Source organism: Streptomyces sp. V3I7 (assembly GCF_030817495.1).
In the GTDB taxonomy this organism is placed as follows: domain Bacteria; phylum Actinomycetota; class Actinomycetes; order Streptomycetales; family Streptomycetaceae; genus Streptomyces.
In genome coordinates, this window is the sequence record NZ_JAUSZK010000001.1 from 394692 (window position 1) to 505649 (window position 110958).

Consider the following 110958-nt stretch of genomic DNA (forward strand, 5'->3'; position numbering starts at 1 on the left):
CGTGGGAGGGGGCGGGCGCGGCACGCCGGACGCCCCCGCTCGCTCACACCGCGGAACTCCCTTGCGCGGGGATGCCCGCGCGAGTGGAGCGCACGATGTCGGTGAGGCTGGTCTCGACGCGGTCGAGGTGGTGGGACATGGCCTCCACGGCGTGCTGCTCGTGGCCGTCGACGAGAGCGTCGACGATCGCCCGGTGCTCGCGGTTGGACTGCTCGCGGCGGCCGCCCAGCTCGGTGAGGAAGGCCGACTGCCGGGCCAGCGCGTCGCGGATCTCCTCGATCACGCGGCGGAAGACCGGGTTCTGGGCGGCCTCGGCGACGGCGATGTGGAAGAGGGTGTCCATCGCGACCCACGCGGTGGTGTCGGTCTCCCGCTCCATCCGGTCGAGGAGGTGGGCCAGGTGGTCGAGGTTCTCGGGCGTGCGGCGCTTGGCGGCGTAGCCGGCGACCGGGATCTCTATGTGGCGGCGCACTTCGAGCAGGTCGCTGGCCGCGTAGTCGCCGAAGGTGGGGTCCTCGACGGCGTTGGCGACGACGAAGGTGCCCTTGCCGGTCTTGGAGACGGTCAGGCCCATCGTCTGCAGGGCGCGCAGGGCCTCGCGGAGTACGGGCCGGGAGACCTCGAGCGTGCGACAGAGCTCGGCCTCGGAGGGGAGCTTGTCCCCCATGGCGTACTCGCCGCGCTCGATGGCACCGCGGAGGTGGGCCAGCACCGCTTCCATCGCGCTGACGCGTCGCGGACCCGGCCCACCTGTCTGGCTGTCTGACAGGTTCACAGGAGAGATGTTCCGGTCGGACGTGGGGCTGTGTCAAGGCGGGCAGGAAAGACCGACGGGCGTGAAGCCGGAGTACGGCCTCACGCCCGTGTGAGCGAGGGGTGCGAGCGGCGCCTGTCAGCTCTCCAGGACGCCCGTGCCCAGAAGGCCGAAGAGCAGGAGGCCGACGGCGATGCGGTAGAGCACGAACGAGTTGAACGAGTGCTTGGCGACGAACTTCAGCAGCCAGGCGATGGAGGCGTACGCGACGACGAAGGAGACGATCGTGCCGACGACCAGCGGCGCGGCGCCCACGCCCGCACCCAGCGCGTCCTTCAGCTCGTACAGGCCGGCGCCCGTCAGGGCCGGGATGCCGAGGAAGAAGGAGAGACGGGTGGCGGCGACGCGGTCCAGGTCGAGCATGAGCGCGGTGGACATGGTGGCGCCGGAGCGGGAGAAGCCGGGGAAGAGCAGGGCGAGGATCTGCGAGGAACCGACCAGCATCGCGTCCTTGAACGAGGTGTCGTCCTCACCGCGCTTGTGGCGCCCCATCTGGTCCGCGGCCCACATCACGCCACTGCCGGCGATGAGGGAGCCCGCCACGACCCAGAGCGAGGCGAGGGGGCCGTCGATCAGGGGCTTGGCGGCCAGGCCCACCACGACGATCGGGATCGTCGCGGCGATCACCCACCAGGCGAACTTGTAGTCGTGGCTGTGCCGCGCCTCCCGGTTCACCAGACCGCGCCCCCAGGCGGAGACGATGCGGACGATGTCCTTGAAGAAGTACACGAGCACGGCGGCGATGGCGCCGACCTGGATGACGGCTGAGAACCCGACGACGGACTTGTCGTCGACGGGGATCCCCATGAGCCCCTCGGTGATCTTGAGGTGGCCGGTGGAGGACACGGGGAGGAACTCGGTCACCCCCTCGACGACTCCGAGGACGACGGCCTGACCGACAGAGATGGCGCTCATGGGATCCAGTTCTGGGGAGTTGGTCGACAGTGTTGTAGACAGTCTTACTATGCCAAGGTGTCCGGGCAGTGCCGCGCCCCGGTGTCCGCCGGCACGCCTCTCAGACCCACAGCGTTTCGGCGATGGACACGCCGGCGAAGGCCGCACCGAGGCCCGTCGCCACGCTCGCGACGACGTTGGCGGCAGCGTAGAGCCCCGCACCGGCCTCGGTCAGCCTGAGGGTCTCGTAGGAGAAGGTCGAGTACGTCGTCAGCGCGCCGCACAGCCCGGTACCGAGCAGGAGCTGGAGGCTCGGACCTGCGGCGCCCGCGGAGACGGCGCCGGTCAGCAGACCGAGGATGAGGCAGCCGGTGACGTTCACCACGAAGGTGCCCCAGGGGAAGACCGAGTCGTGCCGCGACTGCACCGCACGGTCGGTCAGATAGCGCAACGGAGCCCCGACCGCGGCCCCGGCGACGACCAACAGCCAGTTCACAACGAGTTCTTACCCTTCCCGTCCGTTTCGCCCGGAGTGCCCGACTGTCGGCCGGTCGAGCCGCCCGGGACGTCTGAGGCATCCGAGGCTTCCGACGAGCGGCCGACGTACCGGATGACCTCGCAGTCGTCCACGGTCACGAGCCCCTCGCTGACCAGCTCGTCGAGCTGCGGGAGGAAGTCCCGCACCCGCGCCTCGGTGTCGACGATGACGACGGCCACCGGCAGGTCCTCGCTCAGGGACAGCAGCCGCGTGGTGTGGATGCGGGAGGAGGCGCCGAAGCCCTCGATGCCGCGGAAGACGCTGGCGCCGGCCAGTCCGGCGGCGTGGGCCCGGTGCACGATCTCGGCGTACAGGGGCTTGTGGTGCCAGGTGTCGTTCTCGCCGATGAAGACGGTCACGCGCAGGGCCCGGCCGGTCAGCCGCGTCATGACCGGCCCCCGGTCGCGAGGACACGGCGGGTGGCCGCCGACCCGAGCCACACCGCGGCGAGGGCCGTGCACAGGGTCGCGGCGAGGTAGGCCGGCCCCCGGGCGGCATGGCCTGAGGCGACGAGCTTCTGGATGTCGACGGCGTACGTCGAGAAGGTGGTGAACCCGCCGAGCACGCCTGTGCCGAAGAACGGGCGGACGAGGCGGTGGGCTGCCCATACGTCGGTGATGATCACCATGAACACGCCGATCACGGCGCATCCGACGACGTTGGTCCAGAAGGTGGCCCAAGGAAAGTCACCGGGCGCCGCGGGCCACCACAGCGACAGTGCGTGACGAGCCGTGGCGCCGAGGGCGCCGCCGAGGGCGATGACACCGACGACGGGCGCGTCGGTGCGCAGCGCGGAACGGCGCGGTGGGCTGCTCCGGGGGATACGGAGGCTCTCGGTTTCCGGGGCGGTCATGGTCGTGCGTCTCCTACTCGCCAAAGGCCCGGGCCTGCGGGCGCATGCCTTCAGGAAGCAGGGACCGTTGGCGGCATCCGTGCCGCGGTTGGGATACGGCGGGCCCCACCGCCGCGCCGCGACAGTGAGATCACGGCCGTGGAACAGGTTAACGCCCGACGCCCACCACGGTCACCTCACGCCGTGTGAGGCCGCGGGCCTCTCCCGCCCCTTTCACCACCCCTTCTCGAACAGCCTGGCCACCTCGGCGATCCGCACCTCGTCGCGCCGGTAATAGGTGCGGTGCCTGATCCTCCTGCTGCGCAGCAGACCGATGCGGGTGAGGAGGCCGAGGTGGGCGGCGGCGACCCGGCGGGACACCCCGAGCTTGGTGGCGACGGCGCGAGCGGTGACCCCTGCCTCGGCCGGATCGACGTGCCGCTGCGGCGGGAAGTGCGCGACCGGATCCTTCAGCCACTCCAGGATGTCCAGGCGCGTGTGGCGGGCGGGAGTCCTCCCCATCTCGTCACCTCCGTCCGAAGGGCGTCTACCCCCGCCCGGCCCCACTGTCCCGCGACCGGCCCCGGCGCGTCCGGTAGTCGGCGGCGTTTGTCCGGTACCGAGCGGCCATGCGAGCGGGAACCGTTACGCCGGCTCAGCGCTCCCCCGCTCTCACCAACCCCGTCTCATAGGCGAGCACCACGGCCTGGGCGCGGTCACGCAGGCCCGACTTGGCGAAGATGCGGGCCACGTGGGACTTGACCGTCGCCTCGCTCAGCGACAGATGGGCGGCGAGCTCCGCGTTGGACAAGCCGCGCCCCATCCAGGTCAGCACCTCGCGCTCCCGGGGCGTGAGGGCGTCAACGTCGGCGTGCACCGTCCGGGGCCGCTCGGCCTGCGCCGCGTACCGCTCCACCAGGCGCCTGGTGATCGACGGGGCCAGCAGGGCGTCCCCCGTGTCCACCAAGCGGACCGCTGCTGCCAGGTGTTCGGGGGTGACGTCTTTCAGCAGGAAGCCGCTCGCCCCGATGGACAGGGCCGTGTACACGTACCGGTCCAGGTCGAAGGTGGTCAGCATGAGCACCCGGCACTCCGGCGCCCGCTCCAGAATGAGCCGGGCGGCCTCCAGCCCGTCCATGTTCGGCATGCGGATGTCCATCAGCACGACGTCCGGCCTGAGTTCGCGCGCCGCGGCCACCGCCATCGCCCCGTCGGCCGCCTCGCCGACCACGTCGATGCCGCGGGCGGTCAGGATGAGCCGGAAGCCGGTCCTGATCAGCGTCTGGTCGTCGGCGATCAGGACGCGGGGTACCCGCTCCGCTCGCCCCTCCTCCAGACCCGTACCCACCGGCATGCCCGACCTCACAGCCCGTCCAGGGGTATGCGCGCCCGGACGCGGAAGCCGCCGCCGAGGCGGCGCCGGGCGTCCAGGTCACCGCCGTACACCGCGACCCGCTCGCGCAGCCCGAGCAGTCCGCGCCCGGCGCCCGCCCGCGACCTGGGGCGCGGCCTCGGACTCGGCGACTTCGCCGGTGCGGAGCCGGTGAGGACGCTGGGACCGGTGTTGAGCACCTCCACGCGCAGGGCGTGGTCGGCATAGCGCACCGTCACCTCCGCCTTGCCGCCGTCGCCGTGTCTGAGCGCATTGGTGAGGGCCTCCTGGATGATGCGGTAGGCGGTGATACCGATGCCCTGCGGAAGCGGACGCGGGTCGCCGGATATCCGTACCTCCACGGGAAGTCCGGCGAACGATATCCGGTCGACGAGCGGACCGAGCCGGTCGAGACCGGGGTGCGGGGCCAGGTCCGTACCCGGATCGTCGGCGCCGCCCGGGCCCGGGCCGGCGTCGTCGCCGTTCGGTGAGGGCGCCAGCACGCCGAGCAGGTGCCGCAGGTCGGTCATCGCGCCGCGGCCCGTGTCCTCGACGGCGCGGAGCGCGACCGCGGCCTCGTCCGGCATCGTGCCGAGCACTTCGCGGGCGGCGCCCGCCTGGACGATCATGAGGCTGACGTTATGGCTGACGATGTCGTGCAACTCGCGGGCGATGCGGTCGTGTTCGGCCGCGATCGCGGCGCGGGCCGAGCTCTCCCGCTCACGCTCCAGCAGCCAGCCGCGCTCCCCCACGGCCGTCCGCCACCGCCGCCGGACGCGCACCAGCGCGACCGCCAGCCCTGCGGCAGCCGCGCACGCCACCGCGAGCGCCGTCACCAACACGTCCTGTTCCCCCATGGCTTCACTGTCGCAGACGGCTCCGACATCCGCATCGTCCTGTGGATACAGCATTCTGCATCTCCGGGATGACAGGTGGGACGATGTGCCATCCGCAGAGGGATGCCGCGGCAGCGAACCCCCGCATAGCGTCCCGTCCATGGTCACTGACATGGGAACGGGCGAGGTCGTCGTGCGGCTCGACGACGTGCGCAAGGAGTACGGCGAGACGGTCGCGCTGGACGGGGTGTCGCTGGAGATCCGTGCCGGGGAAGCGGTCGCGGTGATGGGGCCCTCGGGGTGCGGCAAGTCCACCCTGCTCAACATGATCGCCGGGCTGGACCGTCCGTCGGGCGGCACGGTCGTCGTACACGGCGAGAGTGTCGGGGAGTTGAGGGAGAAGGACCTCGCGCTGTACCGGCGGCGCCGGATCGGCATGATCTTCCAGTTCTTCAACCTCATCGACGACCTGTCCGCCCTCGACAACGTCGCCCTGGCCGCGCAGTTGACGGGCGTCCCGGCCCGGCAGGCGCGCCGGCGGGCGCTGGAGCTGTTCGAGGAGCTGGGCATCGCGGGGCGCCGCAACGCCTACCCGGCCGCACTGAGCGGCGGCGAACGCCAACGCGCCGCCGTGGCACGGGCGTTGATGAACCGGCCAGCCCTGCTGCTGGCCGACGAGCCGACCGGTGCCCTGGACAGCCGGGCCGGAGAGCAGGTGATGGACCTGCTGCTCGACCTCAACCAGATCGGCCAGACGCTGATTCTGGTGACGCACGACCAGCATCTGGCGACGCGCTGCGCGAGCCGCCTGGTCGAGCTCGCCGACGGCCGGGTGACCGGCGAGCACACCCTGGAGCCGTCCGCATGAGGGCGGTGTGGAAGGCCGCGCGTGCGGCCGTACGGCGACGCAGGTTGCAGACAGTGGTCATCTGGCTGGTCACGCTGGTGTCGACGGGCTCGATGGTGGTCGCCCTGGGCCTGGTCGCCGCAGCGTCCGGGCCCTTCGACGAGGCCTTCGGCGAGCAGCGCGGCCCGCATGTCGTGGCCGCGTTCGACCCGCACAAGGTGCCGGACGTCCAACTAAGGCGCGCGGCACGGGCGTCGGCGGTCGAGGCGGTGTCCGGGCCCTTCTCCCAGGCGACCGTCACGATCCCGCGCGGGGCGGGGGACGACTACGGCCTCGGCGGTGAACTGACGGTCGTGGGTCGCCCAGGTCCGGGCGGAGCGGTGGACAAGGTGGAGCTCTGGGCGGGCCGCTGGGCCACCGGGCCCGGCGAGGTGGTGGTGAACCGGCCGTCGGACTGGACCGCTGACGACCTCGGCAAGAAACTCCGGCTGCCCTCGGGTCCGACCCTCACCATCGTCGGGTTCGGCTTCGATTTGAGCCGCACGGCGGACTCCTGGGTCGCCCCCGGCCAGATCGCTGCCCTGCATCCGACCGCCACCCAGATGCTGCTCCGGTTCAAGAACGCCTCGTCGGAGAAACAACTCCGGGCCGGCCTCTCCTCGGTGACCGGCGGGCTGCCGACGGGAGCCCTGACGAGTACCCAGTCGTACCTGCTGCTCAAGCACCAGATCGGCAGCTCGGCCCGGGCGTTCGCGCCCTATCTGATGACCTTCGGCATCCTCGGCATCCTGGTGGCGGTGCTGATCGTCGCCAATGTGGTCAGCGGCGCCGTGATCTCCGGCTTCCGGCACATCGGCATCCTCAAGGCGCTGGGATTCACCCCGGGACAGGTGCTCGCCGTCTATCTCGCCATGATCTCCGCACCCGCCGTGCTCGGCTGTGCGCTCGGTACCGTCTGCGGCAACCTGCTGGCGCGCCCCTTCTTCGAGTTCGTGTTCACGGGGCCGGATGCGGGCGTGTTCCACGACAGCGTCGGCATCGCGCCCTGGGTGAACGTCGTCGCACTGCTCGGGGTGCCCGCCGTCTGCCTCCTCGCGGCACTCGCTCCCTCACTGCGGGCACGCGCCCTGTCCGCGGCGCGGGCCATCAGCGCGGGCAGCGCCCCGCGCGCGGGGCGGGCACTCGGCATTCAGCGGCGGCTGGCGGGCACCCGGCTGGCGCGGTCGGTGAGCCTCGGCATGGGACTGCCCTTCGCCCGCCCGGGGCGCAGCGCGCTGACCCTGGCCGCCGTGGTCCTGGGCGTGACGACCGTGACGTTCGCGACCGGTCTGGCCACCACGATGACCCGGTTCAGCAGCCCCGAACGACACCCGTACGACGTCACGGTGTACGCCAGCAACTTCCGGCACGGCAAGGAGATCCAGCCGGAGCACGGAGACCGCGCGCTGGAGCGGCTTCTGCGTTCGCTGCCGGGCGCGACCCACGTCGCGGCGCGGGGAGACGCGGAGGTCGTCGTCGCCGGAACCTCGATGAAGGTCTTCCTCGAAGGCCACCGCGGTGACCCGGGGCTCGAGACCCTGATCACCAAGGGCCGCTTGCCGCACGGCACCGGCGAGGTCACGGCCGGCGAGGCCTTCCTGCGCCAGAACGGCCTGAAGGTCGGTGACCGCCTGCGACTCAGGAGGGGAGAGCGCCGGGAGGATGTGACCATCGTCGGAGAGAACATGCTGGACACCCATGGGGTGGTAGCCGGCGACTGGTCGACGTTCACGGCCCTGGCACCGGAGGAACGGCCCATCGCCTACCACATCAGACTGCGCGACGGCGCGGCACCGCAGGCCTACGCGCGCGCGGCGAGGGCCGCCGACCGAGGCGTCAGCCCGACACTGGAGGGTCCGAACAACCTCGGCCGGACCATCATCGGCTCCGCCGCGATGCTGACCCTGATGCTTGCCGTGGTCACCTCGCTCGGCGTCTTCAACACGGTCGTCCTCAACACCCACGACCGGCGTCGCGACCTGGGCATGCTCAAGTCGATCGGCATGACGCCCCGGCAGGTCACGACGATGATGGTGACCTCGATGGCGGTGCTCGGCGTGATCGGCTCGCTGCTCGGCATTCCGCTCGGCATCGCCGGATACGAGGCGGTGATGCCCCGCATGGCAGGCGCCATCGACGTCACCCTCCCGTCGTACATGACGGACGTCTGGCACGCCCCAGCCCTGGGCGGCCTCGCCCTCGCGGGCCTGGTGATCGCACTCCTGGGTTCGTTCGTCCCGGCCCGGCGCGCGGCGCGGCTGACGGTGGCGGAGGTGCTGCACAGCGAGTAGCGATGGATGCGGCCGGGGAGTCAGGCCCCGCAACCGATCAGGATCGAAGAAGCCGCACCCCGCTCCCCCGTCCTAGCGTGAAGGCGTCGGCGAAATCGTCGGCGGCATCGCACCGCAGAAGGAGTCACCCCGTCATGACCGCAGGTCTCAGGACGATCATCTATCCCGTCAAGGATCTCGACCGGGCGAAGGAGCGGTTCGCCGCCCTGCTGGAAGTGGAGCCCTACGCGGACACGCCCTACTACGTCGGGTTCAAGGACGCCGGGCAGGACGTCGGGCTCGATCCGAACGGGCATGCCAAGGGGATGACCGGGCCGGTTCCGTACTGGCACGTGTCCGACATCCGGGGGCGGCTGGCGGTGCTGCTGGAGAGCGGAGCCGAGGTGCTTCAGGACGTGACGGACGTCGGGGGCGGGAGGCTGATCGCCTCGGTGACGGACCCGGACGGCAACCTCGTGGGGCTGCTCCAGGACCCGGAGTCCTGAGGCGTACGGCTGCCTGAGCCCGCACTGGTTGCACGCTCAAGGAAGCTTGCGCGCGGTGTTACCGTGCGGGTATGGCAGTCAACGCGGCCGAGACCCGGCTGGAGGAGCGCTGGCGGGAGATCCTGTCGGTGCACGCTCGCACCATGTGCGAGATAGACCGGGCGCTGCACCCGCACGGGCTGGGTGCGAGCGACTTCGAGGTGCTCGACATCCTCGCCGCGGAGTCACCCCGGCAGGGCGACCAGTGCCGGGTGCAGAACCTCGTGGGGCGAGTTCATCTGAGTCAGAGCGCGCTGTCGCGGCTGATCGGCCGGCTGGAGAAGGAGGGCCTGGTCGTCCGCTCGGTCTGCGCGGAGGACCGGCGCGGGGTGTGGGTCGCCCTCACCGGCAAGGGCCGCGATCTGCACGCGGAGGTGCTGCCCCTCCAGCGCGCGGTACTGGAGCGCATGCTGTCGGCGGCGCGGGACTAGCGGACCCGAAGCCGAGGCCGAAGACGAAGCCGAGGCGGAACCCGAAGCCGAAGCAACTCGAAGTCCAAGCAACCCGAACCTGATCTGAACCCGCCAGGGCGACGGTACGACGGTCGGCCCGAGCCGAGGGGCTACCCGGCCCGGGCCCTGATGCTTCTGGACTCGGTCCACTTCTGTCGGCCGGTGATGGTAAAGAGGCGCGCTCAGCCCGCCGGTCGTGCGAGCAGCGTGCGTACGCCCTCCGACGTGAGCGTCAGTCCGTGGTCGGAGCTGCCGTCGATGGCGAGCGAGAGTTCCTCTTCGGGCCACTGAGCGGCGAGTGCACCCAGGGGCACCATGCGGTACTGGGACACCGAGGGCAGCAGGTCGGCCATCTCCAGCTCGGACGTGAACACCGGCACGACCGGAGCGCCGCCACCGGGCTGGTCGAGGACCGGCAGTGCCAGCAGCGACGGGTCGGCGGAGGCCGCCTCCCCGGCGTCGTCCGGCACGGGGACGAGCACATCACTGCTCGCCAGCGTGTCGAGGGCGGCCGGGTCCTCGGCGTCCACGGCCAGCGCGTCGAGCGCCTGCCGGGCCGGCGTCGGAATGTTGTCGTTGGCGGGTGTTGCCATGGCAGATCCCCTGTTAGCAGTGGTGGTGCGACCCGCCCGGAACTCCGTGGTCCCGGGCGCGGTCCTGCACGAGTACCCGACCACGCCGGAGACATTCCTGCGAGTTGTCCGGCCGTGGCGGCAGTGCGTCAGGCCGCTGACCTGCGCGGCGGCGATCCGGGTACCGCCGAACGGGTGGCGGCGGTGGCACCAGGGGTGGTGCGGGAGCAGTCCCGTGCCGGACGTGCCTCGCCCGCCGTCGGAATCCATCACTCGTCGTGACGGGGCCTGGGTAGCTGTAGACACGGAGGGTGACGACACCCACCCGTGTCGTCACCGGTGCGTGCGACAGGAGAGAAGGCGACATGTCCATCGACACCGGTACGGCGCCCCCGGCGGGCGTCGAGGAGCGGGAGCAGCAGAGCCTCGGTACCGCCGCGGCACGGAATCTGACGACGACGACCAAATCCGAACCCCAGATGCAAAAAATCAGTTCACGGTGGCTGACGCGCATGCTGCCGTGGGTGAACGTGCCGGGCGGCACGTATCGCGTCAACCGGCGGCTGTCGTTCGTGCTGGGCGACGGGCGGGTCACGTTCGTCCAGACCGGAGGGCAGGTCACCGTGGTCCCGGCGGAGCTGGGCGAACTGCCGCCGCTGCGCTGGTTCTCGGACGGCACGGCGCTCCAGGCGCTGGCCGAGCGGTTCGAGCAGCGCGAGTACGCGCCCGGGCAGGTGATCGTGGCGGCCGGGCGGCCGGCCGACCACGTGTACCTCGTCGCGCACGGCAAGGTGGAGCGGATCGGCGAGGGGCCGTACGGCGACGAGACGGTGATCGGGCTGCTGGCGGACGGCGACACGTTCGGCGGCCGGGTGCTCGCGGACCCGGACGGCACCTGGGAGTTCACGGCCCGCGCGGCGACCGCGACGACCGTGCTGGCACTGCCGCACGCGGCGTACGCCGAGGTGGCGCGGCGCCACGACGGCCTGCGCGCGCACGTCGAGGCGGCCCGGCTCGACGGGCACCGGCCGCTCACTCCCCAGGGCGAGGCCGAGATCGCGCTCAGCTCGGGGCATGTGGGCGAGCCCGACATCGCGGGCACGTTCGTGGACTACGAGCCGGAGCCACGTGAGTACGAACTGAGCGTCGGACAGACCGTGTTGCGCGTCCACACCCGCGTCGCCGACCTCTACAACCAGCCGATGGACCAGACGAAGGAGCAACTGAGGCTGACCGTCCACGCGTTGCGGGAGCGCCAGGAGTACGAGCTGGTCAACAACCGGGGCTTCGGGCTGTTGCACAACGCGGCCTTCGACCAGCGGATCTCGACCCGCTCCGGTCCGCCGACCCCCGACGACCTGGACGAGCTGCTGAGCATGCGGCGCAACACCAGCTTCCTGTTCGCGCATCCCCGGGCGATCGCCGCGTTCGGCCGCGAGTGCAACAAGCGCGGGCTGTACTTCGGCAGCATCGACGTGGGCGGCCACCATCTGCCCGCCTGGCGCGGGGTGCCGCTGCTGCCGTGCGGGAAGATCCCGGTCTCGGCGGGCCGTACGTCGTCGATCATCGCGATGCGTACGGGCGAGGAGGACCAGGGCGTGATCGGCCTGTTCCAGACGGGCATCCCGGACGAGGTCGAACCGGGCCTCAACGTCCGCTTCATGAACATCAACGAACAGGCGGTGATCTCGTACCTGGTGAGCACCTACTACTCGGCGGCGGTGCTGGTGCCGGACGCGCTCGGCATCCTGGAGAACGTGGAGGTCTCGCGCCGCGACTAGCGCCTCGCGGATCGCCGTCAACACCCCGGGTATCCCTCGCTGACGCGACGGGTACCCGGGGCCGGTGAGGGGGCGGCCGTCAGCCCTGGACGATCTCGGCGAACCGCTCGGCACCGACGTTGCCGCCGGACAGGATCACGCCGATCCGGCGGGGCAACGGGTCGATCCGCCCGGTGAGGAGCGCGGCCAGCCCGCTCGCCCCGCTCGGTTCGACGACGGTCTTCAGCCGCTCGAAGGCGAACCGCATCGCGTCCCGGATCTGCTCGTCGTCGACCAGGGTGATGTCGTCCAGCAGCCGCTGGTTGATGGGGAAGGTGAGCTCTCCGGGTGCGGCGACGGCCTGGCCGTCGGCGATGGTGCGGGGCACGGGGACGGTGATCCGCCGGCCGGCCTCCAGGGACCGCTTGGTGTCGTCACCGGCTTCCGGCTCGACGCCGATGACACGGATGCCGGGCAGCAGCCCGGTGGCCGCCACCGCGCTGCCGGCGGCCAGCCCGCCGCCGCCGACCGGCACGAGGAGCGCGTCCAAGTCCCCTGTCTCCTCGATGAGTTCGAGGGTCGCGGTGCCCTGCCCGGCGATCACATGGGGATGGTCGTACGGCGGGACGAGCGTCAGTCCGTGCTCGGCGGCGAGGGCTTCGCCGAGCGCGATCCGGTCGCCGGTGTAGCGGTCGTACGTGACGACCCGCGCGCCGTAGCCCATGGTCGCCTCGACCTTGGAGCGGGGCGCGTCCTCGGGCATCACGATCACGGCGGTGGTGCCCAGCTCGCGTGCGGCGAGCGCGACAGCCTGGGCGTGGTTGCCGGAGGAGTAGGCGACGACTCCCTTGGCGAGCTGCCCGGCGGACAGCCGGGAGACGGCGTTGTACGCGCCGCGGAACTTGAAGGCGCCGGCCCGCTGGAGGTTCTCGCACTTGACGAACACCTCGGCCCCGACCAGCTCGTCCAGGGTGCGTGAGCACAGGACGGGCGTGCGGTGGACCACCGGTCCGATGCGCGCCGCGGCGTCCTGGACGTCCTGAAGGGTGACGGTCCGGCCGTCGGTCATGTCGCACTCCGTTCTGAGCGGCTGGGGGGGCGGGCGGACCGTGGGTCCGGCAGCGGGAGGATCCTGAGCGTGGGACGGGGCAGCACCCTCTCAGTGACCCTGTTCGCCGCCCTGTGAAACACCCTAGGAGAAGCCTCAATTGAACACCGGTAGCTACTACGAGCGCATCGACGACCACCGTTTCAAGCCCACCGCGCACGCGGGCGGGGCCTGGGATCCCGACGAGATGCACTTCAGTCCGCTGGGCGGTCTCGTCATGCACGCCGTGGACCGCCTTCTGGCGGGTCGTCCGGACGCGGGGATGGTGCCGGCGCGGATCAGTTTCGACATTCTCGGGCGGCTCGCGCTCGACGAGTGCGAGATCCGGGTGGAGACCGTGCGTCCCGGGCGCACGATCGAACTGGTCGAGGCCGTCGTGCTCGTCGCGGACCGTCCGGTGGTCCGGGCCCGCGTCTGGCTGCTGACCGCGCTGGACACCGCGGCCGTCGCGGGCGGTGCCGGCGAGCGGCTGCCCGCTCCGGAGACGCTCAAGCCGTGGCCGCTGGGGGACGTGTGGCCCGGGGGCTACATCGCCTCGCTCGACGTACGCCCGGTCGGCGAACCCCGGCCCGGCCGCACCACCGCGTGGGTCGCCACGCCGCTCGCCCTGGTGGCGGGCGAGTCCAGCAGCCCGCTGGCCTCGTACGTCACCCTCATCGACACCGCGAACGGCATCGCCGTACGGGAGTCGCCAGGCGCCTGGATGTTTCCGAACGTCGATCTGACCGTGCACCTGCACCGGCCGCCCGGGGGCCGCTGGACCGGGCTGGACACCACCGTCACGTTCGGTCCCGCCGGGCACGGTCTGACCAGCTCGGTCCTGCACGACGAGAACGGCCCGGTCGGGCACGCCCAGCAGATCCTCACCGTACGGCCGCAGCCCGAGGCGGACCTGGACGGCTGACGGCGGGTGCCGGGGTCGTCAGCTCTGGCCGCGCCCCGCCGATGGGCGCAGCCTGGGAGGGGGAGGGTCCCGTCCACGGAGGTGATCGCGGTGGAAGCCAAGGAATGGACCGTGCAGATCTACATCACCGAGGAGGGCGACGACACGCTCGCGCGTGCCGTGCTGACAGCTTCGGACACGTCGCAGGTCACCGGGCGCGGCACTGCCCGGCGCAATCCGGACGACCGTCCGATCCCGGTGATCGGCGACGAACTCGCGGCCAGCCGCGCCCTGGAGGACCTGGCGACCCGGCTGCACGACGTGGCCACCGACGACATCGTCCAGATGGCCGGGCCCGTCGAGTAGGCGACGGTACGGTCCCGGCCGGGATCACTCCGGAGCCAGCTCGGCCGGTGGGACGGGCTGCGGCACGACGGCCACCGGGCAGGCCGAGCGGTGCAGCAACGAGTGGGCCACCAGGCTCAGTCGGAGCCCCCGGTGCCCTCCCTCGTGCCGCGCCCCGATGATCACGAGGTCAGCGGCGGCCGAGCGGTGGAGCAGGATCCGGCGGGTCGATCCCTCGGCGGCCGTACGGAGCACCCGTACGCCGGGATGCTCCGCCTCGGCTTCCTCGAGCAGTGCGTCGATCTCAGCCAGGGCCTGCTGCTCGTGCGCGGGGGGCGGGTCCCCGGCCGCAGCGTGGTCGTCGGCGCTCGCGCGGTGCCAGACGCGGACGACGTCGAGGGCGCACCTGCGCGCCTTGGCCTCGCGGAACGCGAACCGTACGGCCGCACGGGCGGTGGTGGGGTCACCGGCGCCGAGCAGGATGCGCCCGTGGGAGCCGGCCACCCCGGCGCGGTCGCCGCGTACGACGATCACCGGGCAGTGCGCGCGGGCGGCGACGGCCAGGTCGACGGAGCCGAGGAAAATCCCCTTGAACACCCCGCGGCCGCGCGATCCGGTCACCACGGCGAAGGCGTGGTGACCCTCGCGTACGAGGGCGTCCGCGGCCTCCTCGGGGGCGATGTCCACCGTGACCTTCACGTCCGGGTCGGCGCGGGCCGCGCGCTCGGCGGCCGCGTCCACGATCCGCGCCGTCCTGACCCGCTCGGCCTCGCCCGCCTGGCCGTTGGAGGGCGCGCCGCCCTCGTAGCGCTCCCAGAGGGAGGCGTGCACCAGCCGCAGCGGCAGCCGGTGCCGGGCGGCCTCGCCCACCGCCCAGTCGACCGCGAGCAGGCTCGGGTCCGTTCCGTCGACGCCCACGACCAGGGGAGGTGTCATCTCCGCTCCCGTCGTGTCGCCGTGCGGTCCGTCCGGGCCTCCCTCGGCCGCCGGACCCCGGCTCACCCCCGCCCGCCGCTCAGGTTGCGCCACTGCGGCTCCACCCGCTTCCACTCCGCGTCCCACTCGGCCAGCCGGCGCCGGAAGAGGCACCCGCGGACCAGCCGGCCGCCGGTCCACACCATCGCGCCGGTGATCGGTGCCACGAGCACGCCGGTCAGCGCCGCCTGCACCGCCGACTCGGTCTCGGTCAGGGGCCGGGGCACCATCCGGTCCGCACGGTCCGTCCACACCGTGACGCGGCTGCCGGCCCGGGCCCCGGCGTCGACCTCGGCGCGGCCGGTGTGGACGGTGCCGTCCGCGGACCGCCAGCGGACCGTCTCCCAGGCCCGTCCGTCGTCGTAACCCGTCGTCGAGGACGGGGCTTTGGCGTCGCCGGTCAGCACGGCGGAGACGGTGTGCACCTGCGCGCGCCGGACGGTGAGCGTGTGGTCGACGTTCAGGGCCGCCGTCACGCCCGCGAGCGCTCCGCCGAGCACGGCGAGGACCCATGCGGCGAGCAGGACCCAGGCCTCGACGACATCGCCGGTGCGCCGCAGCGGGTTGGTCCGCCAGCGCCACAGCCGCGCCCGGATCTCCTCGGTTCGACGTGTCCTCGTCGTCCTCGTCGTCATCGTTCGACGCCTCCTCGGCCGCTCCCCGCTCGCCGCCGTACCCCTCTACGCGCTCGTGTCACCTCGTACGCGCTCGTGTCACCTCGTGTGTGCCGGTTCCTCCGGAAGGTCGGGGTCGAGGTCGGGGACGCGGGGCGGCCCCAGGAGCGCGCAGTCGACGTCGACCACGCCCTCGACCGATCGCGTCATACGGGTCGCGACGGGAACGACATCGGTGTCGCGGACGCGGCCGCTCAGTGTCACCACCCCGTCCCGTACGTCGACCTCGATCTGTGCGGGGGTGTCCGCGAACAGCCGCTCGACGACCTCGCGGCGCACCTCCTCGGCGATGTCCGCGTCGTCCCGCAGGAACACCTTGAGCAGGTCGGAGCGGCTGACGATGCCCTCCAGTTCGCCGTCGGGGCCGACCACGGGCAGCCGCTTCACGCCGCTGCGGGCCATGACGCGCGCCGCCTGGGCGACGGTGGCGCCGGGGTGCACGGTGACGGGCGGGGCGGTCATGAGTTCCCCGGCGGTCACCGCTCTCGCCTTGTCCGGGGCAAAGGCCGCGTCGCGGTACTCCTCCTTGCGCAGCAGGTCCGCCTCGGAGACGACGCCGACGACCCTGCCGTCGTGGTCCAGCACCGGCAGGGCGCTGACCCGCCGGCGCCGCATGGTCCGCACGATGTCCTTGAACGCCGCACCGGTGCGCAGGGCGATGACACGGCGCGTCATCACGTCGTTCACCACGTACGGAGTGCCGTCCATGGCGTCCTCCCGACTGCTCGGCACCGTCCCGCGACGCCTTCGGGCCGCGCCGGGGACATCGCGCGGACTCACCCGGCCCTGCCAATTGCCACGGTAATAGCCCTGGGCGCGATGCGCCTGGCCCTGCCGAGTCGCCGGGGGCGCGGTGCAATGGAAGGGGCGGGGTAGGCGGAGTACGCGGGGGCATCCGGGGGTGGGGCGCAGGTATCGGCCGCAGGCCCAGGAGGTACCGCATGCGATTCGACAACCGTACGGACGCCGGGCGCCGCCTGGCCGGGCACCTGGAGCAGCTGCGGGGCGAGGACGTCGTGGTGCTCGGGCTGCCGCGCGGCGGTGTGCCCGTGGCGTACGAGGTGGCCCGGGCGCTGGACGCGCCGCTGGACGTGCTCGTGGTGCGCAAGCTGGGCGTGCCGTGGCAGCCCGAGCTGGGGTTCGGCGCGATCGGCGAGCAGGGTGTCCGGGTGCTCAACGAGGACGTGATCCGGGACGCCGGGCTGGTCCCCGCCCAGCTGGCGCCCGTCGAGGAGGCCGAACGGGCCGAGCTGGAGCGGCGGGTGGGCCGCTACCGGGCCGGCCGCGACTGCATGTCGCTGGCCGGGCGGACGGCGGTGATCGTGGACGACGGGATCGCGACCGGCGCCACGGCCGAGGCCGCCTGCAGGGTCGTACGGGACCAGGGCGCGGCGCGCGTCGTGCTCGCGGTGCCGGTCGCGCCGGAGAGGACGCTCCCGCACCTGCGGGAGGTGGCCGACCAGGTCGTGTGCCTCCAGAGCCCGCGCTATCTCGGCTCGGTCGGTTCCTGGTACCAGGACTTCGAGCAGACCGGCGACGACGAGGTGGCCGCCCTGCTCGCGCACAGCGCGCGTCCCGCCCAGGCCCCACCGCCCCCGCCGAACCGCGAGGTCGAGGTCCCGGCCGGGCGGGCGCGCCTGGCGGCGCGGTTCGTGCTGCCCGAGGGCGCGCGGGGCGTGGTGGCGTTCGCGCACGGCAGCGGGAGCAGCCGCAACAGCCCGCGCAACCGGTACGTGGCCACCGTCCTGAACCGGGCCGGGCTCGGCACGCTGCTGCTCGATCTGCTCACCCAGGACGAGGAGGGCGACCGGTACAACGTCTTCGACATCTCCCTGCTGGCCGAGCGCCTGCGGGACGCGTCCGCGTGGCTGCGCCGTGAAACCGCGCTGCCCGTCGGCTACTTCGGTGCGAGTACCGGCGCGGGCGCGGCTCTGGAGGCGGCCGCCGACGATCCGGGCATCGCCGCGGTCGTCTCGCGCGGCGGCCGGCCCGACCTCGCCTCCCCCGCAGCGCTGGCCCGGGTCCAGGCCCCGACGCTGCTGATCGTCGGCAGCAGCGACACCCGGGTGCTGAGCCTCAACCAGCTCGCCGCCGACCAGATGCGCTGCGAGCACCGGATCGCGGTGGTGCCCGGCGCCGGGCACCTGTTCGAAGAGCCCGGCACCCTGGCCGAGGTCGCCGTGCTGGCCCGCGACTGGTTCACCGAGCACCTCGGACTCCCGGACACCGGGCCGCCGCCGGCCTGAGCCGGGCAGCGGCCGGGCGGGGCATGTCCGTTCGGCGGAGCGGCGCGCGACGATGGAGCTGGGGGAATCGGCAGCGGGCGGCTTCCCTCGGGTCCGGGAGGAGCCGGAGGGCGAGGCGAGTGCGATGGACGAGTCGCTGTCACTCGGCCGGATCGCCGGCGTACGCGTCGGCCTGCACTGGAGCGTGCTGGTCATCGTGGCGCTGGTCGCGGTCCTCCTGGCGCGCGGCCGCTTCCCGAGCGCCCACCCCGGCTACTCCCCCGCCCTGTACTGGGTGGTCGCGCTGCTCACCTCGGTGGTCTTCCTCGCCTCGCTGCTGGTGCACGAGCTGGCGCACGCGGTGGTGGCCCGGCGCAACGGCGTCCAGGTCGACGGGATCACGCTGTGGATGCTCGGCGGCGCGGCCCGGCTGCGCGGCGAGGCGCCGACGCCGGGCGCGGAGCTGCGGATCGCTGGCGTGGGGCCGCTCACCAGCGCGCTGGCCGGGGGTGTGCTGGTCGGGCTGACGTGGGGGCTGGAGGTGCTGCACGCGCCGGGGCTGGTGGTGGAGGCGGTGGCGTGGCTGGCCGCGATCAACCTCGTGCTGGCCGTGTTCAACGCGCTGCCCGCCGCTCCGCTGGACGGCGGCCGGATCCTGCGGGCGTTCTTGTGGCACCGCACCGGCGACCGTCTGCGGGCGACCCGGGGCGCGTCGGCGGCGGGCCGGGTGCTGGGCTGGCTCATGGTGCTGACCGGCCTGGCCGCGGTGCTGTTCGCCCGCGACCTCTCGGGGCTGTGGGGTGCCCTGATCGGCTGGTTCCTCATCACGACGGCGGGCGCCGAGGCCCGGCACGCCGAGCTGCACAGCGCCCTGGACGGCGTGTCCGTCGGCCGGGTCATGACGCCCGACCCGGTCACCGTGCCGTACGCCACGACCATCGACGCCTTCCTGGCCGAGGGCCCCTTCGGGCCCTACCGGCACTCGGCCTTCCCCGTACTGGCGCCGGACGGCACGGTGGCCGGGCTGATCACCATGGACCAGGTCAACCGGACGTCGCCGAAGATGCGTTACCGCACGACGGTCGGTGACGAGATGAGGCCGCTGTCCGACGTGGTGACGGCCGCGCCCGGCGATCCGGTCGTGGACCTCGTGCCACGTCTGCACACGAGTCCGGTCCGCACGGCGCTGGTCGTGGAGGGCGACGACGTCGTCGGCATCGTCACCCTCAACGACGTCAACCGCGCGCTGACCTGGCCGACCGCCGCTCGCCGCAAGCAGCCCGAGCCGCCTTCATGACATCGCCTGCTCGGCGCGCACGATCACCACGGGGCACTTGGCGTGCTGCGCCACGTGCTGGCTGACCGACCCGAGCAGTGCCCGTGCGAACCCGCCCCGGCCGTGGCTGCCGACGACCAGGACCTCGGCTTCTTCACTCGCCCTGAGCAGCACGTCGACGGGGTGGCCGCGTACCAGCAACGCCCGGACGGGGGCGGCCGATTCGGGGCCCAGCGTCTGCGCGAGCTCCTCGGTCAGCCACGCCCGGGCGTTCTCCTCGTCGAGATCGGCGTCGACCGCCGGGGCCGACCAGCTCTCCTGACCGGGCACCTCCCACACGGCGACCGCGTCCACCTCGGCGCCGACGAGACCGGCGTACCGTTCCGCCCAGCGCAGCGCCGCCTGCGAGGACGGCGATCCGTCGACGCCGACCACGACCCGCGGGCCCAAGACTTCCCCGTCCATGCGTCCACCTCTCCTACGGCTCTCCCCCTCCACGCTGCGCGACGCGGCGCCGCCCCGCCACGGCAGCGTCCGGGAGCGGGGCATACGGGTGGCGAGGGCGGCGGCGGACGGGGGGCGGACGGCGGACCGGGTGGCGAGGGCGGAGGCAGACCGGGTGGCGGCGGCTACGGGCCGAGGTGGCCGACGACGCCGGGGATCAGCCGCGTACGAGCAGGATCACGACGGCGAACACCACGGCGAGCGCGGTGGCGGTGATGCCGTACGCGAGGCGGTGCGCCCGCAGGCCGGGCAGGAAGCGGTCGGCGGCGATCCTGCCGGGGCCGGTGAGGGTGAGACCGAGCGCGCCGGCGGTCAGCAGGAGTTCGTACTCGATGCCCTTGGGGGCGACGAAGCCGCCGCCCCAGCGCACGGCCAGCACGTTGATCATGGTGCCGACGAGTGCGGCGCCGGCGAGCGGCGTGAGCAGGCCGAGGGCGAGGCCGAGTCCGCCGAGGGTCTCGGTGAGCCCGGCGACGACCGCCATCGCCTTGCCCGCGGGATAGCCGCTCATGGTGAAGAACTGGCCGGTGCCCGCGATGCCGCCGCCGCCGAACCAGCCGAACAGCTTCTGCGTGCCGTGCACGGCCATGGTCAGGCCGAGGACGACGCGCAGGATCAGCAGCCCGGCGTCGTAGGCGCGCAGGGAGGGGCCCGCGGCGGCGTCGGTGGCGGAGGTGCGGACGGGACTGAGCGTGGAGGTGGTCATGTGGGGCGCCCTTCCGGGAGGCATTAGGTTTAATTTTCAACTTCACGCCGAGCGTACTCGACGCGTGAAAGTTCAATCAAATGTGCCTGGCAGGTGCCACGGCGGTTCAGATCAGCTTCTCCGGGGTGATGGGCAGGTCGCGCATCCGTTTGCCGGTGGCGTGGTAGACGGCGTTGGCGATGGCCGGGGCCACCCCGATCGTCGCGATCTCGGCGATGCCCTTCACGCCGAGCGGGTTGACGTTCGGGTCCGCCTCCTCCTCGACGAAGAACGGGTCCAGCTCGCGGATGTCCGCGTTCACGGGGACGAGGTAGTCCGCCAGGGTGGCGTTGACCACATGGCCGTCGCGGTGGTCGAGCACGGTGTGTTCCAGCAGGGCCATGCCGATCCCCATGACGACGCCGCCGAGGGCCTGGCTGCGCGCCGTCTTGGGGTTGACGATCCGCCCGCCGCCGATCGCGCTGACCACGCGGGGCACGCGGACCAGGCCCAGTTCCGGGTCGACCGAGACCTCGGCAAAGACGGCGCCGTAGGTGTGCATCGAGTACTGGTTGTTCTGCGGTCCTGGCCGGTAGTCCGACTCGGCCTCGACCGCGTGCCCCAACCGCCCCATGACGTCCACGAGATCGGCGTGGCTGCCCGTCTCCCCCGCCTCGTCCAGGGCGCGGCGCCTCGCCTCGGCGCACGCGGCGTACACGGCCGAGCCGACGGCGCCCATGGTGGCCGAGCCGCCGTGCGGAGGCGCCTTGGGCATGTTGGCGTCGCCCAGCTCGAAGCGGACGCGGTCGAGGGTCAACCCCAGTGTCTCGGCGGCGACTTGAGTCATCGACGTGTAGGTGCCGGGGCCCATGTCGCTGGTCGCGGAGGTCACCAGGGCCGTGCCGTCGGGGTGGAGGACGGCACGGGCGTGGGCGGGGAAGTTGTAGACGGGGTAGGTCGCCGAGGAGCATCCGTAGCCGATCAGGCGTCCTTCGGCGTCGTGCATCGAGCCGATGCGCGGGTCGCGCTTGTGCCAGCCGAAGCGCTCGGCCCCGGCGATGAGGCACTGGCGCAGGGTGCGGCTGGAGAACGGCAGGTCGCGGTCCATGTCGCGGTCGGTGTCGTTGCGCAGCCGCAGCTCGACCGGGTCCATGCCCAGGGCCTCGGCGAGTTCGTCGAGGGCGGACTCCAGGGCGAAGATGCCGCTGTCCTCGCCCGGGGCCCGCATGGAGCACGGGGTGTTGACGTTCATCCCGGCCAGGCGGTAGCGCGTGGCGACGTTCGGGCACCGGTAGAGGAACCGGGTCGAGCCGAGGAGGTTCTCGGCGTACTGCTCGTAGCGCGAGGTCTCGGCCGTGCCGTCGTGGCGGATGGCGGTGAGGTTGCCGTCGCGGTCGGCGCCGAGTCGGACCCGCTGCTCGGTGCAGGGGCGGAAGCCGGTGAGCGGCCACATCTGGCGCCGGGTCAGCACCACCTTGACCGGACGGCCGACGCCGCGTGCCGCCATCGCCGCGAGCACGGTGTACGACCAGACCCGGAGCGCCGAGCCGAAGGCGCCGCCGACGAAGGGCGAGACGACCTCGACGTCCTCGGGCGGGATCCCGAAGACCCCGGCGAGATCGGCGCGGGTGTTGCTGACCCACTGGGTCTTGGTCCACACGGTGAGCGAGCCGCCGTCCCAGGCCGCCGTCGTGGCGTGCGGCTCGATGGGGTTGTGGTCCTCGCGCGGGATCAGGTACGTGGAGTCGACCGTGGCCGCGGCGGTGCGCAGGGCGGCGTCGGGGTCGCCCCGCAGGGTCTCGCCGGGCATGCCGGCCTGCACGTTGCCCGGCCCCGGCGGGACGGCGTGCGCGGCGGCGGCGTCGAAGGACGTGACCGCCGGCTCCTCGTCGTAGGAGGCGCGTACGAGTGTGGCGGCGTACGTCGCGGTCTCGAAGGTCTCGGCGACGACGAGGGCGACGGCCTGGCCGTGGAAGTGGATCCGGTCGTCCTGGAACACATGGATGGGCTCGCCGTCCTGGGGATCGACGAGCTCTCGGCTGATGCGGTACGGCAGCCGGGGCGCGTTGAACGGGGTCAGCACCGTCAGGACGCCGGGAGCGGCCTCGGCCGCGGCGGTGTCGACGGCGGTGAGGCGGCCGTTCGGGACCGAGGACCCCACGACGACGCCGTACGCGAGTCCGGGTCCTGGGCGGAAGTCGGCGGTGTAGGTGGCCTCGCCGGTGACCTTCGCGGGGCCTTCCACACGGCTGACGGCCTTGCCGATGTAGGCCGTGGACGTGGTGGGGGTGACGGTCGTGGTCATGCCCGGCCTCCGACGACGCTCAGCGCACGGACCAGCGTGCGCTTCATGAGTTCCGGCTTGAGCCGGTTGCCCTCCCGGGTGACGGCACCCTCGGTCGCGTACCGCGCCGCGTCCCGGTACGTCTCCTCGCCGGCGGGCCGGCCGATGAGCGCCTCCTCGACGAGGGGCATGCGCCAGGGCTTGGTGCCGACGCCGCCCATGGCCACGCCCGCCGAACGGATCACCCCGTCGGCGATGTCCAGGCCCACGGCCGCGGAGGTGAGCGCGAACTCGAAGGACGTCCGGTCGCGCACCTTGAGGTAGGTGGAGTTGCGGGCGGCCGGTGACGGGGGCACGACCACCGCCGTGATCAACTCCCCCGGTTCCAGGACCGTTTCGATCTGCGGGGTGTCACCGGGCAGGCGGTACAGGTCTTCCAGGGCGATGACCCGGTCGCCACCCGGTCCGCGTACGTGGACCTGCGCGCCCACCGCCACGAGGGCCACCGCCACGTCGGACGCGTTGGTGGCGATGCAGTGGGGGGAGGTGCCCAGCACGGCGAGCGTCCGGTTGGCGCCGTCCATCGCGGCGCAACCGGCGCCGGGACGGCGCTTGTTGCAGGCGTGGACGCCGGGATCGCGGAAGTAGGGGCAGCGTGTGCGCTGGAGGAGGTTGCCGCCGATGGTGGCCATGTTGCGCACCTGACCGGAGGCCGACAGCAACAGCGCCTCGGCGATCACGGGGAAGACCGCGGCGACGTCCGGATCGTCGGCGATGTCGCTCATCCTGGCGGCGCCGCCGAGGCGCAGCGCCTGGTCGGGGGTGACCTCGATGCGGGCGTCGAGCAGTCCGTCGAGCGCCACCAGGTGGTCCGGATGCAGGATCTCGTCGGTCAGCAGCTGCATCATGTCCGTGCCGCCGGCGATGTACGCGGCGGAGTCGGCGGATCCCAGGCGGGTGGCCTCGGAGACGTCGCGCGGACGTTCCAGTGTGAAGGGGTACATCGCTCAGGCCCCCGTCCGTGTCCGGGCGACGGGCTCGGGATCCCGCGAGGTTCCGGCCACCTGGGCGATGGCGGCCACGATGTTGGAGTAGGCGCCGCAGCGGCACAGGTTGCCGCTCATGAACTCCCGGATCTCGTCGGCCGATCCGGTGTGTCCCTCCCGCAGCAGGCCGGCGGCGGACATGATCTGCCCGGCCGTGCAGTACCCGCACTGGAAGCCGTCGTGGTCGATGAACGCCTGCTGGAGCGGGTGCAGTTCATCCTCGCCGCCGGGGGCGATACCCTCGATGGTGTTGATCTCCTTGCCGTCGTACAGCGCGGCCAGGGCCAGGCACGAGTTGATCCTGCGCCCGTCGGCGAGCACGGTGCACGCCCCGCACATGCCGAGTCCGCAGCCCTTCTTCGTGCCGGTCAGCCCGAGATGGTCCCGGAGGGCTTCCAGCAGGGTCGTACGACTGTCCAGGCCCGGCAGTTCGTGGCGTTCACCGTTCACCTGCAAGGTGACGTCGACTGTGGGGGTCGCGGTCATCGAGGCTCCTCACCGGGCATCCCGCCCCGCCCGCTCCGGGCCAGGGGCTCTCACCCGCGGGGACGCGGGGATGCAAGCACCGCTCCCCAGTATCGGCAGGGGATCACCGGGGCGCCATCGGAGCGGTTCGGCGGAGCGTCGTGCGATCGAGGTATTGATTCACGGTACACGTAACTGCATCATAGGCTTATGCATAAGCGGGTTATGGAATCTGACTCCGGGGCCGCGCCCACCGGCACACCGGGCGCGTCCGCGGACGAGCTGATGATCGCCGTGGAGCGGATGGTCCGGTACGTGCGCCAGAGCGCCACGGCCGGCGGTCTGAGCACCGCGGCCTCCTCCGCCCTCGGGCGCCTGGGCCGCGAAGGACCGCAGCGGCTGACCGAACTGGCCCGGGCCGAGAGCGCCACGCAGCCGAACATGACCCAGCTCGTCACGCGCATGGAGCGCGCCGGACTGGTGCGGCGCACGGCGGACCACACCGACGGCCGGGGCGTGCTGGTGGAGGCCACCGAGACCGGTCTCGAGGTGTTCAGGCAGCGACGCGCCGAGCGTTCCGAGGCGCTGGAGCGGCTCGTCGAGGAGCTGACCGAGCCGGAGCAGGAGGCGGTGCGGATCGCGCTGCCCGCGCTGGCCCGGGCCATCGAGGAGCGGCAAGCCCGTCAGTCCGCCCGCAGCTGAACCAGCCCCGCGCGCACCCCTCAACCGGCTCCTCCCCCTTCTCACTTGATCTCGATGGAGAGACATGCACACGACTGAATCGCAAGGAAAGGCCGCCAGCCCCTTCCGGCAGCCCAAGGCCGTCTGGGCCGTGGCGTTCGCCTGCGTGATCTCGTTCATGGGCATCGGACTGGTCGATCCGATCCTGCCCGCCCTGGCGACGAGCCTGCACGCCACGCCCAGTCAGGTCTCCCTGCTCTTCAGCAGCTACCTGATCGTGACCGCGGTGGCCATGCTGATCGTCGGCTGGGTCTCCAGCCGTTTCGGGGCCAAGCGCACACTGGTGATCGGCCTCGCGATCATCGTGGTCTTCGCCGCCCTGGCCGGAACCACCGACTCCATCAACGGCATCGTCGGCTTCCGCGCCGGATGGGGCCTGGGCAACGCCCTGTTCATCGCCACGTCGCTGGCCGTCATCGTCGCCTCGGCCAGCGGCGGCTTCGGCGGCGCGATCATCCTGTACGAGACCGCCCTCGGCCTCGGCATCGCCGTCGGCCCGCTGCTGGGCGGCGAGTTGGGCGCGATCAGCTGGCGCGGCCCGTTCTACGGGGTCGCCGTACTGATGGCGATAGCCCTGGCCGCGACCGTGGCCTTCGTCCCCTCCCTGCCCAAGCCCGCACGCCCCACCTCACCGCTCGCCCCGCTCCGGGCGCTGCGCCACCGCGGTCTGCTGACCATGGGCCTCATGGCGCTGCTGTACAACTGGGGCTTCTTCACCATGCTCGGCTACGCGCCGTACCCGATGGAGCTGGACGCCCATCGGCTCGGCCTGGTCTTCACGGGCTGGGGCCTGCTGGTGGCCCTGTTCAGCGTCTTCTTCGCCCCGCGCCTCCAGGCACGCTTCGGCACCGCGCCCGTGCTGTACGCCAACCTGTTCGGCCTGAGCGTCGTGATGGCGCTGATAGCCGCCGGCGTCGACGACCCGACCGTGGTGATCGTGGCGGTGATCGTCAGCGGCGCGTTCATCGGCATCAACAACACGCTGACCACGCAGGCCGTCATGCTCGTCGCCCCCGTCGAGCGCCCGGTGGCCTCCTCGGCGTACGGCTTCCTGCGCTTCATCGGCGGCGGCCTCGCCCCGTACGCCGCGGGAAAGATCGCCGACGCCACCGATCTGAGCGTCCCGTTCTACGTCGGCGCGGCGACGTTCCTGCTGGCCATCCCCGTACTGGCCAGCGGCCACCGGCTGCTGCGCCGGGCCGAGTCCGGCACCGGCGACAGCGAGCCCGTGGCGTCGTCGCTCACCCCTGTGGGCAGCCCTGCCGAGCCGGACGCGGTGCGCTGAGCGCCCCCACCGCCGCGGAGGCCGCCCGCTCCTCGGAGACGATGCGGGCGGTCTCCGCGGTGATGATCTCCAGCGCCTCGGCGATCAGGTCCCGGTGGGTGCGGTGGGACACGACGCACACGCGCAGGGTGAAGCGTCCGTCGACGACCGTGCTGGAGAGCACGAACCGCCGGTGGGCGTTGATCCGGTCCAGCAGCCGCCGGCTCGCCGCGTCGGCCCGCTCGATGGCGACGGGGTCACCGTCCGCCGGACGGATCCGGAAGACCACGGTCGACAGGTCGGGAGTCAGCGGGACCTCCAGCTCCGGGACGGCCGACAGGGTCGCGTGGACGTGCTCGGCGAGGTCGAGCTTCTCGTCGAGGGCGTCGCGGAAGGCGTCCGTGCCGAGCAGGTGCAGCGGCAGCCAGGCGCGCAGGCCGCGGATCTCGTGCGTCAACTCGGGCCCCAGATAAGCCGAGTCGGGCACGCCGCCGGGGGTGGCGGTGTCCTGGAGATAGCTGCCGGTGCCGTCGTGCGCGGCGCGCAGCGCGGCGAGGTCCCGGACCACGAGGGCGCCGGTGCCGAAGGGCAGGAACAGGGTCTTGTGCGGGTCCAGGGTGACGGAGTCGGCCTCTTCGAGACCGGTGAGGCGGTCCCGGCCGCGTGCGGTGAGGCGGAAGAACCCGCCGTAGGCGGCGTCGACGTGGAACCACAGGTCCTCGCGCCGAGTCAGCTCCGCCAGCCGCGGCAGCGGGTCGACGGTCCCGGTGTCGGTGGTGCCGGCGTTGGCCACCAGCAGGAACGGCCGCAGCCCGGCCTCCCGGTCGGCGCGGATCATCGCGGCCGCGGCCTCAAGGTCCATGCGCAGATCCGTGGTGTGCGGTACGACGCGGATGTGCGCCGCGCGGATCCCGGCGAGGCGGGCGGCCTTGGCGACGGAGTGGTGGGCGAAGGCCGTGGTGTACACGGTGCCCGGGGCGAGGTCCTCACCGAGCCGTTGGTGGCGGGCGGCGACGGTCGCGGAGAACGTGGCCAGCGAACCCCCGCTGGTCAGCAGGCCGCCGCTGCCCTCGGGCAGCCCGCACACCTGCGTCGCGATCCAGCGGATCACACTCTCCTCCAACGCGGCGAACGCCGGGGACACCGCCGCGATGCCGCCGTAGCGGTTGGTCGCGCGGTTGTAGAACTCGGCGAGCGCGGCCGTGTACATGCCGCTGCCCGGGATGTACGCGAGATGGCCGGGCCCCGCCGCCTCCAGGGCGCAATCGGCGCCCTCGTCCAGCCGCTCCAGCAGGCGTTTCAGGTCACCGCCCTGCCGGGGCGGCGGCGCCAGGAAGGACTCCACGAGCTCGGCCGTGGCCTGCGCGGACAGGGGGTTGGTCGCGGGCTGGGACGGAAGCCGGTCGACGCGGTCGACGATCCGGCCGAGGACGAGACTCCCCATCTCGGTCATCGTGGCGCGGTCGGGTTCCAGGGGGAAGTCGGGCATGAGGCCATCCGGGAGTCGGCGGGTTGCGGACGGGCGCCGGCCCGGCGCGCGTCCGGGTCGGTCAGGTGACCATGATGCGCCGCGGATCGCGGAATGCGGTGGCGTGAGCCGCGCGCTGACCGCCCACTCGCGCAGGATCGTGCGGCGGATCCGCCGTTACGCTGCATTTCATGCCACGCCCCCTGTACGACCGCATCGACCGGGCGATCCTGGACCACCTCCAGCGCCACGGCCGTACCCCCAACGTCGACCTCGCCGAGGCCGTCCACCTGTCCCCCACGTCCTGCCTGCGCCGTACCAAGGCCCTGGAGGCCGACGGGGTGCTCGCGGGCTACCGCGCCGACCTGGACCGCGAGCGCCTCGGGCTCGCGCTGACGGTGTTCCTGTCCCTGAAGGTCGAGCACTCCCCGACGACGTCGCAGGTGGTCGAGGCCGCGCTGAAGGAGATCGAGCACGTGGTCTCCTGCCATGTGGTCTCCGGCGACGCCGACTTCTTCGTCGAACTCGCCGTCCCCGATCTGCGGACCTTCGAGCAGGTGCTCACCGACCAGATCCTGGCCATCGGCCCGGTCCGTGACGCCCGCAGCACCTTCTGCATCCGTTCCGTCATCGACCGCGGCCCCCTGCCGCTCACCTCCTGGCGCGCCCCGCACGCCTGAGGGGCAGAATCCGGTTGGGGCCGTGGGGGCGGTGGCCTACTGTGGCGCGGTGAAGACTCGGATGATCATTCTCAACGGCGGTTCCAGCTCGGGGAAGTCGGGGATCGTACGCTGCCTCCAGGCCGAACTGCCCGAATCCTGGCTGACGTTCGGGTGCGACTCGTTCGTCGACGCCCTGCCCGCGAGGATGCGGGCGGACGACGCCGGGATCGTGATCGGGGACGACGGCGGAGTGAGCGTCGGCGAGGACTTCCGCACGCTGGAGGCCGCCTGGACCGAGGGCGTCGCGACGATGGCCCGCGCGGGCGCCCGGATCATCATCGACGACGTCTTCCTCGGCGGAGCGGCCTCGCAACAGCGCTGGCGGAAGGCCCTCGACGGGGTCGACACACTGTGGGTCGGCGTCAGGTGCGCCGGCGCGGTCGCCGCCGGCCGGGAGATCGCACGGGGCGACCGGGCCCCGGGGATGGCGGCCCGGCAGGCGGACATGGTGCACGAGGGCGTCGTCTACGACCTGGAAGTCGACACGACGCGCACCGAGTCCGTGGAGTGCGCGCGCATCATCGCCGCCCACGTGAGGTAGGAGACGCATCGAGACGGCGCGAGCATGACGAGGGGGTACGGGGTGGAGCGGTCCCGGACGCGGACGGACGGCGCGGCAGGCGCCGAGGAGGTCGACGCGGGGGTCTGGCAGGCGTACGGCCTCCATCACATCCGGCGCGGCACCCGCCTCGGCGAGGTCGACCGGATCGCCTGGGGACCCTCGGGGACCGGGCCCGGTGACGAGGTCCTCGGAGACGTGACCGGGCTGCGCGTCCTGGACCTGGGCTGCGGGACGGGCCGCCATGCCGCGCATCTCGCGCGCTCCTACGGCGCGACGGTGGACGCGGTCGACGCCTCGGCGAGCCAGATCGAGCGCGCCCGGACCCGCTACCCGGACGTGCCCGGACTGCGCCTGGTGCACGCGGACGCGGTCGAGCACCTGCGCGGCTCCGCTCCGTACGACGTGATCTACTCCCTCACCGCCCTCCCCTACCTGGACCCGCACCGGCTGCTGCCCGCCCTCGCCGCGGCTCTCCGGCCCGGGGGCCGCCTGTGCTTCACCGTGCTGCACACCAACTCCCATGGCGACGGCCCCGGTTCGGCGGTCGTCCCCCGTCCGGAGACCCTCTTGCCGGCGGGCGGCGGTGAGGCGACCGTGCGGATGTGGGTGCTGGCCCAGGAGGTGTGGGAGGACCTGCTCGTGCGGTACGGGCTTCGGGTGGACGCCGCCACCGTGCTGCACGCGCCCGAGGAGCACCATCGCGCCTCCTACCTGCTCTTCCAGGCCCATCGGCCGGCCCGGATCACCTCCCGTCCCCGCACCCCGAAGCCACCCGTCCCCCAGGCGGCGGCCGGGGTCGGCGCGGTGGTGTACGGGCCGCGTGGCCTGCTGCTGGGCCGCCACCGCTTCGGCACGACCGAGCTGCCCGGGGGAACGGTGGAGCCGGGCGAGTCGCTCCAGGAGACGGTCGTACGCGAACTGGCCGAGGAGACCGGACTGTCCGCCGACCCCGGTGACGTACGCATGCTGGGCACGCTCGTCGACCGGGTCGGCGACGTCGTCCGCATCACCTTCGGCGCGCTCGTCACCGCATGGGACGGCGAACCGGCCGACCAGCCGGACGAGAGCGTGGGCGACTGGCGCTGGTATCCCCTGAGCGCCCTGCCGCCGGGGCTCTTCGAGTGCAGCGCCCAGATCCTCACCGCCTGGCGCCCCGACCTGCCGATCGACCACCCGCCCGCCCACTTCGTCCCGTTCGCCGACCCGGCCGGCGCCGTCCCTCCCGACCGGGCCTGAACCCGGCGCGCCCGTCTCGCGTGGTCGCCGTCCCCCGGTGATGCGACGCTGGGGGGTGCAAGGGTGTCCGAGGTGGGGAAGCCGGGAGGGCCGATGGGACGGGACGTCCCGGCGCGTGTCTTCACCCGCGAGGACCGCCGCCGGTACCGGATCAAGATGCAGGAGTGTCTCGACGCGTTCGCGCAGATGCTGCGCGAGTCACGGTTCGAGTCCGACGGGACCCACGTGGGCCTGGAGATCGAGCTGAACCTGGTCGACGACCGGGCGGAGCCGGCGATGCGCAACCTCGACGCGCTGGAGGCCATCGCGGACCCGTCCTGGTCGACCGAGCTGGGCCGCTTCAACCTGGAGATCAACATCCCGCCCCGGCGGCTGACCGAGGGCGGTCCCGACGACTGGGAGGCCGAGATCCGCTCCGCGCTGAACCACGCGGACGAGCGCGCCCGGTCGGTCGGTGCCCATCTGATCATGATCGGCGTCCTTCCCACGCTGCGGCAAGGGGACGTGAGCGAGGCGGCGCTGTCGGAGAACCCGCGCTACCGGCTGCTCAACGACCAGGTCTTCGCGGCGCGTGGCGAGGACCTGCGCATCGAGGTGGACGGCGTGGACCGGCTGCGCACCTACGCCGACACCATCACCCCCGAGGCGGCCTGCACCAGCACCCAGTTCCACCTCCAGGTGTCCCCGGAGGAGTTCGCCCCGTACTGGAACGCGGCGCAGGCCGTCGCCGGCGTCCAGGTCGCGCTGGCGGCCAACTCCCCGTTCCTGCTGGGCAAGGAGCTGTGGCACGAGACCCGTATCCCGCTGTTCGAGCAGGCCACCGACACCCGTCCGCAGGAGATCAAGGAGCAGGGGGTACGCCCCCGGGTGTGGTTCGGCGAGCGGTGGATCACCAGCGTCTTCGACCTCTTCGAGGAGAACCTGCGGTACTTCCCGGCCCTCCTTCCGCTGTGCGACGAGCAGGACCCGGCGGAGACCCTGGACCGCGGCGACGTCCCCGAACTGGGCGAACTCACCCTGCACAACGGCACCATCTACCGCTGGAACCGCCCGGTGTACGCCGTCGCCCACGACCGGCCGCACCTCAGGGTGGAGAACCGCGTGCTGCCCGCCGGCCCGACCGTCGCCGACACGCTCGCCAACGGCGCCTTCTACTACGGGCTCACCCGCGCCCTCGTGGAGGAGGACCGCCCGGTGTGGTCACGTATGTCCTTCGCCGCCGCCGAGGACAACCTGCACGCGGCCGCCCGCCACGGCATGGAGGCGCGCCAGTACTGGCCCGGCGTCGGCGAGGTGCCGGTGGTCGAACTCGTCCTGCGCCGCCTGCTGCCGCTGGCGCACCGGGGCCTGGAGCTCTCCGGCATGGACGACGCCTGGCGCGAACCCCTGCTCGGCATCATCGAGCAGCGCTGCGCCACCGCCCGTAACGGGGCCGTGTGGCAGAAGGAGATGTTCCACCACATCGACGCCCACAGTCACGCCGGCCGCCACGAGTCCCTGCGGCGCATGACGCAGCAGTACATCGACTACATGCACCTCAACGCACCCGTGCACACGTGGCCGGTGGACTGACCCGGCGGGGTCACCCCCTCAGCGCCGTCAGCAGTGCCAGCGGGGTGGCCGCGGCCCACGCCTGCGGGGAGCAGGAGTGGGGGTAGGGCACCGGCGCCGGGTGGTCGTCGCGGCCGTAGCCGGCCAGCACCTCGGGCAGCCGCCAGTCGTGGAGCGCCGCCGCCTCCACCAGGCCGCGGGCCACGGTGAGCGCTTCCTCCGGCAGACCGTAGCGCGCGAGGCCGAGCACGATCACGGCGTTGTCGTGCGGCCAGATCGAGCCCCGGTGGTACGACAGCGGGTGGTACGGAGCCTGGCCCGCGGCGAGTGTCCTGATGCCCCAGCCGGAGAAGAAGTCCGGCTCGAGGAGCCTGCGGCCCACGGCCCGGCCGGCCTCCCGGTGAAGGATCCCGGACCACAGGAGGTGACCGGCGTCGGACGCGAGGGCGTCGACCTGGCGGCCCAGGCCGTCCAGGGCCAGCGCCGGGAACCCCGCGTCCGGCATCCAGAACTCCTCATGGAACCTGCTCCGCAGCTCCTGCGCCGCTTTCTCCAGGCGGTCGGCGAAGGAGGCGTCGTCCCAGACCTCGCGGGCGAGGCGAGCCGTGCGGAGCAGGGCGTCGTACGCGTACCCCTGTGCCTCGGCCACCGCGATCGGCCCCTGGGCGGGAGTGCCGTCCCGGAAGCAGACGGCGCCCGGGGAGTCCTTCCAGTTCTGGTTGACCAGGCCGCCCTGCTCGGCGTCGGAGGAGTACACCAGCCAGCCGTGCTCGTTCAGACCCCCGTCCCGGAACATCCACTCCACCGCCGCCCGGGCCTGCGGCTCCAGGCGCCGCGCGAGTCCCTCGTCGGCGGTGAGTTCGGCGTGGGCGTGCAGCAGGGTGAGGAAGAGCGGGGTGGCGTCGACGGTCCCGTAGTAACGGCCGTAGGGCACCTGGCGGAAGCGGGACAGTTCGCCGTGGCGGACCTCGTGGACGATCCGGCCGGGTTGTTCGAGGCGGTCGGGATCGTGGACGCGTCCCTGGTTCGCCGCGAGCGCGAGCAGCGTGGCGGCGGCCGGCTCCGGCTGGTAGGGCAGTGCGAAGAGTGAGGTGAGGAGCGAGTCCCGGCCGAAGAGGGTGAGGAACCACGGGATTCCGGCGGCGGGCACGCGCAGCGCCTCCCCGTCCGGGCCCGTGGCCGGAACCCGCAGCGCCGCGAGGTCGGCCAGCCCCTGCTCGCACGCGCGGGCCAGTTCGTCCCAGGTGGTGAGGTCGCCCGGGCTGAAGGCGGCCGGGGGCTGGGTGAACGTCCGTCGCTCGTGGGCGACTTGGGCCATCGCGTCCGCCGGGGTCATGAGGGGCCGGTGCGACGGTGCCGTGCCGTCTCCCGACGGCAGGGCGGACGCCCTCAGCAGGATCACCGCGCTGCCGTGCGGGGCGAGCGGCACGCGCCACCGGAGCGTGCGCGCCGTACCGGCGCCGGGCGCCTCGGCCACTGCGTCGGGAGCGGGCGAGGCGGTCACCACGGTCCGGGCGTGCCACTCGGGACCGCCGTCGGCCGCCTGCCGGCGGTAGTCGAACGCCGCACCGTCGGACAGGGTCTCGGCCGTGCGCTCCGCGCCGGGCTTGTCGTACGTGACGCGCTCGGACCGGAGCTCGAACTGGTCGGCGAAGTCCGCGTCCACCGTCAGTTCGATCACGGCGGTCGTCGGCACCGGACCGCCTGCGACCAGCCGGATGCGCTCCAGCAGCGACCGGTCCAGGACCGCCTGCTCGCGGAAGACGGTGCAGGGTGGGGGCTCGTCGCGGTCGGCGACCGGGGTGAGAACCGCGCGGAGCGGTCGGTCGGGACCCGGCTGCCCCGCCGCCACCAGTACCTGGAGCGGGGCGCCGTCCACGGTCAGGTGCCAGCGGCTGAGGTGGCGGGCGTCCCGGCAGAACAGCCCGTCCGGTGCGGCACCGCGCGTCCCGGTGATCTCCCCGAAGTCGCCGAGCACCGCGAACGCGCCGTCGTGGACGAGGAGATGACGTCCGGTGGTGTCCATGAGTTCAGTCCTCCCCGTCGTCGTTGAGCAGGTCGAGCGCGAGGGCGGCCGTCCAGCTGAAGTCGCGGATGCCCCGGCCCTCACCCGTGTGCGGCTCGACGTACTCCGCGAAGTCCGTGGCGAGGGCGGACGTCAGGAACGCGGCGGACAGCCGCTTCGCCTCGTCGTACCTCCCGGCCGCGCGAAGGCCGCGGTGGATGAGCCAGGCCATGTTGAACCAGCTGGGTCCCCGCCAGTAGCGGCTGCCGTCGAAGTGGGGCCCGAGCAGGTCGTAGCTGGGCACCAGATGGACGCGCCCCAGCCCGAAGTGCGGGCCGCGTGCGGTGTGCATCAGCGCCTCGCGCACCTCGGCAGGCAGGCCGGGAACGATCAGAGGCACCAGGCCGGACACCGTGCGGTCGGCGAGGAGCCGGTCTGTGTGCAGGTCGCGGCAGAGGAAGAGGCCGGCGTCCGGGTCCCAGAGCCGCGCCACGAGCGCGCGGGTGGTCCGGTGGGCCCGCTCCAGGTGCCCGGCGGGGTCGCCGCCCGCTTCCTGCGCGATCCGTGCCAGCGCGTGCTCGGAGGCGATGAGCAGCGCGTTGAAACAGGGGTCCTCGACGGCGAACGCGTGCGGGGTGCGGCTGTCGTCGTAGGCGTGAGCGCGATAGGTGCCGGCCAGCCGCACGTACCGCCCGTAGTCCAGATCGGTGGGCCGGTCGGCGGCGGGACTGTGGTCCAGGTCGGCGCGGCGGAAGGAGTCGAGGGGCGCGGGATCGATGCGCCGCAGCGGCTCGTCCCAGCTCGGGCTGTTGTCCAGGCCCGGCTCCCAGGGGTGGACGGCGGCGGCGAGGCCGCCCCGGCCGAGATCACGTCGGGCCGTCAGATAGTGGTGCCAGGCGGCGAGTCGGGGGTATGCGCGCGCGAGGAAGCCGCGGCGCCGCGACTCGGCGGGGTCCGCCCGGTGCACCAGCCACGCGGCGAGTGCGTGGACCGGCGGCTGGACGATGCCGGAGGTCTCGGTGCCGCGCGGCGCGCCGGCCGGCCGGCCCGCCTCGGAGGAGCGCCAGAAGTCCGGTCCGGGGAAGTAGGCCCCGGCCGGGACCGCCGGGTTGAAGACGATGTGCGGGATCCGCCCGTCGCCCCACTGCGCCCCCAGCAGGTGCTCCAGTTCCCGCTGGGCCCGGCGCGGCGAGAGGTGGCGCAGGCCGATGGCGACGAACGCCGAGTCCCAGCTCCACTGGTGCGGATAGAGGGAGCGGGAGGGCACGGTCGAGGCGCCCGTCCAGTTGCGCAGCAGGACGCGGGCGGCGGCGCGGCGCGGTGGCTCGGGGCTGTCGCCGCCGTGGTGCGCGGTACGGGTGTCCAGAAGAGCGGCTGTCACGCGGCCGCCCTTCGCAGGAAGGCGGGAACGGAGCGCACGGCGTCGACGGGGTCACCGGTGAGCCGACACTCGGCCGCGAGATACCCGTCATAGCCCGCCGCGTCGAGCGCGTGGAGCCAGGCCGGCCAGTCGAGGTGGCCCGCGCCGGGCTGGAACCGGTTGGAGTCGCTCACCTGCGCGTGGCCGATCAGCGGCGCCACCGCGAGGATCGCGGCCGCCGGATCGCTCTCCTCGATGTTCATGTGGTAGCTGTCGATGCCGATCCGCACCGAGTCCAGGCCCACCGTGCGGATCAACTCAGCAGCCTGGTCGAGGCGGTTGACCATATGGTCCTCGTAGCGGTTCAACGGCTCCAGGAACAGGGTCACGCCCTCGCGCTTCGCGTGCTCGCCCAGCTCCGTGAGCCCGGCGAGCAGCACCTCGCGGTCCGCTTCTTCCGAGCGGGGCGGTTCGAAGGGCGGCAGCCGGCGCGAGAACATGCCGTACGACGCCGGTGTCTGGGCGCCGAGGCCCCCGAGTTCGGCGATCACCGACAGCTGGGACTTCATCTGGGTGAGGGCGTCGCGCCGCTGCTCCTCGTCGAACGCGCCGAAGAAGTGCAGCATCTCGACGCACACCGTGGGCATGACGACGCCGTCGGCCAGCGCGCGTCGCAGTTCGGGCAGCCGGCGGTGGAGGTGGAGGTCGCCGCGGCCGCGCAGTTCGATCGCGTCGTAGCCGGCTGCCTGGGCGAACTCCCATTTCTCCTGGAGGGTTCGGCCGGGGAGCAGTTGTTCCTGACAGGCGATGCGCAAGGTGTGGGTCATGGTGCGGGCCTCTCAGAACTCCAGGACGATCTGGAGGGCGTCCCCGGGACGCTCGTCCAGCAGGGCGTAGGCGTCGGCGGCGTCGGCGGCCGGAACGACGTGGCTGACGAGCGACTTGACGTCCACCCGGCCGTCGGCGACCAGCTTCAGGAAGGTCTGCTGGAGCCGCTCCACGGTCCATCGTCCCGCCAACTGCGGGGGTACGCCGCCGATCTGGGAGCAGATCAGCTGCGCACGATTGTGGTGGAACTCGTCGCCGAGGCGCAGACCGCTGCCGTCGCCCTGGTAGAAGCCGGAGGCGACGACACGGCCGCCGACGGCGACGGAGCGCAGCGCCTCGTGCAGCGCCGGGTAGACCCCGCTGATCTCGATGGCCACGTCCGCGCCTCGTCCGCCGGTGGCCTCGCGGATCCGCTCCGCGACCGCGTCCGTACGGGCGTTGAGGCCGCGCACCGCGCCGTAGGCCTGCGCCGTGGCGAGGCGCCCGTCGAGGGCGTCGACGGCGGTGACGTCCGCTCCGCTGAGCTGGGCCAGCCTGGTGGTGAGGAGTCCGATGACGCCCTGCCCGAACACGGCCACGTCCTCGCCGAGATGGAGGTCGGCGGCCAGGACGGCGTTGAGGGCGATGGCGCCGACCCGGGCGAACGCGCCTGCCAGCGGCTCCAGTCCGGGGGACAGGGTGTGTCCGGTCATCCGCTCGGCGGGCACGATGCCCTCGCTGCGATGGCCCCAGATCCCCCACACCAGGTCGCCGGTGGCGGGGATTCCGGGTGTGCCGACGAGTTCGGGTGAGACCTCGGTGACCTCGCCGACCTCGGAGTAGCCCCAGCCGGCGACCGGGTATTCGATGCCGGCCGCGCCGTCGCGGAAGAGCCGCGCGTCCGGGTCCCAAGTGCGGGTCAGATAAGGGTTGGTGCCGCGGTACGCGGTGAGCTCGGTGCCGGCCGATACGCCCGAGTAGCGGGTCCGGACCCGCAGATGACCCGCGGGGAGCGGGGCGCTCTCGTGCTCGGCGACTTCGACTTGACGGGGGCCGGTGAACTGGACGACGCGTTCCACACGGGGCTCCGAGGGTTGGCTCTCGACGAATTACGCAGAAGATATCCCAGAGTTATGTCTTGTCAACAGACAAAAGAGCTGCTGTGATGCTGGCCAATCGAGCGTAAGTGGGTGAGGACGAGGCATGCCTCTGAGGTCTCTGCGGTCGAAGGCGACTGCGATCGGGCTCGCCGTGTCGCTGGGCGCCGGCCTGCTGTCCGGCTGCTCCGGCGACGCCATGGCGAAGCCCGACAACAAGATCACCGTGTGGTCACAGGAGAACCTGCCGGACCGGATGGCCACCACGCGCAGGATCGTCGACCGGTTCGAGAAGGACACCGGCATCGAGGTGAAGCTGGTCGGCGTCGACGAGGGGCAGCTCCCGCAGCTGATCATGTCCGCGGCCGCCGCGGGCGACCTCCCCGACGTCATCGGCGCCGCCCCCATGGGCCAGGTCTGGCAGATGTACACCAACGGCCTGCTCAACACCGACGTGACCACCCGGATCACCAGGAGCCTGGGCACCGGTACCTTCGACCGCAACGCCCTGGACCTCCTCTCCGACGGCCCGGACCGCATGCTCGGCGTCCCTTCCGACGCGTGGCTCCAACTCCTCGTCTATCGCAAGGACCTGCTCGACAAGGCGGGCCTGCCGGTCCCCGACACGTACGCCACGATGCGCGCCGCGGCCAAGGGGCTCGACACCGCGGGACGCGACGGCATCTCCGCCGCCACCGACCCCGGTGACGTCTTCACCCAGCAGAGCTTCGAGAACGTCGCGCTCGCCAACGACTGCCAACTCGTGGACGACGGCGGCAAGGTGACCCTGGACTCCCCGGCCTGTCGCACCGCCTTCAAGGAGTACGACACCCTCGCCCGCGGGTACGGCGCCCCGGGCACCCAGACCGTGGACTCCACCCGCGCCACGTACTTCTCCGGCAAGTCCTCGATGATCGTCTGGTCCTCCTTCCTCCTCGACGAGCTGGCAGGACTGCGCAAGGACGCGCTGCCCAGCTGCCCCGAGTGCAAGAAGGACCCCGAGTTCCTCTCCCGCAACAGCGGCATCGTGACCGCGATGAAGGGGCCGGACGCCACCGCACCCGCCCAGTTCGGCGAGATCACCTCCTGGACCGTGACCCGGACTGCCGAGACCGCCGCCTCCCGGAAGTTCATCACCTACATGATGGGCAAGGGGTACGAGGACTGGTTCGGCATGGCCCCCGAGGGCAAGATCCCCGTCCGCACGGGGACCGCCGCCGAGCCGCGGCGCTTCGTGGACGCCTGGCGCGGCAGCAGCATGGGCGTCGACAGCCGCAAGCCGATGAACCAGGTCTTCTCCGACGCGCTCCTCGGCCAACTCCTCGACGGCGTGGGCAAGATGCGGCGCTGGGGCATCGCCCAGGGCCAGGGCGCGCTCGTCGGAGCCACCAACGGCGAGCTGCCCGTCCCCAAGGCCGTCGGCGCCATGACCAGCGGTCAGGTCTCACCGCGGGAGGCCGCCCGCGAAGCCGCCGAAGAAGTCGCCGCCCTGCAGACGTCCCTGCAGTAGCGGGCCGTTCCCGCCCACGAGGTAGACACCCATGAGCACAGCACAGCACGGCGCGACGGAGCGCCGCCCCCGACCGCCCGCCGCATCCGAGCGAGGACGTGGCGAGAGCCCCCGACCGCTGACGGTCAGTGCCCGCGAGAACCGCGCCGGACTGGCCTTCGTCACCCCCACCTTCCTGGTGGTGCTGTTCGTGGTCGTCCTGCCGATCCTGTGGACGGTGCTGCTCGCCTTCCAGCGCGCGCGGCTCGTCGACATCCAGGGCATGGGCCTCTTCGGCAACTGGACCCTGGAGAACTTCGCCGGCGTCCTCGGCTCACCGGGCTTCTGGTCCAGCCTCGGCACCACGCTGCTCTACACCGTGGGCGCCACCGCAGGATCCATCGCCCTCGGCCTGGTCGCCGCCCTGGCCCTGCGCCGCCCGTTCCGCGGCCGGGGCCTGCTGCGCGGCTCGATGCTCCTGCCGTACGTGGCCCCGGTGGTGGCCGTGGCCTTCGTCTGGGAGGTCGCGCTCAGCCCGCAGTACGGCGTCGTCAACGAGTGGGGGCGCTCCCTGTTCGGCTGGGACGACCCGGTGGCCTTCCTCTCCACGCGCTCGTACGAAGTGGGCCTGTTCGGCCTGCACTTCGAGATCCCGCTGGCTCTGCTCACCGTCATCGCCTTCGAGATATGGCGGTACTTCCCGTTCGCCTTCCTCTTCCTGCTGGCCCGGCTCCAGGCCGTGCCGGCGGCGCTGGAGGAGGCGGCGGCCGTCGACGGCGCGACTCCCGTCCAGCGCTTCCGGCACATCCTGCTGCCCCAGCTCATGCCGGTGATCGCGCTGCTGTCGGTGCTGCGCTTCATCATGACGTTCAACAAGTTCGACGACGTGTATCTGCTCACCGGCGGCGGCTCCGGCACCGACGTCGTGGCCGTCCGCGTGTACGACTTCCTGACCTCGCGCTACGACGTCGGCGCGGCCGCCGCCCAGGCCCTCGTCCTCGCCGCGGTCCTCGTGGTCCTGCTGGGTCTCTACTTCAAGTTCTTCGCCAAGAAGGTGCAGGGGGAGGCGTGATGAGCCGCGCACAGTTCGAGGAGCGGCTCTTCGGAGCACTCCGCTGGGTCGTGATCGCCTTCCTCGCGCTGATCACCGTCGTGCCCTTCTACTACATGCTCCTTCTGTCGGTGAAGCCGATCGACGCGCTGCTGCTGGATCCCGGCAGCCTGTGGGTCTCGGCCAAGGACATCACCCTCGCCACGTACGAGGAGGTCCTGCGGCCGGCCGACGAGGGCGGTCAGGGCTTCCTCCGGATGCTGCTGAACTCCGCCGTCGTCTCGCTCGGCACGGTCCTGCTCACCCTTCTCGCCGCGGTGCCCGGCGCGTACGCCGCGAGCAGGCTGAGGTTCTTCGGCAGCCGGCACGTCAGCGCCCTGTTTCTGGCGGTCTACCTCTTCCCCGCGACGCTGCTGGCCGTCCCGCTGTTCGTGATGTTCGCCAAGCTGGGACTCCAGGGCAGCCTCGCGGGGCTGGCGATCGTCTACATCGCGCAGACGGTACCGGTGTCGATCTACATGCTGAAGAACTACTTCGCCACCATCCCGTACGGCATCGAGGAGGCGGCCGCCCTGGACGGCTGCTCGCGGCTGCAGACGGTCCGCAAGGTCGTCCTGCCGCTGGCCGCGCCCTCCCTGATGGCCACCGGCCTCTACATCTTCATGATCGCGTGGAACGAGTTCCTCTTCGCGCTGCTCTTCCTCGCCGCCGACCCCGACCGCTGGACCGTCTCCCTCGGCCTGCAGCAACTCGCCGGCGGCATCGAGGTGTCCAAGACGGTACTGATGGCCGGGTCGGTGGTGCTCACCGTCCCCGTGGTACTGCTGTTCTTCGCCGCCGAGCGCCTGCTCACCGAGGGACTGACCAGCGGCGCGGACAAGAGCTGAGACACCGGCCGCAGCGACGGGGGACGGCCGCCGCGGGAACGAGGGGAACGATGGGGGAACGCATGACGGGGAACCAGGGCAGCGCGGGGCATCTGCTGCGCCTGATCCGCACCGGACAGGCCACGACGCGGGGTGAACTCCAGCGCGCCACGGGGCTGTCCCGCTCCACCGTCGGCCACCGCCTCGATCAGCTCTTCGGCGCCGGATGGCTGCGTGACCGGGCGGGAACCTCGACCGGCGGCCGCCCGTCCAGCCGGCTGGAGTTCGACGCCGCGCACGCCGTCGTACTCGCCGCGGCCCTGGAGACCCGCCACGGCCGGGCGGCCGTCCTCGACCTGGCGGGCAACGTCCTCGCCGAGCGGACCGGCGCGCTGGACCTCGGCGACGGGCCCGAGGCCGTACTCGATCTGATCGCCCGCTGGTTCGGCCCGCTGCTGTCCGAGGCGGGCACCGACCCGGACAAGGTCTGCGGCATCGGCCTGTCCGTTCCCGGTCCGGTGGACTGGGAGAGCGGTCAGGTCGTCCAGCCGCCGATCATGCCCGGCTGGGACCGCTACCCGGTCCGCGAGCGGCTCCGTGCGGCGTACGCCGAGCACGTCGGCGGCCCGACGACGCCCACCGCGCTGCCGGTGCTGATCGACAACGACGCGAACCTCATGGCGTACGCGGAGCAGCGCGCCGGCTTTCCCGACTGCGGTGCGTTCGTCCTGGTCAAGGTCTCCACCGGTATCGGCGCGGGAGTCGTGGTGGACGGCGAGATCTACCGCGGCATCGACGGCGGCGCCGGCGACCTCGGCCACATCCGGCTCCACGACCGGCCGGACGCCCTGTGTATGTGCGGTTCCTACGGCTGCCTCGCCGCCGTCGCGAGCGGCCGTGCGCTCGCCCGCGAACTCACCGCGATCGGCATCCCGACGACCTCAGGATCGGGGGTGCGCGAGCATCTCGCGGCCGGTCAGCCCGATGCCGTACGCATGGCCCGCGAGGCCGGACAGCGGGTGGGCGAGGTCCTGGCCACCGTCGTCACCCTGCTCAACCCCGGGGTCCTCGTGATCGCCGGGGACCTGGCCGGGAGCCCCTTCCTGACCGGGGTGCGGGAACTGCTCTACCAGCGGGCCATGCCCCGTACGACCGCCCATCTCCAGGTGGTCACCTCCTCCCTCGGCGAGCGAGCGGGGCTGCGGGGCACCGCGGCCATGGTCGTCGAGCACCTGTACGCCCCCGAGCGGGCGGACGCCCGGCTCGCCGCACTCGGAGAGAGCTCATGACACGGAACGACACCACCGCGACGCCGCCGGCGGTATGGACCGGGCCGCCGGTCCGCGTCGGACTCGTCGGGGCCGGGGCCCTGGGCGCGCGCCATGCACGCCCGCATGCTGGCCGCCGGCCCCGAGACCGAGCTGGCCGGGATATGGGCCCGCCGTCCGCGGGCCGCCGAGGAACTGGCCGCCGTCCACGGGACGGTGGCCGCCCGGTCGTACGAGGAACTGCTCGACCGCAGCGAGGCGGTCGCGTTCGCCGTGCCGCCCGCCGTCCAGGCCGAGCTGGCACCCGCCGCCGCGCGAGCCGGGCGGGCCGTGCTGCTGGAGAAGCCGCTCGGTCCGGATCTGGCGTCGGCGCGGGCCGTGGCCGACGCGGTGGCGGCGGCCGGCGTCGTGTCACAGCTGGTCCTGACCAAGCGCTATCATCCGGCGACGCGGGAGTTCCTGCGACGGGCAGCGGCGGCCGACGTCCACGGCGCCCGTTCCTGTTACCTCCACGGGGCCTTCCTGGGCGGCGACTTCGCCACCCAGTGGCGGCTGGAGCACGGCGCGCTGCTCGACCTGGGACCGCACCTGCTGGACCTCCTCGACGCGGCCGTCGGTCCCATCGCGAGCGTGCGCGGCACCGGCGATCCGCGCCGCTGGATCGAGCTGACCTGCGAGCACGAGAACGGCGCGGTCAGCCAGGCCTCCCTGTCGGGGACCGTCCGGCTGCCCCGGGCCAGGACACGTATCGAACTGTTCGGTCCGGGCGAGGAGTTGGTGTACGACACGGCCGAACTCGACCACGACCTGTGCTGGCCGGTGCTGCGCGCCGAGTTCGCCCACGCGGTGCGCGCCCGCCCCGCCGTCGCTCTCGATGCCCGACGCGGACTGCGCCTCCAGGAGCTGATCGAGAGCGTCGGTCCGCTACGGCCTTCTTCGCCGGGCCCGCGGTGAGGTGCCCGCAGTCGACCCGGCCGTGGTGACCGCGCCCGGATACCCCTGTACGCGTCGGCGAGCCGTGCCGCCGCCCCGCTCAGCCTGCGGCGGGCAGCACGGAGTGCACCCTGCGGGAGCCAGCCGTGCCGCGCCGTCCAAGCCGTCGATTGTCACGGTCACCGCGTAGCCGATCCCGTCCGCGCCGCTCTCGGCGACCAGCCGGCCGACGGCGGCGAGCCGAGCAGGACCATCGTTCTGGTACGCCGGGTGAGCGCGTGCGGGCCACCAGGGTCTCCAGCGGCGGACCGGAGAGATCGCAGTCGATCAGTACGACGTCCGGCTGTTCGCGCTCCACCGTCTCGATGAAGCGGTCCCCGTCGCCGGCCTGGCCCACGACGCGGAGGTCGGCCTCCGCGCTCAGCAGCGCGGTAATGCCCTGGAGGTACAAGGAGGTCGAATGAGCCAGGACGATACTGACGCTTCCCTGATCCCGTAAAATGACGACCCCGCCCCGAACAAATGCGAAGATTCGAGCTCACTTCCAGGCAGGCACGATTTCAACGGATACTCCCAAACGAATACATGAAGGGCCGCCTACCGCAAGAATTCGGCCAGCGAGAGCATGTCCTGTAATTCCCGGAGGGGCCTCCGGTTGGCCACGCGTCGCCCAAAAGACCAGGTCACAGGCCCAACAGAGCGGGCGCGAGCACCCTCAGGAACCCCAGGCCGCCGATCATATTTCAACAAGGTTCCGCCGATGAGCTGCGCAGACGAATCGAAGGGTTGCCGCAAACCCTAAATGAATGATACATTCACCGGGGCATTGTTTCAGTGCGGATAAGGAAGCGAATCATGGCTGAAATTCCCGGTCCGGGAAAAGTCTACGCTCTGAATCTGTTCGACGTCGCAGACCGTGCGGAATACCTGGCGTATTCGCGCAGATCGGTCAAGGAAGTCACCGCCCACGGCGGCCGCGTGGTGGCTCTCGGAAAGTTCCGGGAGAGCGTCACCGGGGACATCACCCCGCGGCGCGTGCTCATTCTGGTGGAGTGGGACTCACCGGAGGCCTTCGCGAGCTACCGCGACGACCCGGAGCTGGCCACGCTCCACCCGCACCGCGAGAACGGAACGTCGGCCTACGTGTGGCACCTCTTCGACCGACTCGACGACCTCCGACCGCTGTTGAAGGACTGATTCGCGCCACACCGCGTCCGAACGGGAGGACCGTTCCATGACCACGGACAACCGATCGGCCCCGGAGGCCACGGGCAGCGGCGGGCGACGGTCCGCCCGGGCTTTCTGGACGGTGGCCGCCGGGGTCGGCGTGGTGCTGGCGGCCAACAGCACCCCGACCCCGCTGTATGTGAACTACCAGGAGCGCTGGGGCTTCTCCGCGACCACGCTCACCGCCGTCTTCGCCATGTACGCCGCCGGTGTCCTGGTGGCCCTGCTGCTCGTGGGCGGCCTGTCGGACCGGGTCGGCCGCCGCCCCGTCCTGCTGGGCAGTCTCTGCTTATTGATAGCGAGTTACGCCCTGTTCCTCGCCGCCGACTCCGTCGCCTGGCTCTACGTCGCCCGGGCCGTGCACGGCCTCGCGACCGGTGTGTTCACCGGCGCCGCCAGCGCGGCCCTGGTCGATCTGCACCCCCGCGGCGACCACCGGACCGCGGGACTCGTGAACAGCGCCGCCATGCCGAGCGGACTCGCCGTCGGCGCCGCGGTCAGCGGGGCACTCGCACAGTGGGGCCCCTCCCCTCTGCACACCCCCTTCCTCGTGCTCGCCGGCCTCTCGCTCGCCCTGCTCGTCGCCATCGCCCTGTGGGTTCCCGAGACCGTCCCGCTCGCCCCCGGACGGTGGTCACGCGTGCTGCGCCTCCAGCCGCTCCGGGTCCCGGCCAAGACGCGCCGTGAGTTCCTCATCGCCGGCACGGGCGTCGCCGTCGCCTGGGCCGTGGGCGGTGTGTATCTGAGTCTGGGCGGCAGTCTGGTCAAGGAACTGCTCCACAGCTACAACCCCTTCATCGCGGGCCTGGTGATCGTCAGCATGCAAGGCGTCGCCGGACTGGCCCAGTTGACGTGGACCCTGCGCTGGGGCGCCGTCTCGGACGGGATCACCTCGGCCATCGGCTGCGTCGCCCTGCTGCTCGGCATGCTGGCCGTCTCCGGAGCCCTGCTGGCGGGCAGCACCGCACTGTTCTTCACCGGTTCCGCGCTGACCGGCATCGGATTCGGACTCGCCTTCATGGGCAGCAGCCGCCGCATCACCCAGGTCGCCCCAGTCGAACGCCGGGGCGAGACCCTCGCCGCCTTCTTCGTCGTCGCCTACCTCGCCTTCTCCATCCCCGCGATCCTGGCCGGCTTCCTCTCCACCCGTGTCGGCCTGACGCACACGTTCTACGCCTTCGCCACCCTCACCGCCCTGCTCGCCGCCTTCACCGCGGTCCGCTCGGCGCGCCTTGCCGCATCACCTCGTCCCGCCGGTGCGGCCGCACGGGGAGGGTCGAAGCCGAGGGCGGAGGTGTGACCGGCTGAGCGGACCGGACGGCGGGGTCACTGCCGTCCGGGTATCGCCAACGCGTGGAGTCGCAGCGCCAGTTGGATCTCCAGCGCGCGAGCGGGGATCTGCCAGTCGTCGCCGAGGAGCCGGCCGACGCGGTCCAGGCGCTGGGCCACCGTGTTGACGTGGACGTGCAGTTCGTCCTTCGTGCGGGCCGGACTCATGCCGCAGGCGAAGTAGGCGTCCAGCGTGCGCAGCAACTCCGTGCCGCGCCGCTCGTCGTACGCCACCACGGGACCGATGGTGCGGTCGACGAAGCCGGTGACGTCGCGCTCGCCGGCGAGGAGAAGCCCGAGGAAGCCGAAGTCCTCGGCGGCCGCGCCGTCGCCGCCGCGGCCGAGGAGGCGCAGCGCGTCGAGGCAGCGACGGCCCTCGGTGTGGGCGGCGGACAGGGTGTCGGCGTGGCCGAGGAGGTCGGTGACGGGGGCGGAGGCTCCGACGGTGACCGGTTCGTGGACGGCGGTACCCAGCTGGCGTGCGGTGCGGCGGGCCAGGTCCGTCGCGGTGTCGCCGGGGTCGAGGGGCAGCAGCAGGACGGTGCCTCCGTCGCGGGCGGCCGCCAGACCGTGCCGGGTCGCGGCGAGGTGGGAGGCGGCGGCCCACAGTCTGCGGCGGGCCGCGGCCTCCTGTTCGGCGTCGGCCGCGGGGGTGTCGAGGCGGGCGGCCAGGACGACGTGGATGGCGTCGAGGTCGGCGTGCAGGCGGGCGGCACGCTCACGCAGCAGGCGCGGGTCGCGGTCGCGGGCGTCGAGCAGGTCGTCGAGCAGCTCGCCCCGGACGCGTTGCTCGGCCTCGGCGGCCGAGCGGCGGGCGAGCAGGAGCAGCGAGGTGACCATCGCGGCCCGCTCCAGGGTCCGTTGGTCGACGGGGTCGAGTCCCGGATGGCCGCGCAGCAACAGCGCGCCGAGGAGTTCGCCGCCGGCGGCCACCGCGGCGATCCAGTCGTCACCGTCGCGCACGGCGTGGCCTTCGGCCCGCGACGCCTCCAGCGCCCGGGGCGGTGGGCTGCCGGTCTCGGTGAACTCCACCGTTCCGTCCAGGACTTCGGCGACCGCGTCGGCCACGTCGTGGACCCCGCCGCCGCGCAGGACGAGTTCGGCGAGCCGGTCGTGGACGTCCGAGGCGCGTTCGATGACCGCGCTGCGGTCCCGGATGATCTCGTTGGCCTGCTCAAGGCCGGCCAGGGCGGAGCGGGTCTCGGTGAGGAGGTTCGCGGTGTCGATCGCGGACGCGGCAAGGGCCGCGAAGGAGCCGAGGAGCGCGATCTGTTCGCGTTCGAAGACCCGCGCGCGGCGGTCCGCCGCGTACAGGACGCCGATGACGTGCGGACCGAGCATCAGGGGCACCCCGAGGATGGCGACGAGCCCCTCGTCCCGTACGCCCGTGTCGATGGTGAGGGTGTGCTGGAAGCGGTCGTCCTTGAAGTAGTCGTCGGTGACGTAGGGGCGGGCCGTCTGCGCGACGAGTCCGCCGAGCCCCTCCCCCATGCCCAGGCGCAGCTGCTGGAAGCGGGCCGCGACGGATCCCTCGGTCACCCGCATGTAAGTGTCGCCGCGCTCCGGGTCGTTGAGGCTGAGGTAGGCGACGTCGGTGCCGAGCAGCGAGCGGGCGCGCTGCACGATCGCCTGGAGGACGGCGTCCAGGTCGCGCAGGCCGGACAGGTCGTGCGCCGTCTCGAAGAGGGCGGACAGCTCCGCCTCGCGCCGCCGCCGTCCCTCCAGTTCCGCGCGGACGCGCAGCGCGAGCTGCTTGGCGCCTTCGAGCGCGGCGATCCGGCCGGCGCCGCGGCCCTCGGCCCGGGCGAGCAGGACCGGCTGCTCGTACGCCTCTGCCGGAGCGCCGCGGGCGAGCAACTCGAGGAACGGCGCCTCCGCGCCCTCGGGGGGCGGGGCGAAGGCGCTGATCGGCACCCCGGCGACGGCGACGGGGTGCTCCGCGGACTGCACGTGATCGCGAGACATGCTCACAGGATTCCGTATCGTCCGCACATCCCGTCAGGCCTGTGGATAACTTCGGGGCGCCGGGCCCGGCGCGGTCAGTGAGCCGTCCAGCCCCCGTCCAGCACGACGGAGGTCCCGGTGATGAAGGACGCCTGCGGGCTGCACAGATAGGCCACGTTCTCCGCGACCTCCTCGGGCTCGATGAGCCGCTTCACGGCGCTGTCCTTCAGCAGCACCTCGGACAGCACACGCTCCGCCGGGATGCCGTGGGCCTGTGCCTGGTCGGCGATCTGCTTCTCGACCAGTGGGGTGCGCACATAGCCCGGGTTCACACAGTTCGAGGTGACGCCATGGGGTGCGCCCTCAAGGGCGGCGGTCTTGGACAGTCCCTCCAAGCCGTGTTTGGCGGCCACATAGGCGGACTTGAAGGCAGAGGCGCGCAGACCATGGACGGAGGACACATTGACGATGCGGCCCCAGCCTTGCGCGTACATGTGGGGCAGGGCTCCGCGGATGAGCCGGAAGGGCGCTTCCAGCATCACGGTCAGGACGGTGTGGAAGACGTCGGGCGGGAACTCCGCGATGGGACGTACCAGTTGGAGTCCGGCGTTGTTGACCAGGATGTCGGTGCCCGCGGCCGCGCGTTCGGCGGCGTCCAGGTCGGTGAGGTCCAGGACCATCGGTTCGACCGTGCCCGCGAGGTCGCGCGCCTGCTCGGCCAGCGTCCGGAGCCCCTCCGCGTCCCGGTCGACGGCTCTCACCGCGCCCCCCGCCGCCGCGAGCCGCAGCGCACAGGCCCGGCCTATGCCACTGGCGGCCCCGGTGACGAGGGCGGTACGACCGCCGAGGTCGAGCGCGAGGGCGTGCGGAGGGGAGGCGAGGGGCTGTGCGCCGGGCACCGGGCCGGCCGAGCTGGACGTGGTCATGGGCGGAACCCTAGGCAGACCCCGTGCCGTCACCACATGTGCTGACGACCCATACTTCAGCCAAGCCTCATAGGTTCGAACCATGTGGGTGACTCGGACATGGCCTGCTTGATCCGGAAGGTCCCGAACTCGTCCAGGTCGGGCAGCGCGTCCACCGGGAACCAGCCCACGTCCAGCGACTCGTCGTCGTTGACCTTCGCCTCGCCGCCCACGGCCCGGCAGCGGAAGGTGATGTCCATGTACTGGCAGACGTCGCCGTTGCCGTACGTGACCGGCTCCAGGGCCTGCACCAGCACGACCCGCTCGGTGACGCAGTGGACCGCCGTCTCCTCGAAGACCTCCCGTACGGCGCAGGCCGCGGGCTGCTCGCCCGGCTCCGGGATGCCGCCGAGCACCGCCCACTTGCCGGTGTCGGTGCGCCGGTTCAGCAGCACCCTGCCCTCGTCGTCGAAGACGATCACGGTGACCCCGGGGAGCCAGAGCAACTGGTGGCCCGCCGAGGCGCGGAGCGTCTTGATGAATTCAGGAGTAGCCATGGGCCCCGACCTTAGTGGGTCGACCGGACGCCGCCGCTCGGGCGCAGGGGGCGTACGGCGGTCGTACGGCTACGCGTCCCCAGCGCGTCGGCCGCGCATCCCGGCGCCGATCGCCCAGCCGAGCCCGCCCGCGGCGACCAGCACCAGGGCCATCTCGGGCAGGATGCCGAGCCGGGTGGCTGGGGTCAGCGACGAGCGCAGCGGGACCTTCTGGACCAGATGGGCGGGGACGAACATGCCGGTCTTCTGGGTGATCCGGCCGTCGGGAAGGATGATCGCGCTGACACCGCTGGTCACCGGGACGGTGACGGTGCGACTGTGCTCGACGGCGCGGATGCGGGACATCGCGAGCTGCTGGTAGGTCATCTCGCTGCGGTCGAAGGTCGCGTTGTTGCTCGGCACGGAGATCATCTGCGCGCCGTCGGTGACGGTGTCGCGCACGGCCCAGTCGAAGGCGGCCTCGTAGCAGGTCGCGAGCCCGACCTTGGTGCCACGGATGTCGAAGACGCCCGGCTCGGTGCCCCGGCTGAAGTCCTGGCGGACCATGCCGGTCCAGTCCTTGTTGATCGCCCCGATGACCGGCCGCAGCGGAAGGTACTCGCCGAAGGGCTGGATCTGCCGCTTGTCGTACGTCTGTGTGGGCCCCTTGTCCGGGTCCCACAGGATCTGCTCGTTCAGCAGCTTGCCGTCCCGCGCGACCACACCGCCGACCGAGACGGGCACGCCGACGGTCCTGGCCGCGTCGCCGATGACGAGGGCGGCGTCCGCGTTGGCGTAGGGGTCGATGTCGGAGGAGTTCTCCGGCCACAGGACGAAGTCGGGCTTCGGGAGCTTGCCGGCCCTGACGTCGGCGGCCAGCTTCCCCGTCTCGCGCGCGTGGTGGTCGAGCACGGCACGCCGCTGGGCGTTGAACTCGAGCCCCGCGCGCGGCACGTTGCCCTGGATGACCGCGACGGTGGCGGTGCCGTCCTCGGCCTTGTCGCTGACCAGCGGACGGACGGCCACCGCTGCCACCACCGGGACGGCCACGCTCAGCAGGGCCGCGGCCGCGGCGCCCTTGCGCACGGCGCGAGTGCGGCGCCCCTCGACGACCAGGCGCGCGGCCTCGTACAGACCGAATCCGCACAGGACCACCGCGAAGCCGAGCACCGGCGTGCCGCCGAGCGCGGCGAGCGGCAGGAAGACGCCGTCCGCCTGACCGAACGCGATCTTGCCCCAGGGGAAGCCGTGGAACGGCACGCGCGCGCGGACCGCCTCGCCGGCCGTCCACAGCGCGGCCGCCCACAGCGGCCAGGCCGGCAGCTTGGACACCGCCGCGACTCCCATGCCGACGAGGGCGATGAAGACCGCCTCGATGGCGACCAGCGCGAGCCAGGGTCCGGGGCCGACCTCGACGCCGGTCCAAACCAGCAGCGGCAGCAGGAAGCCGAGGCCGAAGAGGTAGCCGAGGCCCAGGGCCGCCTTGAGTCCGCGACCGCACAGCACCCAGGCCAGACCGGCGAAGGCGGGCAGGGCCAGCCACCACAGAGGGCGGGGCGGGAAGCTGACGTAGAGCAGCACTCCGCAGAGCGCGGCGACAGCGGCCGGGACCAGGCGCACGAGCCACCCGCGCGCGGTGGTCGCGCGCGGCGTTTCGAGCTGGTCCGGCTGGTCCACGGAAGTTGCGGTGACGGTCACCCGGGGAGTCTACGGCGGGTGGCTCAGGGGCCGACAGCACGGTCTGATCAGCGGCTCCATGTCCTCGCGACGGTCCGGGAAGAGGTCGGTTCGTGCGCGACTCGTCCACAAATCGACGGTCACCCGTTACGGTGTGCCGGAGCCTGCGGCGCATGGCCGGTTCACGGCCCGCGCGCGGGTCTGCCACAGGTCGGGGGACCTGGTAGGGGGGCGATGTGGTGAGCTCGGTGCATTCATCGTCCGCGTCCGGTGCGGACGCGGACGATGACAGACGAAACGTTTCGGACGCGGTGGGTGTGGCCGTCCTGGGGGCCTGCGCCACCTGGGCCCTGATCACGGCCGCCGCGCGCGACGGGCGCCCCGAAGGCGTCCTGCTCGCAGTCCTCGCGGTGGCCGCCGGCTACTCCTCGGGGCGGATCTTCGGCGCCCTGCTGCCGGTCGCCGCGCCCTGTACCGGGGCGTTCGCCGGGCTCGGCCTGGCTGTGGCCATGCCGCACCTCACCCCGGGGCCGCAGTTCAGCACCCCGCTCGGGCACGCCGGTGCGACGGCCGCGCTGCTGACGCTCGCCACGGGAGCCGCCTGCTGCGCCGCCTGGGCCACCTCCGTTCCGGCCCTGCGCCTCGCCCTCCGCGGTGCTCGCCGCCGCCATCGTGGTGACCGCGGCCGCCGTCGGCTCGCCCGCGGGATGCGCCCTGGGTGCCGCCGTCCTGCTCTGCTCGCTCGCGGCCGGCCGCATCCGCCACCGCGGCCGAGGCGTCATGGGACTCGCCGCCACGGCGGCCCTGGTGACCGGGACGACCTGGGCCGTCGCCGCACATGTGCTGCCGGACGCCCTCGCCGCCCCGCTGGAGGACCGGCTGTCTTCGCGCCGAGTCCAGCTGTGGCACGACGCCCATCGTCTCGTGGGTCAGGACCCTGCCCTGGGGACGGGCCCCGGCCGCTTCGGCGAGCTGAGCACCCTGGTACCGCAGGCGCTGCCGCCCGACGGCAAGCCGCACTCCGCGGCGCTCCAGCAGGCGGCCGAGCAGGGCCTCGTCGGCCTCGCGCTCCTGGCGGCGGCGTACTGCTGGGTCCTGCACGCCCTGTGGCGCACGCGCCGCCCGACGCCGATCGCGCTCACCGCGGGAGCGGCGCTGACCGCGCTGGTGGCGATCGCCGCCGTCGGCAACGCACTGAGCTTCACCACGGTGTCGGTGGGCGCGGGCGTGCTGGCCGGGCTGGCGACGGCGCGCCCATTGACCGGCGACACGCCGGAGGCGTCGGGCACGAGGTAGATCAGGATCCACCGGCAGGGCGTCGGGGACACCGTCAGTGTGTCGGCCCCGGTACGTCCGTCCGCAGCCGGTGCCTGATCATCCGTACCGCCGACTCCGCGTCGTCCACGGTGATCGTGAACGTGTGGCCGTCCCACAGGCGCAGCACGACGCCCTCGCCACGCCGTACGACGACCGCGGTGCCCTTCTCGGGGCGCCAGCGGTAGCCCCAGCCGCCCCACTGACGCGGGGTGACGTGCGGAACGAAGTCGGCGCCGGCCACATGGGTGAGCGGGATACGTCTGCGCGGCACACCGATGTGGCCGCAGCGCACCTCGACGCATTCCTGGTCGAGCCGCAGGTCGACGTGGACGAACGCCAGGGTGCCGAACAGGACCAGCAGGCCGCCCGCGATGCAGCCGACGACAGCCATGAGCAGCGGGACGATGCCGGACGTCCAGGCGGCCTCCACGGCGATCTGGATGCCGAGTGCCAGACAGGCCGCGCCGGCCAGCGCCAGCAGCCACTGGACCCGGTTCGTCGCACGTCCGGTCCAGACCTCGGCATGTGGGGTGCCCTCGGTGGGGACGTCGGGGTGCTCCCTCATGCCTATGAGACTACTCAAAGTTCCGCTGCGCCGACATGGCGTCGCGGAGGGTGACCATGGCCGCGCCTGGTCCGGATCGACCGCCTCGGCCGCGGGTCAGCGCGTAGCGCCGACGGTCTGGAGGAAGCGGCCTTCGGCGTAGCTCAGCGCGGTCGGGGGCAGCACCGACGCGCGCCCGCTGAGCAGCACCGTGAGCGAGCCCTCGGCCGGCGCGTCGGGGGTGGGCTGCGCGCCGATCCGGCGCAGCGCCTGGGAGACGACCGCGCCGGCGGTGCCGTGCAGCCGCAGGGGCTCGCCACCGGGCTGCCGCACCGCCGTGCGGATGCGCTCGCCGACCAGTTCGTAGTTGGTGCAGCCGAGGACGAGGGTGGTGATGTCCTCGGGTGTGCGTGCGGCGGCGGCACAGACGGCGGCCTCGATCGCCGCTTCGTCGGCATGGTGCACGGCGTCGGCGAGTCCGGGGCAGGGCACCTCGGCGACCTCGACGCCCGCGGCGAACTCCTCGATGAGTCCGCGCTGGTAGGGGCTGCCGGTGGTGGCGGGGGTCGCCCAGATCGCGACCGGGCCGCCGCCCGCCGCGGCCGGCTTGATCGCCGGGACGGTGCCGATGATCGGCAGGCCGGGCTCGAAGCGGGCCCGCAGCTGGGGCAGGGAGTGCACGGAGGCGGTGTTGCAGGCGACGATCAGTACGTCGGGGCGGTATGCCGCGGCGGCCTCGGCGACGGCCAGGGCGCGCTCGGTGATGTCCTCCGGGGTGCGCGGTCCCCACGGCATCCCGTCGGGGTCCCAGGAGAGGATCAGATCCGCGTCGGGCCGCATACGACGGGCCGCTGCGGCGGCGGGGAGCAGGCCGATTCCGGAGTCCATGAGCGCGATCTTCACCCGGTCACGATAGTCGATGCCCCGTGTCGGGCCGTTCGAGTGGGGCACACTTCGCGGGTGAGCGCCATCGTGTGGATCGCCGTCGTATCCCTCGCCGCCTGGCTGTGGCTGCTCCTCTGCCAGGGCTTCTTCTGGCGGACGGACGTCCGGCTGCCGCCCCGGCGCGACCCGGAGGTCTGGCCGTCCGTGGGCGTCGTCGTCCCGGCCCGCGACGAGGCCGAGGTGCTCCCGGCGAGCCTGCCGTCGCTGCTCGCGCAGGACTACCCGGGCCGGGCGGAGGTCTTCCTGGTCGACGACGGCAGTTCGGACGGCACCGGGGAGCTGGCCCGCGAACTGTCCCGCCGCCACGGCGGGCTGCCGCTCACCGTGGACTCCCCCGGCGAGCCGCCCGCGGGCTGGACGGGCAAGCTCTGGGCGGTGCGTCATGGCATCGCGCTGGCCCGCGCGCGGGAGCCCGAGTTCCTGCTCCTGACGGACGCGGACATCGCCCATGCGCAGGGCAGCCTGCGCCAGCTGGTGGCGGCGGCGCACACAGGCGAGTTCGACGTCGTGTCGCAGATGGCCCGGCTGCGGGTGGAGAGCCTGTGGGAGCGGCTGGTGGTGCCGGCCTTCGTCTACTTCTTCGCCCAGCTGTATCCGTTCCGCCGGATCGGCCGGAAGGGGACGCGGACGGCGGCCGCGGCGGGCGGCTGCGTCCTGCTTCGCGCGACGGCGGCGCAGCGGGCGCGGATCCCGGACTCCATCCGGCACGCCGTCATCGACGACGTGGCGCTCGCGCGCGCCGTGAAGGGCGGCGGAGGCCGCGTCTGGCTGGGGCTCGCCGCGGGCGTGGACAGCGTCCGCCCCTATCCCCGGCTGCACGATCTGTGGCGGATGGTCTCGCGCAGCGCCTACGCCCAGTTGCGGCACAACCCGCTGCTGCTGCTCGGTACGGTCGCCGGTCTCGCCCTCGTCTACCTGGTGCCGCCCGCGGCCGTGGTGGCGGGCGGCGTCACGGGACGTACGGCGTGCACGGTGGCCGGCGCGGCGGCGTGGCTCGTCATGGCGGCGACGTACGTGCCGATGCTCCGCTACTACCGCCAGCCGCTGTGGCTCGCTCCCCTGCTGCCGTTCACCGCGTTCCTGTACCTCCTCATGACGGTCGATTCGGCGGTGCAGCACTACCGGGGGCGCGGGGCGGCGTGGAAGGGGCGTACGTACGCCCGCCCGGAGGCCGTGCCCGACGAGGGCTGACCACGGCCGTTCACTTGCGGCCGGGCGTCCAGTTCATGCCCCACCCGTAGGCGCGGTCGACCGTCCGCTGCGGGCTGACCCGGCGGTCCGGGACCAGGTAGCGGGCCTCGCGGCGGACGACGAGGTCGCCGCCGGTGTTGGTGAGCAGGGCGAGCGCGCACACCGTCGAGGGGACCGTGCACTCGTCGAGCGAGAAGTCGATCGGGGCGCCGTGCTGGGGCTGGAGGGCGACCGTGGCGTTCAGGCCGGCGAAGGAGTGGGCGCCCTCGTAGAGGGTGACGAAGACGAGGATGCGCCGGAAGTCCTGGGTGTGGTCGAGGTTGACGGTGAGGTTCTCACCGCTCGTGGCGGCGCCGGTGCGGTCGTCGCCGTCGAGGTGGATGTACGGCGGGCGGTGCAGCGAGCCGAACGCGTCGCCCAGGGCCTGGACGACGCCTTTGCGGCCGTCGGCGAGCTCGTAGAGGGCGCACAGGTCGAGGTCGAGATCCGGGTGCCGTGCGCCGGGTCGCGCCGAGAAGTGCTTGCGCGTCTGCCAGTTGAGGTTGACTCGCAGGGCGCCGGAGCTGCCGCCCTGCTTGGCCAGCGAGACGGTGGGGGCGGTTTTGGTGAGCGTGACCTTGCCGAGGCGGACAGGCTCGGCGGCCAGGGGCGCGGGGCGTTGCGGTTCGTCGACGGTGATCCCGAAGTCCGTGGCGAGGCCCTCGAGTCCGGTGCTGTAGCCCTGGCCCACGGCACGGAACTTCCAGGCGCCCTGGCGGCGGTAGAACTCACCGAGCAGGAAGGCGGTTTCGTCGGTGGCGCCCGGGCTGTCGAAGCGGGCGACGACCTCGTCACGGGCGAGGTCGCGGACCTCGATGTACAGGCCGGGGACCTGCCCGAACGTCCCGCCGTCCGCGGAGGCGGCGAGGACCACCCGCTCGACGGACCCCTCCACGCGCGCGAGGTCCACCAGGAGGCTGTCGGTCACCCGGCCCCCGGCTTCCCGTTTCCCCTCGTGGCGGACCGCGCCGGAGGAGTGGAGCGGCTGGTTGTAGAAGACGAAGTCGCCGTCGGAGCGGACCCGTCCGCCCGTGAGCAGCAGGGCGGAGGCGTCGGCGTCCGGGACGCCCGGTCCTGAGCGCCACCCGATTTCGACGCGCAGGACCGTCGTCGGCACCGGCGCATTCGATCCTTTCGGCATTGCCATGTCGGCCCCCATCGCGCTCACGTGCCACCACGCCGGCCCCACCCGGCCGTCCCTTTCGATCTCTTGCCGCCCGCGGCCTCCTCTACCCGTCCGACCCATTACCGGGTCGGTGCAGGGATCATTGAAGCGACCGTCGAACTCCCCTGCTTGACACGGCAGGTGCGCCTGTCAACCCCCGGTAACCTGCCGAAAACCCGCCCTTTACTAGATCCGTGCGCGGATCGCCGTCCTATTTTGCCAAGTTCGCTCGGATTGGGGATCCCGCGTCACCGCCGACACGGAAATCAACCCTCTTATCGGTCTCCCCAACCAGCACATCGTGGGCTTAACTTATGTGCCATGACCTCCCCCCGCTCCACTTATGGCGGCGGCTACTACTCCGCCTCCTTCCCGGACACCCCGATCTACGACTCGCTCGTCGCCGAGCGAGGCACCCCGCAGATCGCCCCGATCCGGGTCCCCGCCGCGTACGACATGCCTCCAGCCCCTCCGGTCAGCAACCTCCCCGCGCTGCCGTCGGCCCTGCCCGCGCTCCCGGCGGGCCCGTCCCACCAGGCCGCGCCCGCCCCCGCCTACGGCTACCCGCAGCAGCAGCCGGCCCCGATGCAGCAGGCGCCCACGGCCTACATCCCGCAGCAGGCCACCGCGCCACGCGGCTACCCCGGTCAGCAGGCCCAGCAGCCGCAGTACCCGCAGCGGCCGATGGCGCCGGGCACCGGCTACGAGGCGATGCGGCCGGCGGCTCCCCGTCCGGCCCCGACGCCGTACCAGGACCCGTACAACAATCAGCAGCAGCAGTACCGCGGCTACTGATTCGCGCCCCCGGCTGTCGGTGCCGCCTGGCACGATGGCGTCATGGGGAATGCCGAGCTTTCGTCGATCCACCTCCATCCGGTCAAGGCGTTCCGGGGCTGCTCGCCCCGGACGGCCGCGGTGGAGCCCTGGGGGCTAGCCGGTGACCGGCGCTGGGCGCTGATCGACAACGGGGGAAAGGTCGTCACACAGCGCGAACAGCCGCGGCTGGCACTGTCCGCCGCCGAGCCCGTACCCGGCGGCGGCATTCGCCTGTCCGCGCCGGGACGCGAGGCGCTGACGGTGCCCGTCCCCGGACCGTCGGGCACGGTGCCGGTGAACCTCTTCGGTACGAAGGTGGAGGCCGTCCTGGCCGGGGAGGCCGCACACGCCTGGTGCGGTGACTACCTGGGGGCCGAGGTACGCCTCGTCCATCTGGACGATCCGGCCACGCGCCGCCCGCTCGACCCGGAGTACGCGCGGCCGGGCGAGACGGTGAACCTCGCGGACGCCTTCCCGTTGCTCCTCACCACACTCTCCTCGCTCGACGCGCTCAACGCGTTGATAGCCGGGGGTGACCACGCCTGCGAGGGCCCGCTGCCCATGAACCGCTTCCGGCCGAACGCGGTCGTGGCCGGGACGGAGGCCTGGGCGGAGGACGGCTGGTCGCGCATCGCGATCGGCGAGGTCGAGTTCCGGGTCGCGAAGAGCTGCGGGCGGTGCCTCGTGACCACGACCGACCAGGAGTCGGCGGAGCGCGGCCGCGAGCCCCTGCTCACCCTGGCGCGGCACCGCCGCATCGACCGCGGTCTGATGTTCGGCCGGTATCTGGTGCCCCGGTCGGCCGGCACGATCCGGGTGGGCGACCCGGTGCGGATCCTCGCCTAGTCGATCACGGCGAACGGGGAACCCCTCGGCGGGGTCCGGTCGTTGAGATGTCGTGAGAAGTTCACGCACGACCGTGGGTGGAGTTCAGAGGTGATTTCGCTCTCTCTTCACCCGGGTCCGCGCGTGAACCGCCTCGCCGGGGGTTATCACGGAGCGGGAAGGGGGTGGTGGCACGGTGCGGGCAATCAGCGGCCTCTGGCGCTGGCGGCACAATCCGCTGTGCCGCACGACCGATCTGGTCGAGGCATGGGTGGCTCTCGCGGCCCTCATGCTGATCGTGGCGACCGCGCCGGTGATCGGTGTGCTCGTCGGTTCGATGGCGCAGGACTCCCTCCAGCGGTCCGCACGGCACCAGTTGCACGCCCGGCACCTGGTGACGGCCACCGTGGTGCGCAAGCTGTCCGGCGCCGCGCTGGAGCCCGACTCCGAGATCGCGACCGCACGCGACGCCCGCAGCCGTGTCCTCGCCGTCTGGACCGCGCCGGACGGTGCCCATCGGCGCGGCCGAGCCATGACGAGCCTCAAGTCCCCGCACCGGGGCGACCACTTCAGGTTCTGGACGAACGCGCACGGCCGAATAGTGGGCCGCCCGCTGGAGCCCGCCGCGGCGACGACGCACGCCGTGCTCGCCGGGTTCGGCGCGGCGACACTGGCCGCGGTCCTCGTCGAGGGCGGCCGACGGACGGTCGTGTGGCACATGGTCCGCCGCCGGTACACGCGTTGGGACCAGGCCTGGGACCGGACGGGTCCGGACTGGGGCAAGGCAGGCACGGGCAGCTGACCGCCTTCCGCCTCTGGTCAACCCACCGCCTGTGCGCACGCTACGGTGGACCGGCCGAAGCATTCGGCATTCGACCCGCGCGCGAGTAAGTCGCCGGGGCTCAGTACTGCCCCGTAGGCGAACGAGCCATCAGTACCACGAGGTGGGGGCACAGCAACGCCATGGCACAGGGCACGGTCCAGGTGACGCACACCGGTACATCGCGGTGGCGCCGCCGCACGGGTGAGTACGCTTCGCTCGCGGCCGCCCTCGAGGTCGCGGCCGACGGCGACGTCCTCACCATCGCACCCGGCACCTACCGGGAGAACCTCGTCGTCCAGCGCGCGGTGACGCTGCGCGGGCCCGAGGGCTCGCCCGGCTCGGTGCGGATCGCGCCCGCCGACGGGGTGCCGCTGACGGTGCGCGCCTCCGCCGTCGTGCAGGACCTGCACATCGAGGGACAGGACTCCGCCGCGCCCGCGCTGCTGGTCGAGGAGGGCACGCCGGAGCTGTTGGACGTGCGTATCGTCAGCCGGTCCGCCGCGGGCATCGAGGTGCGCGGGGGTGCGCGCCCGACCGTGCGGCGCTGCACCGTCGACAACCCGGCGGGCAACGGCATCGCCGTGGTCGACGGCGGCGGCGGTGTGTTCGAGGAGTGCGAGGTGCTGGCCGCCGGGCAGTCGGGCGTGGCGGTACGGGACGGCGCGCGCCCTCGGCTGGAGCGCTGCCGGGTGCACCACGCCTCGGGCCCCGGCCTGATGGTGACCGGCGAGAACTCGGCGCTGGAAGCCGTGGGTTGCGAGATCTACGAGGTGCGCGGCTCGGGCATCCAGGTCACCGCGCACGGAACGGCCCACCTCACCGACTGCGAGGTGCACCGCACGAGCGCCGACGGCGTCACGCTGGACACCGACGCCGTCCTCACGCTCGCCGACTGCCGTATCCACGACATCCCGGAGAACGCGGTCGACCTGCGCTCCCGCTCGGTGCTCACGCTGACGCGGACGACGGTGCGTCAGTTCGGGCGCAACGGCCTGTCGGTGTGGGATCCGGGGACGCGGGTCGACGCCAACCAGTGCGAGATCTTCGACAGCACCGGGGACTATCCGGCGGTGTGGGTGAGCGACGGCGCCACGGCGGTCCTCGACTCCTGCCGTGTGCACGACGTACCGGACGCGCTGTTCGTCCTGGACCGGGGCTCGCGCGCGGACGTGGTGGACAGCGATCTGTCCCAGGTGCGCAACACGGCCGTGTCGGTGAGCGACGGTGCGACGGCGCAGTTGGACGACTGCCGGATCCGGGAGGCGGCCACCGGTGCGTGGTTCCGCGATCACGGCAGCGGCGGCACGCTCAACAACTGCACCCTCGACGGCACCCAGACCGGCGTGATCGTCACCAAGGGCGCGGACCCGACCATCGAGCGCTGCACGGTGGAGTCCCCCTCGGAGGCGGGTTTCTACGTCTCGGCCGGCGGCCGCGGCAGCTTCCAGGACTGCCGGGTCACGGGCAGCGGCGGGTACGGCTTCCATGTCATCGACGGCTGCCGTACGACGCTGCGGAAGTGCCGTACGGAGCGGTGCGCGCGCGGGGGTTACGAGTTCGCGGACGGCGGTCCGGAGTCGGGGTCGGCCACGGGGCCGGTCGTGGAGGAGTGCACCAGCGACGAGAGCGGCGGCGTCCGGGCGGCCGCGTCGCGGGAGACGGCCGTGCAGCAGCCGGCGACCGCCTCCATGGGCCTGCTGGGCTCGATCCCCGGCCAGCGCAGCACCGAGCAGGAGCCGCTCGTCGCCCCCGCCGAGCCGGAGAAGCCGGCGCGGACCTCGCAGGACGTGCTCGGTGAACTCGACGCGCTGGTCGGCCTGGACAGCGTGAAGCGCGAGGTCCGCGCGCTCACCGACATGATCGAGGTGGGCCGGCGTCGGCAGAAGGCGGGGCTGAAGGCGGCCTCGGTCAAACGCCATCTGGTCTTCACGGGGTCCCCCGGTACCGGCAAGACGACGGTCGCCCGGCTCTACGGCGAGATCCTCGCCTCGCTCGGCGTGCTGGAGAGGGGCCATCTCGTCGAGGTGTCCCGGGTGGACCTGGTCGGCGAACACATCGGCTCCACCGCGATCCGCACCCAGGAGGCCTTCGAACGGGCGCGCGGCGGCGTGCTGTTCATCGACGAGGCGTACGCGCTCTCCCCGGAGGACGCCGGGCGTGACTTCGGCAAGGAGGCCATAGACACGCTCGTGAAGCTGATGGAGGACCACCGCGACGCGGTGGTGGTGATCGTCGCGGGCTACACGGCGGAGATGGAGCGTTTCCTCTCGGTCAACCCCGGTGTGGCGTCCCGCTTCTCCCGGACCATCACCTTCAGCGACTACGACCCCGAGGAACTGCTGCGGATCGTGGGGCAGCAGGCCGACGAGCACGAGTACCGGCTTGCGCCGGGAGCCTCGGAGGCGCTGCTGAAGTACTTCACGGTGCTGCCCAAGGGGCCGGCGTTCGGCAACGGCCGTACCGCGCGGCAGACGTTCGAGGCGATGGTGGAGCGGCACGCGAGCCGGGTCGCCCACCTCGACGACCCGAGCACGGACGACCTGACGCTGCTGTTCCCGGAGGACCTCCCGGAGCTGCCCTAGGACGAAAGACCCTGGCCCGGACCGCCGCCGCCCACCGGGAGATCGGGAAGCGGGGGCACCGGCTGCTCGGTCTCGTCGACCTCCGCGGGCCCCGGCCCGTAGGTCCCGGCTCCTTCGCGCGCGCGGACGAGGTCGGCGCGCGCGCCGGTCAGCAGCGCGATCGCCTTGATCACGGCCGCGATGCCGGAGCCGATCCCGAGGCCGGTGGCGCCGATGGCCGCGATGACCTGTGCGGTGTCCGACGGCATCAGCGTCCCGTGCTGCTGGAATCCCCCGACGGCGCTGCGCGTGCAGGCCCACGCCACCACGAACGCGACGACGGAGACCAGCAACAGCACGGCGGCCTGCAGCAGTTCGGGCGCGCTGAGCCTCTCGGAGCGTCCGGATGCGGCCGCGAGCGGGGCCGGGGGCGGCACCGTCACGACCGGCACGGTGACCTCCGCGCGCCCGCGCGGCGTCGCGACGCTCCGGCCCCGGTGTTCCGGCCGCCGCTCTTCGCGGGTGCGGGGCCGTGGCAGCTCGGGGCGCAGCCGGGCCAGCAGCCGCTCGCGTTCCTCGGCGAAGGCCGGGTCGGCCTGGTAGTCGGAGTGGCCGAGGATCGGGGCGGGGAGCGGGTGCTGGACCGTGCGGCCGTACGCCAGCGGGTCCTTGAGCGGTTCGCGGTCGACGTCGGGGCCGCAGTCGCCGGGCAGCCGGATCGGTCCGCCGATGGGGTCGGTGAGCCGGTAGAGGTTGCGCCAGCAGGCGACCTCCCGGTGCAGGGAGCCGAGCGCGGCGGGGCCGAAGTGGGCCGGGAACCAGCGCCCGTACAGCCGCTCCAGCGGCGAACCGTAGGTGAGCAGGGCGACCCGCTTGCGGACGGACGGCGTGAGCTGCCAGGCCGCGGCGGCCGCGAGGACGCTGCCCTGCGAGTGCCCGGAGAGGACCAGGCGGCCGCCGGTGTGCCGTGTCCAGGTCGCCATCCGCCAGGTCAGGTCGGGCACCGCGCGCTCGGCGTAGCAGGGCGGGGCGAAGGGGTGGGCGGCGCGCGGCCAGAAGGTGCCGACGTCCCAGAGGATGCCGATGGTGCGCCGGGCCGAGGCGTCCTTGTAAGCGCGTCGGCCCCAGGTGACGAACAGTATGAAACCGAGTCCGACGAGCCAGGAGCCCAGCGCCTGGGAGGTCGCGGCGGCGCCCTGCACGACGGCGTACGCCTCCCGGGTCGCGTCGTCGGGGGTCTCGCCGGTCGCTCCGGCGCCGATCAGCGCGCCGGCGCCCAGCAGCAGCGTGGCCACGGCCACGACGGCGATGACCAGGGGTGCCTGGTCGGTGAGTGCGGCCATGGCGCGGGTGCGGGCGATGCGGCGGGTACGTGAGACGTCCTCGGGTTCGTCCTGGTGGTCGCGTGCCACTCGGCTCCGCTCGGCGCGGCTGAGCCGCCAGGTCCGCCAGGACAGCCAGGCGACGACTCCGAGGAGCGCGACGAGGAAGGGCGGGATGATCGACGCCTGCCAGGTGAGCAGCACGGGCGGGCCGTCGATGGAGGCGCGGGTGCCGTCCAGCCAGTCGGCCACGCGCTGGGCGACACCGCCCGAGATGACCCCGCCCAGCGCGCAGGCCAGCAGTGCGACCGCCGGTCCGCCGAGTCCGCGCATCGCGGGCCGGGCATCGGCGGGCGGGTCTCCCGCCTCGCCGGGTCCGCGGGTGCGGTGCAGGAGGTGGGCGACGACACCGACGGCGATGACGAGCGCGCCTTGCACCAGCGCGATGCCGCCGAAGGCGGGGTCCCCCGGCAGTCGGCCGGACGAGTGCCAGCCGGGCCGGGACCAGCCGGCGTAGAGCAGGGTGAGCAGCAGCAGGGCGAGGGCGCCGAGGGGCAGTCGGCGGACGAGGTGGGAGTCCAGCTCCCGGTCGAGGCGGTGCTCGCTGCGGCCCCGGCGGCAGACGACGCCCACCACGAAGGCGGCAGCGGCGCACAGGGCCACGATCAGGAGATCGCCGAGGGTGTCGAGGATCGCGGGGCCGCCGGGCCGCCGGTCGAAGCGGGCCGCCGGGAGGGCGACCGCCGCGGCGACTGTCAGCAGTCCGGCCGCGGTGTGGGCGGCGCGCAGCCGGGCCACCAGCCGGCGTCCGTACCAGAAACCGGGGCTGCCCAGCGCGGCCTGTCCGTGCGGGTCGCCGGGCCCGGGGGCGTGGGTCGCCGGCGGCTGGGACTCGTAGGCGTTCCAGGTGCGGTGGGAGAGGTACCAGAGCAGGCCGGTGAGGGCGGTGGGCAGGAGGGCCGCCAGGGCGAGGCGGCGTCCGGGCAGGCTCCACCAGCCGTCGTCGGAGGCGGCGGGCGAGAGGAAGCCGAGCCAGGTGTGCCGGCCTGCGCAGGCCTCGACTCCGGCGCACTGCCAGGCGGTGAGGTCCAGGGCGACCTCGCAGGCCGCCGCGACCAGCAGGACGGTGAGGGTGAGCCCGGCGAGCCGGACCAGCAGGCCGTACAGGCGTGCCGTGGCGGTCCGTTCGCGGGCAGCGGGGCGCATCCAGTGGGCGAGGTTGACGACCATGAAGGGCAGCAGTAACAGCCACAGGGCGCGGGTGCCGTTCCCGGAGGTGAGGTTGCACCAGACGTACGCCTCGGGCACGGCTCTGCCCCGGTAGTCCTCGGGGCGGGCCTCCGCGTCGGCGTCCTCGGCGCGGCGGAAGACGGCGGCCGTGTGGTCGCCGGTGATCCGCACCGTGCGCGGGTCGCCGAGCATCTTCTCGGGTGTGGTGCCGCCGACCCCGTGGACCAGGAGCTCCAGGTCGGTCTCGGCTTCGGCGGGTCCGGCGGGCAGGCCGCCGGCCCGGTCCGCGGCGGCGTGTTCCTGCGCAGGTTCCACTGTTCTCGCACTCCCCCGTGGTCCGGCGACGGCATCTGCTCGTGCGGCCACCAGGATTCTCCGTGGCCGCCGTGGCGTACACCTCTCCTCACGGAATCTCCCCGATCCGGGTGACATCCGGTGCGCGGAGACGGGGCTGGTGTGGCATGTGCGCGGCGGGACGGGCGGGTGGCGCGGCGGGCCGCCGGCCGTGAAAAGATGAGACGCCCGCGCACCGTAGCCGGGCGGAAGCCGCTGGTCGGAGCCAGGGCGGCAGGCGTTGTCGGACGACTTGAGGCGAGAGGACCGGAGCGTACGTGAGTGAGAATCAGAACCTCCTCGCGGAGCAGCGCCGCGCCCTGATCGTGGACGAGGTCCGCCGCCGCGGCGGCGTCCGCGTGAACGAACTGACCCGCAAGCTCGGGGTGTCGGACATGACCGTGCGCCGCGATCTGGACGCGCTGGCCCGCCAGGGCGTGCTGGAGAAGGTGCACGGCGGCGCGGTGCCGCTGGTCGAGGCGAGCACGCACGAGCCGGGGTTCGAGGCCAAGTCGGCTCTGGAGCTGACCGCCAAGGAGGACATCGCGCGGGCGGCGGCCCAGTTGGTCGCGCCGGGCACGGCGATCGCGCTGTCCGGGGGTACGACGACCTACGCGCTCGCGCACCAGCTGCTGGAGATGCCCGACCTGACCGTGGTGACGAACTCGGTGCGGGTGGCGGACGTCTTCCACTCCGCGCAGCGCAGCTCGGGGCAGCGGCAGGGCGCGGCCACGGTGGTGCTGACCGGTGGGGTGCGCACCCCCTCCGACTCGCTGGTGGGTCCGGTGGCCGACCAGGCCATCGCGGCGCTCCATTTCGACGTGCTGTTCCTGGGTGTGCACGGCATATCGGCCGAGGCCGGACTGTCGACGCCGAACCTCGCCGAGGCGGAGACCAACCGGCGCCTGGTGCAGTCGGCGCGGCGGGTCGTGGTGGTCGCCGACCACACCAAGTGGGGCACGGTGGGCCTGAGTTCGTTCGCCTCGCTCGACCAGGTCGACACGCTCGTGACGGACACGGGGCTGCCTGCCGAGGCGCGGGCGGAGATCTCCGAGTATCTGCCGCGGCTGGTGGTCGCGGGCGAGCCCGAGGACGGCCCGGAGAGCTGACCGGCTCAGTCCGGCCAGACGCCCGTCGCGAGGAGCGAGTCGATGGCGGCCGTGTACGGGCCGATGTCCAGGCCCTGTTCCTCCAGCCAGGAGTCCGAGTAGTACTTGTCGAGGTAGCGGTCCCCGGGGTCGCACAGCAGGGTGACCACGCTGCCCGTACGCCCCTCGGCCACCATCTCGGAGATGATCTTCAGGGCGCTCCACAGCCCGGTGCCCGTCGAGCCGCCTGCCTTGCGGCCGATGTTCTGCTCCAGGGCGCGTACGGCGGCGACGGTGGCTCCGTCCGGGACCTTCATCATGCGGTCGATCGCGCCGGGCACGAAGCTCGGCTCCATGCGCGGGCGTCCGATGCCCTCGATCCGCGAGCCGCAGTCGCAGGTGACGTCCGGATCGCCGGTGGTCCAGCCCTCGAAGAAGCAGGAGTTCTCCGGGTCGGCGACACAGATGCGGGTGTCGTGCTGCATGTAGTGGACGTAGCGCGCGAGGGTCGCGGAGGTGCCGCCGGTGCCCGCGGTGGCGACGATCCACGCGGGCTCGGGAAACCGCTCCAACTCCAGCTGGCGGAAGATGGATTCGGCGATGTTGTTGTTGCCGCGCCAGTCCGTGGCCCGCTCGGCGTAGGTGAACTGGTCCATGTAGTGGCCGCCGGTCTCGGCCGCGAGGCGGGCCGACTCCTCGTACATATTGCGCGGGTCGTCCACGAAGTGGCACTGGCCGCCGTGGAATTCGATCAGGCGGCACTTCTCCGCACTCGTCGTGCGCGGCATGACGGCGATGAAGGGCACGCCGATCAGCTTGGCGAAGTACGCCTCGGACACGGCCGTCGAACCGCTGGACGCCTCGATCACGGGCCGGCCGGGGCGGATCCAGCCATTGCACAGGCCGTAGAGGAAGAGGGAGCGGGCGAGCCGGTGCTTGAGGCTTCCGGTCGGATGGGTCGACTCGTCCTTGAGGTACAGGTCGATGCCCCACCGCTCCGGCAGCGGAAAGCGCAGGAGATGGGTGTCGGCGGAGCGGTTGGCGTCCGCCTGGACCTTGCGGACGGCTTCTTTGAGCCAGCCGCGGTACGCCGCGTCGCTGCGGTCGACGTCCAAAGTGGCACCGGTCCGGGACGGTGAGGTGGCGCTCACGACAAGGCTCCTTACGCTGGCACCGATGGCGCCGGGCACGGCCGCCGCCCCGATGATAGACACCTTCCGTACGCTTCTCACCTGCATAAACACACCTTTGGGAAGCTCAAAGGCCCGCCTGGGGCAGGGATCGATGAGGACACAGGGGTCGCGCGGACGCGTTCGGGGAAACGTGCGGGGAAACGTCCGGAGGAGCGCGGCGTGAAGCGTTCGGAGCGGCGCGTGGGGGCGCGTTCCGTGAACGCTCCGCGCGCTCCCGGCGGTCGCACCGCGCGCACTGGTGCCGGGCGCCGGGTGCGGGCAGACTGCACCCGGACGGGACGGCCGTCCCGCGCGGACGCGTTCACATACGCACGCGGGAGACGCACCGGATCGCGGCACGGCCGACACGCACGAGGGGGCGGGCCAGGATGGCGGAGCCGGAATTCACGGCCAAGGGCGTACGGATCGGGAAGCGGCTGCGTTCGCTCACCCGGGCCGGCCAGGTCCGGATCGCCGACGGCAGGCTGGAGTTGCTCACCAGCTACGGCAGCGAGATCGACAGCGCTCCGGTGCAGGCCGTACGTGCGTCGAAACCCTGGTTCGGCCCGGACGACCGGGCCTTGGCCGACGTGAACGGCACCCGGTACCAGTTGACCCTCGGCGGCCACGATCCCGCACCGGGCGAGGCGGGCCCGCCTCCCGCACGCCGGTTCATCGAGGCGGTGCGCAAGGCGGCGGGGCGCGGCCGTTGAGGGATCGCACGGTGTCGTCGGGGAATCCGGCCGCGAGTTGCGGGACCCCAGCCGCTGGGTCACGCTGGTCTCACGTCACTCTGGGTTTACCGGCGATAACGCGCTGCGAACCAGCCCGCCGGCCACAGCAGGCGGTGTTCGGACGCGCGCCACCCTGCTGGATCCGTCCTCCGTGTTCTTCCGGACCTCACGTCGGGGAGTCGCAGTCGTGATCAGTCATCCGAGCAGGCACTGCACCGTGGAGCTTCAGGCTCTGCCCTCGCGGATCGGTCAGGTCCGCAGAATCGTATCTGCGCACTTGCGCTACTGGCATCTGGATCCGTTGATAGACCGGGCCGCGCTCGGTGTGACGGAGCTGCTGACCAACGTTCACCAGCATGCCCGGCCCGACAAGTCGTGCACCGTCGAGCTGGAGTTGCTGCTCGACCGGCTCACGGTCTCCGTACGCGACCACGATCCGCGCCTGCCTGTGGTGGCGGACGTGGACGACGCGTCGGACTCCGCTCCCCTGGACACCTGCGGGCGTGGCCTGGCGATGGTGGCCGCGCTGAGCGAGAGCTGGGGAGCGCGGCCGGACGGCGACGACGGCAAGGTCGTGTGGTTCACGCTGCCCGCGACCGCCGAGCCGAAGCCGCAGCCGGTCCGCGTGCCGAGCCGTACGACGGACGGGCCGCGCACGGCCGAGCCACCCGCGCGCCGGTTCGTGGACGTGGAGACCGTCCCGTTGGAACCTGCGGTCCTGGAGTCCGCGCCCCGGCTCGTGGACGTGGACGTCGCACCCACGGCCTGCGCGCCGGTGGCGGCTCATGCTCCCGCCGCGGCACACGCTCCCGCCCGGTCGGCCGTTGTCGGCTGACCGGGCGGTGACCTACTCCGTCGGCTGACGTGCGAGGCCGCGCGCGGTTCACTCCGTGGCGATGGCCCGCAGCACGTCCAGGCGAGCCGCCCGCCGGGCCGGACGCAACCCCGCCAGGGCTCCGGCGGCGAGGCCCACCAGGGCGACCACCGCGAGCCGGCCGGGCGGGATCGCGAAGGCGAAGGCGCTGTCGCTCGCGCCGTCCGAGGCCTTCACCAGCACCCAGCCGAGGAAGGCGCCGAGGCCGAGACCCCCTGCGGTGCCGAACGCGGCGACCAGCACCGACTCCCAGCGGACCATGGCCCGCAGCCCGGACCGGGTCTGCCCGACGGCCCTGAGCAGCCCCAGTTCCCGGGTGCGCTCGTGGAGGGCCAGCGTCAGCGTGTTGGCGATGCCGAGCAGGGCGATGAACACCGCGAGGGCGAGCAGGGCGTAGACAAGGGTCAGCATCATGTCGATCCCCGACGCCGAGGACTGCGCGTACTCGTCACGGGTCTGCACCTGCGGATGGCCGTAGCGGGCCGCGGCCTTCTCCACCGCCGCCTTGCCCGCGTCCGGGTCGACGCCCGGACGGAAGGAGACGGCGACGAGGGTGTCCGCGTCCTGGGTGCGGTGCGGTGCCCAGGCAGCGCGGGTGATGACGTAGTCACCGGCGAGTTCGGACCGGTCGTAGACCGCGCGGACGGTGAAGTCCTGCCGCTTGCCGTCGGTGAAGGTGAGCCGGGCGGTGTCGCCGGTGGTGAGATGCTGTCGGTCGGCCTCCTTCTTCGTGACCGCGAGGCCGTCGGCCCCGAGGTCGCGCAGCGAGCCGTGCACCGTACCGAGGTCGAAGCTGCGGGCCAGTGCGGCCGGGTCGGTGACGGTCAACGCGCGCCCGCTGCCGTCGACTTCGGCGACGCCTCGGCCCAGGCCGACGGCGGTGTCCACCTCCGGCAGCCATCGCAGCGCCGGGGCGAGTGCGGGGCTGAGTCCGCTGCCGCCGGCGCCGAACGACGGGGTGCTGACCGCGACGTCGCCCGCGAAGGACCGGGACACGGTCTGGTCCATGGTGGCCTTGAGCGAGGCGCCGAACACCGTGAACAGCGAGACCACGGCCACGCCGATCATCAGCGCGCTCGCCGTGGCGGCCGTCCGCCTCGGGCTGCGCAGCGCGTTGCGCCGGGCGAGGCCGCCGGTCACCCCGCGCAGCCGGTCGAGGGGGCCGCCCAGGAGACGTACGGCGATGGAGGAGGCGACCGGGCCGAGCACGACGAAGGCGACCAGGGCGAGGAAGGCGCCGGCTCCCGCCAGCCACACGGACGGTGTGGCGAGGACGCCGGTCAGCGCCACCGCGACCGCGAGCACCGCTAGTCCGCAGCCGGCGGCGGCGCGGACGCGCGAGGCGCCCGAGGTGTCGACGGCGGTCTCGCGCAGGGCGGCCAGCGGGGCGGTGCGTCCGGCGCGTACGGCGGGCAGCAGCGCCGAGCCGAGACAGACCAGGATGCCGACCGCGAGCGGCAGGGCCAGCGACAGGGTCGTGACCACCAAGTCGCCGTCGGGGAACGGGAATCCGACGACCGGGAAGAGCGCCTGGAGCCCGGCGGCGATCCCGATGCCACCCGCGAGTCCGGCGGCGGATGCGGTCACCGCCACGCCGGTCGCCTCCACGAGGGTCGACGCGGTCACCTGGCGGCGGGAGGCGCCAAGAGCGCGCAACAGGGCGTTCTCGCGGGCGCGCCCGGCCACGACGATCGCGAAGGTGTTGTGGATGGAGAACGTCGCGACCAGCAGGGCGACACCGGAGAACACGAGCAGGAAGGTGGTGAAGACGCTCAGGAACTGGCTGGAGATCATGTCCGTGTTCTCCCGGGCCGACTCCTGCCCGGTGATGGCCTCGACTCCCTTGGGCAGCACAGGAGTCAGCCGGTCGACGAGCTCCTGCTGGCCGACACCGGACGCGGCCCGCACCTGGATGCTCGCCGCCTGACCCGGCCGGGCGGTGAGGTACTTCTCGGCGTCGGCCTGCGTCATGCCGGTGAAGGTCACCTGCCCCATGCCGTCCGCGCCGCCGAAGGTCGCGAGACCGACGACGGTCACACGGACCGGGTCGGGCGTGCGCAGCGTGGTCGTGTCACCGATCTTCAGGCCGCCCTTCTTCGCGGCACCGCGGTTGACGACGACCTCGCCGGACTTCTCCGGGGTGCGGCCCTCGGCGAGCCGGTACGGATTGAGCCGCGGGTCGGTGATCCAGTTACCGGCGAGAGTGGGCGGGCCCTGGCCGCCGACGGGTTGCCCGTCGGCGCCGACGAGTTGGCCCGCGCCCTGGATGGTCGGGGCGGCCGCCGCGGCGCCCGGGACCCGCTCGACGGTCCGGATCAGTTCCGTGTCCACCGGCTGACGTACGCCCTGAGCCTCGCCGGGGGTCGTGATGGCGTCGGCGCTGCGCACCACGGCGTCCGTGCCGCTGGTCGCCTCGCCGAACATCGTGTCGAAGCTCGCGCGCAGCGTCTCCCCCATGACCAGGGTCCCGGCGAGGAACGCGACGCCGAGGAACACCGCGAGGAAGGTCCCGGCGAAGCGGCGCCGGTGGGCGCGCAGCGAGGACAGGCTCAGGCGCAGCGCGGCGTTCACGACCGCACCTCGAAGGCCTTCATGCGGTCCAGGACCGTGTCGGCGGTCGGGGACTCGATGCGGTCGACCAGGCGGCCGTCCGCGAGGAAGACGACCTCGTCGGCGTGGGCGGCGGCGACCGGGTCGTGGGTGACCATGACGACGGTGCGCCCGGTCCGCCGTACGGCGTCGCCGAGGAGTCCGAGGACCTCCTGGCCGGAGCGTGAGTCGAGGTTGCCGGTGGGCTCGTCGGCGAAGACGACCTCGGGCCGGCCGGCGAACGCCCGTGCCACGGCGACGCGTTGCTGCTGGCCGCCGGAGAGTTCGGACGGCCGGTGGTGGAGCCGGTCGCGCAGTCCGACGACGTCGACGAGCGCGTCGATCCACTCCGGGTCTCCCCCGCCGCCGGCCAGGTCCAGCGGCAGGGTGATGTTCTCGGCGACGGTGAGCGTGGGCACCAGGTTGAACGCCTGGAAGACGAAGCCGACGCGGTCGCGGCGCAGCAGGGTCAGGCGCCGGTCGTCGAGGGAGCCCAGGTCGGTGTCGCCGATGTAGGCGGCGCCGGAGGTGAGCGTGTCGAGTCCGGCCGCGCAGTGCATCAGGGTGGACTTGCCGGAGCCCGAGGGCCCCATGATCGCGGTGAAGCGTCCGGCCGGGAAGTCCACGTCCACGCCGTCCAGGGCGCGTACGGCGGTGTCGCCGCGGCCGTACACCTTCACGGCGCCGACGACGCGGGCTGCCGTGCGCACGCTCGTCGCCTCGGTGGCCGCCGTCATGCCGCACCGCCCTTGCCCGCGCTCCGGCCGAACTGCTCGTCCAGGACGGAGAGGCGGCGCCAGTACTCGTCCTCGTCGATCTCACCGGTGGCGAAGCGCCGGCCGAGGATCGCGATCGGCGAGTCGCCGGCCGGGCGTCCCGCGTCCATGGGGCGCCACGGTGCGCCGCGGCCGCGCCAGACCGTACGGCGCAGGACGGTCACGGCGCCGGCCACGACGGCCGCCCAGAGCAGCGGGAAGAACAGGATCCACGGGCCGGGGCCGCCGTCCCAGTTCGCCAGGGTCTGCATCTCGGTTCATCTCCTTCGTGACCTCCGGTGGAGGTGTCGTGTGGTGATGCATCGAGACTCGCCTCCCGGAGGGGTCCGCGTCGTCGTACGGCCAGCGGCAGTGGGCGTACCTCCCGGGGAGTACGCGGGCGGGCCGCCGGTCCTCCCGTGGGCGGCCGCCGCCCGATGGACTCTGTACCTACTGGTATGTACAGTGAGCGCATGAGCACCTCGGAGCGACTGATCGAGTCCACCCGCGAGCTGCTGTGGGAGCGCGGCTACATCGGGACCAGCCCCAAGGCGATCCTGGAGCGTGCGGGCGCCGGTCAGGGCAGCATGTACCACCACTTCAAGGGCAAGCCGGACCTCGCGCTGGCCGCGATCCGGCGTACGGCCGAGGAGTTGCGCGCCACCGTCGAGGAGATCCTCGGCGGACCGGGCAGCGCGTACGAGCGCGTCGAGGCGTATCTCCTGCGCGAGCGCGACGTGTTGCGCGGCTGCCCGGTGGGCCGGCTGACGATGGACCCGGACGTGATCGCGAGCGACGAACTGCGCACGCCGGTCGACGAGACGATCGCATGGGTGCGGGCGCGGCTCGCCGCCGTCGTCGAAGAGGGCAGGCAGCAGGGCGAGTTCGCGCCGCACCTGGACGGCGAGGAGGTCGCCGCGACCGTCCTTGCGACGGTGCAGGGCGGCTACGTGCTGGCGCGCGCCTCCGGTTCCCCGGCCGCCTTCGACGCGGGCGTCCGGGGCCTGCTCTCACTCCTCGCGCCCCGCGGCTGAGTCGACCACCCACCTGAGGAAGGTTCTTCCCCATGCACGCGCTGCAGTACGAGTTGGTCCTCCCCGCCGACTACGACATGGGCATCGTCCGCGAGCGCGTGCGCAGTCGCGGGCATCTGCTCGACGACTGGGACGGCATGGGCGTCAAGGCGTACCTGATCCGCGAGCGCGGCGTGCTCGGCTCGCCGGTCAACACCTATGCGCCGTTCTATCTGTGGAACACGACGGAGGGCATGAACCGCTTCCTGTGGGGCGGTCCGTTCCAGGGGATCGTCGACGACTTCGGGCGCCCCGAGGTCCGGCAGTGGTCGGGGCTGGCGTACGAGGAGGGCGTGGCCGCGAACGCGCCCGCGGCGGTGGCGGTACGGCGGCGGGAGCCGGTGCCGGAGGATGTGGAGCTGTCGGTCCTGATGGAGGAGGCCGTGCGCGAGACGGAGCGGCTGGCGGCGCGGGACGGTGCCGTCCTGGCGGCGGCCGCGGTGGACACGCGGCGCTGGGAGCTGGTCCACTTCTCGCTCTGGGAGCAGGGCGCGCCCAAGGCCGAGGGGGATGTGTTCCGGGTGCTCCATCTGTCGGCGCCGGGACGGGAGTCGCTGCGGCGCGGGCGGCAGTGGTGAGCCTGGTCCGCCCTGTGAACAGGCGCACTCCGCAGGACGTCGGCCTCGTGCCCCCTCACCCCTGAGCCAACGCCCCCAACGGATCGTCCAGCACCGGCTGCCAGGCCAACTCCGCCGCGCCGACAAGGCTGTTGAAGTCCAGCGTGCAGGGCAGGACAGGGACCTCGCCGCTCTGGCCGCCCCACAGGCTGCGGGCGGCGACGACCGCGTGGAGGCGGTCGGGGTCGGTGTCGAGCAGGGTGCGGTGCAGGCCGCCGAGGATGATGCGGTCGGGGTTGAGGATGTTGACCAGACCGGCGAGGCCGAGGCCGAGACGGTCGATCAGGGTCTCGGCGGCCCGGCGCACGGCGGGGTCGGTGTAGTGGTTGCGGAGCAGGTCGTCGGCCTGCTGGAGCAGGGACACCTCGGGGCCGGGCTCGCGGCCCGCCTCGACGAGCAGGGCCAGCGGGTCCGCCTCGACGTCCAGACAGCCGCGGCTGCCGCAGTGGCACGGGCGTCCCTCGGGGTTCACCGTGAGGTGGCCGACCTCCAGGGCGAGGCCCGAACTGCCCGTGTGCAGACGGCCGTCCAGCACCAGCGCGCCACCCACGCCGCGGTGACCGGTGGCCACGCACAGCAGGTCCCGCGCACCACGTCCCGCACCGTGCCGGTGTTCCGCGAGCGCCGCCAGGTTGACGTCGTTGCCCGCGAACGCCGGACCGGTGATCCCGGCCGCGCGCAGGCACTCGGCGAAGATACGGCGCACCGGCGCACCCACGGGCCAGGCCAGGTGCAGGGGGTTGAGGGCCAGACCGTCGGGGTCGGCGACCGCGGAGGGCACGGCGAGCCCCGCGCCCACGCAGCGCAGGCCCGTCGTCCGCAGAAGGCCGGCGCCCGCCTCCACGACGGAGCCGAGCACCTTCGCCGGGTCGGCGTCGACCGTCTCGCAGCCCGGTGCCGTCGCCACGGTCCGCCCGCCGAGGCCGACCAGCGCGGCCCGGAAGCCGTCGGCGTGCACCTGCGCGGCGAGCACGACGGGGCCGTCCTCGGCGATGTCGAGCCGGTGCGAGGGACGCCCCTGGGCACCGGCGGCCGCGCCGGGCCGGGCGTCGACCCGGATCAGGCCGAGCGCCTCCAGTTCGGCGGCGACCGCGCCGGCCGTCGCCCGGGTCACCCCCAGTTCGGCGGTGAGTACGGCACGGGTGGGTGCCCGCCCCGTGTGCAGGAGCTCCAGCGCGGGCCCGAGCGCACCGCGCCCCCGGTCCAGCCGCGCCCTCGAGGTGCCCCCTTCCCCCGCCGTCCGGGGGTCCGCCTTGCCGCTCATGAGGGTGAGTCTCCCATGATCCGTGGGCCGGACGGCCTGGCTGTCGCAACCTGGGGGGTGCCTAGAGGCCACTCACCCGCAGGGTGATGTTCAGCCGTCCGGTCAGCCCGAGCGCGGGCGGGGCGGTGCCCTCGTGCACCCGCGGCACCCCGTGGTGCGCGAGCCGGGACGCGCCGCCGAAGACGAACAGGTCACCGCTGCGCAGCTCGACGTCCGTGTAGGGCCGGCTCCGGGTCTCGGTGTTGCCGAAGCGGAAGACGCAGGTGTCGCCGAGGCTGAGCGACACCACGGGCGCCTCGGACTTCTCGTCGCTGTCGCGGTGCATGCCCATGCGGGCGTCGGCGTCGTAGAAGTTGATCAGCGCGATGTCGTACGCCGCGGAGGGCGCCGCCTGCGGACCGAGCGCGTCGGTCACCGCGCGCCGGGCGAGTTCGTCCAGCCATGCCGGGAAGGGCTTGACCGGGGCACCGTCGCCGTCGACGACCGTGCGGGCGTAGGCGTACGGGTACCAGTGCCAGCCCAGGCACACCTGGCGGGCGGTCATGGTGCCGCCGCCGGGCGTGCGGACCGTGCGCAGGCCGGCCGGCGGGCGCGCCCAGTCCCGGCAGGCCGCCAGCAGTTCGCGCTGCGCCCGGGCGTCCAGCCAGTCGGGCACGTGCACGGCACCGGGCGCGATCTCCGCGCGCGCCCTGGGGAAGAGTTCCGTCGCCTCCATACCTCCATGCTGCCCGAGAGGACCGGAGGACCGGAGGACCGGGCCGCGTCAGGGGGCTGCAAGCGGCGCCCGAGCGGCCCTGAGCTGCGGCTCCGCTAGCCTGGACGCACGATGAGCGAGCGCATGAAGACTGCCTGGGGCGAGCTGGAGCTGTCCCGCTTCCCCGAGGACCCGCGTGACCGGCTGCGAGCCTGGGACGCCTCCGACGCGTACCTGCTGCGGCATCTCGCGGAGGAGCGGGTTCCACTGACCGGCACGGTCGTGACGGTCGGGGACCGCTGGGGCGCCCTGGCCACGGCGCTCGCGGAGCACCGGCCCGTGCAGATCACCGACTCGTTCCTCGGCCAGGAGGCGACCCGGGCCAACCTCGCGCGGGCCGGCGTCGAGCCCGGTGCCGTACGACTGCTCACGACGCAGGACCCGCCGCCCGAACGCATCGACGTCCTTCTCGTACGGGTGCCGAAGAGCCTGGCGCTGCTGGAGGACCAGCTCCTGCGGCTGGCGCCCTCCGTGCACGAGGGCACGGTCGTCATCGGCACCGGCATGGTGAAGGAGATCCACACCTCGACGCTCCGGCTCTTCGAGCGCATCCTCGGCCCGACCCGGACCTCGCTCGCCCAGCAGAAGGCCCGGCTGATCTTCTGCGCCCCGGACCCGTCGCTGGCGCGCCCCGCCAACCCGTGGCCGTACAGCTACGCCCTCCCCGACGGCATCGGCCCGGTCTCCGGACGCACCGTCGTCAACCACGCGGGCGTCTTCTGCGCCGACCGGCTCGACATCGGCACGCGGTTCTTCCTCGGCCACCTGCCCGAGTCCCGGGGCGCGCAGCGGATCGTCGACCTGGGCTGCGGCAACGGTGTCGTCGGTACGGCGATGGCGCTGGCCAATCCCGAGGCCGAAGTCCTGTTCGTGGACGAGTCGTTCCAGGCGGTGGCCTCGGCGGAGGCGACGTACAAGGCGAGCGGCGCGTCCGGGCATGCCGAGTTCAGCGTCGGGGACGGGCTGGCCGGGGTGGCTCCGGGCAGCGTGGACGTCGTCCTCAACAACCCGCCCTTCCACGCCCACCAGGCGACCAGCGACGCCACCGCCTGGCGCATGTTCACCGACGCACGGCGCGCGCTGCGGCCCGGCGGCGAGCTGTGGGTGATCGGCAACCGCCACCTGGGCTATCACGTGAAGCTGCGCCGCCTGTTCGGCAACTGCGAACTGGTCGCGGGGGACCCGAAGTTCGTGGTGCTGAAGGCCGTCAACAGGTAGCGGTCAGGAAGGAGCGGCGCCCGCCGGCCGCGGGGCTGTGGTGGCAGCGGTGGCCGTGACGGCACGGGGGCGCCCCCGTGCCGCACGAGAGTCCGAGCGCGACCCGTCAGCGACCTCGGCGGGCGTTGAGCCGGGCTGCCTGGCGCGTCAGGTGGTCGCGCTCGGCGAGGTTGGGTGCCTTGTGGGCCGCCTCGGCGTACAGCCGTGCCGCCGTCGCCAGGTCGCCGTCGCGCTCGTGGAGGTACGCCGCCACCGCGTCGTGGCGGGGCAGTGCGGCGTCCACCGCCGCGAGCGCCGCCAGGCCTGCGCGTGGTCCGTCGGCCTCCCCGACGGCGACCGCGCGGTTGAGCCGGACGACCGGGCTGTCGGTCAGGCGCGCGAGCTCGTCGTACCACTCGACGATCTGCACCCAGTCGGTCTCCTCGGCGGTGGGCGCGTCGGCGTGGAGTGCCGCGATGGCGGCCTGGGCCTGGAACTCGCCCAGCCGGTCGCGGGCGAGGGCCGCCTGCAGGATCCCGACGCCCTCGGCGATCAGTGCGGTGTCCCACCGGCCGCGGTCCTGCTCGGCGAGCGGCACCAGGCTGCCGTCGGGCGCGGTCCGGGCGGCGCGCCGGGCGTGGTGGAGCAGCATGAGGGCGAGCAGCCCGGCCACCTCGGGGTGGTCGATGATGGCCGCGAGCTGCCGGGTGAGCCGGATGGCCTCGGCGGCGAGGTCGACGTCGCCGGAGTAGCCCTCGTTGAAGACGAGGTAGAGGACGCGCAGCACGGTGGCGACGTCGCCGGGCCGGTCGAAGCTTCCCCGAGCTCTCGGCTTCGCTCGAGCAGGGGAGACCCCAACGCCGGAGACGGTGCGCTTGGCCCGGCTGATGCGCTGGGCCATGGTGGCCTCGGGCACCAGGTAGGCCTCGGCGATCTGGCGGGTGGTCAGCCCGCCGACGGCGCGCAGCGTGAGCGCGACCGCCGACGCCGGGGTCAGCGACGGGTGGGCGCACAAGAAGTAGAGCTGGAGCGTGTCGTCCACCGCGGACGCCGGCCCGGGCGCCGGCTCCACCTCGACGCGGTCCTCACGCCGGCGGCGGGCCGCGTCGGCGCGGGTCGCGTCGAGGAACCGGCGCCAGGCCACGGTGACCAGCCAGCCCTTCGGGTCCCTGGGCCGTTCGGCCGGCCAGACGCGGACCGCCTCGACCAGCGCGTCCTGCACGGCGTCCTCGGCCGCCGCGAAGTCGGCTCCGCGGCGGACGAGGACGGTGAGCACGCTCGGCGTGAGGCTCCTGAGCAGGAGCTCGTCCATCGGTGACGTCAGTCCGTGATGGTGGGCGGCGTGGCCAGGAACGGGCGCACCTCCAGCCACTCGTGGATCGGCTTGCCGCCGGCCCCCGGCGCGGCCGACAGCTCCCCGGCCAGCTCGACGGCGCGCTCGTAGCTGTCGACGTCGATGATCATCCAGCCGGCGATGAGGTCCTTGGTCTCCGCGAACGGTCCGTCGGTGACCGGCGGGCGCCCCTCACCGTCGTAGCGGACCCACGCTCCCTCGGGGGCGAGCGCCTGCCCGTCGACGAACTCGCCGGTCTTCTCCAGCCGGGCCGCGAAGTCGTTCATGTACCGCACATGCGCCGAGATCTCCTCCGGGCTCCACTGGTCCATCGGCACGTCGTTGACGGAAGCCGGGGCGCCGCGGTAGTGCTTCAGCAGCAGGTACTTGGCCATCGTGGTTCTCCTCAGTGCTCGTACGACCCATTGTGGTCGCGTTCACACCGGGGACGGAGCCGGACGCGGGTTCTCGACATCGCCGTCCGATTTTTTTTGGGCCGTCAGCGTCGGGCGCCTTCGACGACCCCGATGAGCCGCTTCACCTCCCGTGCCATCGCCTCCCGTCCCGCGCGCAGGTACGGGCGCGCGTCCACGGCCTCGGGGTGGGCGGCGAGGTGGTCGCGGACGGCTCCGGTGAGCGCCAGGTTGAGGGCGGTGCCGATGTTGACCTTGGCGATGCCGCCCGTGACCGCCGCGGCGAGGCCGGTGTCCGGTACGCCGGAGGAGCCGTGCAGGACGAGGGGGACGGGGAGTGCGGCCGCGAGGCGTTTGAGGAGGTCGTGGTCGAGGGCGGCGGTGCGGGTGGTCATGGCGTGGGAGCTGCCGATGGCGACGGCGAGGGCGTCGACACCGGTCTCGGCGACGAAGGCGCGGGCCTGGTCCGGGGCGGTACGGGCGCCGGGCGCGTGGGCGTCCAGCGGGGGCTTGCCGTCCTTGCCGCCGATCTCGCCCAACTCGGCCTCGATCCATAGACCTTGGGTGTGCGCCCAGTCGGCGGCGGCGCGGGTCGCGGCGAGGTTGTCGGCGTAGGGAAGGCGGGCCGCGTCATACATCACGGAGCTGAAGCCCGCGTCGGGCGCCTGGCGCAGCAGGTCGTCGCCCTGGACGTGGTCGAGATGCAACGCCACCGGCACGGAGGCTCGTTCGGCGGCTGCCGTGGCCGCGCGGGCCAGCGGGAGGAGCCGTCCCTGACGGAACTTGACCGCGTTCTCGCTGACTTGGAGGACGACGGGCGTACCGGCGGCCTCGGCGCCGGTGACGACGGCCTCGATGTGCTCCAGGGTGATGATGTTGAACGCGGCGACGGCCGAGTGGGCTTGGGCGGCGCGGGTGATCAGCTCGCCGGTGCGTGCGAGGGGCACGGCGTTTCCTTCCTGGGGCGGGAACGGGGCTGAGCCTGGGATGCCTGAAACGCGTCGGTCAGGCAGTGCGACTCACGTGAGGATCACCGAGCGCGTGAGATGGCGCGGCCGGTCCGGGTCGAGTCCCCGGCGTTCGGCCACGGCCACCGCGAGCCGCTGGGCGCGGACGAGTTCGGCGAGCGGGTCGAGCGAGCCCTCGATCCACAATCCTCCCGTGGCCCGTACCTGTTGGGCGAGACCGTCCGGCGCCTCACCGAACATCCAGGCCGCCGTGGAGCGGGTGGTGATGCTGATGGGGCCGTGCCGGTACTCCATCGCCGGGTACGCCTCGGTCCAGGACAGAGACGCCTCGCGCATCTTCAGCGCCGCCTCGTTCGCGAGTCCGACGGTCCAGCCGCGCCCCAGAAAGGTGAACTGCGTGCAGTCGACGAGTCCTTCGGGCAGGGGCGTCGACAGTGCGGTCCGCGCGTCGGCGACGGCCGCGTCCGTGTGCAGGCCCACATGGGCGCGGAGCAGGGTGAGCGCGCTGGTGGCGAACCGGGTCTGGACCACGGAGCGTTCGTCCGCGAAGTCCAGCACCACCACGTCGTCGGCCGCCGCCATCACGGGGGTGTCAGGATCGGCGGTGACGGCCGTCGTACGCGTCCGCCCCTTCAACTGGCCCAGCAGGTCCAGTACTTCGGTGGTGGTGCCGGAGCGGGTGAGGGCGAGGACGCGGTCGTACGAACGTCCGCGCGGGAACTCCGACGCGGCGAAGGCGTCGGTCTCCCCCTGTCCCGCGTCCTCGCGTAGCCCGGCGATCGCCTGCGCCATGAAGTACGACGTCCCGCACCCGACGATCGCGACCCGCTCCCCCGGCGCCGGGAGCGCCCCGCCGTGGCGCCCGGCGGTGGCCGCCGCCCGCGTCCAGCACTCCGGCTGGCTGTTCAGCTCGTCCTCGACATGCGTCATGCCGCATCCTCTCGCGCTGAAATTTTCTGCACGGTATAGCGAGCTTTCGCGCACAATCAAGCATCCGAACGCGGACAACGCGCAGTAGCGGTGCACTAGCCTCACGAGACGAAACCTCATGGGACGACCGAGGACCGAACGGAGACCGCCCATGTCGCGCGACGCCCGCTGGCAGACGCTGCTGGAACTGCTCGCGGAGCACGGCCGCCTGGAGGTGGAGGAGGCGGCGACCCGGCTGGAGGTCTCGGCGGCGACGATCCGCCGGGACCTCGACCAGCTCGCCGAGCAGCAGATGCTGGTGCGCACCCGGGGCGGCGCGGTGGCGCACGGGGTGTCGTACGAACTGCCGCTGCGCTACAAGACGGCCCGCCGCGCCTCCGAGAAGCAGCGCATCGCCAAGGCGGTCGCGGACCTCGTCGGGCCGGGCGAGGTGGTGGGGCTGACCGGCGGCACGACCACCACGGAGGTCGCCCGCGCCCTGGCCGTGCGGGGCGATCTCGCCTCCGGCTCACCGGCGTTGACCGTCGTCACCAACGCGCTGAACATCGCGGGCGAGCTGGCCGTACGGCCTCAGTTCAAGATCGTGGTGACGGGCGGGGTCGCGCGCCCGCAGTCGTACGAGCTCGTCGGGCCGCTGGCGGACGGCGCGCTCGGCCGGATCACGCTCGACGTGGCGGTGCTCGGGGTGGTCGCCTTCGACGTCACGCACGGCGCGGCGGCGCAGGACGAGACGGAGGCGGCCATCAACCGGCTGCTGTGCGAGCGCGCGGAACGCGTGATCGTCGCCGCCGACTCCAGCAAGCTGGGCCGGCGGGCCTTCGCCCGGATCTGCGCAGCCGATCTCGTGGACACCCTCGTCACGGACACGGCGGTGGCGCCGGAGCTCGTGCGCGAATTCGAGGAGGCGGGGATCCGGGTTCGCACCGCCTGACAGGCGCCAACGCGCCTGCGCCGACGGCCAGTTCGGATCTCGGACTCGTACGGCCGAAACCTTCGGGCCGCCCTCCACTTCGCCATGTGACGGACGTCACTGTGGGCTAATTCCATGTCCTCAGGTCATCATATGACCCGACCGCCAACCGACGGGTCTCGACGAAGAGCCGTGTCACACCCCGCGGACGGCACAGCGAGACAAGGATGTTGCGCATGATCGACCAGGAGAGGTCCGCCCTGCCGCGGGTGGGGGTGGTGGGACTCGGAGCCATGGGTCTCGGCATGGCCCGCAGCCTGCGCACGGCGGGCTACGACGTCTCGGTCCACGACCTGCGGACCGAGGTGGCCGAGGACTTCGCCCGGGACGGCGGGACGGCCTACGCCTTGGCCGGGGACCTGGCGGCGGCGGTCGACGTCCTCGTCGGTGTGGTCGTGAACGCCGCTCAGGTCGAGTCGGTGCTGTTCGGTGAGACCGGCGCCGCCCAACGGCTGCGCCCCGGCTCCGTCTTCGTGATGTGCTCCACGGTCGACCCGGCCTGGTCCGCCGAACTCGAAGGCCGACTGGCCGAGTTGGGCGTCCTGTACCTGGACGCCCCGATCTCCGGCGGTGCCGCGCGCGCCCGGACCGGCGAACTGACCATGATGACCTCCGGCTCCGCAGCCGCGTACGCGCTCGCCGGCCCGGTGCTGGAGGCCATGAGCAGCACGGTCTACCGGCTGGGCGAGAGCGCCGGGCTCGGCTCCAGGGTCAAGGTCGTCAACCAGCTGCTCGCGGGCGTGCACATCGCCGCGGCGGCCGAGGCGATGGCGCTCGGCATCAAGGCGGGCGTGCCCGCCGAGGCGCTCTACGAGGTCATCACGCACAGCGCGGGCAACTCGTGGATGTTCGAGAACCGCATGGCGCACGTGCTCGCCGGTGACTACAGCCCGCTGTCCGCGGTCGACATCTTCGTCAAGGACCTGGGGATCGTGCTCGACTCCGCCCGCCCGGAGCGCTTCCCGCTGCCGCTCGCGGCCACCGCGCACCAGATGTTCCTCCAGGCGTCCGCGTCCGGTCTGGGCGCCGAGGACGACAGCGCGGTGATCAAGATTTTCCCGGGGATCGACCTGCCGAAGCCGGTGGAGGACTGACATGACCATCCGACTCGGCTGTATCGCCGACGACTTCACCGGCGCCACGGACCTGGCGAACAACCTGGTGCGCGCGGGCATGCGCGTGGTCCAGCTGATCGACGTACCGTCGGCCGACGACCGTCAGGCGGTCCGGCAGGCCGAGGACGCGGACGCCGTCGTCATCGCGCTCAAGTCGCGCACCGTCCCGGCCGCCGACGCCGTCGACGCGTCGCTGCGGGCTCTGTCGTGGCTGCGCGAGATGGGCGCGGAGCAGATCTACTTCAAGTACTGCTCGACCTTCGACTCGACGCCCGCGGGCAACATCGGCCCGGTCACCGAGGCTCTGATGGACGCGCTGGGCGCCGACTTCACGATCGCGACCCCCGCGTTCCCCGACAACGGGCGCACGGTCTTCAAGGGGCATCTCTTCGTCGGTGACGTGCTGCTCGCCGACAGCGGCATGCGCCACCACCCGCTGACGCCGATGACCGACTCCAACCTGGTCTCCGTGCTCGGCGCGCAGACCACGCGGCCGGTCGGGCTCATCGACCACAAGGCGGTCGCCGCCGGTGCCGACGCGATCCGGGCGCGGATCGCGGAGCTGCGCGCCCAGGGTGTGGGCATCGCCGTCGTCGACGCCGTCTCCAACGAGGACCTCGTGCGGATGGGCGAGGCGGTCCGTGACCTGGCGGTGGTGACCGCGGGCTCGGGACTGGCGCTCGGCCTGCCCACGAACTGGGACATCAAGCCCTCCCCCGCCGCCGCCCGACTCCCGTCCCCCGCAGGACTGCAGGCCGTCGTGTCGGGATCGGTGTCCGTCGCCACGAACGGGCAGGTGCGGGAGTTCCTGCGCACCGGGCGGCCCGCGTTCAGCGTGGACCCGCTGCGCATCGCCGCCGGTGAGAACGTGGCGGCCGAGGCGCTCGCCTTCGCCGAGGCGCACCTGGCCGACGGCCCGGTCCTGATCTACTCCACCGAGTCGCCCGACGCCGTACGGACCGTGCAGGGCCGGCTCGGCGCCGCCGAGGCCGGTGAGCTGGTCGAGCAGACCCTCGCCCGCGTCGCCCAGGGTCTTGTGGCGTGCGGCGTGCGGCAGTTGGTCGTCGCCGGCGGTGAGACCTCGGGCGCGGTCGTGCAGGCGCTGGGCATCACCGGGCTGCGGATCGGACCGCAGATCGACCCGGGCGTGCCGTGGTGCGCGGCGGCGCTGCCCGACGGGGAGGCCCTCCACATCACGCTGAAGTCCGGCAACTTCGGCGGCCCCGACTTCTTCTCCGCCTCCCTCGACCTGCTGAACGAGGAGGCTTCGTGACCGGCCATCAGCACGCCGAGTCGATCGCCGAGGCACGCCGCGAGATCGTCCGCGTGGGCACGAGCCTGTTCGCCCGCGGGTACGTCCATGCCAGCGCCGGCAACATCAGCGCCCGGGTCGGCGACAGCCACCTGATCACGCCGACCGACGCCGCCCTGGGCTTCCTCGACGCCGGCCGCCTCGCGCTGGTCGATGCCGAGGGCACGCAGGTCGCGGGCGACCGGGCCAGCAAGACCCTGACGCTGCACCGGCGGATCTACGACGCCGATCCCACGGCCCGGTTCGTCCTGCACACCCACTCCACGCACCTGGTCGGGCTCACCCTGTCCGGAGTGTGGAGCCAGGACGACGTGCTGCCGCCGATCACGCCGTACTACGTGATGAAGGTCGGACACGTCCCGCTCATCCCCTACCACCGGCCCGGCGACCCGCGCGTGGCCGACCTGGTGACCGACCGCATCGCCGAACGCGCCTCGGCCGGCACACCGATCAGGGCCGTCCTGCTGGACCGGCTGGGACCCGTGGTCTGGGGTCCCGACGCGTCCGCGGCCCTCGCCGTCCTCGAGGAACTCGAGGAGACGGCACGCCTGTGGCTCCTGACCGACCGTCGTCCCGAGCCGCTCCCCTCCCCCGCCCTCGCCGAACTGCGTGACGTCTTCGGCGCGGCGTGGTGACCCCGCTCCACCCCGCTGGTCCGCTCCACCCCGCTGGTCCGCTCCACCCCGCACGGGAGCTTGTTCCGTCCTGTCAGTGAATCCGTCCCCGAGCCGCTCGAAGGATTCCCTCATGTCCATGCCTGTGGTCGCCGCCGAAGTCGACCTCGATCGTGAGAACGCCGTCTTCCGCAAGGTCGTCCGGCGCGTCGTCCCCTTCCTGATCCTCTGTTACGTCGTCTCCTACCTGGACCGCGTCAACGTCGGTTTCGCCAAGCTCCAGATGTCCGACGACCTCGGATTCAGCGAGGCCGCGTACGGTCTCGGCGCCGGTCTGTTCTTCATCGGCTACTTCCTCTTCGAAGTGCCCTCGAACCTGATACTCCAGCGCGTGGGCGCCCGCACCTGGATCGCCCGCATCATGATCAGCTGGGGTCTGGTGTCGGCGGCGTTCGTGTTCGTCACCAACGAGGCGACGTTCTACGCGCTCCGGTTCCTCCTCGGCGCCGCCGAGGCCGGGTTCTACCCCGGCGTGATCCTGTACTGCACCTACTGGTTCCCCACGTACCGCCGTGCCCGGGTCATCGCGATGTTCATGTCGGCCATCCCCGTGGCGGGCATCTTCGGCAACCCGCTCTCCGGCTGGATCCTGGACACCTTCCACAAGGTGGGCGGCTGGCAGGGCTGGCAGTGGATGTTCGTGCTGGAGGCCGTCCCCGCGCTCATCGTCGGCGTGATCACGCTGTTCTACCTGGACAACGGCGTGCGCGACGCCAAGTGGCTCTCCGACGAGGAGAAGACGGTCGTCGAGGAGGCGCTCGTCCGGGACACCCAGCACCACACGGTGCACGGGAAGGTCTGGGACGCGTTCCGTGAGCCCAAGGTGTGGCTGATGTGCTGCATCTACTTCTGCTTCGTCATGGGGCAGTACGCGCTGACGTTCTGGATGCCCACCTTCGTGGAGTCCACCGGCATCAAGGGCAACTTCGCGATCGGTGTCCTCAGCGCCGTGCCGTTCCTCGCCGCGCTCGTCGCCATGAACCTGTTCGGCCGCTCCGCGGACAAGCGCCGCGAGCGCCGCTGGCACCTGGTGATCCCGAGCCTCATGGGCGCCGTCGGCTTCTCGCTGGCCGCCTCCTGGTCGGGCTCGACCGCGCTGTCCCTGATCGCGCTGTCCTTCGCAGCGGCCGGCGTGCTGACCTGCGCGCCGCTGTTCTGGTCGCTGCCCACCGCGTTCCTCGGCGGCACCGCCGCCGCGGCCGGCCTCGCGGTCATCAACTCCGTGGGCAACCTGGCCGGCTTCGTCAGCCCGTACATGATCGGCGCGTTGAAGGACAGCACCGGTTCGTCGTCGATCCCGATGTACGTCCTGGCGCTCAGCCTGGTCGTCGGCGCCGCCGCCGTACTCACCACCAAGAAGGACGTCGTCAACCGCTGACCGGCGTCCGCAGCGGGACCGGATGTGCGGATCCGGTCCCGCTGCACCCACTCAGTTCACTGGAGTCACCATGCCGAGGTTCGCAGCGAACCTGTCCATGATGTACACGGAGCACCCTTTCCTCGACCGCTTCGCCGCGGCCTCGGCGGACGGCTTCGAAGCCGTCGAGTACCTCTTCCCCTACGACCACGACGCCGCCGAGCTGCGCCGTCGCCTCGACGACCACGGCCTGCGGCAGGTGCTCTTCAACGCGCCGCCCGGGGACTGGGATGCCGGTGAGCGGGGCATCGCCTCGCTGCCCGGCCGCGAGAGCGAACTGCGCTCCGGCATCGAGAAGGCGCTGGAGTACGCCGCGGCCCTGGACTGCCCGCGCGTCCACGTGATGGCCGGGCTGGTCGAGCCGGACGCGACGCCCGAGCAGCGGGCCCGGCACCGCGAGACCTACGCGGCCAACCTCGCCTGGGCCGCCGAGCGGGCCGCCGCCGCGGGCGTCGACCTGCTCATCGAGCCCATCAACCACCGTGACATGCCGGGCTACTTCCTGAACCGGCAGGCCGAGGCCCACGCGCTGGTCCAGGAGATCGGGGCCGCGAACCTCAAGGTCCAACTCGACCTCTACCACTGCCAGATCACCGAGGGAGACCTCACCACGACCCTGCGTCGCGACGTACCGAGCGGCCGGGTCGGCCATCTGCAGATCGCGGGCGTGCCGGACCGCCACGAGCCCGACCGGGGTGAACTCGACATCCGCCATCTGTTCGGCGTGATCGACGAGTTGGGCTTCGACGGCTGGATCGGCTGCGAGTACCGCCCCATCGCCGGCACGAGCGAAGGTCTCGGCTGGCTGACCGACTACCGAGGAGTACAGGCATGAGGATCGTCATCACGGGTGGCTTCGGCTTCCTGGGCCGGCAGGTCGCCGGGCGGCTGCTTCAGACGCGGACGTTCCGTGGTGCGCCCATCGACCGGCTGGTGCTCGCCGACCGGTTCGTGCCGGACGGGTCGCCGATGGCGAGCGACCCGCTGGTCGAGATCGTCCAGGGCGACCTGGTCGAGCGGCTCGACGAGCTGTTCGCGCAGCCGGTGGACCTGGTGATCCACCTCGCCTCCGCGGTCTCCGCCGAGTGCGAGACCGACTTCGACCTCGGCATGGGCGCCAACCTGGACACGACCCGCGCCCTGCTCGACGCGGCCCGCGCCCAGTCCGCCGCCGGCGGCCCGGTGGCGCGTGTGGTCTTCTCCAGCAGCGTCGCCGTCTACGGCTCCGACCCCGCGCTGCCGCTGCCGCCCGTGGTCAGCGAGTCGACGCTCCCCACGCCCCGCTCCAGCTACGGCGTGCAGAAGTTCGTGTGCGAGCAGCTCGTCGCCGACTACACCCGCCGCGGCTTCCTCGACGGACGCGTGGCGCGGCTGATGACCGTGTCGGTCCGTCCGGGCAAGCCGAACGCGGCCGCCTCCGGCTTCCTGTCCGGCATCGTCCGCGAGCCGCTGGCGGGTCTGCCCGCCGTCTGCCCGGTCGACCCCGCGCTGCGGGTGGCCCTGGCCTCCCCGCGCCGTACGGTCGAGGGCATCCTGCGCGTGGCCGAGCTCGACCGCGGCACCGGCCCCGGCTTCCTCGAAGGCCGGCTGCCCGTGAACCTCCCGGCCCTCACGGTGTCGGTCGCCGAGATGCTTCAGACGCTGCGCCGGGTGGCCGGTGACGCCGTCGCCGACCTGGTGACGGTCGAGCCCGATCCCGCCGTGGAGGCCATCGTCGGCTCCTGGCCCGCCGTCTTCGACAACGCGCGCGCCGCCGCGCTCGGTCTGGAGGCCGACCCGGACTTCGAGTCGGTCGTCCGGGACTACATCGCCGACCACCCCGACGCGGTCGCCGCCGCTGCCCCGCTCGCCTCGGGGCAGCCGAGCGCGGCCCGATAGACTGAAGACCATGTTTTCCAAGGTGAGCGGTCCCGTACGGCTCACGGACCGGGTGGCCGCGATCCTCGCGGAGGAGATCGAGTCCGGACGGCTGGCCGAGGGCGACAAGCTCCCGACCGAGGTGGAGCTGGTCAAGCAGCTCGGCGTCAGCCGCACCGTCATCCGCGAGGCCGTCTCCCGGCTGCGCAACGCGGGACTCGTGGAACCCCGCCAGGGCCGGGGCGTGTTCGTGCTGCCGCGGCGCGCACGGCCGCTCGATCTGGAGGCCGAGTCCGCCGGCACCAAGTCCAAGGTGCTCCAGATCGTGGAGACCCGCTCGGCCCTGGAGGGCGAGGCGGCCGCCCTCGCGGCCGTCCGCGCCACTCCGGCCGCCCTCCTGCGCATGCGCCAGGCGCTGGACGCGATCGACGCCGCGGTCGCGTCCGGCGGCGACGGGGTGGAGGAGGACCTCGCCTTCCACCGCTCCATCGCCGAGTCGACCGGGAACGCCGTGCTGGTGTCGACGGTGCGCTACCTCGGCGAGGTCGCGCGCAGCGGCATCCGGGTCACCCGCGCCAACGAGGCGCGGCGCGACGACTTCATCGAGGCGGTCCGGCAGGAGCACCATGCCATCCTGGCCGCCGTCGAGTCCGGCGACCCCGAGGCGGCCGAGGCCGCGGCCCGCGACCACATGAAGCACGCCGCCGCCCGGCTCCAGGACGCGGACGACCGGTTCTGGACGGAGACCGAGGACGTCGACGTGAGTCTCGGTTCGACCCCCTAGACGGATCAACGGCTTTGAACCAACGGCCTGTTGGACACCGATCGGTGCTCAACAGGCCGTTCGCGCATCACGGGTCAGTGCCCGCGGAAGGCTTCCTCCAGCCACCAGGCCCCTCGGTCGGCGACCACCTTGGCGTCGATGAGCAGTGGCGCTGACCGCGGACCGGCGACCCAGTCGGCCACGGCCTTGAGGTCGGCGGGCGTGCGCACGGTCACCGTCTCGAAGCCGTAGCCGCGCCCGACCGCCGCGATGTCCGTCGGCGGGAACTCCACCGTCTGAAGCGGATGTCCGTCCGGGCCGAAGTGGTGCACCTCGGCGCCATAGGCGTCGTCGTTGTAGACCACGACCACCATCGGCAGCCCGAGCCGCCGCACCGTGTCGAGCTCCGCGGCGCCCATCAGCGCGCCGCCGTCGCCGAGCGCGGCCACCGGCAGCCGGTCCGGCCGGGCGACCGCCGCTCCGATCGCCGTGGCCAGGCCCAGGCCGATCGACTGGTACGCCTGCGTGAAGCACAAGCCGTTCTCGTCCGGCACCGACAGGTACATGCTCGGGTAGCCCATGAAGTTGCCCGAGTCGACGCCGACCACGCGCTCCGCGGGCAGGAGGTCGTCGAGCGCGATGCTCAGCGTGCGCGGGTCGATCCGCTCGCGGGTGCTCGTGTCCTCGTACGGCACCTCGCGCCACGGGACACGGGCGGCGACGGCCTCGGCGAGGCCGGCGCTCCGGTAGCCCTCGCGTGTCGCGCCGCCCCGCTCCAGCACGCGCCGCGCCGTGAGCTCCACGTCGCCCGTGACGCCCAGCGCCACCTCCCGGTGCGCGCCGAGCGCCGACTCCTCGTCGTCGACCTGCACCACGGTGGTGTTCTCGCCGATGAGCCGGCCGTGCCGCATCGTCCACATGTTCAGCGCGCAGCCCCAACCGACGATCATGTCCGCGCCCTGGATCAGCTCGGCCGCCAGGGGCGACGCGAACCCGCCGGAAACGTCCAGCGACCACGGGTTGCCGTGGAACAGGCCGCGCGCCACGGCCGACGTCGCGAGCAGCGCGCCGTAGCGCTCGGCGAGCGCGACGAGGGCGTCACGGGCTCCGGGCGTACGGGAGCCGCGTCCGGCGACGAAGACCGGCCGCCGGGCCTGCTCCAGCACCCGCGTCAGCACGTCCACGTCCGCGGCGGCCGGCTCGATGGCTGCCCGGGGCGAGGGCGGTGCGGCCTGCTCCAGCGCGCCCTCGGGCACGTCCATGGCCTGCACCGACAGGGGCAGGTTGAGCAGCACCGTGCGCCGTTCGTGCACGGCTCGTCGTACGGCGTCGCAGACCTGGTCCACCGCGTCCTCGGCCGACGTGATCCGCACCGGGACGGCGCCCACCGCGTGGGCCAGCGCCTCCTGGTCGACGTGGAAGTTGGACAGCGGCTCGGTCGCCTCGGGCGCCAGCACCAGGAGCGGGGTACGGCTCTTGGCCGCCTCCGTGATGCCGGTGAGGGCGTTGGTCAGACCGGGCCCCTGGTGGACGCTCACCGCGGCGACCGTGCCGCTCGTGCGGCGCGTACGCGTCGGCCATCGTCGCCGCGCCGCCCTCGTGGCGTGCGGCGACGAACCGCGAGCCCGCCGCGACCATCGCGTTGGTCAGATGGAAGTTGCCCGAGCCGACCACGCCGAAGACCTGGTCGACCCCGGCCGCGGCCAGCGCGCGTCCGACGGCCTCCGCGACCTTCATGAACGCTCGACCAGGGCGAGCACGCGCGCGGGGGCGCCGGAGCCGCCGACGATGGGCAGCGGGCCCGCGATGACGACGCTGCCGGTCGGCGGGAGCTGGGCGAGGTTCCGCAGCTGGGTCAGTCCGTACTTGTCGCTGCCCATCAGGTAGGAGTGGCAGGGGAAGGCCGGTTCGAAGGTGAAGGCCTGTCCGGCGTCGGTGCCCACCGTCTCGACGCCGAGTCCCCTCACCGGCGACTCCTGGGACACCCAGCGGGCGCACTCCGGGGACAGACCCGGGGCGTGTGAGCCGGTGTCGTCGGCGTTCAGGAACTCCTCCTGCCCGTGCGAGCGGGCGTCCCAGCCGGTGCGCAGCAGCAGCCAGCCACCGTCGGGCAGCGGGCCGTTCTCGGCCTCCCAGGCCTTGATGTGCTCGACCTCGACGAGGAAGTCGGGGTCCTCGGCGGCCTCGGCGCTGAAGTCCAGCACGACCGCGGGCGCGACGAGGCGGCCGGCGGGCACGGAGGCCACGTCGGCGAGGTCCCTGCCGGTCACCCAGTGGTTGGGGGCGTCGAAGTGGGTTCCGGTGTGCTCGCCGCTGCGGAAGTTGTTCCAGTACCAGGCCGGGCCCCGGTCGTCGTACCGGCTGATCTCCTCCAGCTCGAACACGGCGGTCTGGCCGAACTCGGGCGGCAGCTGGATCACCGGGGTCGAGGACGACAGCGGGCAGGTGAGGTCGACGATCTCGATCGTCCCGTCGCGCAGCGCGGACACCAGCGAGGCGAGGACGGACGGCTCGGGCATGGGGCCTCCTGAGACGGTGCGGAGCTGACAGCATGGCAGCCTCAGGTGACACTTGGTCAGAGGTATGCGGAGCAGGACCACGTAGGCATACGCACGCCCGGTGCGGAGGCGGCTCAGGGGCGGCGGACGGCCTCCAGGTACACCTGGCACAGCTCGTCGCCGACTCCGCATCTGTGGGGCTGGCACTCCAGGCACTTCTCCACGTGCTCCACGTACTCCTTGTACGTGGTCTCCGCGTCCGGCGAAGTGGAGTCCAGGATCTCGGACATGTCGAGTCTCCCCGTGGTGCGCGCGGTTGAGCAGGACGTGCCGCCGACGGCCCGGACCGGAACGGGACGCGGGCATCGGGCGGGACGTCCACCAGCCTGACGGGTCGGGCCGGGATCGTACGGCCGTCCCGGCGAAGGTCGGTATGCGGAAACCCCGGATTCCGCATACGTACGGGGCAACCCCGGCACGCGGCTACGCGTCGAGGGCGGCCGCGATCTGGGTGCGCGAGGTCAGGCCGAGCTTGGCGAGGATGCGCTCGACGTGGGTGTCCGCGGTGCGCTTGGAGATCACCAGCCGTTCGGCGACCTCCCGGTTGGACAGGCCCTGGGCCACCAGGCCGGCCACCTCCCGCTCCCGCGCGGTCAGTTCGCACGGCGTCGGCGAGCCGACGCGTGCCGCGCTCTCGCGCGGGCGCGGTACCGGCGTCTCCGCGTCGGCCCGTACGGCCTGGAGGATCTCGTCGCCGGACATCCGGGCGCCGACGGCGTGCCAGCGGTCGAACGCGGTGTCGCCCAGGGCGTCCCGCACCTCCTGCTGGACCCGGTCCCGCTCCTGGAGCAGCGAGGGCAGCATCGCCACGGGATCGCCGCCGAGCCGCCGCGCGCTCTCGGCGTAGCCCAGCAGCCAGGCGGCCCGCACGTTGCGTCCCTGGTGGGCGGCGTGCCAGCCGAGGCCCAGACAGCCGAGGGCCGCGATCAGGACGTCCCCGATCTCGGCGATCACCTCGAGCGACCGGTTCAGCGGCTCGGCGCTCTCCTCCTGGCGTCCGGCCAGCCACAGGATCAGGCCCTGGACCGCGAGCGTCGAGCCGTACAGCTGGCGTTCACCGGTGCCGCGCAGATCGGCGAGGCCCGCCTCGCACAGCTCCAGGGCCCGGTCGGTCCGGCCGAAGATGGCCAGCAGCAGCGCGGCCTCATAGTGGACGATGCCCTTGCCGAGCGGGTCGTCGGCGTCGACGATCCGCCGGCGTCCCTCCTCGACGGCGGCGAGGCCCTCCTCGACCTCGCCGAGCAGCGCGCGGAACGTGGCGATGTAGGGGTCGGTGAACAGCACGACCCGCTTCTCGCCGCAGCGCAGGGCGACCTCGCGGGCCAGCGCGAACTGCCGGGGCGCGCGCCCCAGATCGCCCGTCCACACCGCGAACACCCCGGTCATCAGCAGGGCCCAGGCGCGCTCGGGCCCGTCGTCGCCCACGAGGGCGAGGCCCTTGTCGAGCCAGTAGCGGCCCTCCGACAGGGTTCCGGCCGCCCGCCAGTACGGCGCCAGCCGCGCCGCCAGCCACAGTCCGCGCGCCGCCCGGTCCTCGCTCGCGTAGGCGAAGCGCAGGGCGTGGCGCAGATCGGCGACGGCCGAGCCGACCGCCCGGTGCAGGGCGACCTGGTGGCAGGAGATCAGCTCGTCCCACATGCGCGCGGCGAGGCCCTCGTAGTAGGCGAAGTGCCGCTCGCGGACCTCCGTCGCGTCGGCCGCGGTGTCGAGCTGCTCGGCGGCGTAGGCCCGGATGGTGTCGAGGAGTTGGTACTGCGTGCCCTTCTCGCCGGTGCGCTGCACCACGGACTTGTCGACCAGGGAGAAGAGCGTCGTGACGACCTGCTCGCCGGTGAGCGGTCCCCCCGCGCAGATTCGTTTCGCCGCCGCTGGCTCGAAGGGGCCGGCGAACACCGACAGGCGCTGCCACAGCAGCCGTTCCTCCGGGGTGCACAGGTCGTACGACCAGCCGATCGCCGCGCGGAGTGTGCGATGCCGGTCGAGGCTGCCGCGCCGGGTGCCGGTGAGGACGTCGAAGCGGTCGTCGAGCCGGGCCAGGAGGTTTTCCAGGGGCGCCACCCGCAGCCGTACGGCGGCGAGTTCGAGCGCGAGGGGCACGCCCTCCAGCCGTTCGACCAGTTCCTGGACCCGGCAGCGGTCCGCCTCGGTCGCCTCCCAGCCGGGGGCGGCCAGGGCGGCCCGCTGGAGGAACAGGTCCAGTGCGTCGTGCCGGTCGAGCGGGGCGATCGGTACGAGGCACTCGCCGGCCACGTCCAGCGGCTGCCGGCTCGTCGCCAGCACGCTGACCTCCGCCGCGCCGCGCAGCAGGGCGTCGCACACCCCCGCGCACGCTTCCAGCAGGTGCTCGCAGGTGTCGAGCACGATCAGCATGCGGCGTCCCTGGACGTGGGCCACGACGGCGTCGAGCATGTCCATCCCGGCCTGCTCCGGCACCTCAAGGGCGGACGCCAGGAATCCGGGGACGAGTTCGGGATCGGACAGCCCGGACAGCTCGGCCAGCCACGCCCCGTCCGGGTACCGCTCCTGAAGCGTGCGCGCCGCGCGCAGCGCCGTACGGCTCTTGCCGACTCCGCCCGGCCCCACGAGCGTCACCGACCGCCCCTGCTCCAGAGCCCGCCGGATCCGGGCGATCTCCTCAGCCCGCCCGACGAAACTGCTCTGTTCGGCGGGCAGTCGCCCACCTCGCTGCTGACCGAAGCCGAAGCCCATCCCGCTCCCCGCGCCCCACGCGGCCCGCCTCGGCGGCCCGCTCACCGAGTACCCATCACAGCGTAGCCATCTCAGCGCACAGCGTGACGCACACGGCGAAAGTCATGCGCCCCGGCCTCGTGTCAGCGGCTCAGCGCAGCTCGTTCCGCCGCGAGTTGATTGCCCTGGCGGACGGGCGCCGGTGAGACTTGGCGCATGCGGGGTCACGGGGGACGGCGCGCCAAGGCCGAACAGGACGCGATGACGGTCGAGATCGGGTACGCGCTGTGCAGCGCGGCGTTCGCGGCGGCCGTCGTCTTCGGGGCGGTCGCGGGACCGGCGCTGCTCTTCGATCTGCCGCCGGTGGTGTCGATGCTGCTGCTCGGCGCGGGCGAGGCGCTCGCCGCCGCCCTCTTCGCCGTCCGTGCCGTCAGTGTGCTGGTGCGCTTCCGCCGGGCCGCTCAGCCCAGCCACCCCGGCCGGACGAGTCCGGACTCGTAGGCCAGGACGACGAGTTGGGCGCGGTCGCGGGCGCCGAGTTTCACCATCGTGCGGCTCACATGGGTCTTGGCGGTGAGCGGGCTGACGACCAGGCGGCGGGCGATCTCCTCGTTGGACAGGCCGATGCCGACCAGGGCCATCACCTCCCGTTCCCGCTCGGTGAGCCGGGCGAGGGCGTCGGCGGCGGCCGGTTCCTTGGAGCGGGCGGCGAACTCGGCGATGAGGCGGCGGGTCACCCCGGGGGACAGCAGGGCGTCGCCGTCGACCACCGCCCGTACGGCGCGCAGGAGTTCGTCGGGTTCGGTGTCCTTGACGAGGAAGCCGGAGGCGCCCGAACGGATCGCCTCGAAGACGTACTCGTCGAGTTCGAAGGTGGTGAGCATGACCACCCTGACGTCCTTCAGCTCCTCCTCGCCGGTGATCCTTCGGGTGGCGGCGAGTCCGTCGAGGAGCGGCATGCGGATGTCCATCAGGACGACGTCGGGGCGCAGTTCGCGCACCTTGGCCCAGGCCTCCTCGCCGTCGGCGGCCTCACCCGCCACCTCGATGTCGGGCTGCGCGTCGAGCAGCGCCCGGAAGCCGGCCCGTACCAATGACTGGTCGTCGGCGAGCAGTACACGGATCACCGGTCCTCCTGGAACCTTCGAGAGCTTCACTGTGCCTTCAGGGGCAGGACGGCCAGCACGCGGAAGCCGCCGTCGGGGCGCGGGCCCGCCTCGATCGCGCCGCCGAGGGCGGCGGCGCGTTCCCGCATCCCGGCCAGCCCGTTGCCGCTGCCGCCCGCGTCGACGCCGGTCGCGGGGCCGTCGTCGTCGATGCGCAGCCGCAGCGTGTCGGCGCCGTACCCGAGGTGCACGCGCGCGTGGCGCGAGCCGGAGTGCCGTACGACGTTGGTGAGGGCCTCCTGGACGATACGGAAGGCGGCGAGGTCCGCGCCGGGCGGCAGCCGCGGCGGCTCTCCTTCGCTCGCGACCTCGACGGTGAGGCCCGCGCCCGCCGCCTGCTCCACGAGTTCGGGCAGCCGGTCGAGGCCGGGCGCGGGGGCGCGCGGGGCGGCGCCGGGGGCGCGCAGGGTGTCGAGCACCTGGCGCACCTCGCCGAGCGCCTCCTTGCTGGCGGCCTTGATGGTGATGAGCGCCGTGCGCGCCTGCTCGGGGTCCTTGTCGAGCAGTGCGAGGCCCACGCCCGCCTGCACGTTGATGACGGAGATGCTGTGCGCGAGGACGTCGTGCAGTTCGCGGGCGATCCGCAGCCGCTCCTCGTCCGCACGCCGGCGGGCCGCCTGAGCGCGGTCGGCGCGCTCGCGGGCCCACTGCTCACGCCGGATCCGGGCCAGCTCGGACACCGCGACGACGGCCACGACCCAGGTGGCGATCACGATCTCCTGGTTGAGGGTCGCGCCCCCGTCCCCCGGCGGCGGCAGCCAGCGGTAGAGCCAGAGCGAGAGCAGGAGGTGGCCGACCCAGAGCATGCCGACGGCTCCCCAGGCGGCCCACCTGCGCCCCGCGACGACGGCGCCGAAGCAGCCGACGGCGACGGTCAGGAAGACCGGCCCGTACGGGTATCCGGCGGCCAGGTAGGCCAGCGCGGCCGTGGCGGTGCCGAACGCGACGAACGCCGGGTACCGCTGCCGCCACAGCAGCAGCACGCAGGTCACGATCAGGAGCGCGTACGCGTAGCCGTCCAGCGGCTCGCGGTGGAGCTGCCCGCGCGCGGAGAAGCGGGAGCCGACCAGCACGAAGGCGGTGAACAGCACGGTGGAGCGCCACGGCCAGCGGTGACCGGGCCGCTCGTCGTCGTCCGGCCGGTTCCACCACGGGGGCCCGTACCGCCACCACTGCGCGGGACCGCCCCCGCGCACGCGCTGCTCTTCCATGACGGCCACGCTAGACGCCGAAAGCGCGGGTCGGCGTCAGCCGGACGAGGTGAGCGCACGTACTCCCGCGGAAGTACGGGTGGTCACGTCGCCCGCTACCGCAGCCCCACCCCGTGCGCGAGTCCGGCCGCGGCGTGCCGGAAGAACGTCTCCCGGTCCTCCACCACCCGGTTGAACTGGCCGAACAGCTCGAATCCGACCAGTCCGAAGAGCTGCGCCCAGGCCGCGATGAGCGCGCTCACGGCCTCGGGCGGCAGGTCGGGGGCTAGGTCGGCGGCCATGCGCTCGGCCTCGGGGCGCAGCTCGGCGGGGACGGTGAGGGGGGCGAGGCCGGTTCCCTGGCGGGCGTCGCGGACGAGGCCGATGAAGACGTGACCGACGCGGGAGGCGGGCGGGACGGTCGTCTCGGGGGCGGAGTAGCCGGGCACCGGTGAGCCGTAGATCAGCGCGTACTCGTGGGGATGGGCGAGCGCCCAGCCGCGTACCGCCTCGCACACGGCCGTCCAGCGCTGGACGGGCGCGGCGTCGGCGGCTTCGTCGCGGGCTCGCTCGGCGGCCTCGCCGAGGGAGTCGTACGCGTCGATGATGAGGGCGGTCAACAGCTCGTCGCGGCTGGGGAAGTAGCGGTAGAGCGCGGAGGAGACCATGCCGAGCTCGCGGGCGACGGCCCGCAGGGAGAGCTTGGCGGCACCGTCCTCGGCGAGCTGTCTGCGCGCCTCGTCCTTGATGGCCGCGGTCACTTCTCTCCTGGCTCGCGCGCGGGCGCCCTGTGTGGTGCTCATACCGAGGAGTGTGCCACGGGACAGAGCAGTGCACACAAAAGAGAGCACTGCTCTTGCTCTGGGTCGCTCATCTCCCCCACACTGTTCTCGAGCGAGAGCACCGCTCTCCCGAATCGTGGGGGTCACCATGGCGTCGTCCCGGCCGTACTACCTCAAGGGCAGCCCGACAACCGTCCGCCTCAACAGCGTCATCGGCTGGCTGGCCCGGCACGGGCTGAGTCTGGCCGGCTCGGCGGAGTTGTCGGTGCGCGGCCGCAAGAGCGGCGAGATGCAGCGCATCCCGGTCAACCCGCATACGCACGAGGGCGCGCAGTACCTGGTGTCGGCCCGGGGTCACTCCCAGTGGGTGCGCAACATGCGCGCCGCCGGCGGCGGTGAGCTGCGCGTCGGGCGGAAGGTGCGCACGTTCACCGCGGTGGAGCTTCCCGACGCGGAGAAGCTCCCGGTCATCCGGACCTACCTGGAACGGTGGGGCTGGGAGGTCGACTCGTACTTCCAGGGGGTCACCGCCGGGTCGACCGACGAGGAGATCGTGGCGGCCGCCCCCGACCACCCGGTCTTCCGGATCACCGTCACGAAGTGACGGCGTCCTCCGCGTCCTTGGCGTCCGGCGTGGCCTTCTCGTCCTCCACGACCTCGGCGGCCCGCCGGTCCAGCAGGGCGAGGACACGGTCGGCCATCGGGTTGCTCCGCACCAGCTCCGCGAGGGACGCCACGCCCTGGGTGATGTCCTTGAAGGCGTTCCAGGAGGGCCGGAAACCGGTCAGGGCCGCGTGGAACAGGCCGGGCCGGCGTTCGAACATCTTGAGCATCCGCCGTCCGACGCTCATCTCGGTGCCGAGCCCCGCCTTGATGGCGAACGCGTAGTTCAGGGCCTGGCGCCGGGCGTCCACGGCGTCGTGCGCCTCGGCGACACGGACCGCCCACTCGCCCGCGAGCCGCCCGGACCGCAGCGCGAAGGAGATGCCCTCGCGGGTCCACGGCTCCAGCAGTCCGGCCGCGTCGCCGCAGACGAGGACCCGGCCGCGCGACAGCGGGGAGTCCTCGGCCCGGCAGCGGGTCAAGTGGCCGGAAGAGACGCTCGGTTCGAAGCCGGCGAGGCCGAGCCGGGCGATGAAGTCCTCCAAGTAGCGCTTGGTGGCGGCGCCTTCGCCGCGCGCCGAGATCACGCCGACGGTGAGGGTGTCCCCCTTGGGGAAGACCCAGCCGTAACTCCCGGGAATGGGGCCCCAGTCGATGAGCACCCGGCCCGCCCAGTCCTCGGCGACGGTCTCCGGCACCGGGATCTCCGCCTCCAGGCCGAGGTCGACCTGGTCCAGCTTCACCCCGACGTGCGCTCCTATGCGGCTCGCGCTGCCGTCGGCGCCCACCACGGCGCGGGCCAGGATGGTCTCGCCGCCCTGGAGGACGACGGCGACCGTGCGCCGGTCCGGCACCACCGAGCCGTGCTGCTCGACCCGCGAGACCGTCACGCCCGTACGGACCTCGGCGCCCGCCTTCTGCGCGTGCTCGACCAGCCGCTGGTCGAACTCGGGCCGGTTGATCAGCCCGAACAGCATCTGGCGCGATCGGCGGGTCCGGGTGAAGCGCCCGTTGAGGGAGAAGGTGACCGCGTGCACCCGGTCACGGAAGGGCAGTTCGAAGCCGGGGGGCAGCGCGTCCCGCGAGGGACCGATGATGCCGCCGCCGCAGGTTTTGTAGCGGGGCAGCTCGGCTTTCTCCAGCAGCAGCACACGTCGTCCCGTGACCGCCGCCGCGTAGGCGGCCGAGGCCCCCGCGGGTCCCGCGCCCACCACGACGACGTCCCACACCCGCTGCTCGCCGTCCGCCGAAGAATTCTCGCCGCTCACGATGGTCCGCTGCTCCCGTCAAGCCGTCCGCCGGATCTGTCCCCCGCATCCTACGGCGGACATCGGCGCAGGCCACTGTGGGAGGATCGGTGCACCCAGACGTACAAGTTCGTGAACAACGTCCGCGTCTTTCATCACGTCGCACCCACAAGGAGCGTGTCCATGTCGTCGAATCCGGTCGCCGAGACCATAGCCTCGCTGATGCCCAGGGCGAAGGCGGAGCTCACCGAGCTGGTGGCCTTCAAGTCGGTGGCGGACTTCGACCAGTTCCCGCGGAGCGAGAGCGAGGGTGCCGCGGGCTGGGTGGCCGACGCGCTGCGCGCCGAGGGCTTCCAGGACGTGGCCCTGCTCGACACCCCCGACGGCACGCAGTCGGTGTACGGCTACCTGCCCGGTCCCGCAGGCGCCAAGACCGTCCTGCTGTACGCCCACTACGACGTGCAGCCCCCGCTGGACGAGGCCGCCTGGACCACCCCGCCCTTCGAACTGACCGAGCGCGACGGCCGCTGGTACGGCCGCGGTGCCGCCGACTGCAAGGGCGGCGTGATCATGCACCTGCTCGCGCTGCGCGCGCTGAAGGCGAACGGCGGCGTCCCGGTCAACGTCAAGGTGATCGCCGAGGGCTCCGAGGAGATGGGCACCGGCGGCCTGGAGCGCTACGCCGAGCAGCACCCCGAGCTGCTGACGGCCGACACCATCGTCATCGGCGACGCGGGCAACTTCCGCGTCGGCCTGCCGACCGTGACCACCACCCTGCGCGGCATGACCCTGGTCCGCGTCCAGGTGGACACCCTCGCGGGCAACCTCCACTCCGGCCAGTTCGGCGGCGCCGCCCCGGACGCCCTGGCCGCGCTCGTCCGCGTCCTGGACTCGCTGCGCGCCGAGGACGGCTCGACCACCGTCGACGGCCTCGCCGCGACGGAGCGCTGGGACGGCCTGGAGTACGACGAGGAGCAGTTCCGCAGCGACGCCAAGGTGCTGGACGGCGTCGAGCTGATCGGCGACGGCTCGGTGGCCGACCGCATCTGGTCGCGCCCCGCCGTCACGGTCATCGGCATCGACTGCCCGCCGGTCGTCGGCGCCACCCCGTCCGTGCAGGCGAGCGCCCGCGCCCTGATCAGCCTGCGGGTGCCTCCGGGCGTGGACGCGGCCGAGGCGACCAAGCTGCTCCAGGCCCACATCGAGTCCCACACCCCGTGGGGCGCCCAGGTCCGCACCGAGCAGGTCGGCCAGGGCCAGGCCTTCCGCGCCGACACCACCAGTCCGGCGTACCAGGCGATGGCCGACGCGATGGCGGTCGCCTACCCGGGCGAGACGATGCAGTACGCCGGCCAGGGCGGCTCCATCCCGCTGTGCAACACCCTCGCCGGCCTCTACCCCGAGGCGGAGATCCTGCTCATCGGCCTGAGCGAGCCGGAGGCCCAGATCCACGCCGCCAACGAGAGCGTCTCCCCCGAGGAGCTGGAGCGCCTGTCGGTCGCGGAGGCCCTGTTCCTGCGCAACTACGCGGCGAGCTGAACCGCTCCGCCACCGGCGAAGGGCCCTCGCCTCCGGGCGGGGGCCCTCCTACGGTCGGCCCATGGACGTCATCGAACTCCTCCCCCAACTCCGCCTCCTTCGCTTCCCGGTGGGCCAGGCCTACCTGTGGGACGACGACGCCGAGGCGACGCTGATCGACGCGGGCCCGATCGGCTCCGGCCGGGCGATCGCCGAAGCCGTGACGGCCCTCGGCCACGCCCTCTCGGACGTACGCCGGATCGTGCTCACCCACTTCCACGAGGACCACGTGGGCGGCGCGGCCGAGTTGGCCGAACCGAGCGGCGCCGAGGTCCTGGCGCATGCCTTGGACGCACCAGTCGTCCGGGGCGAAGTCCCCTCTCCTCCCTCGGTGTTCGAGGACTGGGAGCGGCCGCTCCATGCCGAGGCCGTACGGCTCCTGCCTCCCGGCGAGCCCCTGCGCCCGCGCCAGGTGACCGACCTGTCCCACGGTGACACCCTCCCCTTCGGCGCAGGCGACGCCCGAGTCGTCCACGTCCCGGGCCACACCCAGGGCAGCATCGCCCTCCATCTCCCGGCGCACGGCGTGCTGTTCACGGGGACGCGGTGGCCGCGGCGCCGGGTACAGGGGCGGTGATCCCGGGCGTCTTCAACCTCGACCGGACGCAAACCCTCGCGTCCTTCCGCCGGTTGGCCGCCCTGGAGACCGACGTGGTGTGCTTCGGCCACGGCGACCCGGTGCTCGGCCGAGCTTCGGCGGTACTCCGGGAGGCGGCGAAGGCGTACGACTGACCCTGCGGCGGCACTCCGGGAAGCGGCGAAGGCGTACGACTGACCCTGCGGCGGCACTCCGGGAAGCGGCGAAGGCGTACGACTGACCCTGCGGCGGCACTCCGGGAAGCGGCGAACACATACAGCTGACCCCCCGACCGGGCTCCGGGAGGCCGCGAAGACGTACGGCTTCCCCGCCGCAACGCCGCCCATCAGCCGACCGGCACACCGGCCTCCAGGTACAGCGCGGCGCCCCGCTCGCGCGCACGCAGCGCCCAGCGCAGCCGCTCGTAGCGGACCGGCGGCAGCATCTCGGCGGCCTCCTGCTCGGTGACGAAGCGCCAGTCGCGCAGCTCGGGGCCGGGCAGTTGCAGCGCCCGGGCGGCCGCGGGGTCGAGACGGCCGCCGTCGAAGAGCAGACGCAGGCCGCCGAAGCCCGGGGGCACCGGCCGCTCCCAGTCGACGACGAGCAGTCGCGGCACCTCCTCCAGCCGTATCCCGGTCTCCTCGGCGACCTCGCGCATCCCGCCCCGGGCGGGCGCCTCGCCGGGCTCGACGACACCGCCGGGGAACTCCCACCCGGCCTTGTACGTGGGGTCGACGAGCAGCACCCGGTCCTGTTCGTCGAAGAGCAGCACCCCGGCGGCGAGCGTCTCGGCGGTGGGCTCCGGCGTCTGCACGATGTCGCAGACCGGCAGGGTCCCGCTGCGGACGGCCTCGGCGACCTGGACGGCGGTCTCGTACGGGGTGAGCGCGCTCGTGTCGACCAGGTGGGCGTCGGCGGCGAGCCAGGAGGCGAGGGCGGCGCGGTACGGCTCGATGTGGTCGTACGACCACTGCCGTACCCGCATCTCGCCGTCGGGTAGGTCGGGCGGGAGCTCCCGCCCGGCTATTCGCTCGCGCAGGATCGTTTCGGCCGGGGCGAGGAGGACATGCCGGACCGCGATCCGACGCGCGGCGAGCCCGCCGAAGATCTCGTCGCGGTACTCCTGGCGCAGCAGGGTCATCGGGACCACGAGGGTCCCACCGAGCTCGGCCAGCATCGCGGCGGCCGTGTCGATGACGAGCCGCCGCCAGATCGGCAGGTCCTGGAAGTCGCCGACCTCGGCGAGGTGTTTGGGCGGCAGCAACTGCGTGAGCGCCGCGCCGATGTCCTCGGGGTCGAAGAGCGTGCTGTTCGGGATCAGCTCGGTCAGTTCCCGCGCGGTGGTCGTCTTGCCGGCACCGAACGCACCGTTCACCCAGACGATCACGTTCTCCCCCTTATCCGTCGGCCCCCTGAGGCTTGCCCGCTCCACAGTGCCCCGGAAACCAGCCGCAGTTGAGGGACCACACACGGTGCCGGTGCCCCCGGCTGGACGGAGACACCGGCACGGGTGTGACGTGAGGGTCTACTCCTGACCCAGGGCGTCGTCGTCCACGGCGAAGCTGTCCTGGCTGAGGGTGTGGTCGACGGAGCCGATCGTCTCCTGGAGGTTCAGATCACCCACGACCTGGCTGTCCGCGCCGTGGGACGGGGTGATCGCGGCGACGACGAAGCCGGTGGCGAGGGAGGCGATGGCGAGCATGCTGCGCTTCTTCATGCCCCGTTCAACTACGGAACGGGGCCAGGGTCACGCGGATCGCGCCGGGTTCCGCCGCGCGATCCGGTGCGCGATCCGGCGCGGGCCTCAGTCGCCGGCCGTGAGCGCGCCGCTGAGCCGGTCGTGCAGCGCGGCGCTCCGCTGGTTCAGGCCGGTGATCTCCACGGTCTTGCCGCGCTGGGCGTACTTGCTCTCGACGGTGTCCAGGACAGCGACGGAGGACGCGTCCCAGACATGGGCGGCGGAGAGGTCGATCACGACCCGGTCGGGGTCGGTGGCGTACGCGAACCGGTCGACGAGGCCGTTGGCCGACGCGAAGAACAGCTGGCCTGCGACCCGGTAGACCACCGTGCTGCCGTCGGGGTCGGTGACGGCGGTGACCTCGGCGAGGTGGGCGACGCGCTTGGCGAACACGATGATCGCGGTGATCGAGCCGACGACCACTCCGACCGCGAGGTTGTGCGTCGCGACCACGCAGACGACCGTGACCACCATGACGGCGATCTCCCCGGCGGGCATCCGCTTGAGGGTGCTCGGTGCGATGGAGCTCCAGTCGAAGGTCGTGAACGCCACCATCACCATCACGGCGACCAGCGCGGCCATGGGAATGGCGGAGACGACCGGCCCCAGCACGAGGCAGAGCACCAGCAGGAACACACCGGCGAGGAACGTGGACAGGCGCGTCCGGGCGCCGGCCACCTTCACGTTGATCATCGTCTGGCCGATCATCGCGCAGCCGCCCATGCCGCCGAAGAAGCCGGTGACGATGTTGGCGATGCCCTGGCCGATGGACTCACGGGTCTTGTCGGAGGAAGTGTCGGTGATGTCGTCGACGAGCTTGGCGGTCAGCAGCGACTCCATCAGCCCGACCAGCGCCACGGCGAAGGCGTACGGCGCGATGGTGGTGAGGGTGTCCAGGGTGAACGGGACGTCGGGCAGACCCGGGACCGGCAGGGACGAGGGCAGTCCGCCCTTGTCGCCGACGGTCGGGACGGCGATGCCGGCCGCGACGGTGATCGCGGTGAGGGCGGCGATGGAGACCAGCGGGGCCGGGACGGCCTTCGTGATCTTCGGGAAGAACACCATGAGCGCCAGGCCGCCGACGATCAGCGGGTACACCGGCCAGGGCACGTTCCGCATCTCGGGCACCTGCGCCATGAAGATCAGCACCGCGAGCGCGTTGACGAAGCCGACCATGACCGAGCGCGGGACGAACCGCATCAGCTTCGCCACGCCCAGGGCGCCCAGGATCACCTGGAAGACACCGGCGAGGATGACCGCGGCGACGAGGTAGCCCAGGCCGTGCTCACGGTTGAGCGGCGCGATGACCAGGGCGGTGGCGCCCGCGGCCGCGGAGACCATGGCCCGGCGGCCGCCGACGACCGCGATCGTCACGGCGGTGGTGAAGGAGGTGAACAGGCCGACGGCGGGGTCCACCCCGGCGATGACCGAGAAGGAGATCACCTCGGGGATGAGAGCGAGCGCGACCACCAGCCCGGCCAGCACCTCGGTACGCCAGACCTTCGGATCGGACAGCGAGCCGGGCCCCCGGCCACGCAGGGCCGCGAGCGGAGACGCGAGGAGAGCGGAGAGGGACAACGAAGCGGAAACCTGTCGTTCGGGCACACCGTTCGGGTGCGCCGGGAAGTGCGTGGGAGGAAGCGGGTGCCGAGTCGAGCCGATGCGCACGGCCCCGTCGTCGCCGTGCGGCGGTACGGGGCCGGAAGCTTGTGGAGGAGAACGGGGCGACGGCGGTCGCGGGGCGACCGGGCTCCCGTTCCGGGGGCGGCATCGGCCCCGACTCGGCGGCGGGCGGCGTACGGTACGCCGCCCTTGCCTTCCATAAATCTACCGCGCACGGAGTTGATCTCTTGCGCACGGAGCCGTCCCCGCGCTGACGAAGCGCAGCGCGAGCCCCTGCTGGAGCGTATCGGCGCCTACGAGCAGGCCGACCCCGAAGCCAAGTGATCCGGGACGGCTCCCAGGCCGGGCCCTCAGACCCCCACCGCCCTGGCGTCCGGCCTGCCCGCCAGTACGGCCGCCGCCGCGCCCACCAGGCCCGCGTCCGTGCCCATCTGGGCCGGGGCCACGGTCAGGTGCCGGACGAAGGAGAGGGTCGCGTAGGCCGTGAGGGCCTTGCGTAGCGGCGTGAAGAGCACGTCGCCCGCCTTGGCCACGCCCCCTCCGATCACCGCGATGTCGATCTCGACGAGGGTCGCGGTGGCCGCGATGCCCGCGGCGAGCGCCTGTGCCGCGCGCTCGAAGGAGGCCATGGCGACCGGGTCGCCGGCGCGGGCGGCGCCGGCCACCGCGGCGGCGGACGTGTCGCTGTCGGCGCCGGGGCGCCAGCCGTTCTCCAGAGCGCGCCGGGCGATGTTGGGGCCGCTGGCGAGGCGCTCCACGCAGCCGCGCGCACCGCACGGGCACGGGTCGCCGTCGAGGTCGACGCTCATGTGACCGATGTGCCCCGCGTTGCCGGTGGGGCCGGGGTGCAGTCGGCCGTCGAGGACGAGGCCGCCGCCGACGCCGGTCGAGACGACCATGCACAGAGCGTTGTCGTACCCGCGGGCCGCGCCCTGCCAGTGCTCGGCGGCGGTGATGGCCACCCCGTCCCCGATCAGCTTCACCGGAAGCCCGCCGACGGCGGAGCGCACCCGCTCGACCAGCGGGAAGTCACGCCAGCCCGGCACGTTCACCGGGCTCACCGTGCCCGCCGAGGCGTCCACCGGACCCGCGCTGCCGATGCCGAGCGCGCTCGCGCTCCGCCACAGCGGCGACCCGGCGAGCTCGCCGAGCACCTCCGTCACGGCACCCAGGACGGTCTCGCCGTCCTGCCCTCCGGGCGTCGGGCGCTGCGCGCGCGCCTGGATCCGGCCGTGACCGTCCACGAGCGCTCCGGCGATCTTGGTGCCGCCGATGTCGAGCGCCGCCACGAGGTCGGTGTGCATCAGAGTCAGATCTCCCCGTCAACCATGAGAAAGCCTGGCGCGAACCAGGCAGGAACCAGACGAATCCGCAGGCCGGTCCCGCGGTGGGGGCGCGGGCCGACGAATGCGGTGGACAGTCTCTCCCGCTTCTGACAACGTTGTCCAGGTCCTATGCTCGACGCCGACTCATAGGCATCCATGGACCGCAGCACCCCGTGGACGACAGGACAGGACACCGCATCGTGCCCGAGACCACCCGCCGCGCCGACCGCCTCGCACCCCGCGACTCCGGGACCCGCTACGGCAGCCGGCCGACGATGAAGGACGTGGCGGCGCGCGCCGGGGTGGGGCTGAAGACGGTCTCCCGGGTGGTCAACGGCGAGCCGGGCGTCACCCCGGACACCGAGCGCCGGGTCCAGGAGGCCATCGCGGCGCTCGGCTTCCGCCGCAACGACAGCGCGCGGGTGCTGCGCAAGGGCCGCACCGCGAGCATCGGGCTGGTGCTTGAGGACCTCGCCGACCCGTTCTACGGGCCGCTGAGCCGCGCGGTGGAGGAGGTGGCCCGCGCGTACGGTGCCCTGCTGATCAACGGCTCCAGCGCGGAGGACCCGGAGCGCGAGCAGGAGCTGGCGCTGGCGTTGTGCGCCCGGCGCGTGGACGGGCTGGTGGTGATCCCGGCCGGGGACGACCACCGCTATCTGGAGCCGGAGATCAGGGCGGGCGTCGCGACCGTGTTCGTGGACCGGCCCGCAGGGAAGATCGACGCTGATGTCGTCCTGTCCGACAACTACGGCGGCGCCCGCGACGGCGTGGCCCATCTGATCGCCCACGGCCACCGCCGGATCGGGTTCATCGGCGACATGCCCGGCATCCACACCGCTGCCGAGCGCCTTCGCGGCTACCGGGCGGCGATGGACGACGCGGGGATAGCCCTCGAGGACGCGTGGATGTCGCTCGGGGCCACAGACCCGGAGCGGGTGCGCGAGGCTGCCGCCGAGATGCTCTCCGGCCCCTCCCCCGTCACCGCGATCTTCGCTGCCAACAACCGGGTGACCGTCACCGTGGTCCGGGTCCTCGCCGAGCGGACCCGGCCGGTCGCCCTGGTCGGCTTCGACGACTTCGAGCTCGCGGATCTGCTGCGCCCGGGCGTCACGGTCGTCGCCCAGGACTCCGCCGCCCTCGGCCGCACCGCCGCCGAGCGCCTCTTCCGGCGGCTGGACGGCGCGCCCCTCGCCCCGGAGCGCATCGAGCTGCCCACCCGGCTCATCACCCGCGGCTCCGGCGAGCTGCCGCCGGCGGACTGAGCCGCGGGTGACCGGCCGCACGCTGGAGGAACTGGGCCTCGCCGAGGCGCCGCGCGACCATCCGCTGACCTATCCGGGCGCCTGGCCCGTGGACTCCGGGCTCCTCCACGGCGACCGGATGCTGCCGCTCGACCGCCTCGTGCGCGAGGACCGCGTGCCCGTCCTCGCCGTCGGGTCCAACGCCTGCCCCGGCCAACTGCGGCACAAACTGGCCGAGTCCGGGATCACCTCGCCGATCCCGATGGTGAAGGCCCGGGTGACGGGCGTGGGTGTCGGAGTCTCGGCGCACATCAGCCGCATGGGGTACGTGTCGGCGTCGCCCTTCGAAGCACCGGGTGCGGTACGGGAGTTGTTCGTGACCTGGCTCGACGCGCGCCAACTGGCCGTCGTCGACGCGAGCGAGGGCGTACCGCTGCCCCACGGCCACTACGACCGCGCCTGGCTGCCCGCCCCCGGCGTACGGATCGAACTGGGCGACGGCAGTACGCTTCCCGGCGTCCACGCGTACGTGAACCGGCACGGCGTCCTGCACGACGGCGTCGTCACCCCGCGCGAACACCTGGGCGAGCGGCCGCTCCTGGCTCAGCTTCCCGGCGAATTACCCTCTCTGAGACGGCTGTTCGGCGGCACGCCGGAGGAGTTCTGCGCCCGGGCCCGCGCCGACGAGAAGCTGTGCGAGCGCGGCACGCGGCTGCTCGCGGACGAGGGGTGGGCGACGGCGTCCGGGCTCGAACGGTACGTGGCACCGGCGCCGTAGAGGTCACCGCCGCGGCGTGGCGAAGCCCTCCAGGTCGGCCCGGGTCATCCCCGTCGCACCGACCACCTCGTCGAGGTCGAGCGCCCCGCAGTCGAGCCCGCGCAGCAGATGGCCGCTGAGGGCCTTGGCGGTGGCGGGCTCGTCCATGACGTCGCCGCCGGCCCGGTCGGCGTACCGGGCGAGCCGCGTGGCGGCGTGCGCGAACCCCTCGCGGTAGAAGGCGAACACGGCCGCGTACCGGGTGGGCAGATGGCCCGGGTGCATGTCCCAGCCCTGGTAGTAGGCGCGGGCCAGCGCCCGTCGCGTGAGCCCGTAGTGCAGCCGCCACGCATCGTGGACCCGCTCGGTCGGCCCGACCGGCAGGACGTTGGTTGAGCCGTCCGACAGCCGTACGCCCGTCCCCGCCGCGGCCACCTGCATGATCGCCTTGGCGTGGTCGGCGGCGGGGTGGTCGCTCGCCTGATGAGCGGCGGAGACGCCGAGGCAGGCGCTGTAGTCGAAGGTGCCGTAGTGCAGTCCGGTGGCACGGCCCTCGGCGGCCTGGATCATCCGGGCGACCGTCGCGGTGCCGTCGGCGGCGAGGATCGCCTGGCTGGTCTCGATCTGGATCTCGAAGCCGATCCGGCCGGGCGCGAGGCCGTGCGCCTTCTCGAACGCCTCCAGGAGCCGTGCCATCGCGGTGACCTGCTCGGCGTACGTCACCTTGGGCAGCGTCAGCAAAAGCCCGTCGGGCAGCCCACCGGACTCCATCAGCCCGGTGAGGAAGACGTCGAGAGTGCGGATGCCCCGGTCGCGGACACCGGCCTCCAGGCACTTCATGCGGATGCCCATGTACGGGGCCGCCGTACCGTTCTCGTACGCCGCCGCTATCAGCCGGGCCGCGCGGGCCGCCGCCTCGTCCTCCTCGGCGTCGGGCCGGGAGCCGTAGCCGTCCTCGAAGTCGACGCGCAGGTCCTCCACCGGCTCCCGCTCCAGCTTGGCGCGGACGCGCGAGTACACGGGCTCGGCGAGGGCGTCGGGCAGCCCCAGCACGGCCGCGAACGAGGCGGCGTCCGGGGCGTGTTCGTCGAGTGCGGCCAGCGCCCGGTCGCCCCAGGTACGCAGGGTGTCGGCAGCGAAGGCATCTCCGGGGACGTACACCGTGTGAACGGGCTGGCGGCCACCCGGGTCCCCGGGGTAGCGGCGCTCCAGGTCGGCGTCGACCCGGGCGAGGAAGGCGCCGATCTCCTCGCCGACGGCGCCCGCGAGGGTCGTCGCCACCTTCTCCTGCCGTCCCTGAGCCATCCACGCCTCCGCGCTCCACGGTACGGAACCAGCGATCCGTGCGCGAAGTTATCCGGACGCCTTCTCGCTGGTCAACACCGCTTCGATGGCGCCGGGCCCGCCCCGCGCCCCCGGACAGCCCAAGGCCCCCGCGACCGGCGTGGGTCGCGGGGGCCTCGTACAGCGTGGTGGGGATCAGCCCTTGCGGGTCTTGATCTCCTCGGTGAGCTGGGGGACGACGTCGAACAGGTCGCCGACGACGCCGTAGTCGACCAGGTCGAAGATCGGGGCCTCGGCGTCCTTGTTGATCGCCACGATCGTCTTCGAGGTCTGCATACCGGCGCGGTGCTGGATGGCGCCGGAGATGCCGTTGGCGATGTACAGCTGCGGCGAGACCGACTTACCGGTCTGGCCGACCTGGTTGGTGTGCGGGTACCAGCCGGCGTCCACCGCGGCACGCGAGGCGCCGACGGCCGCGCCGAGCGAGTCGGCGAGGGCCTCGATGATGCCGAAGTTCTCGGCACCGTTGACGCCACGGCCACCGGAGACCACGATCGCGGCCTCGGTCAGCTCCGGGCGGCCCGTCGACTCACGCGCCGTGCGGCCGGTGACCTTGGTGCCGGTCGCCTGGTCCGAGAAGGTGACGGACAGGGCCTCGACGGCGCCGGCGGCCGGGGCGGCCTCGACGGCGGCGCTGTTCGGCTTGACCGTGATGACCGGGGTGCCCTTGGAGACACGGGACTTGGTGGTGAAGGACGCGGCGAACACCGACTGGGTGGCCACCGGGCCCTCGTCGCCGGCCTCGAGGTCGACGGCGTCGGTGATGATGCCGGAGCCGATGCGCAGCGCCAGACGGGCGGCGATCTCCTTGCCCTCGGCGGAGGAGGGGACCAGCACGGCGGCCGGGGAGACGGCCTCGTACGCGGCCTGGAGGGCGTCCACCTTGGGGACGACCAGGTAGTCGGCGTACTCGGCGGCGTCGTGGGTGAGGACGCGGGTCGCGCCGTGCTCGGCGAGCGTGGCGGCGGTGTCGGCGGCACCCTTGCCGAGCGCGACGGCGACCGGCTCGCCGACGCGGCGGGCCAGGGTCAGCAGCTCCAGGGTGGGCTTGCGGACGGCGCCGTCCACGTGGTCGACGTAGACGAGGACTTCAGCCATGGGAATGCTCTCCTGCGGGGATGAGTTGAGGGGCGGTCAGCGGCTGCGGGGCCTTAGATGAACTTCTGGCCCGCGAGGAACTCAGCGAGCTGCTTGCCGCCCTCGCCCTCGTCCTTGACGATCGTGCCGGCGGTGCGGGCCGGACGCTCGGCCGCGGCCTCGACCTTGGTCCAGGCACCCTCGAGGCCGACCTCTTCCGCCTCGATGTCCAGGTCGGACAGGTCCCAGGACTCCACCGGCTTCTTCTTGGCGGCCATGATGCCCTTGAAGGACGGGTAACGCGCCTCGCCCGACTGGTCGGTGACGGACACGACGGCCGGGAGGGCGGCCTCGAGCTGCTCGGAGGCGGCGTCGCCGTCGCGGCGGCCCTTGACCGTGCCGTCCTCGACCGAGACCTCGGAGAGCAGGGTGACCTGCGGGACGCCCAGGCGCTCGGCGAGCAGGGCGGGGATCACACCGGCGGTGCCGTCGGTGGAGGCCATGCCGGAGATCACCAGGTCGAAGCCGGCCTTCTCGATGGCCTTGGCGAGCACCAGCGACGTGCCCATGACGTCCGTGCCGTGCAGGTCGTCGTCCTCGACGTGGATGGCCTTGTCCGCGCCCATGGACAGCGCCTTGCGCAGGGCGTCCTTGGCGTCCTCCGGACCCACCGTCAGAACGGTGACCTCGACGTCGTCGTCCGAGTTCTCGGAGATCTGCAGCGCCTGCTCGACCGCGTACTCGTCCAGCTCGGAGAGCAGGCCGTCCACGTCGTCGCGGTCGACGGTCAGGTCATCGGCGAAGTGCCGGTCGCCAGTGGCGTCGGGCACGTACTTCACGGTGACAACGATCCTCAAGCTCACGCCGGCTCTCCTACTGCATCGTCTTTTCTGGGCTGCCTCTTGCAGGCAGCATAGGCGCCTCAAGCGGCCGATCCCGGTCGGGGCGTCCGCACGCTCCGAACGAAATATTACTCGTCAGTACACCCAGTTCATCCCCGCTGAGCAAGCGCTTTGAACTGTGACCTTCGCAACGCAGCGTAACCGGAACCGGACGGCTTCGCAGGCCGGGGACGGAGATCAGTCACGCAGGCCGTTGTAGCGGCCCTGGTGGTACAGCAGCGGCCGGCCGGTGCCCGCGGGATCGCCGAGGACGACCTCGCCCAGCACGATGCGGTGATCGCCGGCGGGGAAACGCCCGACGACCCGGCACACCAGCCAGACCAGGACGTCGTCGAGCACGGGAACGCCCTCGGGCCCCTCGCGCCAGGCCGTCGCCGCGCCGAAGCGGTCGGCTCCGCTGCGGGCGAACGTGGCGGCCAGCTCCTGCTGGTGCTCGCCGAGCACATGGACGCCGACATGGTCGGCCGTGGCTATCGCGGGCCAGCTGGAGCCGCCCGTCCCGACGCCGAACGAGAGCAGCGGAGGCTCCGCGGAGACGGAGCTGAGCGAGGTGGCGGTGAAGCCGACCGGTCCCGTGGCGCCACGGGCGGTGATCACCGCGACCCCCGCGGCGTGCCGTCGGAAGGCGGAGCGCAGCAGGTCGGGCGAGGCGAGCCGGGGGCTGCCGAGGTCGGGCGAGGCCGTCATGGAGCTGTCCTTCTGCGGGCGGTGACGTACGGGTCGTGGCTGCTCAACGGCCCGGACAGCGCGCGGTGCGAGCACGGTCGGCGGCGACCTGCGCGGGGAGAAGGAGGTCCGTACACATGGGGCCAGGCTGACGAGTCGTCGTACGCGCAGTCAAGTACGTCCGGGGATGTGGGAGATGACTCACCTCGGCCGCGGCGGACCTTCACACCGCCTCCCCCAACGCCGCGATGACGTCCGCCTTGCGGGGCTGTCCGGCGGCCCGCCGCACGATCCGGCCGTGCGCGTCGAGGACCAGCACGGTGGGCGTCTTGAGGATGTCCAGTTCGCGTACGAGCGCCAGGCGGGCCTCGGCGTCGATCTCGACGTGCCGCACGCCCGGGACCATTGCGGCGACCTCGCCGAGGATGCGCCGGGTCGCGCGACAGGGGGCGCAGAAGGCGGTGGAGAACTGCACGAGCGTGGCCCGCTCGCCGAGTTCACCGCCGGGCCCGAGCCCGAGCCGCGCCGCTTCGAGCCGTTCGCCGTCGTCTGGTCCGCCTGGTCCGCCTGGTCCGCCTGGTCCGCGCACACCCATCACCTCAGTCATCCTCTGCGACAGCGTCGGTGACCCCCTATT

At 72.7% G+C, this 110958-nt stretch carries 101 protein-coding genes and 6 pseudogenes; 48 read left to right on the top strand and 59 right to left on the bottom strand.

Features of this window, described 5'->3' with window-relative positions; genetic code table 11:
* Positions 1–43: 43 nt before the first annotated feature.
* The 8 genes from QFZ74_RS01845 to QFZ74_RS01880 all read right to left on the bottom strand — a co-directional run bounded on the left by QFZ74_RS01845 (position 44) and on the right by QFZ74_RS01880 (position 5307).
* Positions 44–721 (bottom strand): FadR/GntR family transcriptional regulator, encoded by a 678-nt coding sequence (locus QFZ74_RS01845; protein ID WP_307624018.1) that lies wholly within the window; start codon positions 719–721, stop codon positions 44–46.
* Positions 722–892: 171 nt separating this feature from the next.
* Complete coding sequence (locus QFZ74_RS01850) at positions 893–1729, bottom strand: undecaprenyl-diphosphate phosphatase (RefSeq protein ID WP_307619014.1); 837 nt, start codon at positions 1727–1729, stop codon at positions 893–895.
* Between the two features lie 100 nt (positions 1730–1829).
* A complete protein-coding gene (gene crcB, locus QFZ74_RS01855; protein WP_307619015.1) occupies positions 1830–2204 on the bottom strand; it encodes a fluoride efflux transporter CrcB in 375 nt (124 codons plus the stop codon).
* Entirely contained in the window at positions 2201–2635 is a 435-nt protein-coding gene (locus QFZ74_RS01860) for a DUF190 domain-containing protein (RefSeq protein WP_307619016.1), read from the bottom strand. The genes crcB (QFZ74_RS01855) and QFZ74_RS01860 overlap by 4 nt, the downstream gene beginning before the upstream one ends.
* On the bottom strand, positions 2632–3099 hold the full coding sequence (gene crcB / locus QFZ74_RS01865) for a fluoride efflux transporter CrcB (protein WP_307619017.1): 468 nt from the start codon (positions 3097–3099) through the stop codon (positions 2632–2634). Before crcB (QFZ74_RS01865) ends, QFZ74_RS01860 begins: the two co-directional genes overlap by 4 nt.
* A gap of 213 nt (positions 3100–3312) precedes the next feature.
* Entirely contained in the window at positions 3313–3600 is a 288-nt protein-coding gene (locus QFZ74_RS01870; RefSeq protein WP_307619018.1) for a helix-turn-helix transcriptional regulator, read from the bottom strand.
* A 133-nt stretch (positions 3601–3733) separates the two neighbouring features.
* Positions 3734–4432: a response regulator transcription factor gene (locus QFZ74_RS01875; protein WP_307619019.1), complete on the bottom strand. Its 699-nt coding sequence runs from the start codon at positions 4430–4432 to the stop codon at positions 3734–3736.
* An 8-nt stretch (positions 4433–4440) separates the two neighbouring features.
* Positions 4441–5307 carry a sensor histidine kinase gene (locus QFZ74_RS01880; RefSeq protein WP_307619020.1) on the bottom strand — a complete coding sequence of 289 codons (867 nt, stop codon included), beginning with the start codon at positions 5305–5307 and terminating at the stop codon, positions 4441–4443.
* A gap of 139 nt (positions 5308–5446) precedes the next feature.
* On the opposite strand from QFZ74_RS01880, the gene QFZ74_RS01885 reads away from it, so the two are divergent.
* From QFZ74_RS01885 to QFZ74_RS01900, 4 genes are all read left to right on the top strand, one after another.
* Complete coding sequence (locus tag QFZ74_RS01885) at positions 5447–6154, top strand: ABC transporter ATP-binding protein (RefSeq protein ID WP_307619021.1); 708 nt, start codon at positions 5447–5449, stop codon at positions 6152–6154.
* Positions 6151–8463, top strand: a complete 2313-nt coding sequence (locus QFZ74_RS01890) for an ABC transporter permease (RefSeq protein WP_307619022.1) — start codon at positions 6151–6153, stop codon at positions 8461–8463. Before QFZ74_RS01885 ends, QFZ74_RS01890 begins: the two co-directional genes overlap by 4 nt.
* A gap of 134 nt (positions 8464–8597) precedes the next feature.
* Positions 8598–8948, top strand: a complete 351-nt coding sequence (locus QFZ74_RS01895) for a VOC family protein (protein WP_307619023.1) — start codon at positions 8598–8600, stop codon at positions 8946–8948.
* 71 nt (positions 8949–9019) lie between these two features.
* Complete coding sequence (locus tag QFZ74_RS01900; RefSeq protein WP_307619024.1) at positions 9020–9418, top strand: MarR family winged helix-turn-helix transcriptional regulator; 399 nt, start codon at positions 9020–9022, stop codon at positions 9416–9418.
* Positions 9419–9621: 203 nt separating this feature from the next.
* On the opposite strand, the gene QFZ74_RS01905 is transcribed toward QFZ74_RS01900, so the two are convergent.
* Positions 9622–10032: an SseB family protein gene (locus QFZ74_RS01905; protein WP_307619025.1), complete on the bottom strand. Its 411-nt coding sequence runs from the start codon at positions 10030–10032 to the stop codon at positions 9622–9624.
* Positions 10033–10376: 344 nt separating this feature from the next.
* Here QFZ74_RS01905 and QFZ74_RS01910 point away from each other — a divergent pair, with 344 nt between their 5' ends.
* A complete protein-coding gene (locus QFZ74_RS01910; RefSeq protein ID WP_307619026.1) occupies positions 10377–11792 on the top strand; it encodes a family 2B encapsulin nanocompartment shell protein in 1416 nt (471 codons plus the stop codon).
* Between the two features lie 79 nt (positions 11793–11871).
* Here the strand turns inward: QFZ74_RS01910 and QFZ74_RS01915 are convergent, their stop codons facing one another.
* A complete protein-coding gene (locus tag QFZ74_RS01915; RefSeq protein WP_307619027.1) occupies positions 11872–12840 on the bottom strand; it encodes a threo-3-hydroxy-L-aspartate ammonia-lyase in 969 nt (322 codons plus the stop codon).
* A 139-nt stretch (positions 12841–12979) separates the two neighbouring features.
* Here QFZ74_RS01915 and QFZ74_RS01920 point away from each other — a divergent pair, with 139 nt between their 5' ends.
* The gene (locus QFZ74_RS01920; protein WP_307619028.1) at positions 12980–13783 is read left to right on the top strand and encodes a thioesterase family protein; all 804 of its coding nucleotides are present in this window, start codon (positions 12980–12982) and stop codon (positions 13781–13783) included.
* Between the two features lie 90 nt (positions 13784–13873).
* Positions 13874–14128, top strand: a complete 255-nt coding sequence (locus QFZ74_RS01925; RefSeq protein WP_307619029.1) for a DUF1876 domain-containing protein — start codon at positions 13874–13876, stop codon at positions 14126–14128.
* A gap of 24 nt (positions 14129–14152) precedes the next feature.
* Here the strand turns inward: QFZ74_RS01925 and QFZ74_RS01930 are convergent, their stop codons facing one another.
* The 3 genes from QFZ74_RS01930 to QFZ74_RS01940 form a co-directional block, all read right to left on the bottom strand.
* Positions 14153–15043: a universal stress protein gene (locus QFZ74_RS01930; protein ID WP_307619030.1), complete on the bottom strand. Its 891-nt coding sequence runs from the start codon at positions 15041–15043 to the stop codon at positions 14153–14155.
* Between the two features lie 62 nt (positions 15044–15105).
* The gene (locus QFZ74_RS01935) at positions 15106–15717 is read right to left on the bottom strand and encodes a hypothetical protein (protein ID WP_307619031.1); all 612 of its coding nucleotides are present in this window, start codon (positions 15715–15717) and stop codon (positions 15106–15108) included.
* Positions 15718–15795: 78 nt separating this feature from the next.
* Positions 15796–16464: a CBS domain-containing protein gene (locus QFZ74_RS01940; protein ID WP_307619032.1), complete on the bottom strand. Its 669-nt coding sequence runs from the start codon at positions 16462–16464 to the stop codon at positions 15796–15798.
* Between the two features lie 233 nt (positions 16465–16697).
* Here QFZ74_RS01940 and QFZ74_RS01945 point away from each other — a divergent pair, with 233 nt between their 5' ends.
* A complete protein-coding gene (locus QFZ74_RS01945; protein ID WP_307619033.1) occupies positions 16698–18002 on the top strand; it encodes a phosphoribosyltransferase family protein in 1305 nt (434 codons plus the stop codon).
* Positions 18003–18054: 52 nt separating this feature from the next.
* A complete protein-coding gene (locus tag QFZ74_RS01950; RefSeq protein ID WP_307619034.1) occupies positions 18055–19278 on the top strand; it encodes a site-2 protease family protein in 1224 nt (407 codons plus the stop codon).
* Here QFZ74_RS01950 and QFZ74_RS01955 read toward each other — a convergent pair.
* From QFZ74_RS01955 to QFZ74_RS01975, 5 genes are all read right to left on the bottom strand, one after another.
* On the bottom strand, positions 19273–19722 hold the full coding sequence (locus tag QFZ74_RS01955; protein WP_307619035.1) for a universal stress protein: 450 nt from the start codon (positions 19720–19722) through the stop codon (positions 19273–19275). The two genes, QFZ74_RS01950 and QFZ74_RS01955, sit on opposite strands and share 6 nt — an antisense overlap.
* 196 nt (positions 19723–19918) lie before the next feature.
* Entirely contained in the window at positions 19919–20467 is a 549-nt protein-coding gene (locus QFZ74_RS01960; RefSeq protein WP_307619036.1) for a DoxX family protein, read from the bottom strand.
* 106 nt (positions 20468–20573) lie between these two features.
* The gene (locus QFZ74_RS01965; protein ID WP_307619037.1) at positions 20574–22751 is read right to left on the bottom strand and encodes a xanthine dehydrogenase family protein molybdopterin-binding subunit; all 2178 of its coding nucleotides are present in this window, start codon (positions 22749–22751) and stop codon (positions 20574–20576) included.
* The gene (locus QFZ74_RS01970) at positions 22748–23734 is read right to left on the bottom strand and encodes a xanthine dehydrogenase family protein subunit M (protein WP_307619038.1); all 987 of its coding nucleotides are present in this window, start codon (positions 23732–23734) and stop codon (positions 22748–22750) included. The genes QFZ74_RS01965 and QFZ74_RS01970 overlap by 4 nt, the downstream gene beginning before the upstream one ends.
* Positions 23735–23737: 3 nt before the next feature.
* A complete protein-coding gene (locus QFZ74_RS01975; RefSeq protein ID WP_307619039.1) occupies positions 23738–24262 on the bottom strand; it encodes a (2Fe-2S)-binding protein in 525 nt (174 codons plus the stop codon).
* A 204-nt stretch (positions 24263–24466) separates the two neighbouring features.
* Between QFZ74_RS01975 and QFZ74_RS01980 the strand changes: the two genes are divergently transcribed.
* Together QFZ74_RS01980 and QFZ74_RS01985 are read left to right on the top strand one after the other, a co-directional pair.
* Complete coding sequence (locus QFZ74_RS01980) at positions 24467–24943, top strand: MarR family winged helix-turn-helix transcriptional regulator (protein WP_307619040.1); 477 nt, start codon at positions 24467–24469, stop codon at positions 24941–24943.
* A gap of 64 nt (positions 24944–25007) precedes the next feature.
* Positions 25008–26255 (top strand): annotated as a pseudogene (locus QFZ74_RS01985) (MFS transporter); the annotation flags it as partial.
* Here the strand turns inward: QFZ74_RS01985 and QFZ74_RS01990 are convergent.
* A complete protein-coding gene (locus QFZ74_RS01990; RefSeq protein ID WP_307619041.1) occupies positions 26224–27735 on the bottom strand; it encodes an aminotransferase class V-fold PLP-dependent enzyme in 1512 nt (503 codons plus the stop codon). The pseudogene QFZ74_RS01985 and the gene QFZ74_RS01990 sit on opposite strands and share 32 nt — an antisense overlap.
* 170 nt (positions 27736–27905) lie before the next feature.
* On the opposite strand from QFZ74_RS01990, the gene QFZ74_RS01995 reads away from it, so the two are divergent.
* The 4 genes from QFZ74_RS01995 (at position 27906) to QFZ74_RS02010 (ending at position 31806) form a co-directional block, all read left to right on the top strand.
* Complete coding sequence (locus tag QFZ74_RS01995) at positions 27906–28394, top strand: Lrp/AsnC family transcriptional regulator (RefSeq protein WP_307619042.1); 489 nt, start codon at positions 27906–27908, stop codon at positions 28392–28394.
* 61 nt (positions 28395–28455) lie between these two features.
* Positions 28456–28977: a chloramphenicol phosphotransferase CPT gene (gene cpt, locus QFZ74_RS02000; protein ID WP_307624019.1), complete on the top strand. Its 522-nt coding sequence runs from the start codon at positions 28456–28458 to the stop codon at positions 28975–28977.
* Between the two features lie 24 nt (positions 28978–29001).
* On the top strand, positions 29002–30234 hold the full coding sequence (locus QFZ74_RS02005) for a bifunctional class I SAM-dependent methyltransferase/NUDIX hydrolase (RefSeq protein ID WP_307619043.1): 1233 nt from the start codon (positions 29002–29004) through the stop codon (positions 30232–30234).
* 93 nt (positions 30235–30327) lie between these two features.
* On the top strand, positions 30328–31806 hold the full coding sequence (locus QFZ74_RS02010) for a glutamate-cysteine ligase family protein (RefSeq protein ID WP_307619044.1): 1479 nt from the start codon (positions 30328–30330) through the stop codon (positions 31804–31806).
* Positions 31807–31816: 10 nt separating this feature from the next.
* Here QFZ74_RS02010 and QFZ74_RS02015 read toward each other — a convergent pair whose 3' ends face one another.
* The 4 genes from QFZ74_RS02015 to QFZ74_RS02030 are packed head-to-tail and all read right to left on the bottom strand — an operon-like array spanning position 31817 to position 37036.
* On the bottom strand, positions 31817–33811 hold the full coding sequence (locus QFZ74_RS02015; protein ID WP_307619045.1) for a glycogen debranching N-terminal domain-containing protein: 1995 nt from the start codon (positions 33809–33811) through the stop codon (positions 31817–31819).
* A gap of 4 nt (positions 33812–33815) precedes the next feature.
* On the bottom strand, positions 33816–35156 hold the full coding sequence (locus QFZ74_RS02020; RefSeq protein ID WP_307624020.1) for a trehalase family glycosidase: 1341 nt from the start codon (positions 35154–35156) through the stop codon (positions 33816–33818).
* A gap of 11 nt (positions 35157–35167) precedes the next feature.
* Positions 35168–35977, bottom strand: coding sequence for a sugar phosphate isomerase/epimerase family protein (locus QFZ74_RS02025; protein WP_307619046.1), 810 nt, complete (start codon positions 35975–35977; stop codon positions 35168–35170).
* 12 nt (positions 35978–35989) lie between these two features.
* Positions 35990–37036, bottom strand: coding sequence for a zinc-binding alcohol dehydrogenase (locus tag QFZ74_RS02030; RefSeq protein ID WP_307619047.1), 1047 nt, complete (start codon positions 37034–37036; stop codon positions 35990–35992).
* Between the two features lie 124 nt (positions 37037–37160).
* Here QFZ74_RS02030 and QFZ74_RS02035 point away from each other — a divergent pair, with 124 nt between their 5' ends.
* The 7 genes and pseudogenes from QFZ74_RS02035 (at position 37161) to QFZ74_RS02065 (ending at position 45188) form a co-directional block, all read left to right on the top strand.
* Positions 37161–38564 (top strand): ABC transporter substrate-binding protein, encoded by a 1404-nt coding sequence (locus tag QFZ74_RS02035; RefSeq protein WP_307619048.1) that lies wholly within the window; start codon positions 37161–37163, stop codon positions 38562–38564.
* A gap of 31 nt (positions 38565–38595) precedes the next feature.
* Positions 38596–39615: a carbohydrate ABC transporter permease gene (locus tag QFZ74_RS02040; protein ID WP_307619049.1), complete on the top strand. Its 1020-nt coding sequence runs from the start codon at positions 38596–38598 to the stop codon at positions 39613–39615.
* Entirely contained in the window at positions 39615–40481 is an 867-nt protein-coding gene (locus QFZ74_RS02045; protein WP_307619050.1) for a carbohydrate ABC transporter permease, read from the top strand. The genes QFZ74_RS02040 and QFZ74_RS02045 overlap by 1 nt, the downstream gene beginning before the upstream one ends.
* A 62-nt stretch (positions 40482–40543) precedes the next feature.
* On the top strand, positions 40544–41749 hold the full coding sequence (locus tag QFZ74_RS02050) for an ROK family transcriptional regulator (protein ID WP_307619051.1): 1206 nt from the start codon (positions 40544–40546) through the stop codon (positions 41747–41749).
* Positions 41746–42682 (top strand): annotated as a pseudogene (locus QFZ74_RS02055) (Gfo/Idh/MocA family protein). The gene QFZ74_RS02050 and the pseudogene QFZ74_RS02055 overlap by 4 nt, the downstream one beginning before the upstream one ends.
* Before the next feature lie 834 nt (positions 42683–43516).
* Positions 43517–43858, top strand: a complete 342-nt coding sequence (locus tag QFZ74_RS02060) for a DUF1330 domain-containing protein (RefSeq protein WP_307619052.1) — start codon at positions 43517–43519, stop codon at positions 43856–43858.
* 37 nt (positions 43859–43895) lie between these two features.
* Positions 43896–45188 (top strand): MFS transporter, encoded by a 1293-nt coding sequence (locus tag QFZ74_RS02065; RefSeq protein ID WP_307619053.1) that lies wholly within the window; start codon positions 43896–43898, stop codon positions 45186–45188.
* A 26-nt stretch (positions 45189–45214) separates the two neighbouring features.
* Here QFZ74_RS02065 and QFZ74_RS02070 read toward each other — a convergent pair whose 3' ends face one another.
* From QFZ74_RS02070 to lnt, 4 genes are all read right to left on the bottom strand, one after another.
* Positions 45215–47182 carry a GAF domain-containing protein gene (locus QFZ74_RS02070; RefSeq protein WP_307619054.1) on the bottom strand — a complete coding sequence of 656 codons (1968 nt, stop codon included), beginning with the start codon at positions 47180–47182 and terminating at the stop codon, positions 45215–45217.
* Positions 47183–47256: 74 nt separating this feature from the next.
* On the bottom strand, positions 47257–48087 hold the full coding sequence (locus tag QFZ74_RS02075) for a 3-hydroxybutyrate dehydrogenase (RefSeq protein ID WP_307619055.1): 831 nt from the start codon (positions 48085–48087) through the stop codon (positions 47257–47259).
* A gap of 56 nt (positions 48088–48143) precedes the next feature.
* A complete protein-coding gene (locus tag QFZ74_RS02080; RefSeq protein ID WP_307619056.1) occupies positions 48144–48623 on the bottom strand; it encodes an NUDIX domain-containing protein in 480 nt (159 codons plus the stop codon).
* A gap of 69 nt (positions 48624–48692) precedes the next feature.
* Entirely contained in the window at positions 48693–50300 is a 1608-nt protein-coding gene (lnt, locus tag QFZ74_RS02085) for an apolipoprotein N-acyltransferase (protein ID WP_307619057.1), read from the bottom strand.
* A gap of 290 nt (positions 50301–50590) precedes the next feature.
* Here lnt and QFZ74_RS02090 point away from each other — a divergent pair.
* Positions 50591–51575 (top strand): annotated as a pseudogene (locus QFZ74_RS02090) (hypothetical protein).
* 34 nt (positions 51576–51609) lie between these two features.
* Here QFZ74_RS02090 and QFZ74_RS02095 read toward each other — a convergent pair.
* Together QFZ74_RS02095 and QFZ74_RS02100 are read right to left on the bottom strand one after the other, a co-directional pair.
* Positions 51610–52161 carry a hypothetical protein gene (locus QFZ74_RS02095; protein WP_307619058.1) on the bottom strand — a complete coding sequence of 184 codons (552 nt, stop codon included), beginning with the start codon at positions 52159–52161 and terminating at the stop codon, positions 51610–51612.
* Positions 52162–52257: 96 nt separating this feature from the next.
* Positions 52258–53043, bottom strand: coding sequence for a glutamate racemase (locus QFZ74_RS02100; RefSeq protein ID WP_307619059.1), 786 nt, complete (start codon positions 53041–53043; stop codon positions 52258–52260).
* A gap of 57 nt (positions 53044–53100) precedes the next feature.
* Here QFZ74_RS02100 and QFZ74_RS02105 point away from each other — a divergent pair, with 57 nt between their 5' ends.
* Positions 53101–54276, top strand: coding sequence for a glycosyltransferase (locus QFZ74_RS02105; protein WP_307619060.1), 1176 nt, complete (start codon positions 53101–53103; stop codon positions 54274–54276).
* Positions 54277–54286: 10 nt separating this feature from the next.
* Here QFZ74_RS02105 and QFZ74_RS02110 read toward each other — a convergent pair whose 3' ends face one another.
* Positions 54287–55474: a TerD family protein gene (locus QFZ74_RS02110; protein WP_307624021.1), complete on the bottom strand. Its 1188-nt coding sequence runs from the start codon at positions 55472–55474 to the stop codon at positions 54287–54289.
* A 327-nt stretch (positions 55475–55801) separates the two neighbouring features.
* On the opposite strand from QFZ74_RS02110, the gene QFZ74_RS02115 reads away from it, so the two are divergent.
* The 4 genes from QFZ74_RS02115 (at position 55802) to QFZ74_RS02130 (ending at position 60526) form a co-directional block, all read left to right on the top strand.
* Positions 55802–56275 (top strand): DUF6643 family protein, encoded by a 474-nt coding sequence (locus QFZ74_RS02115; RefSeq protein ID WP_307619061.1) that lies wholly within the window; start codon positions 55802–55804, stop codon positions 56273–56275.
* Positions 56276–56317: 42 nt separating this feature from the next.
* A complete protein-coding gene (locus QFZ74_RS02120) occupies positions 56318–57142 on the top strand; it encodes an MOSC domain-containing protein (protein ID WP_307619062.1) in 825 nt (274 codons plus the stop codon).
* 175 nt (positions 57143–57317) lie between these two features.
* Complete coding sequence (locus QFZ74_RS02125) at positions 57318–57923, top strand: hypothetical protein (RefSeq protein ID WP_307619063.1); 606 nt, start codon at positions 57318–57320, stop codon at positions 57921–57923.
* A gap of 161 nt (positions 57924–58084) precedes the next feature.
* Entirely contained in the window at positions 58085–60526 is a 2442-nt protein-coding gene (locus QFZ74_RS02130) for a right-handed parallel beta-helix repeat-containing protein (RefSeq protein ID WP_307619064.1), read from the top strand.
* A gap of 458 nt (positions 60527–60984) precedes the next feature.
* Here the strand turns inward: QFZ74_RS02130 and QFZ74_RS02135 are convergent.
* Positions 60985–63372 (bottom strand): annotated as a pseudogene (locus QFZ74_RS02135) (hypothetical protein); the annotation flags it as partial.
* Between the two features lie 296 nt (positions 63373–63668).
* Here QFZ74_RS02135 and QFZ74_RS02140 point away from each other — a divergent pair.
* On the top strand, positions 63669–64499 hold the full coding sequence (locus tag QFZ74_RS02140) for a DeoR/GlpR family DNA-binding transcription regulator (protein ID WP_307619065.1): 831 nt from the start codon (positions 63669–63671) through the stop codon (positions 64497–64499).
* Between the two features lie 5 nt (positions 64500–64504).
* Here the strand turns inward: QFZ74_RS02140 and QFZ74_RS02145 are convergent, their stop codons facing one another.
* Positions 64505–65629: a PLP-dependent cysteine synthase family protein gene (locus QFZ74_RS02145; RefSeq protein ID WP_307619066.1), complete on the bottom strand. Its 1125-nt coding sequence runs from the start codon at positions 65627–65629 to the stop codon at positions 64505–64507.
* Between the two features lie 410 nt (positions 65630–66039).
* Here QFZ74_RS02145 and QFZ74_RS02150 point away from each other — a divergent pair, with 410 nt between their 5' ends.
* Together QFZ74_RS02150 and QFZ74_RS02155 are read left to right on the top strand one after the other, a co-directional pair.
* Positions 66040–66363 (top strand): hypothetical protein, encoded by a 324-nt coding sequence (locus QFZ74_RS02150; protein WP_307619067.1) that lies wholly within the window; start codon positions 66040–66042, stop codon positions 66361–66363.
* Positions 66364–66571: 208 nt separating this feature from the next.
* Positions 66572–67219, top strand: a complete 648-nt coding sequence (locus QFZ74_RS02155) for an ATP-binding protein (RefSeq protein WP_307619068.1) — start codon at positions 66572–66574, stop codon at positions 67217–67219.
* Positions 67220–67267: 48 nt separating this feature from the next.
* Here QFZ74_RS02155 and QFZ74_RS02160 read toward each other — a convergent pair whose 3' ends face one another.
* The 3 genes from QFZ74_RS02160 to QFZ74_RS02170 are packed head-to-tail and all read right to left on the bottom strand — an operon-like array spanning position 67268 to position 70874.
* Positions 67268–69829: an ABC transporter permease gene (locus QFZ74_RS02160; RefSeq protein WP_307619069.1), complete on the bottom strand. Its 2562-nt coding sequence runs from the start codon at positions 69827–69829 to the stop codon at positions 67268–67270.
* Positions 69826–70584, bottom strand: coding sequence for an ABC transporter ATP-binding protein (locus tag QFZ74_RS02165; RefSeq protein WP_307619070.1), 759 nt, complete (start codon positions 70582–70584; stop codon positions 69826–69828). Before QFZ74_RS02165 ends, QFZ74_RS02160 begins: the two co-directional genes overlap by 4 nt.
* Positions 70581–70874, bottom strand: coding sequence for an SHOCT domain-containing protein (locus QFZ74_RS02170; protein ID WP_307619071.1), 294 nt, complete (start codon positions 70872–70874; stop codon positions 70581–70583). The genes QFZ74_RS02165 and QFZ74_RS02170 overlap by 4 nt, the downstream gene beginning before the upstream one ends.
* Before the next feature lie 186 nt (positions 70875–71060).
* Between QFZ74_RS02170 and QFZ74_RS02175 the strand changes: the two genes are divergently transcribed.
* Entirely contained in the window at positions 71061–71636 is a 576-nt protein-coding gene (locus tag QFZ74_RS02175; RefSeq protein WP_307619072.1) for a TetR/AcrR family transcriptional regulator, read from the top strand.
* Positions 71637–71668: 32 nt separating this feature from the next.
* On the top strand, positions 71669–72253 hold the full coding sequence (locus tag QFZ74_RS02180; RefSeq protein WP_307619073.1) for a DUF4865 family protein: 585 nt from the start codon (positions 71669–71671) through the stop codon (positions 72251–72253).
* Positions 72254–72308: 55 nt separating this feature from the next.
* Here QFZ74_RS02180 and QFZ74_RS02185 read toward each other — a convergent pair whose 3' ends face one another.
* Positions 72309–73556: an ROK family protein gene (locus QFZ74_RS02185; RefSeq protein WP_307619074.1), complete on the bottom strand. Its 1248-nt coding sequence runs from the start codon at positions 73554–73556 to the stop codon at positions 72309–72311.
* Between the two features lie 61 nt (positions 73557–73617).
* Positions 73618–74271: an alpha-ketoglutarate-dependent dioxygenase AlkB gene (locus tag QFZ74_RS02190; protein ID WP_307619075.1), complete on the bottom strand. Its 654-nt coding sequence runs from the start codon at positions 74269–74271 to the stop codon at positions 73618–73620.
* A gap of 123 nt (positions 74272–74394) precedes the next feature.
* On the opposite strand from QFZ74_RS02190, the gene QFZ74_RS02195 reads away from it, so the two are divergent.
* Complete coding sequence (locus QFZ74_RS02195) at positions 74395–75528, top strand: methyltransferase (RefSeq protein WP_307624022.1); 1134 nt, start codon at positions 74395–74397, stop codon at positions 75526–75528.
* Positions 75529–75634: 106 nt separating this feature from the next.
* Here QFZ74_RS02195 and QFZ74_RS02200 read toward each other — a convergent pair whose 3' ends face one another.
* The 4 genes from QFZ74_RS02200 to QFZ74_RS02215 form a co-directional block, all read right to left on the bottom strand.
* Positions 75635–76819: an RNA polymerase sigma factor gene (locus QFZ74_RS02200; RefSeq protein WP_307619076.1), complete on the bottom strand. Its 1185-nt coding sequence runs from the start codon at positions 76817–76819 to the stop codon at positions 75635–75637.
* An 8-nt stretch (positions 76820–76827) separates the two neighbouring features.
* Positions 76828–77235, bottom strand: a complete 408-nt coding sequence (locus QFZ74_RS02205) for a YciI family protein (protein WP_307619077.1) — start codon at positions 77233–77235, stop codon at positions 76828–76830.
* A gap of 104 nt (positions 77236–77339) precedes the next feature.
* A complete protein-coding gene (locus QFZ74_RS02210) occupies positions 77340–78200 on the bottom strand; it encodes a class II fructose-bisphosphate aldolase (RefSeq protein WP_307619078.1) in 861 nt (286 codons plus the stop codon).
* Positions 78201–78272: 72 nt separating this feature from the next.
* Positions 78273–79151 (bottom strand): SIS domain-containing protein, encoded by an 879-nt coding sequence (locus tag QFZ74_RS02215; RefSeq protein WP_307619079.1) that lies wholly within the window; start codon positions 79149–79151, stop codon positions 78273–78275.
* 151 nt (positions 79152–79302) lie between these two features.
* Here QFZ74_RS02215 and QFZ74_RS02220 point away from each other — a divergent pair, with 151 nt between their 5' ends.
* From QFZ74_RS02220 to QFZ74_RS02255, 8 genes are all read left to right on the top strand, one after another.
* Positions 79303–80082 carry a DeoR/GlpR family DNA-binding transcription regulator gene (locus QFZ74_RS02220; RefSeq protein ID WP_307619080.1) on the top strand — a complete coding sequence of 260 codons (780 nt, stop codon included), beginning with the start codon at positions 79303–79305 and terminating at the stop codon, positions 80080–80082.
* Positions 80083–80297: 215 nt separating this feature from the next.
* Positions 80298–81215 carry an L-threonate dehydrogenase gene (gene ltnD / locus QFZ74_RS02225; RefSeq protein WP_307619081.1) on the top strand — a complete coding sequence of 306 codons (918 nt, stop codon included), beginning with the start codon at positions 80298–80300 and terminating at the stop codon, positions 81213–81215.
* 1 nt (position 81216) lies between these two features.
* Positions 81217–82509 (top strand): 3-oxo-tetronate kinase, encoded by a 1293-nt coding sequence (gene otnK / locus QFZ74_RS02230; protein ID WP_307619082.1) that lies wholly within the window; start codon positions 81217–81219, stop codon positions 82507–82509.
* Positions 82506–83183 (top strand): aldolase, encoded by a 678-nt coding sequence (locus QFZ74_RS02235; RefSeq protein ID WP_307619083.1) that lies wholly within the window; start codon positions 82506–82508, stop codon positions 83181–83183. Before otnK ends, QFZ74_RS02235 begins: the two co-directional genes overlap by 4 nt.
* 112 nt (positions 83184–83295) lie before the next feature.
* On the top strand, positions 83296–84600 hold the full coding sequence (locus tag QFZ74_RS02240; RefSeq protein WP_307619084.1) for an MFS transporter: 1305 nt from the start codon (positions 83296–83298) through the stop codon (positions 84598–84600).
* Between the two features lie 70 nt (positions 84601–84670).
* On the top strand, positions 84671–85474 hold the full coding sequence (gene otnI, locus QFZ74_RS02245) for a 2-oxo-tetronate isomerase (protein WP_307619085.1): 804 nt from the start codon (positions 84671–84673) through the stop codon (positions 85472–85474).
* Complete coding sequence (gene denD, locus QFZ74_RS02250) at positions 85471–86517, top strand: D-erythronate dehydrogenase (RefSeq protein WP_307619086.1); 1047 nt, start codon at positions 85471–85473, stop codon at positions 86515–86517. The genes otnI and denD overlap by 4 nt, the downstream gene beginning before the upstream one ends.
* A gap of 10 nt (positions 86518–86527) precedes the next feature.
* Positions 86528–87280 carry a FadR/GntR family transcriptional regulator gene (locus QFZ74_RS02255; protein ID WP_307619087.1) on the top strand — a complete coding sequence of 251 codons (753 nt, stop codon included), beginning with the start codon at positions 86528–86530 and terminating at the stop codon, positions 87278–87280.
* A 74-nt stretch (positions 87281–87354) separates the two neighbouring features.
* On the opposite strand, the gene QFZ74_RS02260 is transcribed toward QFZ74_RS02255, so the two are convergent.
* From QFZ74_RS02260 to QFZ74_RS02280, 5 genes and pseudogenes are all read right to left on the bottom strand, one after another.
* Positions 87355–88797 carry a thiamine pyrophosphate-binding protein gene (locus QFZ74_RS02260; RefSeq protein ID WP_307619088.1) on the bottom strand — a complete coding sequence of 481 codons (1443 nt, stop codon included), beginning with the start codon at positions 88795–88797 and terminating at the stop codon, positions 87355–87357.
* A gap of 85 nt (positions 88798–88882) precedes the next feature.
* A pseudogene (locus tag QFZ74_RS02265) lies at positions 88883–88996 on the bottom strand (thiamine pyrophosphate-binding protein); the annotation flags it as partial.
* Positions 88993–89778 carry a cyclase family protein gene (locus tag QFZ74_RS02270; RefSeq protein ID WP_307619089.1) on the bottom strand — a complete coding sequence of 262 codons (786 nt, stop codon included), beginning with the start codon at positions 89776–89778 and terminating at the stop codon, positions 88993–88995. The pseudogene QFZ74_RS02265 and the gene QFZ74_RS02270, both read right to left, overlap by 4 nt.
* Positions 89779–89891: 113 nt before the next feature.
* Positions 89892–90047, bottom strand: coding sequence for a hypothetical protein (locus QFZ74_RS02275; RefSeq protein ID WP_307619090.1), 156 nt, complete (start codon positions 90045–90047; stop codon positions 89892–89894).
* A 193-nt stretch (positions 90048–90240) separates the two neighbouring features.
* Positions 90241–92526, bottom strand: coding sequence for a LuxR C-terminal-related transcriptional regulator (locus QFZ74_RS02280; RefSeq protein ID WP_307619091.1), 2286 nt, complete (start codon positions 92524–92526; stop codon positions 90241–90243).
* Between the two features lie 195 nt (positions 92527–92721).
* On the opposite strand from QFZ74_RS02280, the gene QFZ74_RS02285 reads away from it, so the two are divergent.
* Entirely contained in the window at positions 92722–93006 is a 285-nt protein-coding gene (locus QFZ74_RS02285; protein WP_307619092.1) for a DUF6332 family protein, read from the top strand.
* Here QFZ74_RS02285 and QFZ74_RS02290 read toward each other — a convergent pair.
* From QFZ74_RS02290 to QFZ74_RS02300, 3 genes are all read right to left on the bottom strand, one after another.
* The gene (locus QFZ74_RS02290) at positions 92967–93632 is read right to left on the bottom strand and encodes a response regulator transcription factor (protein ID WP_307619093.1); all 666 of its coding nucleotides are present in this window, start codon (positions 93630–93632) and stop codon (positions 92967–92969) included. The two genes, QFZ74_RS02285 and QFZ74_RS02290, sit on opposite strands and share 40 nt — an antisense overlap.
* 26 nt (positions 93633–93658) lie before the next feature.
* Positions 93659–94891 (bottom strand): sensor histidine kinase, encoded by a 1233-nt coding sequence (locus tag QFZ74_RS02295; protein ID WP_307619094.1) that lies wholly within the window; start codon positions 94889–94891, stop codon positions 93659–93661.
* Between the two features lie 86 nt (positions 94892–94977).
* Positions 94978–95664, bottom strand: a complete 687-nt coding sequence (locus QFZ74_RS02300) for a TetR/AcrR family transcriptional regulator (RefSeq protein ID WP_307619095.1) — start codon at positions 95662–95664, stop codon at positions 94978–94980.
* Between the two features lie 127 nt (positions 95665–95791).
* On the opposite strand from QFZ74_RS02300, the gene QFZ74_RS02305 reads away from it, so the two are divergent.
* Positions 95792–96247: a nitroreductase family deazaflavin-dependent oxidoreductase gene (locus QFZ74_RS02305; protein ID WP_307619096.1), complete on the top strand. Its 456-nt coding sequence runs from the start codon at positions 95792–95794 to the stop codon at positions 96245–96247.
* Here the strand turns inward: QFZ74_RS02305 and QFZ74_RS02310 are convergent.
* Complete coding sequence (locus QFZ74_RS02310; RefSeq protein ID WP_307619097.1) at positions 96237–97514, bottom strand: geranylgeranyl reductase family protein; 1278 nt, start codon at positions 97512–97514, stop codon at positions 96237–96239. The genes QFZ74_RS02305 and QFZ74_RS02310 overlap by 11 nt on opposite strands.
* Positions 97515–97676: 162 nt before the next feature.
* Here QFZ74_RS02310 and QFZ74_RS02315 point away from each other — a divergent pair, with 162 nt between their 5' ends.
* Positions 97677–99032: a dipeptidase gene (locus QFZ74_RS02315; RefSeq protein ID WP_307619098.1), complete on the top strand. Its 1356-nt coding sequence runs from the start codon at positions 97677–97679 to the stop codon at positions 99030–99032.
* A gap of 61 nt (positions 99033–99093) precedes the next feature.
* Positions 99094–99803: pseudogene (locus tag QFZ74_RS02320) on the top strand (MBL fold metallo-hydrolase).
* 191 nt (positions 99804–99994) lie between these two features.
* Here the strand turns inward: QFZ74_RS02320 and QFZ74_RS02325 are convergent.
* The 4 genes from QFZ74_RS02325 to QFZ74_RS02340 all read right to left on the bottom strand — a co-directional run bounded on the left by QFZ74_RS02325 (position 99995) and on the right by QFZ74_RS02340 (position 104313).
* Positions 99995–101035 (bottom strand): NUDIX hydrolase, encoded by a 1041-nt coding sequence (locus QFZ74_RS02325; protein ID WP_307619100.1) that lies wholly within the window; start codon positions 101033–101035, stop codon positions 99995–99997.
* A gap of 138 nt (positions 101036–101173) precedes the next feature.
* A complete protein-coding gene (locus QFZ74_RS02330) occupies positions 101174–101365 on the bottom strand; it encodes a hypothetical protein (RefSeq protein ID WP_307619101.1) in 192 nt (63 codons plus the stop codon).
* 87 nt (positions 101366–101452) lie between these two features.
* A complete protein-coding gene (locus QFZ74_RS02335) occupies positions 101453–102964 on the bottom strand; it encodes a SulP family inorganic anion transporter (protein WP_307619102.1) in 1512 nt (503 codons plus the stop codon).
* A 395-nt stretch (positions 102965–103359) separates the two neighbouring features.
* The gene (locus QFZ74_RS02340) at positions 103360–104313 is read right to left on the bottom strand and encodes an ROK family protein (RefSeq protein WP_307619103.1); all 954 of its coding nucleotides are present in this window, start codon (positions 104311–104313) and stop codon (positions 103360–103362) included.
* Positions 104314–104534: 221 nt separating this feature from the next.
* Between QFZ74_RS02340 and QFZ74_RS02345 the strand changes: the two genes are divergently transcribed.
* Both QFZ74_RS02345 and QFZ74_RS02350 read left to right on the top strand, forming a co-directional pair.
* Positions 104535–105596, top strand: coding sequence for a LacI family DNA-binding transcriptional regulator (locus QFZ74_RS02345; protein ID WP_307619104.1), 1062 nt, complete (start codon positions 104535–104537; stop codon positions 105594–105596).
* A 7-nt stretch (positions 105597–105603) separates the two neighbouring features.
* Positions 105604–106353 carry a hypothetical protein gene (locus QFZ74_RS02350; protein WP_307619105.1) on the top strand — a complete coding sequence of 250 codons (750 nt, stop codon included), beginning with the start codon at positions 105604–105606 and terminating at the stop codon, positions 106351–106353.
* A 3-nt stretch (positions 106354–106356) separates the two neighbouring features.
* Here QFZ74_RS02350 and QFZ74_RS02355 read toward each other — a convergent pair whose 3' ends face one another.
* The 5 genes from QFZ74_RS02355 to QFZ74_RS02375 all read right to left on the bottom strand — a co-directional run bounded on the left by QFZ74_RS02355 (position 106357) and on the right by QFZ74_RS02375 (position 110928).
* Positions 106357–107637 carry an aldolase/citrate lyase family protein gene (locus QFZ74_RS02355; RefSeq protein WP_307619106.1) on the bottom strand — a complete coding sequence of 427 codons (1281 nt, stop codon included), beginning with the start codon at positions 107635–107637 and terminating at the stop codon, positions 106357–106359.
* Positions 107638–107811: 174 nt separating this feature from the next.
* Positions 107812–108774 (bottom strand): electron transfer flavoprotein subunit alpha/FixB family protein, encoded by a 963-nt coding sequence (locus QFZ74_RS02360; protein ID WP_307619107.1) that lies wholly within the window; start codon positions 108772–108774, stop codon positions 107812–107814.
* Between the two features lie 53 nt (positions 108775–108827).
* Positions 108828–109616, bottom strand: coding sequence for an electron transfer flavoprotein subunit beta/FixA family protein (locus tag QFZ74_RS02365; RefSeq protein WP_307619109.1), 789 nt, complete (start codon positions 109614–109616; stop codon positions 108828–108830).
* Between the two features lie 216 nt (positions 109617–109832).
* Entirely contained in the window at positions 109833–110342 is a 510-nt protein-coding gene (locus QFZ74_RS02370; protein ID WP_307619110.1) for a flavin reductase family protein, read from the bottom strand.
* 202 nt (positions 110343–110544) lie between these two features.
* On the bottom strand, positions 110545–110928 hold the full coding sequence (locus tag QFZ74_RS02375; protein ID WP_307619111.1) for a thioredoxin family protein: 384 nt from the start codon (positions 110926–110928) through the stop codon (positions 110545–110547).
* Positions 110929–110958: the final 30 nt, after the last annotated feature.

Bases quoted from the DNA above. Each gene is read 5' to 3' on its own strand.
- QFZ74_RS02360 (WP_307619107.1), bottom strand. From the start codon at position 108,774: ATGGCTGAAGTCCTCGTCTACGTCGACCACGTGGACGGCGCCGTCCGC.
- QFZ74_RS02045 (WP_307619050.1), top strand. From the start codon at position 39,615: ATGAGCCGCGCACAGTTCGAGGAGCGGCTCTTCGGAGCACTCCGCTGG.
- denD (WP_307619086.1), top strand. From the start codon at position 85,471: ATGAGGATCGTCATCACGGGTGGCTTCGGCTTCCTGGGCCGGCAGGTC.
- QFZ74_RS01980 (WP_307619040.1), top strand. From the start codon at position 24,467: ATGGAATCTGACTCCGGGGCCGCGCCCACCGGCACACCGGGCGCGTCC.
- QFZ74_RS02010 (WP_307619044.1), top strand. From the start codon at position 30,328: ATGGGACGGGACGTCCCGGCGCGTGTCTTCACCCGCGAGGACCGCCGC.
- otnK (WP_307619082.1), top strand. From the start codon at position 81,217: ATGACCATCCGACTCGGCTGTATCGCCGACGACTTCACCGGCGCCACG.
- QFZ74_RS02005 (WP_307619043.1), top strand. From the start codon at position 29,002: ATGACGAGGGGGTACGGGGTGGAGCGGTCCCGGACGCGGACGGACGGC.
- QFZ74_RS01890 (WP_307619022.1), top strand. From the start codon at position 6,151: ATGAGGGCGGTGTGGAAGGCCGCGCGTGCGGCCGTACGGCGACGCAGG.
- QFZ74_RS02080 (WP_307619056.1), bottom strand. From the start codon at position 48,623: ATGGCTACTCCTGAATTCATCAAGACGCTCCGCGCCTCGGCGGGCCAC.
- QFZ74_RS02240 (WP_307619084.1), top strand. From the start codon at position 83,296: ATGTCCATGCCTGTGGTCGCCGCCGAAGTCGACCTCGATCGTGAGAAC.
- QFZ74_RS02280 (WP_307619091.1), bottom strand. From the start codon at position 92,526: ATGGGCTTCGGCTTCGGTCAGCAGCGAGGTGGGCGACTGCCCGCCGAA.
- QFZ74_RS02200 (WP_307619076.1), bottom strand. From the start codon at position 76,819: ATGGACGAGCTCCTGCTCAGGAGCCTCACGCCGAGCGTGCTCACCGTC.
- QFZ74_RS02285 (WP_307619092.1), top strand. From the start codon at position 92,722: ATGCGGGGTCACGGGGGACGGCGCGCCAAGGCCGAACAGGACGCGATG.
- QFZ74_RS01905 (WP_307619025.1), bottom strand. From the start codon at position 10,032: ATGGCAACACCCGCCAACGACAACATTCCGACGCCGGCCCGGCAGGCG.
- QFZ74_RS01990 (WP_307619041.1), bottom strand. From the start codon at position 27,735: ATGCCCGACTTCCCCCTGGAACCCGACCGCGCCACGATGACCGAGATG.
- QFZ74_RS01945 (WP_307619033.1), top strand. From the start codon at position 16,698: ATGCGATTCGACAACCGTACGGACGCCGGGCGCCGCCTGGCCGGGCAC.
- QFZ74_RS02170 (WP_307619071.1), bottom strand. From the start codon at position 70,874: ATGCAGACCCTGGCGAACTGGGACGGCGGCCCCGGCCCGTGGATCCTG.
- QFZ74_RS01970 (WP_307619038.1), bottom strand. From the start codon at position 23,734: ATGTACCCCTTCACACTGGAACGTCCGCGCGACGTCTCCGAGGCCACC.
- QFZ74_RS01975 (WP_307619039.1), bottom strand. From the start codon at position 24,262: ATGACCGCGACCCCCACAGTCGACGTCACCTTGCAGGTGAACGGTGAA.
- QFZ74_RS02205 (WP_307619077.1), bottom strand. From the start codon at position 77,235: ATGGCCAAGTACCTGCTGCTGAAGCACTACCGCGGCGCCCCGGCTTCC.
- QFZ74_RS01960 (WP_307619036.1), bottom strand. From the start codon at position 20,467: ATGACCACCTCCACGCTCAGTCCCGTCCGCACCTCCGCCACCGACGCC.
- QFZ74_RS02095 (WP_307619058.1), bottom strand. From the start codon at position 52,161: ATGAGGGAGCACCCCGACGTCCCCACCGAGGGCACCCCACATGCCGAG.
- QFZ74_RS02330 (WP_307619101.1), bottom strand. From the start codon at position 101,365: ATGAAGAAGCGCAGCATGCTCGCCATCGCCTCCCTCGCCACCGGCTTC.
- QFZ74_RS01850 (WP_307619014.1), bottom strand. From the start codon at position 1,729: ATGAGCGCCATCTCTGTCGGTCAGGCCGTCGTCCTCGGAGTCGTCGAG.
- QFZ74_RS02115 (WP_307619061.1), top strand. From the start codon at position 55,802: ATGACCTCCCCCCGCTCCACTTATGGCGGCGGCTACTACTCCGCCTCC.
- QFZ74_RS02165 (WP_307619070.1), bottom strand. From the start codon at position 70,584: ATGACGGCGGCCACCGAGGCGACGAGCGTGCGCACGGCAGCCCGCGTC.
- QFZ74_RS01965 (WP_307619037.1), bottom strand. From the start codon at position 22,751: ATGACCACGACCGTCACCCCCACCACGTCCACGGCCTACATCGGCAAG.
- QFZ74_RS01880 (WP_307619020.1), bottom strand. From the start codon at position 5,307: ATGGGGGAACAGGACGTGTTGGTGACGGCGCTCGCGGTGGCGTGCGCG.
- QFZ74_RS02050 (WP_307619051.1), top strand. From the start codon at position 40,544: ATGACGGGGAACCAGGGCAGCGCGGGGCATCTGCTGCGCCTGATCCGC.
- QFZ74_RS02220 (WP_307619080.1), top strand. From the start codon at position 79,303: ATGTCGCGCGACGCCCGCTGGCAGACGCTGCTGGAACTGCTCGCGGAG.
- QFZ74_RS02375 (WP_307619111.1), bottom strand. From the start codon at position 110,928: ATGACTGAGGTGATGGGTGTGCGCGGACCAGGCGGACCAGGCGGACCA.
- QFZ74_RS01995 (WP_307619042.1), top strand. From the start codon at position 27,906: ATGCCACGCCCCCTGTACGACCGCATCGACCGGGCGATCCTGGACCAC.
- QFZ74_RS02130 (WP_307619064.1), top strand. From the start codon at position 58,085: ATGGCACAGGGCACGGTCCAGGTGACGCACACCGGTACATCGCGGTGG.
- QFZ74_RS02315 (WP_307619098.1), top strand. From the start codon at position 97,677: ATGTCGTCGAATCCGGTCGCCGAGACCATAGCCTCGCTGATGCCCAGG.
- QFZ74_RS02040 (WP_307619049.1), top strand. From the start codon at position 38,596: ATGAGCACAGCACAGCACGGCGCGACGGAGCGCCGCCCCCGACCGCCC.
- QFZ74_RS02340 (WP_307619103.1), bottom strand. From the start codon at position 104,313: ATGCACACCGACCTCGTGGCGGCGCTCGACATCGGCGGCACCAAGATC.
- QFZ74_RS01885 (WP_307619021.1), top strand. From the start codon at position 5,447: ATGGTCACTGACATGGGAACGGGCGAGGTCGTCGTGCGGCTCGACGAC.
- crcB (WP_307619017.1), bottom strand. From the start codon at position 3,099: ATGACCGCCCCGGAAACCGAGAGCCTCCGTATCCCCCGGAGCAGCCCA.
- QFZ74_RS02110 (WP_307624021.1), bottom strand. From the start codon at position 55,474: ATGGGGGCCGACATGGCAATGCCGAAAGGATCGAATGCGCCGGTGCCG.
- otnI (WP_307619085.1), top strand. From the start codon at position 84,671: ATGCCGAGGTTCGCAGCGAACCTGTCCATGATGTACACGGAGCACCCT.
- QFZ74_RS02025 (WP_307619046.1), bottom strand. From the start codon at position 35,977: ATGACCCACACCTTGCGCATCGCCTGTCAGGAACAACTGCTCCCCGGC.
- QFZ74_RS02215 (WP_307619079.1), bottom strand. From the start codon at position 79,151: ATGACGCATGTCGAGGACGAGCTGAACAGCCAGCCGGAGTGCTGGACG.
- QFZ74_RS01915 (WP_307619027.1), bottom strand. From the start codon at position 12,840: ATGACCGACGGCCGGACCGTCACCCTTCAGGACGTCCAGGACGCCGCG.
- QFZ74_RS01935 (WP_307619031.1), bottom strand. From the start codon at position 15,717: ATGACGACGAGGACGACGAGGACACGTCGAACCGAGGAGATCCGGGCG.
- QFZ74_RS02300 (WP_307619095.1), bottom strand. From the start codon at position 95,664: ATGAGCACCACACAGGGCGCCCGCGCGCGAGCCAGGAGAGAAGTGACC.
- cpt (WP_307624019.1), top strand. From the start codon at position 28,456: ATGATCATTCTCAACGGCGGTTCCAGCTCGGGGAAGTCGGGGATCGTA.
- QFZ74_RS02190 (WP_307619075.1), bottom strand. From the start codon at position 74,271: ATGGAGGCGACGGAACTCTTCCCCAGGGCGCGCGCGGAGATCGCGCCC.
- QFZ74_RS02180 (WP_307619073.1), top strand. From the start codon at position 71,669: ATGCACGCGCTGCAGTACGAGTTGGTCCTCCCCGCCGACTACGACATG.
- QFZ74_RS02065 (WP_307619053.1), top strand. From the start codon at position 43,896: ATGACCACGGACAACCGATCGGCCCCGGAGGCCACGGGCAGCGGCGGG.
- QFZ74_RS02305 (WP_307619096.1), top strand. From the start codon at position 95,792: ATGGCGTCGTCCCGGCCGTACTACCTCAAGGGCAGCCCGACAACCGTC.
- QFZ74_RS01950 (WP_307619034.1), top strand. From the start codon at position 18,055: ATGGAGCTGGGGGAATCGGCAGCGGGCGGCTTCCCTCGGGTCCGGGAG.
- QFZ74_RS01875 (WP_307619019.1), bottom strand. From the start codon at position 4,432: ATGCCGGTGGGTACGGGTCTGGAGGAGGGGCGAGCGGAGCGGGTACCC.
- ltnD (WP_307619081.1), top strand. From the start codon at position 80,298: ATGATCGACCAGGAGAGGTCCGCCCTGCCGCGGGTGGGGGTGGTGGGA.
- QFZ74_RS01955 (WP_307619035.1), bottom strand. From the start codon at position 19,722: ATGGACGGGGAAGTCTTGGGCCCGCGGGTCGTGGTCGGCGTCGACGGA.
- QFZ74_RS02015 (WP_307619045.1), bottom strand. From the start codon at position 33,811: ATGGACACCACCGGACGTCATCTCCTCGTCCACGACGGCGCGTTCGCG.
- QFZ74_RS02195 (WP_307624022.1), top strand. From the start codon at position 74,395: ATGAAGACTGCCTGGGGCGAGCTGGAGCTGTCCCGCTTCCCCGAGGAC.
- QFZ74_RS01895 (WP_307619023.1), top strand. From the start codon at position 8,598: ATGACCGCAGGTCTCAGGACGATCATCTATCCCGTCAAGGATCTCGAC.
- QFZ74_RS02185 (WP_307619074.1), bottom strand. From the start codon at position 73,556: ATGAGCGGCAAGGCGGACCCCCGGACGGCGGGGGAAGGGGGCACCTCG.
- QFZ74_RS01900 (WP_307619024.1), top strand. From the start codon at position 9,020: ATGGCAGTCAACGCGGCCGAGACCCGGCTGGAGGAGCGCTGGCGGGAG.
- QFZ74_RS02120 (WP_307619062.1), top strand. From the start codon at position 56,318: ATGGGGAATGCCGAGCTTTCGTCGATCCACCTCCATCCGGTCAAGGCG.
- QFZ74_RS01870 (WP_307619018.1), bottom strand. From the start codon at position 3,600: ATGGGGAGGACTCCCGCCCGCCACACGCGCCTGGACATCCTGGAGTGG.
- QFZ74_RS01930 (WP_307619030.1), bottom strand. From the start codon at position 15,043: ATGACACCTCCCCTGGTCGTGGGCGTCGACGGAACGGACCCGAGCCTG.
- QFZ74_RS02060 (WP_307619052.1), top strand. From the start codon at position 43,517: ATGGCTGAAATTCCCGGTCCGGGAAAAGTCTACGCTCTGAATCTGTTC.
- QFZ74_RS02070 (WP_307619054.1), bottom strand. From the start codon at position 47,182: ATGTCTCGCGATCACGTGCAGTCCGCGGAGCACCCCGTCGCCGTCGCC.
- QFZ74_RS02270 (WP_307619089.1), bottom strand. From the start codon at position 89,778: ATGCCCGAGCCGTCCGTCCTCGCCTCGCTGGTGTCCGCGCTGCGCGAC.
- QFZ74_RS02175 (WP_307619072.1), top strand. From the start codon at position 71,061: ATGTACAGTGAGCGCATGAGCACCTCGGAGCGACTGATCGAGTCCACC.
- QFZ74_RS02370 (WP_307619110.1), bottom strand. From the start codon at position 110,342: ATGACGGCCTCGCCCGACCTCGGCAGCCCCCGGCTCGCCTCGCCCGAC.
- QFZ74_RS01845 (WP_307624018.1), bottom strand. From the start codon at position 721: ATGGAAGCGGTGCTGGCCCACCTCCGCGGTGCCATCGAGCGCGGCGAG.
- QFZ74_RS01910 (WP_307619026.1), top strand. From the start codon at position 10,377: ATGTCCATCGACACCGGTACGGCGCCCCCGGCGGGCGTCGAGGAGCGG.
- QFZ74_RS01940 (WP_307619032.1), bottom strand. From the start codon at position 16,464: ATGGACGGCACTCCGTACGTGGTGAACGACGTGATGACGCGCCGTGTC.
- QFZ74_RS01860 (WP_307619016.1), bottom strand. From the start codon at position 2,635: ATGACGCGGCTGACCGGCCGGGCCCTGCGCGTGACCGTCTTCATCGGC.
- QFZ74_RS02255 (WP_307619087.1), top strand. From the start codon at position 86,528: ATGTTTTCCAAGGTGAGCGGTCCCGTACGGCTCACGGACCGGGTGGCC.
- QFZ74_RS02355 (WP_307619106.1), bottom strand. From the start codon at position 107,637: ATGGCTCAGGGACGGCAGGAGAAGGTGGCGACGACCCTCGCGGGCGCC.
- QFZ74_RS02035 (WP_307619048.1), top strand. From the start codon at position 37,161: ATGCCTCTGAGGTCTCTGCGGTCGAAGGCGACTGCGATCGGGCTCGCC.
- QFZ74_RS02275 (WP_307619090.1), bottom strand. From the start codon at position 90,047: ATGTCCGAGATCCTGGACTCCACTTCGCCGGACGCGGAGACCACGTAC.
- QFZ74_RS02075 (WP_307619055.1), bottom strand. From the start codon at position 48,087: ATGACCACGTCCAGCTCGGCCGGCCCGGTGCCCGGCGCACAGCCCCTC.
- QFZ74_RS02150 (WP_307619067.1), top strand. From the start codon at position 66,040: ATGGCGGAGCCGGAATTCACGGCCAAGGGCGTACGGATCGGGAAGCGG.